Below are 109,175 nucleotides of genomic sequence, written 5' to 3'. Positions count from 1 at the left end.
ATCTGGCCCGGCGTGTCCGAGACGCTGACTGGAATAAGATGGGCCGCGCAGAGCGCCTGAATCGCCGTTATCCCGGGAACGAGCCGCAGGTGGAGCGGCGTGCGCAAGGAAAGGGCCTGCGCGGCGGTCAGGGCATCTTCCTGCAGGGTGGGATCGCCCCAGACAAGAACGCAGGGACGCGTGGCGGCCGTGGCGCGCAGGATCGTTTCGAGCTGGGCCGCGATTGCGTCAGCTGCGCCGATTGCCGGGAATGGCGCGATCCGGGGCGGGCTGACCAGCACGCGATGACACAGCCCCTCGCGAATTGTTCCGGTATCCTCGCCCGGCGTGACGGGGATCAGGATGAGATCGGAATTCTCCATAGCGGCGATGGCCTCGCGAGTCAGGTGACCGGGGCTTCCCGTCCCGATGCCGATTAGGGTCAGATCAATCATCTTGCTCTCCGCTCGGGCATGAAACGATGACGGGTCGCGAAAATATCCGCAGGCCGAAGCCTCTAGCAGAAGCGCGAAGCGCTTGCCAATGGGCGAGCGGGCTCTATCGCGGCTACCAGTCGATTTCGACCCAGACCAAGCGATGAGCCGACGCTTCCTGCGCAACATCGGCAAGCTCGCCGCCTTCCGGCCAGAGCACGCCCGAGCCGATGACCCGCAGGCCTTTTTTCGGAAGAACGTAATCCACCCGCAGATTGCCCGGAGCCCTCGCGCCCGGCCAGTCAGCCGTGTCCAGTGCCGGGTCCCCCTTCTGCCCGGCATTCTTGGATGCGGCCCCTGCGACTTTTCCGCCGCGACTGCGCGGCTCGGTGTCCTGCACGAAATCCATGATCCGAGAAAGCGCTTCGGGCCGGCCATCGCCATCAACCGCGTCGATATTCAGCTTGCCGGCCAGCACGAAATCCGTGTCGGGGAGGTGGTCCAGCCAGAAGGCCAGTTCGTCGTGATTGCGCCGGCCATTGCGGTCCTCCGGCCCGTCGAAAACGGGGGGTGTCGCTGACATGGCGAGAAGGTGCAGGGGCCTGCCATCGACCATGATGCTGGCGTCCCAATGTGCGACCGACGACAGGCGCTGGATGGCCGCGACCTCGGCCGGGGTGTCGGGCATCAGGTTACCCGCAAGCTCCTGCCAGAGCAATTCACTGTAATTCGTGACCGCTCCGACAGGATGGCGCGAAAGGATCGCCATGCCCCCTTGTCCGCTGAACCTGCCGAAGCCCTGGCGGTCAGCCGGTCCGCCCAGACGACCGTCGCCGTTCAGGTCCAGCCCGGTCGGAATTCCGGCATTCGGTCGCGCCGCGAAGCTGTAAGGGTAATCGAGATCCGATCCGCCGAGACGCTTTTGAAAGGCAGCGAGCGCGAGTCCGTCGTGGTCCCAATCGAAACCGGTCAGAAGCAGGATATCGGGCCGCGCCTCCCCAATCACCCGGATCACTGCGGCGATCTGGGGATCGTCTCGTCCAAGGTCACGAAATAAAAGCCCCGGCCCGTCTCGCGACAGGTCGGGGCTGAAAGTGGCGATCCGCAGGGGATCGGCCTTTGCAGTCAGGCCGAAGGCGGCGACAATCGCCACCGCGGCAAGGGTTCTCAGACCCAAGGACGGCTCTGGGCCATCTGTGTCTCGAAAGCATCTATGGAAGAAGACTTCTCGAGCGTGAGGCCGATATCGTCGAGACCGTTCAGCAGGCAATGCTTGCGGAACGGGTCCATCTCGAACGCAAAGCTCTGACCATCCGAAGTCGTGACATTCTGGTTTTCAAGGTCCACCGTCATTCGCGCATTCGCACCCTTGCGCGCGTCGTCCATCAGCGCGTCGACGGCTTCTTTCGGCAGGACGATCGGCAGGATGCCGTTCTTGAAGCAGTTATTGTAGAAGATGTCGGCGAAGCTCGTCGAGATGACGCAGCGGATGCCGAAATCCAAAAGCGCCCAGGGCGCGTGTTCGCGCGACGAGCCACAGCCGAAGTTGTCGCCCGCGACGATGATCTGCGCGTCCCGATAGGCGGGCTGGTTCAATACGAAATCGGGGACTTCCTTGCCCTCGGCGTCATAGCGCATTTCGTCGAAAAGGTTCTTGCCCAGCCCCGAGCGGTGGATCGTCTTGAGGAACTGCTTGGGGATGATCATGTCGGTGTCGATGTTGACCAGGGGCATCGGCGCGGCGATTCCCGTCAACGTGGTGAATTTGTCCATTTGCTTCCTCGCAGAATTGACTGGCCGCGTAGGTGGCCGTTAGCTTTTGCGTGACGGATCAGTTGCGCCGCCACAAGGATGTTCAGATGTTCGGGTTCCCGAGTTTTGCCGCCCTCCGGTCCTGCGTGACCCAATCCTGGTCGCCCGAGATCGGAGATCCCGAGATCACCGGCTGGCTGACGGTGATCTTCTACCTTCTTTGTTTCTTCCTGGCGGTTCGGGTGCTGATGCTCCGTCCAAGGGGCGCGGCGATCGCGCTTTGGGCGGTGATTGCCCCCATCACGGGCTTTCTCGCGATCAACAAGCAGCTCGATCTGCAAAGCGCGCTGACCGCTACGGGCCGATGCGTTGCGCAGGCGCAGGGATGGTACGAATCCCGCGCGCTGGTTCAGGTCGCCTTCATCGCGATACTGATGCTGGCAGCGATCTGCTTCCTGATGATAGGATTGCGCATCCTGCGCGGTCACCTGCGAACGAATGGCGTGGCCCTCTTGGGGCTGGCCATCCTTTGCGGCTATGTGCTGGTGCGTGCGGTGGGTTTCCATCACATCGACTCTCTCATCAGCATGAATGTCGCCAAGATCAGGTTCAACTTCCTGTTCGAGAACCTCGGGCTTCTGCTGATCGACCTGAACGCCATCTTCCTGTTGAGGCGGGGCAGGGTCCTGCCCCGCCGCGCAGGTGTCAGACCGTCTCGGCCATGAATTCGCGAACGTCGGTCAGGTGTCCCTTGATGCCTGCCGCGGCAGCCATCACGGGCGACATCAGATGCGTGCGGCCACCGCGACCCATCCGGCCCTCGAAGTTGCGGTTCGAGGTTGCCGCGCAGCGCTCACCCGGCGCGAGCTGGTCCGGGTTCATGCCAAGGCACATCGAGCAGCCCGCAAGGCGCCATTCGAAACCCGCATCGGTGAAGATCTTGTCGAGCCCCTCTTCCTCGGCCTGAAGACGCACGAGCCCCGAGCCCGGAACGACCATGCCGCGAACGCCCTCGGCCAGCTTCTGGCCCTTGAGGATGCCTGCAGCGGCCCGCAGATCTTCGATCCGGCCATTGGTGCAAGAGCCGATGAAGACCGCGTCGATCTTGATTTCATCAAGCGGCGTGCCCGGTTTCAGGCCCATATAATCCAGCGAGCGGCGCGCGGCTTCGACCTTGCCGCCTTCGAAATCTTCCGGGGCAGGGACCTTGTCGGTGATCGCCAGAACATCTTCGGGCGATGTGCCCCAGGTCACGACCGGGGCGATGTCCTCGCCGCGAATGGTGATGACCTTGTCCCAATGCGCACCCTCATCGGTGAAAAGCGTCTTCCACCAGGTGACGGCGGCCTCCCAGGCGGCGCCTTTCGGCGCATGCGGCCGACCCTTGCAATATTCGAAGGTCTTTTCGTCCGGAGCGATCAGGCCGGCACGCGCGCCACCTTCGATCGCCATGTTGCAGACGGTCATGCGGCCTTCCATCGACAGGTCGCGGATTGCCTCGCCGCAATATTCGATGACATAGCCGGTGCCGCCGGCGGTGCCGGTCTTGCCGATGACCGCCAGCGTGATGTCCTTGGCCGTGACCCCCGGCAGAAGCTTGCCGGTGATCTCGACCTTCATGTTCCTGGATTTCTTCTGGATCAGCGTCTGCGTGGCCAGAACATGTTCGACCTCGGAGGTGCCGATGCCATGCGCAAGCGCGCCGAAAGCGCCGTGGGTCGCGGTGTGGCTGTCGCCGCAGACCACGGTCATGCCGGGCAGCGTCCAGCCCTGTTCCGGTCCGACGATATGGACGATGCCCTGCCGGACATCGGACATTGGGTAGTAGTTCAGCCCGAATTCCCGCGCGTTCTTGTCCAGTTCCGCGACCTGGATGCGGCCCTCGGGGTTCTCGATGCCCTGCACGCGATCGGCGGTGGTGGGCACGTTGTGATCCGGCACGGCGATGGTCTGGTCGGGGCGACGGACCTTGCGGCCGGTCATGCGCAGGCCCTCGAAGGCCTGGGGCGAGGTGACCTCGTGGACCAGGTGGCGGTCGATATAAAGGACGCAGGTGCCGTCCTCGGAACGGTCGACCACATGCGCGTCGAAGATCTTGTCATAAAGCGTGCGGGGTGCGCCCGCATTGGTATTGCCGGTCATGGCTGTCTCTTTCCGAAAGAGTAGCTGGGAAGTAGCGGGAATGGGTGCCGCGATCCGCGGCGAGGCGCAGGAAAAGCGCCGGCCACCGTCAAAGTCGCGCAGTGACGGAAAGGCTTTCGCCGTAGAACCGCCCCGGCAGGCGGGCGCGGTCATGGATATCGAAATAGACGAATCCTCGCATGGCAAGCCTTTTACGACGGTTTGCCGCTTCAGGCAATATCGGCGCACGAGGCTGTTAATTTCCTTTCCGCACGCAGCGTCTACGGTGGTCGAAAAAGCCTTGGAGGTTGAGGAATGATGATTCGCGTTGCCATGCGTGCCATGCCATTGCTGTTGGTCGCTTTTTTCGCCCTGAGCGTGCTTGTCCTGGACGGCGCGGATGATCGGTCGCGGGAAATGGCGCGCGTGAATGCGCATCGACTTGCCTGGGCCGAGCATCAGGTCAAGTGCCCGGAGGCTTGGGAAAATCTGCCCATTTCGGCCTGTACGCTGGGGAATGCTCCAATAAATCCGTCCCCGGCTCATTGAGCAGAACGCATTTCATGCTACATTATAAGTGCCCTGCGCCGGGGGTTGTCGGCGCGATGACCGGAGGATGAACCCCTGTCCAATACCGCTTCGCCGGCCTCTGTGCCGGCTGCGCCCACCGCGGGCTCTGAGTTGACCAGCGATCAGCTCCTTGACCGCATTCTGACTTCGCTTGACGATGACAAAGCCGAAGAGGTCGTGACCATCGACCTGCGCGGCCGTTCGGCCATGGCCGATCACATGGTGATCGCCTCGGGTCGTTCTTCCCGTCAGGTTGCCGCGATCGCCGAAAAGCTTGTCCAGCGTCTGAAGGAACAGACCGGTCGAAATGCCCGCATCGAGGGCAAGGATACCGGCGATTGGGTGCTGATCGACACGGATGACGTGATCGTGCATGTGTTCCGCCCCGAAGTGCGCGAGTTTTACCAGCTCGAAAAGATGTGGATGCCGGCGGATGCGTTGCGTTCGGCCACGCTTGAGCGCATGCGCGCGGATCACGCGGCCGAAGAGGCCCGCCGGAACCCGAACTGATCCGGGCCTGAAACATGCGTATGGTCATTGCCGCGGTCGGGCGGCTGCGGCAGGGACCCGAGGCGAAGCTGATCGCCGATTACCTTGACCGTCACGCCAAGGCTGGTCGTCCCTTGGGGTTGCCCCCCGTCACGATCACCGAAGTAGAGGACAAGCGTGGCGGCGGTATGGCTACCGAAGCGCCGCTGCTTGAGCGCGCGATCCCGGATGGGGCGGCGGTCGTCATCATGGATGAGCGTGGCCAGATGCTGTCATCGCCCGAGTTCTCCCAGAAAATTGCCGGATTTCGCGATCAGGCCCGGGACATCGCCTTCGTGATCGGAGGCGCGGACGGGATCGACCCCGCCTTGCGTGCCCGCGCCGATCTCGCGATCAGCTTCGGGCGCATGGTCTGGCCGCATATGCTGGTCCGCGTCATGTTGGCCGAACAGATCTACCGCGCAACCACCATCCTGGCCGGAAGCCCTTACCACCGGGTCTGAAGCCCTCAGGGGCAGGGTTCTTCCCAATTGTCGATGATCGCCACGGCTTCCTCGGCCGTCTCGACGAAGCTGACCAGGTCCAGATCCTCGGCGCTGATCGTGCCGGCATCCGCCAGGGCTTCCCAGTTGATGATCTTCTGCCAGAATTCGGTGCCGAACAGGATGAAGGGCACGCGCCGCATCCGCCCGGTCTGGATCAGGGTCAGGGCCTCGAACATCTCGTCGAGCGTGCCGAAGCCGCCGGGGAAGATCGTCACGGCTTTCGCGCGCATCAGGAAGTGCATCTTCCGAACCGCGAAATAGTGGAAATTGAAGCACAGGTCAGGCGTGACATATTCGTTCGGCGCCTGTTCGTGCGGCAGCACGATCGACAGGCCGATCGAGGTGCCGCCCGCTTCATGGGCCCCCAGGTTTCCGGCCTCCATCACGCCGGGGCCGCCCCCGGTGCAGATGACGTTTTCCGCGCCATAGCTTTCCAGGCTGCGCTCGGTCATCAGGCGAGCGAACTTCCGCGCTTCCTCGTAATAGCGCGACAACTCGGCCAGAACCGGCGTGCGGGCCGTTTCCCGCAGTTCGGGGGCGGGAATCCGCGCTCCGCCGAAAAGCACGATGGTCGAACGAATGCCGCGTGCATCCATGATCATCTGGGGCTTCAACAGTTCGAGCTGCAGGCGGACCGGGCGCAGTTCATCGCGCAGCAGGAATTCCTGATCGGTGAAGGCCAGACGGTAGGCGGGCGCGCGCGTCTGCGGCGTGTCGGGAAGGCGGCGGGCTGCCACGGCGTCTTGCTGGCTGTCGCGGATGGGGTGGTTGCGCTCGTCTTCTTCGATCATCGAAACCTCTGGGGCGGGGTTTGCGCGGATTGCGCCGCCGCACCCCCCCGGTCTATAGCCCTTGCAAACCAGTTACCACCCGAGTTCCAGCAAAAGAGAGACGCCATGTCGAACGCCCAGCTTGAAGCCGCCATCGAATCCGCCTGGGAAATCCGTGATCAGATCACCCCCGCGACGACCGGCGAATCCCGCGAAGCCGTCGAGGCCACGCTGGAGGCGCTGGACAAGGGCAACCTGCGCGTCGCCGAGAAGCGCGGCGCCGACTGGCATGTGAACCAATGGGCGAAAAAAGCCGTGCTGCTGGGCTTCCGCCTGAAGGACATGGAGATCCATGCCGGCGGCCCGCAGAACGGCGGCTGGTGGGACAAGGTCGACAGCAAGTTCGCCGGCTGGGGCGAGAACCGCTGGCGCGAGGCGGGCTTCCGCGCCGTGCCGAACGCCGTGGTGCGCAAATCGGCCTATATCGCCAAGGGCGTGGTCCTGATGCCGTCCTTCGTGAACCTCGGCGCCTATGTCGATGAGGGCACCATGGTCGATACCTGGGCCACCGTCGGCTCCTGCGCGCAGATCGGCAAGAACGTCCACCTCTCGGGCGGGGTCGGCATCGGCGGCGTGCTGGAGCCGATGCAGGCCGGCCCGACCATCATCGAGGACAATTGCTTCATCGGCGCGCGTTCCGAGGTCGTCGAGGGCTGCATCGTGCGCGAGGGCTCGGTTCTGGGCATGGGCGTCTTCATCGGCAAGTCGACCAAGATCGTCGATCGCGAGACCGGCGAGATCATGTATGGCGAGGTTCCGGCCGGTTCGGTCGTGGTCGCGGGGTCGCTGCCCTCGAAGAATGGCGTGAACCTTTACTGCGCGGTGATCGTCAAGCGCGTGGACGCCCAGACCCGCTCGAAAACTTCGATCAACGAGCTGCTGCGCGACTGATCCGAGCGTATGAACCTTGATGGGGGTGTCTGCGTTGAAGCCGCAGGCACCCTTTTCAAGGAGAGACGCATGGAAGGCTTGGGCTGGATCGCCGCCATCATCGTGGGCGGTTTCGCAGGCTGGATCGCCAGCAATATCATGAAGGCGGATACCGGGATTTTCCTGAACGTGATCCTGGGGATCGTAGGCGCGGTCGTGGGCAATGCGATCCTGGGTATCGTCGGGATGAATGCCGAGGCCGGTAGCTGGATCGCCCAGGGGCTTGTCGGTTTGCTCGGCGCGGTCATCCTGATCTGGCTATATCGCGCGGTTGCAGGCTAGGCATACGGGGGGCGGTTTCGCCCCCTTTTTTCATGCCGTGAAGTCGGCCGTCCTAGCCCCCGTGATCCGGATCAACTCGCCCGGAGCGATCGAGAACAGGTGTCTCGGCGTTCCGGCAGCGGCCCAGACCTTGTCGAATTGCGAGAGGCGAGGGTCGATATAGGCCTCGATCCCTTGCAGATGTCCGACCGGGGCAACGCCGCCGATCGCAAACCCGGTTTCGGCACGGATCAACGCCGCATCCGCCTTGCCCAGGGGCTGTCCAGCAACAGCGGCGGCTTTCCCCGCATCCACCCGGTTTCCGCCAGCCGTCAGGAACAGCACGGCATGGCCAGTCAATTCGCCACGAAAGATGATCGACTTGGCGATCTGGTCTACCTCGCATCCCACCACCTCGGCGGCACCCATGGCGGTGCGGGCACGGTCGTCGGTTTCGCGGATCTCGGTCGAGGCTCCGGCGGCTTCCAAAGCCGCCCGAACCCGTGCAAGGCTTTTGCTCATTGTCTCTCTCCGGTGTTTCGGGGATATGACCGCAAACCGGATCAAGGGGAAAGCCATGGCGCAGCAGGTCTATACACTTCTGGTCGAGGTTGGCCGGGCCCAGGATGACGGCCTGCCCGGCGATGCCACGGGCGCAGCGCTTGTCTGCTATGCATCCGGCAAGGATGAGGACGAGGCGGTGCGCGAAACCGTCGCCATTCTCAAGCAGGCCGGGCTAGCGCCGATCGAGGTGACGGGGCACGGCACGATCGAGGAACGCCTTGCCGAAGGCCACGAGATTGCGGGCGAAGAACGCGCGCTGATGGATCGCGCCCTTGCCGAGAACGCGGTGATCGTCGCCCAGATGGAACCGCTTTACGGTGACGAGGACGAAGCCGAAGACGGGGCCTGATCCAGCCCTATCCAGCCGTGCTTCGCTGGGCTAGACTTGTTGCAACCAGAACAAGAGCACGGAACGGACAGGCAGATGACAGGACGGTATTTCCGAATTGCGACCGCAACCATTCTGGTTTGCGCACTTGCAAGCTGCGGCGCAACGAGCCGTTCGCCCGGCGCATCAGGCGGCAATTTCAGCGGCTTGCCAACGTCGGGCGGGCAGGGCTCCGAAGCGGGCTTTCAGAACTGGGTCGCAAGTTTCCGGCCGCGCGCGATTTCGGCGGGTGTGTCGCCCCAGGTTTTCGACAGCGCGATGGCGGGGGCCCATTTCCAGCCCAGCATCGTCGCGTTGGATCGCCGCCAAAGCGAATTCAGCAAGCCGATCTGGGAATATCTCGACGGCGCCGTCGGGGGCAGCCGCATATCGACCGGTCGGCAAATGGCATCGCGCTATTCCGGCACGCTGTCCTCGATCGAGGCGCGCTATGGCGTCCCGCGCGAGATCGTCCTGGCGGTCTGGGGGATGGAATCGAATTACGGCGCGAACCGCGGCAGCACGCAGATCGTCCCCGCTTTGGCGACACTCGCCTATGATGGGCGAAGGGGCGAGTTCTTCGCGGGCGAGCTTGTAAGCGCGCTGCGCATCCTGCAGGCAGGCGATGTCGACAATTCCCACATGGTCGGAAGCTGGGCAGGCGCCATGGGACATACCCAGTTCATGCCGTCATCCTTCCTGAGCCATGCGGTCGATTTCAACCGCGACGGACGGCGCGATATCTGGTCGAACGACCCGACCGATGCGCTGGCCTCGACCGCCTCATATCTGCGCGAAAACGGCTGGCGTCCCGGACTTCCATGGGGGACCGAGGTTGTCTTGCCTCAGGGTTTCGATTTCAATCAGGTCGGAAAGTCTGTGGTCAAATCGGGCAGCCAATGGATGGCAATGGGCGTTCGCGCGATGAACGGCGGGAATGTTCCTTCGGGCGCGATCCTTGCCCCCGCAGGGGCGCGTGGGCCAGCCTTCCTGATCACGGAAAACTTCCGCGCGATCCTGAAATACAACGCCTCTGACAGCTACGCGCTGGCGGTTGCCTATCTGGGCGATGCGATCGCCGGCCGTTCCGGCATCCGGGGAAGTTGGCCGCGCGGCGACCGGACCCTTTCGAACAGTGAAAAGGCTGAAATTCAACGCCTTCTGATGGCGCGCGGCTTCGATACGGGCGGCGTTGACGGCAAGCTGGGCAGCAAGTCGGTCGAGGCGGTGAAAGCCTATCAGCGTTCGCGCGGGCTCGTACCCGACGGTTATGCTGACAGCAACCTCTTGAACATGCTGCGAAGCTGAATCAGACGCGCACGCCAGCGAGCGGGCGGTGATCATCGCCCGCCAATTTTCTAATTGCTCCACCATCGGGCGGCTCGCCCGAAAAAATGGCACATCCACAGGCAGGATGAAACGCGTCGTTTCGCAACTGCCCTTGATCTTGGCAAAACTACCGACTCGCTGACCTCATCGTTTCAGCCGCCATGCGGCATAACAACGAGAGGGGAAAACAGGGATGAAGTTCTACAGTAGCGCCATGGCCGCCATCCTGATGTCGGCAAGCCTTGCGGGTGGCGCCTGGGCTCAGGAAGACACGATCAAGATCGGCGTGCTGCATTCGTTGTCGGGCACCATGGCGATCTCGGAAACCACGCTCAAGGACACGGTCCTGATGATGGTCGAGCAGCAGAACGCCAAGGGTGGCGTCTTGGGCAAGAAGATCGAGGCCGTCGTCGTCGACCCCGCCTCCGACTGGCCGCTTTTCGCCGAAAAGGCGCGCGAGCTGATCTCGGTCAACGATGTCGATGCGATCTTCGGTTGCTGGACCTCGGTCAGCCGCAAGTCGGTCCTGCCGGTCATCGAGGAATTGAACGGCCTGCTTTTCTATCCGGTCCAGTATGAGGGCGAGGAAAGCTCGAAAAACGTGATCTATACCGGCGCTGCGCCGAACCAGCAGGCGATCCCGGCTGTCGACTACATGATGGACGAACTGGGCGTCGAGAAATGGGCGCTTCTGGGCACCGATTACGTCTATCCCCGCACGACGAACAACATACTTGATGCTTATCTCAAGGGCAAGGGCGTGGCAGAAGGCGATATCTTCGTGAACTACACGCCCTTCGGCCATTCGGATTGGTCGAAGATCGTGGCCGATGTCGTGGCGCTGGGCGCCGACGGCAAGAAGGTCGGCGTCGTCTCGACCATCAACGGCGACGCGAATATAGGCTTCTACAAGGAGCTTGCCGCTGCCGGCGTTTCGGCTGACGACATTCCGGTCATGGCGTTTTCTGTCGGGGAAGAGGAACTGGCCGGGCTTGATACGACCAACCTCGTCGGCCACCTGGCGGCCTGGAACTATTTCGAATCCGCAGACTCGGCCGAGAACAAGGCCTTCATCGAAGAATGGCACAAGTTCACCGAGAACGAAAAGCGCGTGACCAACGACCCGATGGAAGCCACCATGATCGGCTTCAATGCATGGGTCGCGGCGGTCGAAAAGGCCGGCAGCACCGACACGGATGCCGTTCTTGATGCGATCGTCGGCGTCAAGGTTCCGAACCTGACCGGCGGCACGGCCGAGGTTCTGCCGAACCACCACCTCACCAAGCCCGTGCTGATCGGCGAAATCCGCGCCGATGGCCAGTTCGATATCGTGAGCCAGACCGAAGAGGTTGCGGGTGATGCCTGGACCGATTTCCTGCCGGAAAGCGCCAAGCTGGATTCGGATTGGCCCGGCAAGGAATGCGGCATGTGGAATACCGAAACGAACGCCTGCGTCCAGATCAAGTCGAACTACTGAACTGAAGCTGACCGGGGCGGCATTCCCGCCGCCCCCTTCGGCCCTGAGGATTTCATGCGTCATCTTCTGCTTGCCCTGGCCTTCGTTGCCCTGATCCTGCCCTTGGCCGCCCAGGCTCAGTCACAGGATCTTGCTGCGGTCATCACCGAATATCGCGACCAGATAGAAAAGCCGTCGCGCCAGACGGTCGGCCCGGTGGTCGAGGCGATTGCCGCGACCGGTCCGCAAGGCGCCGCGCTGTTGCAGGCCTGGAGTGACCGGATGCTGGGCCTGCGCAAAAGCGATGGCCTGCTTGTCATTGCTGCGTCCAATGGCGATGGGTTGACGCTGACGGATGCCGTGACCGGTGCGGAGCTGGGAGCAGTGCCCGAGGATGAGGTTTCTCTCCTGCGTCCGAACTCGGGTGTGCGCGGCGTCATCTCGGCCGCGCTGGCCGGGAACGCGCTGAGCGATTCCGACCCTAGGCGCAGGGCCGAGGCGCTGGACAGCCTGTCGCGCCGCGCCGATGCTGGCCAGCTCGAGTTGCTGCGCGAGGCGCTGGACGATCCCGATCCGGTGCTCGCGGCGCGCAAGCTACGGCTCGAGCGGCTTCTGACCATTCAATATGATCCGGACCCGGCCGCACGAATCGCTGCGATAGCGGGTTTCGAAGGCGATACCGGGCTGGATTTCCGGGCCAGTCTGAACCCGATCCTGACGACCCGACGCGTCGCGCTGGAAACAGTGCCCGAAAATGCCAATATCGCCCGCGAACTCAGCCCCGGCGGTGCCATCAGCCGCGACGAGGCCTATGCCATGCTGGTTGCCGAGGGGCTTGCCCCGGCACGGCTGACGCCCGATGCGATGCGCGCAACCCTTGCCCAGCACATCGTCAACGGCTCGGTCGGCGGCATCCCCGTGGCGCAGCTCGGCGATCAGGCTTCGCGTGACCGGGCCTATACCGCGCTTGAACAGCAAGGTCTGGTGCAGCCCGCCGCCACCGAAGATGAAGTCGGCGCCATCCTCGACCGTTACCGGTTCCTGGACGTCTATGCCGAGCCGAATGCCGAAGTGACGGATGCCGCCCGCGCCGGTCTGCGCGGCACGCAGACGCGGATCGGAATGATGCAAGCCGCGGACCTGTCGCTGGACGCGCTGTCGCTGGCCTCGATCTATTTCCTGGCCGCGATCGGCCTTGCCGTCACCTTCGGGGTGATGGGGGTCATCAACATGGCCCATGGCGAGTTCATCATGATGGGCGCCTATACCGGCTATGTCGTGCAGCAGTTCATCACCAACAAGACCATGTCGCTGATCGTCGCGCTGCCCCTTGCCTTCATCGTGACCTTTGCGGCGGGCGTCGCGCTCGAGCGGCTGGTGATCCGTCATCTTTACAAGCGGCCTCTGGAAACGCTGCTCGCGACATTTGGCGTGTCGATCGCGCTGCAGCAGCTTGCCAAGAACATCTTCGGCACGCAGGCCCGCCCGCTGACCTCGCCGGGCTGGCTGGACGGGGCGCTGACCATCAACGATGTCGTGTCGATCAGCTATATCCGCATCGCGATCTTCGTGCTGGCGCTGGTGTTCCTGGGGCTTTACCTGTTCATCATGAACCGCACCCGGCTGGGGCTTGAGGTCCGCGCCGTGACGCAAAACCCGTCCATGGCGGCCAGCATGGGGATCAGCCCCGACCGCATCAACATGCTGACCTTCGGCCTTGGCTCGGGTATCGCGGGCATCGCCGGCGTGGCGATCGGCCTGTTTGCCAAGGTCACGTCCGAACTGGGTAGCGATTACATCGTGCAAAGCTTCATGACGGTCGTCGTCGGTGGCGTCGGCAATATCTGGGGCACGCTCGCGGGGGCCACGCTGATCGGCTTCCTCCAGAAAGGGATCGAGTGGTTCAACCCGGCCAATACGCTGGCCGCGCAGACCTACATGATCCTGTTCATCATCATCTTCATCCAGTTCCGGCCGCGCGGCATCATCGCTGCCAAGGGCCGGGCTGCGGGGGCCTGACATGCGCAAACCACTTGTCCTGCGTCACCCTTCGATCCTGGTCTTCCTCGCCGTGCTGGCGATCTTCACGGTGGTCGTCACCGCCTTGTCCGCCGGCTATGGATCGGGCGCGATCTCGACCAGCATGGTCAAGACATTGGGCAAGACCCTGTGCCTTGCGCTGGCGGCGGTCGCGATGGACCTGGTCTGGGGCTATGCGGGGATTCTGAGCCTTGGGCAGATGGCCTTTTTCGCCCTTGGCGGCTACATGATCGGCATGTGGCTGATGGTGGCCCGGACCGAGGGAATCGTCGCGGGATCGCTCGCGAACCTGCCCATCCCGCCCACCGAGGCCGAGATTTCGGCGGCCGTCGCCACGCAGATCTTCGGCGTGGTGGGTTCGGATCAGTTCCCGGCGATCTGGGCGGTGTCCGGCTCGCTCTGGGCGCAGCTCGCGCTTGTGGTGCTGGTGCCGGGGATGCTGGCGCTGGTCTTTGGCTGGCTTGCCTTCCGATCGCGCGTGAACGGCGTCTACCTGTCGATCCTCACTCAGGCGATGACGCTGGCCCTCGCGCTCTACCTCTTCCAGAACGATTCCGGGTTGCGCGGGAATAACGGGCTTTCGGGGCTGCAGAACATACCCGGCCTGTCGGACGTCTCGCAGGCCAAGCTGTCGATCTGGTTCCTATGGGCCTCGGCCCTGGCATTGGGACTGGGCTATCTGCTGATCGCCTGGGTCGCCTCGGGCAAGTTTGGCAGCGTCACCCGCGCCATCCGCGATGATGAGGCTCGGGTCCGCTTCCTTGGCTATTCGGTCGAAGGCTACAAGCTGGTGGTCTTTGTCCTCGCGGCGGTCGTGACGGCGATCGCGGGCGCGCTTTACTATCCACAGGCGGGCATCATCAACCCGGCCGAGCTTGCGCCCATCGCCTCGATCTATCTTGCGGTCTGGGTCGCCATCGGAGGGCGCGGGCGACTTTACGGCGCCGCAATCGGTGCTGTCTTTGTTTCCCTGCTGTCCAGCTGGTTCACCGGGGGGCGCGCGCCGGACGTGAACCTGGGCTTCTACACGATCAAGTGGGTCGACTGGTGGCAGGTGCTGCTGGGCCTCAGCTTCGTTCTTGTAACGCTGTTCGCGCCCAAGGGCATTGCCGGGCTGGTCGATCTGTTCGAGGGGCTGCGCACGCCCAAGCGCCGCGGCGCACCGCTGGGGCCTGACATGGGATCACTGCGCGAGAAGGAGGCCGTTGAATGACCGCGCTGCTGGAGGTCAGGGGAATTTCCGTCAGCTTCGACGGGTTTCGCGCGATCAACAACCTGTCCTTTGAAATCGGCGAACGCGAATTGCGCGCGATCATCGGGCCCAATGGCGCGGGCAAGACCACCTTCATGGATATCGTGACCGGAAAGACGCGGCCCGATGACGGGCAGGTCTTGTGGGGTGAACAATCCCGCAGCCTGCTGCGGATGAACGAATCGCAGATCGCCCGCGCGGGCATCGGTCGCAAGTTCCAGCGCCCGACGGTGTTCGAAGACCAAACCGTGGCCGAAAACCTCACCATGGCGCTGAGCGCGCCGCGCGGCCCGTTCAGCGTGCTGCGCTGGCGCCCGTCGTCGGAAAGTGACAGGCGGGTCGTGGAGCTGGCGGCCGAGGTCGGGCTTGCCGATCAACTGTCACGCAAGTCGGGTGAGCTGAGCCATGGCCAGAAGCAATGGCTGGAGATCGGCATGCTGCTGGCGCAGGACCCGCGTCTTTTGCTGGTCGACGAGCCCGCTGCCGGCATGACGCTGGCCGAACGCGAACAGACGACGACCCTGCTGCGTCGCCTGGCCGAAAAGCATGCCGTCGTGGTCGTCGAACATGACATGGAGTTCGTCCGTCGGCTTGAGTGTCGCGTGACGGTGCTGCACGAGGGGGCGGTTCTGGCGGAAGGCAGCCTCGACCATGTCACGGCCAATCCCGAAGTGATCGAAGTCTATCTGGGGCGTGGATAAATGCTGGAAGCGCGCGACATCACACTGCATTACGGCGGCAGCCAGATCCTTTATGGCATCGACCTGATTGCCGAGCCCGGGCAGGTCACCTGTGTCATGGGCAATAACGGCGTAGGCAAGACCAGCCTCTTGAAGGTGCTGTCGGGCAGCCATCCGCGTTCGGGCGGCAGCTTGCGCCTCAACGGCGAGGAACTGGGCCGAGTGAATGCCCAGACCATGGCGCAAAAGGGCGTGGGCTACGTCCCGCAAGGGCGAATGATCTTTCCCTTGCTGACCGTGCGCGAGAATCTCGAGACAGGGTTTTCTGTACTGCCGCGCTCGGATCACATGGTTCCCGAGGAGATCTTCGAGCACTTCCCGGTCCTTGCCGAGATGAGCCACAGGCGCGGGGGTGATCTTTCGGGTGGGCAGCAACAACAGCTGGCCATCGCGCGGGCGCTGATCATGCGGCCAAGGGTGCTGCTGCTGGACGAGCCGACCGAAGGCATCCAGCCCAATATCATCCAGCAGATCGGCAGGGTCATCAAAGGGCTGCGCGACAGGGGCGACATGGCGATCGTGCTGGTCGAACAGTTCTTCGATTTCGCCCATGATCTTGGCGACCGTTTCCTGATGCTGGAACGCGGGCGCCCCGTCATTTCAGGAACGCGTGCCGAGGTCCCGCGCGAGGAGTTGAAGGCGCGACTGGCCGGGTTGGGCGCGGCCGCCTGACCCTCTTTTCGTCGACGGGATTCCCACCCGGCGCGGCCTTCGTCAGTTGCCACCGCCGAGTTTCATCGCGACGATTCCGCTGATGATGAGAAGCGCGGCGATCAGGCGCAGCGGGGTGACTGCCTCGCCAAGAAAGGTGATCCCCAGCAGGAATGCACCGACTGCGCCGATCCCTGTCCAGATCGTGTAGGCCGTGCCCAGAGGAAGGCTGCGCATCGCAAGCGCGAGCAAAGCGAAACTGCCGAGCATCGTGACGAGGGTCACGATGCTGGGGACAAGAAGCGTGAAGCCGGCGGACTTCTTCATGGAATAGGCCCAGACGACCTCAAGAAGTCCTGCGATGATGAGAAAGAACCAAGCCATGCCTGATCTCCGTCGATAAGATCGGGCCGTCCCGCCTGGTCGCCGTGTGGGTGAGGTCGTCCTCGATCAAAGATATAGGGCGATGCGTGACGGGGGGCAAGTTATGCAAGCCCTGCTTAATGCCTGATGTCGAACGCATCTTGCCGCCTGACTGGCATTCGGCATCGCTTCGGGTGCCACAGAGCCGCGCGTTCGCAGAATGGTTTGACGCTTGGGCGAGAGTCGCGGCCTTTTGGTGGCAATCAGGGACATGATGGCGCTTGATAGCCTGGGCGCCCTGTTTTGGTAATGTGATGCCGGTCCCCATGGGCGTGAAACGAACGCCCGGTCTTTGCAGGTGGGAAAAGGAAACCTTGCCCGGCGCAAGGCATCAGCGTTGGTAAGGTTTGCTTTGGGCCTGCCTGGCCGCATACATCGCGGCGAGACGTCGCTTGTCCTGCTGCTTCTGGGTGGATTTCCGGCGGATGGTTCGTCTGCTGGGCACGTTTTGTCCTTGTAAATCTGAAGTGGATGAACCCCTCGGGCAACAAAATCACCCTCCGTGCGGGCAAACCGGCACGAATTGCGCGAAAACTGCCGCGCGTGGAGTATTTTGCGGGGGGGGGGCGTTGAAGGTGCGATCCGGCCATGCATAGGCCGGACCGCCAGGTCTGTACGTCAGGCGATAGCGAGATCGCGAGCGGACTCACGGCCGTCACGGCCGGATTCGATTTCGAAGGTCACGGCTTGGCCATCATTCAGGTGATTGATGCCAGCGCGCTCAAGCGCGGAGATGTGGACGAAGATGTCCTTGCCGCCGCTTTCCGGGGCGATGAAGCCGTAGCCTTTAGTTGCGTTGAACCATTTCACGGTGCCTTTGGCCATCGTGATGTCTCCTTGTGATAGATGTCGCCCACAATATGCGGCGACCTGGCTCAGTCAGATCGAAACGCAGACTGAAGCCGAACGGAGACAGGATGCTGAAAGAAATAACGTAGCCTCGGCAACATGGGCGCCGAGACCGGGGAAATCAAGGAGAGTCTGCCCGATCGAGCAAACGATCATGTCATCGCTGCAATGCAGCGACCCGGAAAGATCGGATTTCGTCGCACGCGGCGATCGCGAAAACGTCGCCTCCATCTGATCGGAATTCCTGCCCTGTCTCCTCTGCGCGGCCTGAGGATCCAAGGCGCCAGAACCTCGGCGACTAGGCCAGCAACTCTCTGAAATCAGTGAAGACCTGTTCATAGACCGAGCGTTTGAACGGGACGATGGACTGGAGCAGTTCGGCCGCCGGCATCCATTGCCAGCGGTCGAATTCGGGATGCTCCGTTTCGATCTTCACGTCGCTGTCCGAACCCAGAAAGCGCAGCGCGAGCCATTTTTGCTGCTGACCCCCGAAGCGCCCTTTCCAGACCTTTCCCAGCAGTTCGGCAGGCAGATCGTAGGTGACCCAGTCGGGGGATTCGGCCAGAACTTCGACCAGATTCGGCGGCACGCCGGTTTCCTCGACCAGTTCGCGCAGGGCGGCTTCGCGCGGGGATTCGCCCGCGTCTATCCCACCCTGCGGCATTTGCCAGGCATGTCCGGGATTGTCGATGCGCTGGCCGGCAAAGACGAGACCGTCGCCATTGATCAGCACGACCCCCGCACAAGGCCGGTAGGGCAGGCCGGACGGCCCCAGCAGCAGGTCGTTCATTGATTGACCGCGCCTTCGTCCGCTGCGTTTTCGCCCGTGACAGCGGGCTTCGCGCTTGCCGGCACGGCATCGGCGTGGAAGCTGACCGCTGACAGGCCCTTGAGGATGTCGACCGCATAGGCGAGCTGATAATCCTCGTCGCGCAGCTTGGCGGTGGCTTCGACCTGCTTGGCCTCTTCCTCGATCTGCTTGCGCTCTTCCTCGGTGATCGAATCGTTGTTCAACGCGCCGCGCAGATCAGCCTCCGAGTTCAGGAATTTGGATTCCGTCTTGGGCTCGTCGGTTTCGTCGGCGGGCTTCGGCGTGGGCTGCTGGACGATGATGTCGGGCTGGATGCCGAGCGACTGGATCGAGCGTCCGGACGGCGTGTAGTAACGCGCCGTGGTCAGGCGGATGGCGCTGTCTGCGGTGACCGGCATCACGGTCTGAACCGAGCCCTTGCCGAAGGATTTGGTGCCGACGACAATGGCACGGCGATGATCCTGAAGCGCGCCGGTGACGATTTCCGAAGCCGAGGCCGAGCCACCGTTGATCAGTACGACCATCGGCTTGCCTTCGGCAAGATCGCCCATCCGGGCATTCCAGCGTTCGCTTTCCTCGGGCTTGCGGCCGCGCGTCGACACGATCTCGCCCTTGTCGAGGAATGCATCCGAAACCTCGATCGCCTGGTTCAGCAAGCCGCCGGGATTGTTGCGCAGATCAAGGACGAATCCGGTGATCTTGTCCATGCCACCTGCATCCTTGATGGCCTTGGTCATCTCGGATTTCAGCGTATCCATGGTTTCGTCGTTGAAGGTCGAAACGCGCAGCACGACGGCATGGCCCTCGACGCGGGTCTTGACCACGGTCAGCTTGATCGTGTCGCGCACGATGGTCAGATCGAAGGGCTCCTGTTCACCCTCGCGCAGGATGGTGATCTTGATTTCGGACCCGACCGGGCCACGCATCTTCTCGACGGCCTCGTCAAGCGACATGCCCATCAGGGATTCGCCATTCACATGGGTGATGAAGTCGCCCGCCTTGACGCCTGCCTCGGCAGCCGGCGTATCGTCTATGGGCGAGATCACCTTGACGAGCCCGTCTTCCTGCCCGACCTCGATGCCCAGGCCGCCGAAGCTGCCGCGGGTCTGGGTCTGCATGTCCTCGTAATCCTTGGCCGACAGGAACGAACTGTGCGGATCGAGCGAGGTGAGCATGCCGTTGATGGCAGCTTCGATCAGTTCCTTGTCGTCGACCTGCTCGACGTAATCGGAACGGACGCGTTCGAAGACATTGCCGAACAGATCGAGCTGTTCGTAGATCGAAGCGTTCTTGCCGGTCTCCTGCGCGATGAGGGGACCTGCGAATTGCGTGACGACCGCTGCGCCCGCCAGAGTGCCGATCGCGCCGGCCAGAAGGTAGTTTTTCATTCGGTCGTTCCGTCCTGCCCGGTTGTGTTCTGGCCTATTGTGGTCTGGCTGGCCTCGCCCATGATGGGATTCATCACGAACCACTCCGCCGGGTCCAGAGTTTCCTTGCCCTTGCGGAGTTCAACATACAGTGTCTCGGTCTGTCCAGCGCCGCCTCCTATGGCTGCATTGGCAACGAATTCCGCGCCGAACTCTTCGGCCGAGGGTTCGCTTCCCCCCATCAGGCCAATCGGTTCGCCCGGGGCAACGACATCCCCGGTCTCTCCGAAGACCTGCCCCAACCCGGCAAATATCATCAGATAACCGCGCGCGGGTTCAACGATCATCACATTGCCGTAATCCAGCAAGGGCCCGCGATAGCGAATCGTCGCGGCCCAGGGTGAGGTGACAAGCGCGGCGGGCCCCGTGGCGATCACCAGGCCGGGACGCTCGACCCCAGCGGCGTCGGGCTCGTTATAGTGGCGCAGGACCTGACCCAGCACGGGTAGCCGCAGACTGCCCTGCGCGCCCTCGAAATCGGCCATCGGCGCGCCGACATCCTGCTCCATGCCGACAATGCCCGAGGCAAAGGCATCAAGCGTGTCTGCCGATTGCACCAGCGCTGTCAGCTCGGCCGGGTCCTCCCCGAAGCGGATCGGCATCTGCGAGCGGTCGGTGACGGCGGAGGCCAGCAGGCGGCGCGCTTCCTGAACCTGGGCAAGTCCCTGAGCCAGCGTATTGGCGGCGTTCAGTTGCAGCGTGCGGACGGTGCGGATTTCCTCGAGCTGCTTTTGCATCTCGGCGGCTTCGGCCTGCAGGCCGGGCGCGACAGACGACAACACCATGCCGGCGCGGGCCGAAGCTTCGGGGCCGGCAGGATGCAGCAGAAGCATCGTCTCGGGCGAATGCTGCATCGCGGTCATCACGCCGATGACGCGGCCAAGCGTGTCGCGCCGGGCGTCGAACTCGGCATGGATTTCCTGTTCGCGGATGCCGGCGCGGCGCAACCCGTCGCGCAGCGCGGAAAGGCCCTGCTCATAGGCGCGAATCATCTGGGTGAGCGAGGCGACCTGGTCTTCCTTGCTCAGCGCGTCGTCCAATTGCCCGGTCGCGTCGCGCAGCATGTCGGCTGCTTCGGCTGCTTCCTGCGCGGCCTGGCTTAGCTGCGCATTCTGCTGGGCCGAACTTGCCGGCTGGGCCGGCGCAACCGTCGCAAGGCCGGCTGCCAGAACGGCGGGCAGGACGAAACGCAGTTTCATGAGCGCTCGATCAGCGATGTGCCGGTCATCTCGGCCGGCTGGTCAAGGCCCATCAGGTCCAGAACGGTCGGCGCGACATCGGCAAGCCGACCGTCGCGCAGCACCGCATCCGAGGGCCCGCCATAGACGATGACTGGGACCGGGTTGACGGTATGGGCGGTATGCGCCCCGCCGGTCACGGGATCGACCATGGTTTCGCAATTGCCATGATCGGCGATCACGACCGCTGCGCCCCCGGCCTTTTCCAGTGCGTCGAACATCATGCCCAGGCCCTTGTCGACGGCCTCGACGGCGCGCACCGCGGCGGGCAGGCTGCCGGTATGGCCGACCATGTCGGGGTTCGCGAAGTTCACCACGATCAGGTCATAACCTGCCTCGATCGCCTCGACGAGCCTGGCGCTGACCTCGGGCGCGGCCATTTCCGGCGCCAGATCATAGGTCGCGACCTTCGGACTTGCCGGCATGAAGCGGTCTTCGCCCGGCTCGGGCGTTTCCTTGCCGCCGTTCAGGAAGAAGGTGACATGTGGGTATTTCTCGGTTTCGGCCAGACGGAACTGCGTCAGGCCCTTGGCCGCGACCCATGCCCCCAGCGTGTTCGTCACCTGCCGCTTGGGATAGGCGGCCCGCATGTATTCGTCGTGCTTCGCCGAATAGTCGACCATGCCCAGAAGCGCGGCCCATTTCGGCCGCTCGCCCGCGTCAAAGGCTTCGAAACCGGGCTGGCCGATCGCGGCAAGGATCTCGCGCGCGCGGTCGGCGCGGAAATTCAGGCAGAAGAAGCCGTCGCCGTCGCGCGCGCCTGTGTAACCGGAGATCACCGTGGGCTGGATGAATTCGTCGCTTTCGTCGCGCTGGTAGGATGCCTCTACCGCTGCCGCGGCATCGGCGGCCGCCAACCCCTCGCCCCGGACCATCGCGGCATAGGCGCGGCTGACGCGTTCCCAGCGGTTGTCACGGTCCATCGCGTAATAGCGGCCGATAACGGTTGCGACCGAGGCGCCTTCGGGCAGGCCCGCCAGCAGGTCGGCGATGAAGCCATCAGCCGATTTCGGGGGCACGTCGCGCCCATCGGTGATCGCATGGATCACCACCGGCACATGCTTTTCGGTGATCGCGCGGGCTGCTGCAAGGACATGCTGGATATGGCCATGCACGCCGCCGTCGGACACGACGCCCATGAGATGGGCCGTGCCGCCGCTGGATTTGAGCCGGGCCGCGAAATCCTCGATCTCGGGATTGGAGAAGAAGCTGCCATCCTCGATCGCCAGGTCGATCTGGCCCAGATCCATCGCGACGACCCGGCCAGCACCGATATTGGTGTGCCCAACCTCGGAATTGCCCATCTGACCGCGCGGCAGGCCGACATCCGGGCCAAAGGTGATCAGCGTGCCATGCGGGCAGTCTTGCATCAGACGGTCGAAATTCGGTGTATTGGCCTGATCCGGCGCGCTCTGCTCGGGGCGGGTGGAAATGCCCCAACCATCAAGGATGCAAAGGACGACAGGCTTCGGATGCGTCATGTGGGCCTCATTCACGGTCCCGACGCTTCTACGACCCTGCGTCGCGCGGGGCAAGTTCGGGGTGGGAATTGGCGGTTTCCTGCGGCGACCCGCTGCTTGCGCAGCGGGCAGCCGAGATCACGGCTTTCTCTTTCCCCTGATCTGCGGCAGAAAAATCCCAGACCGAACGGGGGGATGATGAGCGGCGAGCAGAAGCTGGAACGACTGCTGCGAAGCCTTTCGGCGCGGCTGATGGAGGGCGTCTACGTCTTTGCCACCTTGCCCGATAATGCAATTCCGCCGGATCTGACGCCCCGCATGGTCTTTCGCGAGTCCGAGGGCACGACCCTGATCCTCTTGCGATCAGAGGCCGAAGCGCATGGCATCGCCCATGAGTACCCCTGCCGGATGATCACGCTTGATGTACATTCGTCGCTGGAGGCCGTGGGGTTCATGGCCCATGTGACAGCCGCACTGGCGCGGCACGGCATGGGCGTAAACCCGGTGGCCGGCTATTACCACGACCACCTGTTCGTGCCCGATGGGCGAGAAAAAGAGGCGATGCGCGTCTTGGAACTGGTTGCGGCAGGCGGGGCCTGACCGGATCAGGCCCCGGTTTCAGCCGCGATCTCGGCGCGGGACTTGCGACCGCGCTCGGTTGCAGATTTCAGCTGGCCACAGGCGGCCATGATGTCCTCGCCGCGCGGGGTGCGGATCGGCGAGGCGTAACCGGCCTTGTGGACGATATCCGCGAATGCCTCGATGCGTTCCCAGCTGGAGCGCTTGTAGGCGACACCGGGCCATTCGTTAAAGGGGATCAGGTTGATCTTGGCCGGGATGCCGCGGATCAGCTTGACAAGACGGCGGGCATCCGCATCGCTGTCGTTCACGCCGTCGAGCATGACATATTCGAAGGTGATCCGCTCGCTGTTCGACAGGCGCGGATATTCGCGCAGCGCGTTCAGAAGCGTCTCGATGTTCCATTTCTTGTTCACCGGCACCAGCTTGTCGCGCACCTCGTCGGTGGTGGCGTGGAAGCTGACGGCCAGAAGGCAGCCGATTTCCTCGGCGGTCTTGGCGATTTCGGGGACGATGCCCGAGGTCGACAGCGTGATGCGGCGGCGCGACAGGCTGATGCCTTCGCCATCCATGACCACCTTCATCGCGTTGCGCACGTTCTCGAAATTGTACAGCGGCTCGCCCATGCCCATCAGCACGACGTTCGAGACAAGGCGCGTCTCGTCCTTGGGTTCGCCCTGCTTCGGCCATTCGCCCAGATCGTCGCGGGCGACCATCACCTGCCCGACGATTTCCCCCGCGGTCAGGTTGCGCACCAGTTTCTGGGTCCCGGTGTGGCAGAAGGAACAGGTCAGCGTGCAGCCGACCTGACTGCTGATGCAAAGCGTGCCGCGGCTTTCCTCGGGAATGTAGACGGTTTCGACCTCATGCCCCCCGGCGATGCGCAGCAGGTATTTGCGCGTGCCATCCGCCGAAACCTGGCGGGTGACGATTTCCGGCAGCGAGATCTCGAAACGCTCGGCCAGAAAGGCGCGGTAGTCCTTGGCCAGGTTGGTCATCTGCGCGAAATCGCGCACGCCCCAGTGATAGACCCATTGCCAGATCTGACCCACGCGCATCTTGGCCTGCTTTTCGGGCGTGCCAGCTTCGATCAGCGCATCGCGCAGCTCATCGCGGGTCAGGCCGACGATGTTCTTCAGCGCCGCTTCGGGCAGCTTGCGCGGTATGGTCAACAAGTCCTGAGTGATCGGGGCGGTCATGGCTAGGGGATCCGGGCGACTGGGGGAAGGCAGCTATATAGGGTAAATGCGCCAAAAAGAAAACAGGGGCGCAGGCCCCTGTTTCACCGAATCTGACAGAATTGCCGCTCTGTCAGCTTATTTGCAGCTTTCCTGCGCCTTGTTCGTCATCGCGGTGATGCCCGAAAGGCTGAACGTGTCCTTGGTGACGGTGCCGCGGGCCGAACGGCCGGTGACGATGGCCGAAGAGCCCGCGCGCAGCGCCGAGACGATTTTCGTGTCTTCCGAAGGCGATGCTGCCCATGCGCTTTCGCCTTCGGTGAACAGCTTGAAGTTCTGGCCACCGATGTTCAGCTCGACCGCGGAATCCGGGGCAAAGGGATAGCCGCCGGTAAAGGACACTTCGCCCGACTGGCCCGGCCGATAGGCGACGTAAAGGCGGATGTCGCCGCGCGTCACTTCCTTGGCATTGCCGTTCGAGTCGGTATTGCGCGTCTCTTTCGGGGCGGAAACTGCCCAGCATTCCTTGGGGTTGTTTGCCGAAAATGCCGTCCAGTCACCTGCAGTCCCGATCGGGGAGTCCGTGCCCTGAGCGAGCGCGGCGCTGGATAGGGTAATTGCGAAAAGGGTGGCTGCCGCCGCCACGCGCGGCGCGGATTTCAACATGCTCTGGCCTCCTGCCATTGTCCGGTTTATCCGGGCTTGTTGCCGATGTCGGTGGTGCTTTCAACCCAACTGGCGACAGGATAATGCGAAAACCAGTTGCTAAAAAAGCCCCGTTTCAGGAAAATCGCGCGAATGTCAGGGAAAAAACATTCATGACCGCCGCCCATCTGATCGAGATCTGGCGCGGCGGGCTGCTGGAAAGCAAACATCGCGGCCATCTGGTCATTGCGGACGCAGATGGCATCGTCGAGGCATGGGGTGATCCCGCCAGCGTGATCTTTCCGCGCTCGTCCTGCAAGATGATCCAGTCCCTGCCTCTTGTCGAAAGCGGTGCGGCCGATGCGGCAGGGCTTGGCTCTGAACAACTTGCCTTGGCCTGCGCGAGCCACAATGGCGGGCAAATCCACACGAATCGCGTCGAGGCATGGCTCTCGGCGCTGGGGCTTTCCGAAGCCGACCTGCGCTGCGGCAGCCACATGCCGAGGGATCGCGACGAGAACAAGCGCCTGACCTGCTCCGAAACGTCGCCCTGCCAGTTGCACAACAACTGCTCGGGCAAGCATGCTGGCTTTCTCACGCTCAACCAGCATCTGGGCGGCAGCGCGGAATATGTCGAAATCGACCATCCGGTCCAGCAGGCCGTCCGCGCCGCTTTCGAAGAGGTGACGGGGGAAAGATCGGCCGGATGGGGCGTTGACGGATGCTCGGCCCCGAACTTCGCCTGTTCGGTCGAGGGGCTTGCGCGGGCGATGGCAGGTTTTGCCAATCCGGGTGCCGGCATCCGGGGCGAGGCGCAGAGGCGTCTGGTCGAGGCGATGATCGCCCATCCCGAACTGGTTGCGGGCGAGGGCCGTGCCTGCACCGAACTGATGCGCGCCACGGGTGGGCGGGCCGCGCTGAAGACCGGGGCAGAAGCCGTCTTCGTCGGCATCCTGCCCGATCTGGGCCTGGGCGTCGCGCTGAAGATCGAGGATGGCAGCACCCGCGGGGCCGAGGCCGCGATCGCGGCTGTGCTGATCCATCTGGGGCTTCTCGACGAATCCTCGCTTGCCGCGCGTCGCTTCCTGACCGGCCAGCAAAGCAATTGGCGCGGAAAGATCACCGGTGAGTTGCGGCGCGCAGAGGGTTTCCCGCGATAGGTGAGACCTCGACGAATCGTGTGCCGCCCATGCTGGGGCAAGCGCGGCCGGATTGCACGACTGCTGCGCAGCCATGCGGCGGCGTTTGGCGACATTGCGCGCAAAAGTAGATCAGTCCGGGTGAAATATCCGCCGAGCGGCGCGCAGGGCGCTTTCGCTGCGTCGCAGCAGCGTCATGTCTGTGGCATAAGTATGTTTACACCACGCTCGGTCTGAAATCCTGCAAGGAGTTCTGCAATGGCGACCCTGTCCTATCAGAAATACGCCGTGATCTACGCCAACATGCTCGCCGATATCGCCGATACGCTCGACGATCAGCTTGATCGGCTTGATTCCCTGGACGCCGAAGAAGGCACGATGGGCAATGACAGCCTTTACGGCACGAACAAGGACGATGCCCTGTTCGGCCTTGCCGGCAATGACGACATCTATGCCAAGAAAGGTTCGGATTTTGTCCTGGGGGGCACCGGGGACGACCAGGTCTGGGGCGGAGAGGGGGATGATTTCCTGTTCGGCGATGCGGGCAATGACAAGATCTGGGGCCAGGCCGGCAATGACTTCATCTATGGCGCCTCGGCCAATGACACGATCTTCGGTGGGACCGGCAATGACAGCCTGTTTGGCGGCGAGGGCAACGACCGCCTGCGCGGCGAGGATGGGCGCGATTCGATCCATGGCGATTACGGCAACGACTACCTCACCGGCGACGCTGGCAAGGATACGCTGCACGGCGATTATGGCGACGATACACTCAGCGGCGGGGCCGGGGATGACCGGCTCTTCGGGGGGTGGGGCCATGACGCCTTCGTCTTCGACGGCGGCAAGGACGCCATCCGCGATTTTGAAACCGGCCTGCGCGCCGATGGCAGCGAAACCGGGGCGCCTGCCGAATCCGTGACCATCAATATCGACGGCATCGACAATTACGCCGAGTTGATGGCCGTGGCGACACAGGACGGCAAGGACGTGATCTTCGATTTCGGTGATGGCGACCGGCTGGCGCTCAGGGGTGTGCCGATCGACCAGCTCGACTCCTCGATGTTCGATTTCGTCTAGGCCGGTCTCAGATCAGTTGCCAGATCAGCCGCAGCGCCAGCGCCGATGAGGTGATGACCAGCAGCGGCTTGATCACGCGTGACCCGACGCGGATGGCAAGCCGCGCGCCCAGTCGGGCGCCGGCGATCTGGGCGATCGCCATCGCTCCGCCAAGCAACCATAGCGGCTTTCCGACCATGGCGAAGGCAACGAGCCCGCCCAGGTTCGAGGCGAAGTTCAAAAGCTTGGTATGTGCCGTGGCCTTCAGCACGCCGTATCCCGCCAGCATCACGAAACCCAGCATGAAGAAGGCGCCCGTGCCGGGGCCGAGCAGCCCGTCGTAAAAACCGATGGCCGGAACGAATGTGGCCGTGAAGACCAACGGGGACATGCGCCGTTCGCGGTCGGTGTCGTTCAGGCCGGGCTTCAGCGCGAAGAAGATGGCGATGGCGATCAGCAGGACCGGCAGGCCATATTTCAGCACATCCGTCGGCAGGTAGCTGACCAACATTGCCCCGGTCAGCCCGGCTGCAAAAGCCACCAGGGCCGCGCCGGTCTGGGCGCGCAGATCGACAAGCCCGCTGCGGGCATAGGAAAGCGCGGCCGTTCCTGCGCCAAAGACACCCTGCACCTTGTTCGTCGCCAAGGCCTGCGCCGGCGGCAGGCCGGCAAGCAGCAGGGCCGGGATGGTGATCAGCCCGCCCCCGCCCGCGATCGAATCGATGAAGCCAGCCGCAAAGGCCGCCCCGACAAGGAAAATCACGAGATCAAGGGATAGGTCGAACATCCGGCCCTATTGCGACCGGGCAGGGGGAAAGTAAAGGCGTCAGCCGCGGGGATGCGCGGCGCGGTAGACGGCCAGCAGATGGGCGTCATCCACACCCGTATACACCTGAGTCGTCGAAAGGCTGGCATGGCCCAGCAATTCCTGGATGGTACGCAGGTCACCCCCGGCGGCAAGCAGGTGGGTGGCGAAGGAATGACGCAACGCGTGTGGCGTCGCGGTGGCGGGCAGGCCCAGCGATTGGCGCATCTGTCGCATCGCCCCGCCCAGCACCGTGGGGTTCAGCCTGCCGCCTCGGGCGCCGCGAAAAAGCGGCGCGTCGCTTTCAAGGGGAAAGGGACAGAGCCGCAAATATTCCGCGATGGCATCACGGGCGACCGGCAGAACGGGCACCTGCCGTTCCTTCTGGCCCTTGCCGCGGATGGTCAGCGCCTCGCGCAATGGCCAGTCCGCGCCATCAAGTTGCAGCGCCTCGGAAATCCGCAACCCGCAGCCGTAAAGCAGCGTCAGCACCGCCGCATCCCGTGCCGCGATCCATGGTTCTGGATGGGCATCCGCCGCGAGCTCCAGCAGCGCCTGCGCCTGGTCGGGCGCAAGCGGACGTGGCAGCGAGCGGGTGAATTTCGGCCCGCGCGAGGCAAGCGCCTTCGAGGCGTCGAAGCCGTGCCGGTCGGACATCCAGCGGATGAAGCTGCGCACCGCCGAAAGCCTGCGCGCCAGCGATCGGGCCGACAGGCCCCGCGCGCGTTCGGCGGCGGCAAAGGAACGCATTTCGGATTGGGTCAGGTTGCCCAATGTGGCGGGCAAGGCGGGGGCGCCGAAATGGCCGCCAAGGAAAGAAAGGAAGGCCAGCAGGTCGGCCTGATAGGCCCGGATCGTGTGGTCTGATCGGTCGCGCGCGGCGCGTTCGCTGTCGAGCCAGCGCGCAAGCTGGTCGGCCATCAGGGGGGCCAGTGCCAAGGGCTCGGCCCCGCCGCTCATTCGCGCAGCCAGGAAATCAGGACAAGCCGGAAGGTCTGGCCAAAGAAGCGCAGCAGGTCCGTGCCATGCGCGGGGCTGAACCGGGCGATATCTGCCGACCCCATCAGCAGCAGCGCCGGGAACCGACCCGGGCCCAGGTCGATGGGCAGCAGCGCCTCCGAGCGGATCGGTGCGCGCGCCTCGCCATGATGGGGCAGGGTCTGTTCGGCCACGCGGCGCAGGATGATGTCATCGCCACGCGGGGCGCGACGCCCGCCCGAGATCAGCTCGGCAACGGTGCCGCCGGGAACGATGCTGAGCGACCCGGCAACCTCGCGGGGTGGCTCGGTTGAACCGGATTCCATGATCAGGCGCAGGGTTTCGACCCGCAGGATGGGCGCGACGGAAGATTCGAGATTTTCAAGGAAAGCCTCGAAATCCATCGGCTCCAGCAGCGACAGAACCGCGCGGTGGATGGTGTTCATCCCCGACTGATTCTCGAAGGCGGTCGAGATCACCGTTTCGTGGGTGGCTTCCAGGCGGTCAAGGCGCGTTTCCAGCGCCTCCATCGCCCGGCCGCGGATGTCGACGACATTGTCGCCGAAATCCGCCTCGCGCGCGCCGATCAGCGCGCGCATCAGGTCGCGGTCCGAAAGGATCAGCTCGGGCCGGGCCAGCAGCCGGGCGCGCAGATCCTCGGGAAGGTCGACGGCCTGATCCTCGGACATCAGCCGATCTTCTGGCCGGTCTTGGCCCAGTCGGCGTCGAATTGCGCCAGGCCCTTGTCGGTCAGGACGTGATTCGCCATCGCCTTGATGACGGCGGGCGGCGCGGTGATGACATCGGCGCCGACGCGGGCGGCGTCGGTGATATGGTTCACCGAGCGGATCGAGGCCGCAAGGATCTCGGTCTTGAAGTCGAAATTGTCATAGATCTGGCGGATGTCCTCGATCAGCTGCATGCCGTCGAGGTTGATGTCGTCCAGACGGCCGATGAAGGGGCTGATGAAGGTCGCGCCGGCCTTGGCGGCGAGGATCGCCTGCGCTGCGCTGAAGCACAGCGTCACGTTGACCATGTGGCCTTCGGACGACAGCGCCTTGCAGGCCTTGAGCCCGTCCCAGGTCAGCGGAACCTTGACGGTGATGTTCGAGGCGATCTCGGCGAGGTGCTTGCCTTCGCGGATCATGTCCTCGGCGCCTTTCGCGACGACCTCGGCGCTGACCGGACCTTCGACGATGTCGCAGATCTCCTTGGTCACTTCGATGATGTCGCGGCCCGACTTCAGGATCAGCGAGGGGTTGGTGGTGACACCATCGACCATGCCCAGGTCGTTGAGTTCACGGATGGCGGCGGTGTCGGCGGTATCGACGAAGAATTTCATGGCAAATGCCCTTGTTCACGGGGTTTGGTTCGGGTTTAGCCGATAAACCCCGCCGGGTGAAGTCCGGGCGGGGCGGCTTGCGACCGACGGACGCCGCGTGCCACTATCCGGCCACGCTGCGCCGGAGAATGCCGTGACGACCCTGCCCATCAAGCCCGCCTCCGCCTGAGCGCATGGACCGGCCGCTTTTCTATCCCCATGGCGCGCGGATCGCGGTGCTGACGCAGGAAGTCGTCGGCATCCTCGACTATCTCGCGCCCGAAGGCGGCGTGCGGCTGGGCCAGCTTGTTGTCGTGCCCTTGGGGCCGCGTCGCGTCATGGGCGCGGTCTGGGGGCCGGGCATTGGCGATTTCGACATGGCAAAGCTGCGGCCCGTCGCGCGGCTGATCGATGCCCCGCCCCTGCAGCCCGAGATGATCGAGTTCCTGACCCGGATGGGCGAATATACCCTGACGCCCTTGCCCTCGATGCTGCGTATGGCGACGCGCGCACCGGATCTGGATCAGCCGCCCTCGGCCCGGCGCGTGATCCACCGCGCGGGTCCCGAGCCCGAGCGGATGACCGATGCCCGCGCCGCCGTGCTGCGCGTGATCGACGATCACGGCGGGGCCGGTTTCGCGCCCGGCGAACTGGCGCAGCTTGCGGGCGTCAGCTCCGGCGTGGTGCAGGGCCTCGTCAAGGCCGGCACGCTGGCCGAAACGCTTGCGCCGCGCGACACGCCCTATGCCAGGCTCGATCCCGATCTGCCCGGGAAGCCCCTTGCGCCGGATCAGGCCGATGCCGCGCAGCAATTGCGCGACGCGCTGGGCGGGCGGCGCTACGGCACGACCCTGCTGCGCGGCGTCACCGGCTCGGGCAAGACCGAGGTCTACCTGGAGGCCGTCGCGGAATGCCTGCGGCAGGGCCGGCAGGCGCTGGTCCTGCTGCCGGAAATCGCGCTGTCCTCGGAATTCCTGTCGCGGGTCGAGGCGCGGTTCGGTGCGCGCCCCGGCGAATGGCACAGCGGCATCACCCGGACGGAGCGCCGCCGGTTGTGGACCATGGCGGCGACGCACCATGTCGGCATGGTCGTGGGCGCGCGCTCGGCCTTGTTCCTGCCCTTTGCCGATCTGGGCCTTATCGTCGTCGATGAAGAACATGACAGCTCCTACAAGCAGGAGGATGTCGTCTTCTACAGCGCCCGCGACATGGCGGTGCTGCGCGCCTCGGTCGCGGGGGCGCAGGTGGTGCTGGCCTCGGCCACGCCCTCGCTGGAAAGCTGGGTGAATGCGGGGGCGGGGAAATATGCCCGCATCGACCTGCGCGCGCGCTATGGCACGGCGGAGCTGCCCGAGATGGGCGCGATCGACCTGCGCAAGCAGGAGATGGAGAAGGGCCGCTGGATCAGCCCGCGCCTCGCCGCCGAGATCCGCGCGCGCAAGGAGCGGGGCGAACAGTCGCTTCTGTTCCTGAACCGGCGCGGCTATGCGCCGATCACCGCATGCCGGGCCTGCGGCCAACAGGTCGGCTGCGATCAATGCGATGCACGCATGGTCGAGCACCGCTTCCAGAACCGGCTTGTCTGTCACCAATGCGGCGAGACGAAGCCGGTGCCTGTCGCCTGCCCAAGCTGCGGCGTCGAGGGCAGGATGACCGCCATCGGCCCCGGCGTCGAGCGTCTGGCCGAGGAGGTCGCCGAGCGCTTCCCCGAGGCGCGGTCGACGGTGCTCAGCTCCGACTTGTTCCATTCGGCCCGTGCCCTGAAGGCCGCCATTGCGGAAATCAGCGAGGGCGAGACGGATATCATCATCGGCACGCAGATCGTCGCCAAGGGCCACAATTTCCCGCGCCTGACGCTTGTGGGCGTGATCGACGCCGATCTCGGGCTGCAGGGCGCAGACATGCGCGCGGCCGAACGCAGCTTCCAGCTGATGCGCCAGGTCGCCGGGCGTGCGGGGCGCGAAGGCGGAGATGCGCGGGGGCTCGCGCTCTTGCAGACCCACCAGCCCGAGCATCCGGTGATCCGCGCGATTCTCTCGGGCGAGGATGAGGAGTTCTGGGATGCCGAGGCGATGCAGCGCCAGGGGGCGGGGATGCCGCCCTATGGCCGGCTAGCAGGGATCATCCTGTCCCATCCCGACCAGCCCGTGGTCGAAGACTACGCCCGCGAACTGGCCCGCCGCGCCGAGCCGCTGCGCGCCATCGGGGCCGAGCTTTGGGGGCCTGCTCCGGCTCCGATCGCGCGTGTCCGGGCCCGCTACAGGGTGCGCATGCTTATCCGCGCGTCACGTCAGGCCCCGGTGCAGCAGGCCATCTCGCAATGGCTGGCCCATGCGCCGAAAGCGCCTGCGAACCTGCGCCTTTCCGTCGATATCGACCCGCAAAGCTTCTTCTGACTTTGGGTCATGTCAAAAACAATCGCCCATGATCGCTGCCGATCATGGGCGGAAACTCGTTGAAAAATCGTTTCGGCCTTGCGGTCTTCGGACCCTGTCGCCCGGCCCACCACGGCTCAACATTCAACATCGCACAAGATAACATCGCGAGCGACAGGATCGCACACGATATAAAACGCGCGGGAAAGAATGTCAATGCTTGCGATAATATCGCGAACGATATAAATTCATCCCATGACACAGGACATGCCTTGCCCCCCGTCGCCCGAAGCCGAGATCCCGGGTCTGGATGACCAGCTTTGCTTCGCGACCTATTCGGCGGGGCTGGCCTTCAACCGGGTCTATCGCCACCAGCTCGACCGGCTCGGGCTGACCTTTCCGCAATATCTCGTCATGCTGGCGCTTTGGGACCGGGATGGGGTGACCATCGGCCAGCTTGGGGAAAAGCTGTTTCTGGAAACCAATACCCTGACGCCGATGCTCAAGCGGCTTGAATCGATGGGTCTCCTCAGTCGGCAGCGTGACAGCGCGGATGAACGAAGGGTGTTGATCAGCCTCACCGACAAAGGGCGCGACATGCATTCCGGCGTGGGCGAGATCATGCGCTGCGTGGCCGAGGCGGCGGGTTTTCCCCGCGACAAGTTGACCAGCCTGACGCGCGACATGCAGTTGCTGCGCCAGCACCTGAACGATTACGCGGCCAAGGCCTCGCGCTAAAGACCGTTGCGGTCCAGGATTCCGCCCAGCACCCCGGCCAGCCGGTCGGCCCACAGGATCTGTCCCGCCTCGTCCTCGATCAGATCGTTGCAGATCTCGATCAGCACGTTCGGGCGGCCATGCGCCAGGGCGTGACGGTCGATCGAATCGCCCTCCAGGTGGCCGGAATAGGGTTCGTTGTCGCCGGTGATCCAGCCTTCGTCGCGGCATTCGCGGATAAGCGCGGGGCCAAGTCTTTCATCGCGATGCGAATACAAGACGCCCACGGCCCAGGGCCTGCGCGGGCGCCCGCGCAATTGCCGGGTAAAGCTGTGAATGGCGCAGATCGCCCGGCGCGGATGGCGTGCCGCCAGCCCGGCATAGGCCTCGTGATAGGGCCGGTAAAGCAGGTTCAGCCGCCGATCGCGTTCGGCTTCATCCATGCGGCGATTGGCCGGAATGACGGTGCCGTCATAGATCCGCATCAGCAAGGTCGGATCGTCCTCGCCGCGATTGGGGTCGATCACCAGGCGCGAGAAATTCGACAGGATCGCCGGGGCATCCAGCCGCTCGGCCAACATCCGCGCCAGCCCCGCCGCCCCGATGTCAAAAGCGATGTGGCGGCCCATATCCTCGGGCGCGATTCCCAGATCGCTGCCATTGATCCAGTCGGGGACGCGATTCGTCGCATGGTCGCAGGTGATCAGCCAGCGCGAGGGCCGATCGCTTCCGAAAATCGTGTAAGCCGTTGCCGTCATGGTTCCTTCGCCTTGCATGGGGCAATCTTTAGTGCAAGCCCCGAGCCTTGCGCCAGTTGCCGCGAGGCCACGCTTGGGTCTATACAGCGTTCGCTAGCGCAAACACGACGGGAGAGACGGATGAGACGGCATCGCAAGGTCAAGATCGTGGCAACACTCGGCCCAGCCTCCAGCGACTTCGCCACCATCCGGGCGCTGTTCGAGGCCGGGGCGGACGTGTTCCGGCTGAACATGAGCCATGGCTCGCACGAAGAACAGCGCGCCCGCTACGACATCATTCGCCGGGTCGAGGCCGAATCGGGCCGCCCGATCGCGGTGCTCGCGGACCTTCAGGGGCCGAAGCTGCGGGTCGGCACCTTTGCCGAAGGGCCGCTTGACCTGCAGGACGGACAGAGCTTCCGCTTTGATCTGGACGAGAGGCCGGGCGATATCCACCGTGTCCAGCTGCCCCATCCCGAGATCTTCGCAGCGCTGGAAGCCGGTGCCGAGCTTCTGGTCAATGACGGCAAGATCCGCCTGACGGTCGAAAGCTGCGGCGCGGACTTCGCCGATTGCGTGGTGACGGCGGGCGGGCCGATCTCGAACCGCAAGGGCGTGAACGTGCCCGACGTGGTGCTGCCGCTGGCCGCGCTGTCCGAAAAGGACCGCGACGATCTGGAATTCGCCTGCGAGATGGGCGTGGACTGGCTTGCGCTCAGCTTCGTGCAGCGCCCGGAAGACGTGATCGAGGCGCGCAAGCTCGCAAAGGGCCGCGCCGCAATCATCTCGAAGATCGAGAAACCCGCCGCCGTGCGGGCCTTCTCGGAAATCCTCAAGGTCTCGGACGGGATCATGGTGGCGCGCGGCGATCTTGGCGTCGAACTGCCGGTCCATTCCGTGCCGCCGATCCAGAAGCGCCTGACCCGTGCCTGCCGCGCCGCGGCAAAGCCCGTGATCGTCGCGACCCAGATGCTGGAATCGATGATCGAAAGCCCGATGCCGACCCGCGCCGAGGTCTCGGACGTGGCCACCGCGATCTACGAGGGCGCCGACGCGATCATGCTTTCGGCCGAAAGCGCGGCCGGCGCCTATCCGGTCGAGGCCGTGGCGACCATGGACAATGTCGCCCGCTCGGTCGAATCCGATCCGACCTATCGCGAGGTCATCGAAAGCTCGCGTGCCGCCAAGCGCCAGACCGTGGCCGATGCGATCGTGGCCGCCGCGCGAGAGATCGCCGAGACGACGGACATTTCCGCGATCTGCGCCTTTACCGAATCGGGCACGACCGCGAGCCTCGTCGCGCGTGAAAAACCGCGCGTGCCGATCATCGCCATGTCTTCGGAGACGGCCACGCTGCGCCGGCTCTGCCTGACCTGGGGCACGCATTGCGTGCTGACCCCCTCGCTCGAACGCTTCAAGCAGGCCGTGGTCAATGCCGCCAAGGCGGCGCGGGATTTCGGTTTTGCCGACGAAACGAACCAGATCGTCGTCATGGCGGGCGTGCCGTTCAACCAATCGGGCACGACGAATATCTTGCGCATCGCGCCCTGTGACGAACGCTTGATCTATCGCACCGATCCGGAATAAGCCTTTGATCGCAATGAATCCGGGCGAGGGGGCCATTCGATGATCGACATCCTGCTGCTTGGCGGCGTGGCGCTTTGCGCGCTTTCGGTCCTGTTGGCGATCATCGCGGTCGCTCAGACTCGCGCGCCGCGTGGGGCAGCGGTCGCGCTGGTGCTGGGCCTTGTGGCGCTTTTTGCCGGAAGCCTGCTCGACAGCCGACCCCTTGGTCTCGACACGCTGGCGCAGTCCTGGCATCGGCTGCAAAGCGGCGAAAGCTTCTACGCGCCGATCCCCCCCGAAGCGCCGGCAGAAGCACCGGCAGAAGCTCCGTCAGAAGTTCCGGCAGAAGCACCGGCAGAAGCTCCGGCAGAAAGCTCTGCCGAGCCCCCCGCCGAAGCACCGGTCGAAGCCCCGGCCGAAACCCCGGCACCGGCCGAGGGCCAGACGGGTCAATAGGGCTTGCCTTTTCGTGCGCGTCCCCGTATAGGGCGCGCTTCCACCCGCGCGGCCGGCCGACATGGCATTGCCGAGTCGTGCGTTCACTCTGACCGCAAGGAGAGTAAAATGCCGAAGATGAAGACAAAAGCGGCCGCCAAAAAGCGGTTCTCGTTCACGGCCTCGGGCAAAGTGAAAGCTGGCCCGGCCGGCAAGCGCCACGGCATGATCAAGCGCTCGACGAAATTCATCCGCGACGTGACCGGGACGATGATCCTGTCCGATGCGGACGCGAAGATCGTCAAGAAATACATGCCGTACAACCGCTAAGGAGAACCAGACATGGCACGAGTCAAATCGGGTAAAGTCACCCACGCCCGCCACAAGAAGGTTCTTGACGCGGCGAAAGGCTATTACGGCAACCGTTCGCGCAACTTCCGCACCGCGACCCAGGCTGTCGACAAGGCCAACCAATACGCGACCCGCGACCGCAAGAACCGCAAGCGCAACTTCCGCGCCCTGTGGATCCAGCGCATCAACGCCGCCGTCCGCGCGGTCGATGCCGAAATGACCTATTCGCGTTTCATCGCTGCCCTGGCGAAAGCCGGCATCGAGGTGGATCGCAAGGTTCTGGCCGACCTGGCCGTGCACGAGCCGGAGGCTTTTGCCGCCGTCGTCGCACAAGCCAAGGCCGCTGCCTGATCCGGACCCGTTCCGGACCGCCGAAAAAAGGCGAAACGTGATGAAACCCGCACCCGAGGTGCGGGTTTTTTCGTGCATGGACGATCTCGCCGCACCCCACCAGACAAGCCGCAGATCACGTTATCCTGCCCGCGTGACGCTGGGCCGCAGGCCCCTGGGCGTGATCGGCTCGGCGCTCACGGCGCGGCGCAACGTCCTGGAGCTGATCCCGGAAATCGCGACGCGCCAGCCGATGGTGTCGGGGCGCACCGGCAAGCGCTGGCACATGGTGATGGACCCCGAAGCCCTGCGCATCGTGCTCAAGGACCGGGTCGAGGACTATCCCAAGTCGATCGTGACCAAGCTGCTGCTCGAGCCGGCGATCGGCCAGTCGCTTTTCGTGGCCGAGGGGGCGCATTGGCGCTGGCAGCGCCGCGCCGCGGCCCCCGCCTTCGCGCAGCGCCATGTCGAGGCGCTGGCACCGGTGATGACGGCCAGCGCCGAGGCCAGCGCGCGCCGCCTGGCCGCCGCCAGCGGCCCGGTCGACGTCTTTGCCGAAACCGTCGCGGCGACCTTCGAGGTGATCTCGGATGTCACCTTCTCGGGCAGCGAGGGTTTCGACCGCGATGCCGTCCACCAGGCGATCGACGCCTATATCGCCAGCTCGGCGCGGCTTTCGGTGCTGGACATCCTGGGCCTTCCGGGCTGGGTGCCAAGGCCGGGGCGGCTGTTTTCCGGCCGTGACCTGCGACGGATGAAGCGGGTGGCCGATGACGCGATCCGCGCGCGCGCGCGCTCGGGTCCGCGCGAGGTGCCCGATCTTCTGGACCTGCTCCGCGCCGGGCAGGACCCCGAAACCGGCCGCGCCATGGCCGAGGGCGAGCTGCGCGACAACCTGTTGACCTTCATCGTGGCCGGGCACGAGACGACGGCCCTGACGCTGGCCTGGGCGCTCTATCTCGTGGCCTTCGATCCCGGGGTGCAGGACCGCGCGGCCATCGAGGCCCGCGCGGTCCTGGGCGCACGCGCCGCCACCGCGGCCGATGTTGCGCGCCTGCCCTATACCCGCCAGATCGTCGACGAGACGCTGCGCCTTTATCCACCCGCGGCCTTCCTGTCGCGCACCTCGCGCATCCACGACCGGCTGGGCGGGCGCGAGGTCAGGCCGGGCGACACGATCATGCTGCCGATCTATGCGCTGCATCGCCATCACATGCTGTGGGATGATCCCGACCGCTTCGATCCCGATCGTTTCGCCGCCGATTGCGACCGCGATCGCTATGCCTTCCTGCCCTTCGGGGCCGGGCCGCGGATCTGCATCGGCGCAAGCTTCGCCATACAGGAGGCGGTGATCATCCTTTCGACGCTGCTTGCGCGGCTGCGTTTCGATCTGGCAGGAGCTGCCCCCGAACCGCGCATGATCCTGACACTTCGGCCACATGGCGGGGTAAGGCTGCGGGTCGAGGCGCGCTAATTCTTGCGGGCTTGCCTGCGTGACCGCACAATCACGGGCATGTAACAGGAGCAAGCCCATGACTGCGATCATCGACTTCCTGAACACCATCTTCTGGGGATATGTGCTGATCTACGGCCTGCTGGCGGTCGGGATCTTCTTCACCATCCGCCTCGGGTTCATCCAGATCCGGCATTTCGGCGAGATGTTCCGATGCGTGCTCGGCTCGCGCGCGGGGGACAAGGACGGGATCTCGCCGTTCCAGGCGCTGACCATCAGCCTCGCCTCGCGCGTCGGCACCGGAAATATCGCGGGTGTCGCGGTCGCGATCACGCTGGGGGGGCCGGGCGCGATCTTCTGGATGTGGATGGTCGCGCTGGTCGGCATGGCCACCGCCTATTCCGAATCGACCCTGGCCCAGCTTTACAAGGATCACGGGCCGGGCGGCATGTATCGCGGGGGGCCGGCCTATTACATCCAGAAAGGGCTGGGGCAGGGCTGGCTTGCGGCGATCTTCGCGGTCGCGCTGATCCTTGCCTTCGGGCTCATCTTCAACGCCGTGCAGTCGAATTCGATCGCCGAGGCGGTGTCGGGGGCCTTCGGGGTGAACAAGGCGATCGTCGGCATCGTCATCGCGGCGCTGACCGGGATCATCATCTTCGGCGGCATCCCGCAGATCGCGCGGGTCGCGGAATTCGTCGTGCCCTTCATGGCGGGGATCTACCTGCTCGCGGCGGCCTGGGTGCTCATCACCCATATCACGCAGGTGCCGGGCATCATCGGCCATATCATCGCCTCGGCCCTTGGCTGGCAGGAGGCGGCGGGCGGCGCCGCGGGCGGTTTCGCGGCGGCAATGCTGAACGGGGTGAAGCGCGGGCTCTTCTCGAACGAGGCCGGCATGGGCTCGGCCCCGAACATCGCGGCCGTGGCGGTGCCCGCGCCGCACCACCCGTCCAGCCAGGGCTTCGTCCAAGCGCTTGGCGTCTTCATCGACACGCTGCTGGTCTGCACGGCCACGGCGGTCATGATCCTGCTTTCGGGGGCGATCCCTTCGGCGGAACTGACCGGCGTCGCACTGACCCAGGCCGCGCTTGGCGAGCATTTCGGCAATTTCGGCCATTACTTCGTGGCGGTCGCGATCTTCTTCTTCGCCTTCACCTCGATCATCGGGAACTATGCCTATGCCGAGAACGCGATCATCTACCTTGGCCATGGCCATATGAGCGTGGTGACGGGCCTGCGCGTCGCGGTCATGGCGATGGTGATCTGGGGTGCGATCCAGACGGTGCAGACCGTCTTCGACTTCGCAGATGCCTCGATGGGGCTGATGGCGACGATCAACCTGATCGCGATCGTTGCGCTGTCGGGCACCATCGCCTATGTCACGCGCGATTACCTTCGCCAGCGCGCGGCGGGGCAGGAGCCGACCTTCCATGTCGCCGACCATCCCGAGATCGCGCCGGGCGTGAACCGCGAGATCTGGAAGTAAGACGTGATCACCATCTACCACAAGCCGACCTGCAGCACCTCGCGCAAGGTGCTGCAGATGATCCGCGATGCCGGGCACGAGCCCCGCATCGTCGACTATATCAAGCAGGGCTGGAACCGGGATGAGCTTGCTTCCCTGCTTGCCGCCGCGAACCTGACGCCCGCTGAGGCGCTGCGCGCCAAGGGCACGGATGCCGCCGAGCGTGGCCTCATCGGCGCGGATGATGACGTCATCCTCGACCACATGGTGGCGCATCCGATCCTGGTCGAGCGTCCGATCGTTGCCGGGCCACGCGCGACGCGCCTCTGCCGCCCGGTCGATCTGGTCGCCGAGACCTTCTAGGACCCCCCGCACTTTCGCATTCCGCCCGCGCGTGATAAGGCGCGCGGGAACCGCAAGGAAAGCCCGCCATGTCCGATCTGACCACCCTTCGCCAATCCTATCTCGACCGCATTTCCGGCGCTGCCGATACGGATGCGCTGGAACAGGTTCGCCTGGGCGCCCTTGGCAAGAAGGGCGAGATCAGCGGCATGATGAAGGAACTGGGGCGGATGACGCCCGAGGATCGCCAGACCCGCGGCGCAGACCTGAACCGCCTCAAGGACGAAATCGACGCAGCGCTCCGCGCCCGCAAGCAGGGGCTCGAGGACGCCGCGCTTGACGCCCGCCTGAAGGAAGAATGGCTTGACGTCACCCTGCCGGGCCGCCCGCGCGGGCAGGGCACGATCCACCCCGTCAGCCAGGTGACCGAAGAGGTCACCGCGATCTTCGCCGATATGGGCTTCCGCGTCGCCGAAGGCCCGCAGATCGAATCTGACTGGTTCAACTTCGACGCGCTGAACATCCCGCCCGAGCACCCCGCCCGGCAGGAACACGACACCTTCTTCATGGCGCGCGCGTCGGATGACCCGCGCCCGCCGCATGTCCTGCGCACCCATACATCGCCGGTGCAGATCCGCGCCATGCAGGCCTCGGGCGCGCCCATTCGCGTGATCGCGCCGGGCCGCGTCTATCGCATGGACATGGACCAGACCCATTCGCCGATGTTCCACCAGGTCGAGGGCCTCGCCATCGGCAAGGACATCTCGATGGCGAACCTGAAATGGACGCTCGAGGAATTCTGCCGCGCCTTCTTCGAGGTCGACAATGTCGAGCTGCGCTTCCGCGCCTCGCATTTCCCCTTCACCGAACCCTCGGCCGAAGTCGATATCCGCTGTTCATGGGAAGGCGGCAAGCTGACCATCGGGCAGGGCGAATCCTGGATGGAGATCCTCGGTTCCGGCATGGTCCACCCCAAGGTTCTGGCTGCCGCCGGGATCGACGCGAATGAATGGCAGGGCTTTGCCTTCGGCATGGGCATCGACCGCATCGCGATGCTGAAATACGGCATCCCCGACCTGCGCGCCTTCTTCGAGTCCGACCTGCGCTGGCTGCGCCATTACGGCTTTGCCGCAGGCGATGTGCCCAGCGTGGCGGGCGGGTTGAGCCGCTGACGCGGCTCAGGCTTCGAGTTCACGCTGGGTTGAGATTGCTCAAGCGACCGCCGCAGTCAGTGAGCGGCGCAGTTCCTCGCGACGTTCGTTGACCATCCCCGGAACCCGGAAGAGGTCGATAAATGACCAGATCATCAGAGGGATGATCAGGACAAGCCCGGCGAAGAAAAGCGGCATCGTCACGATGCCCAGGATGAACATGCCCAGCATGATTTTGGCCGACTTGGTCTTGCCCAGATAAAAGCGGTGAATCCCGGCCGAACCAAAGGCGAGCAGAAGAAAGTAAGCGAGCAGCATATTCTTGCCGTCATTGGCGAGGCGCTGCTCGATGAGAATCTGTTGTTGCGTGTCCAACGTCATTGGTCTGTTTCCAAAAGAAAATGTCACGACGGCAGGCTAGGGCACGAAAAGTTAACATCCGGTTAATGGACGTCGATTGTCCACAGCGTTCGCCTCAGCTCCCGCCGCCCGACCGAAATGTTTCAAGCAGCGCCTTCAGCGGCTCTGGCTGGATTGCCGCAGGCGGGTTGTAGGGGTTGGCAAAGGCAAAGATCATGAACATCACGATCCCCGTATAGGTGGCAAAGATCGTCATCAGCACGATGTTCTGCCGCTCGGGGGGGAAGATGTAATACCCGGCCGAAATCAGCACGACGCCCGAAATGGCGGCGAACCAGAACAGCGCGAAGGTCGGCAATGACCAGGACCGGTCGCGCTGGTTGCGGGAACGGGAAATGTCATGGATGCGGTTCAGCATGTTGTCGTGCAGCGCCTGTTGCCGGGGCGTCGTGGGAACAAGGTCAAGCAGCCGGCGATAGGCCCCGTCCCAGGCGACCCAGCCTTCCGCCGAAAGCTGGCCGCCCGGCCCGTTCTCGGGCCATTCCCGTGTCACGACCGCATCGACATAATGCAGCATCGCGGCCTTGACCGGCTCGGCCTCGGCGCTGTCATAGCGGATGGCATCGTTGTAGATATCGGCCACGGCATTGGCCTCGGCCGAAAGCACGCCTTCGAGCCGCTGATAGGATGCCATTTCCTGCGCGAAGACCAGTGCAAGGATCAGGCCCTGCAACGCGCCCAGACGGACGACGATCGAACTGGCCAGTTCCCTGTGGCGCTCGACCTCGCTGCCGGCCAGCAGCCGGCGGGCAAGGAAATAGGTCACAAGCGAAACAAGGATGGTGCCGCCCACGAAGGCGGTCCCAAGGGTCACATTCTGCCAGATCTCGAACATGCCCGCGATAGTCGGGCAAGACAGGCTGAAAAGTAAAGAGTCTGTCGAGACTTAGTCGATTGACGTCAGGTCCAGTACGAGCCCAGCCTGCGGCGCATCTCGTCCTTGTCCTCCTGGATCATGCCGGGGATCAGGAACAGGTCGATCACCGCCCAAAGCGCGACCAGCCCGACCAGCGGCCAGCCGATCAGGATCGGTGTCATCAGCCAGCCAAGGCCCCACAGGACCAGCATGACGATGCCGCTCATCCAGCGGCCCAGATACATGCGGTGCGCGCCGAAGCCCCAAAGCAGGATCGCCAGCAGATAGGCCACCAGCGGTGATTTCGCGTCATTCGCGACCCTCTGTTCGATCAGCATTTCCCTTTGGCTGTCCATCGGTCCTCTGTCCTTGATGTTTACAGGATTAACATAGGATCTCCTGGCCGCGGTGCAAGGGGCCAGGCAAGGGCCCGGGCAAGGGCGGTGTACAGGCTGTGTACGCGCGGTGTACGGGCTGTGTACGCCCGGAACAGGCCGAAACCCAGCAAATGCAGGGAAATCGTCGCCTTGGCCCGGACCCGCAGTGTACCACCCTACCAATCCGCCCCGCCATGCGGTAAGGGACGCCAAACCCGACGGAGCCACGCCATGAAATTCACCCTCTCCTGGCTCAAGGAGCATCTCGACACCACCGCCTCGCTCGATGAGATCACCGAGGCGCTGACCGATCTCGGCCTCGAGGTCGAGGGCGTGACCGACCCGGCCTCGAAACTCAGGGGCTTCACCCTCGCGAAGGTCGTCGAGGCCGTCCAGCACCCCGATGCCGACCGCCTGCGGGTCTGCAAGGTGATGACGGATGAAGGCGAAAAGCAGATCGTCTGCGGCGCCCCGAATGCCCGCGAAGGCATCACCGTCGTGCTGGCGAAACCCGGCGATTACGTGCCCGGAATCGACGTCACGCTCAGCGTGGGCAAGATCCGCGGCGTCGAAAGCCACGGCATGATGGCCTCCGAGCGCGAGCTTGAGCTTTCCGACGAACATAATGGAATCATTGAGCTTCCTTCGGGTGAAGTCGGTGACAGCTTCGTCGACTGGCTGGCCGCGAACCGGCCCGAGACGGTCGATCCGATCATTGAAATCAAGATCACGCCGAACCGTCCCGACGCGCTTGGCGTCCATGGCGTCGCGCGCGATCTCGCGGCGCGTGGCCTCGGCACGCTGAAGCCGGTCAAGGACGCCACCGTCACCGGCAGTTTCGCTTCGCCGGTCAAGGTCGTCATCGCGCCCGAGGTGGCGGACAAGGCCCCGTTCTTCTCGGGCCGGGTGATCCGCGGCGTCAAGAACGGCCCCTCGCCGGACTGGCTGCAAAAGCGCCTGACCGCGATCGGGTTGCGCCCGATCAACACGCTGGTCGATATCACCAATCTCTTCACCTTCGATCTGAACCGTCCGCTGCATGTCTTCGACGCGGACAAGGTCAAGGGCGACCTGACCGTGCGCGGATCGCGCGAGGGCGAAGAATTGCTGGCGCTGGACGGCAAGACCTACGCCTTCGCCCCTGGCACCATGATCATCGCCGACGAGAACGGCCCCGAAAGCATCGCCGGCATCATGGGCGGCGAGGTCTCGGGCTGCTCGGAAGACACCGTCAACGTCTTCCTTGAAAGCGCCTTCTGGGACCCGATCGCGATCGCGACCGCGGGCCGCGCGCTCAAGATCAACTCGGACGCGCGCTACCGTTTCGAGCGCGGCGTGGACCCGGCCTTTACCCAACCCGGGCTGGAATTGGCGACGCGGCTGATCCTGGATCTCTGCGGCGGTGAGGCGTCGGAAGTGGTCACCGCCGGCGCCGTCCCCGACACCACCCGCAGCTACAAGCTTGAGCCGGCCCGCGTCGTCAGCCTTGTCGGCATGGAGATCCCCGAGGCCGAACAGCGTGCCACGCTCGCGGCTCTTGGTTTCCGGCTGGAAGGCGATCAGGCCTTCGTGCCATCTTGGCGCCCGGACGTTCTGGGCAGCGCCGATCTGGTCGAGGAAGTCGCCCGTATCGCCTCGCTGACCAGGCTGCAAGGCCAGCCGCTGCCGCGTCCGCAGGCGGGTGTTCCCTTGCCGGTCCTGACGCCGCTTCAGAATCGCGAAAAGGCCGCGCGTCGTCTGGCCGCGAGCCTCGGCTACAATGAATGCGTGACCTACAGCTTCATCGACGGCGCGGCGGCTGAACTGTTCGGCGGTGGCAGCGACGCGGTGCGCATCGAGAACCCGATCAGCAGCGAGATGACGCATATGCGCCCCGACCTGCTGCCGGGCCTGCTGGCCGCCGCGGCGCGCAACCAGGCGCGCGGCTTCATGGATCTCGCGCTCTTCGAATGCGGCCCGGTCTTCTCGGGCGGCGAGCCGGGGGATCAGGATCTGCATCTGTCGGGCATCCTTGTCGGTGCGACGGCAGCGCGCGATCCCTTTGCCTCGCGTCGCAAGGTCGACATCTACGACGCCAAGGCCGATGCCGAGGCGATCCTGCAAGTGATCGGCGCGCCGGCCAAGGCACAGATCAACCGCAAGCTGACGGCCTGGTGGCATCCCGGCCGTTCGGGCAATGTCGCGCTGGGTCCGAACACGCTCGCGACCTTCGGGGAAATCCACCCGAAAATCTTGCGCCATTTCGGGATCAAGGGCACGGTCGTGGCCTTCACCGTACGCATCGCTGCCGTGCCCCTTCCCAAGGTGAAGACGCCGTCGCGTCCGGCTCTGGTTCTTTCGGACCTGCAGGCGGTCGAACGCGATTTCGCCTTTGTCGTGGAAGCCCGGGTCGAGGCGCTGACGCTGGTCAATGCGGCAGCCGGTGCGGACAAGGCGCTGATCGAGAAGGTCTCTGTCTTCGACCAGTTCACCGGGCTAGAAGGCGGCAAGAAATCCATCGCGATCACCGCCCGCTTGCAGCCGAAGGACAAGACCCTGACCGATGCCGAGATCGAGGCGGTCAGCGCCAGGATCGTCGAGAAGGTGGTCAAGGCGACCGGCGGCGTGCTGCGCGGCTGAGACATCTGTCCGGGTCGGTTTCCGGCCCGGACATTCACCGAGGCGGCGCAGGGGGATCGTCGTCGATCGACAGGGGGAAGCGGCCATGGCGTCTGACGGATTGAAACCAGCAGGCCCCTTTTCCGACGCCGAGCGCGAAGCGATTTACCGCGCGATCCACGAGCGGCGCGACGTGCGCGGCCAATTCCTGCCCGACACGATCGACGAAGACGTGCTGCAGCGCCTGCTTCAGGCGGCCCATGCGGCGCCGTCAGTCGGGCTGTCGCAGCCCTGGAATTTCATCCTCGTTCGAAGCCCTGGCCTAAGACAGGACATCCGCGCGGCGTTCGAGGTTGCGAATGACGAAGCAAGAGCCATGTTTTCGGGCGAGAAGCGCGAGCTTTATTCGCAGCTGAAGCTTGCCGGGATAACCGAAGCACCCGTGAACCTGTGCGTCACATGTGACAGGACACGGGGGGGCAGGGTGGTTCTGGGGCGCACCCACAACCGGGATACGGATCTTTATTCGACGGTCTGCGCGGTGCAGAATCTTTGGCTGGCTGCGCGGGCCGAGGGCATCGGCGTGGGCTGGGTCAGCATCTTCCGCGATGCCGATCTGCGGCGCATCCTGGGCATTCCCGACCATGTCGTCCCCGTCGCCTATCTTTGCCTCGGGCATGTGCGTGAGCTTTACGATATCCCCGAGCTTGAAGCGCGCGGCTGGGGTGACAGGAACGAACTGGCGAACCTGATCTTCGAGGAAAGATGGGGCGTCAGATAAGCCGTCCCGACGGCCGCGGGTGATCCAGCGACCGCCTTCCGATCGCAGGGCTCAGGCCCCGACGGTGATGCCCTTCTGCACTGCCGGGCGTTCGAGGAAACGGTCGAGATAGGCCACGACATTTGCATAGCCGGTCATTCCTGTTTCCTCCTCTGCCTCGTAGTTCACCCGCACCGTTCGCAGCCAGGGCCCGACGGCCATGTCGGCGATCGAATATTCGCCCATGATCCAGTCCTTGCCATCAAGGTGCTTGTCCAGCACGCCCATCAAGCGCTTCGCTTCGTTGTAATAGCGAGTGCGGGGGCGGGGATCCTCGATCTCCTTTCCCTTGTAGCGATGGAAAAAGCCGACCTGGCCGAACATCGGACCGACGCCCCCCATCTGCCACATCAGCCACTGGATGGTGTGATAGCGCGCGGCTCCGTCGCGGGGCAGGAACTTGCCGGTCTTGTCGCCCAGATAGATCAGCATCGCGCCGGTTTCGAACAGGCCTATCGGTTCTCCATCCGGCCCGTTCGGGTCGATCATGGCGGGGATCTTGTTGTTCGGGTTCAGCGAAAGGAATTCGGGCGTGTGCTGCTCTTCTGGGTCGCTGATGCTGACGCGGTGTGCGTCGTAATCCAGTCCGCATTCTTCGAGCATCACCGAAGTCTTGATGCCATTCGGGGTGTTCAGCGTGTAAAGCTGGATGACATCCGGGCGCAGGGGCGGCCAGCGACGGGTGATCGGAAAATCGGAAAGTGCAGACATTTTGGATAGATCCTGAACAATCTTTCGGGAATGCTTGCCCCGTGGCGGGAATGGGCCCCCACGACGGCACGACAGGTCTGGGAGACGTTAAGCACATGCTCAAGGAATTCAAGGAATTCATCGCCCGCGGGAACGTCATCGATCTGGCGGTAGGCATCATCATCGGTGCCGCTTTCACTGCGATCGTGAATTCTCTCGTTACGGATCTCATCAACCCGATCATCGGTCTTCTGACCGGTGGCACGGATTTCAGCGGCCATTATTTCGTGCTCAAGGGCGATGTCCCGGACGGCGCAAGCCTGCAGACCGCGCGCGACAGCGGGGCATCGGTCTTTGCCTACGGAGCCTTTCTTTCGGCGATCATCAATTTCCTGATCATCGCTTGGGCCGTGTTTCTGCTGGTCAAGGCGGTGAATCGCATCCAGCGCAGCGTGTCGCAGAAGCGCGAGGCCGAGCAACAGGCCGCGCCCGCAGGTCCATCCCAGGAAGAGTTGCTGGTCCAGATCCGGGACGAGTTGAGAGCAAGCAGGGCCTGACGAAAAGGCTCGATGCGATCGGCGTGCCAGTGGCGCGCCGTTTTCTTTTGCGCGACGCCCCGCTAGGCTGACGAAAAATTCGCCGGAACGGCAAATACTGCGCAGGGAAGTCATCAATGATCGAAATCGACGCAACGGACCGCCGGATTCTGAGCGTGCTGCAGCGGAATGGGCGCATTACCAATGCCGAACTCGCGGCCGAGGTCAGCCTGTCCGCCAGCGCCTGCCATCGTCGGGTCCAACGGCTGGAAGAAACCGGGCTGATCCGGGGATATGTCGCGCTGCTGGATGCCCGAAAGCTGGAGCGTCCGACCACGGTCTTTGTCGAGATCACCCTGTCGGGGCAGGCGGATGAGTTGCTTGACGCCTTCGAGAAGGCCGTCCGCACGATCCCCGACGTGCTGGAATGCCACCTGATGGCGGGATCGGCCGACTACCTGCTCAAGGTCGTGGCCCAGGACACGGATGATTTTGCCCGCATCCATCGCCAGCGGCTGGCAAAGCTGCCCGGCGTCGCGCAGATGCATTCATCCTTTTCGCTGAAGACGGTGGCCTTCACGACGGCGCTGCCAGTCTGAGAAAAAATGAAACCCCCGAGGCAGAGCCACGGGGGTAACAATAAACGCGTGTCGCTTGTCTTACAGCGCGCCTTCGCGTTGCGCTTTTTTGCGCGCCAGCTTGCGGGCGCGGCGGACGGCCTCAGCCTTTTCACGGGCCTTTTTGACCGAGGGCTTCTCGAAATGCTGCTTGAGCTTCATTTCACGGAACACCCCTTCGCGCTGAAGTTTTTTCTTCAGAGCACGAAGCGCCTGTTCGACGTTATTGTCGCGAACACTTACCTGCATGTGGTTGTCACCACCTTCCTAAGTTAGAGTTGAGCGAATTGCAGGAAGCGGCCTCATAACAGGGCGAATCGCTTTTGTCCAGAATTTACCGGTTGATCCGCAGGAGGAGACCATGACCAACGAGCGGGACAGGCTAATCGACGCCGCACTTGAGCACGTCATATTTGACGGGATGTCCGACAAGGCCATTGCTGCGGGCGCGCGCGACATCGGCATGTCAGCAGGGCTGGTGCGCGTGCATCTTCCTCGTGGGGGGGCGGATCTTGCGGCCGCCTATCATCGCCGCGGGGATGCCGCATTGCGCGAATGGCTGGCCACGACGCCCTTGCAGGGCCGCTTTCCCGATCGGATCACCGATGCGGTCATGCACCGGCTGATGCTGAGCAACCGTGAAATGGCGCGCTCGGGGGCCGTGGTGATGGCGCTGCCGCAGAATGCCGCCTTGGGTGCGCGCCTGATCTGGGAAACCGCGGATGCGATCTGGGACGGGCTTGGTGACACCTCCGATGATGTGAACTGGTATTCCAAGCGGGCCACGCTTTCGACAGTGTTCGGCGCGACGGTTCTTTACTGGCTGGGCGACGACTCCCCGGAACTGGAAGAAACGCGATCCTTTCTCGATCGTCGAATCGACGGGGTCATGCGCTTCGAAAAGATCAAGGGAAGGCTGGCCAATCTGCCGGGGCTTGGTGCCTTGGCCAGTGCTGCGACAAGCTGGATTCATCGCCCCAAAGCTCATCCGGCGCCGGGCCGCATGCGTGACGGGCTGCGCCCGGCGTCCGAACAGGGTGATGCATGATCCCGGACATGATGCGAGCGGTCGAGATTTCCGAGCCGGGCGGGCCTGATGTCCTGAAACCGGTTTCCCGCCCGGTGCCGGTCGCGGGGCATGGCCAGATCCTGATCCGCGTCCAATGGGCAGGGGTCAATCGTCCGGACGCATTGCAACGGGCCGGGCTCTATGCGCCTCCGTCCGGAGCATCGGACCTGCCGGGGCTTGAATGCGCGGGCACCGTTGTGGGCGTCGGCACAGGCGTCACGCGCTGGAAAACCGGAGATCGCGTCTGCGCCCTGCTTCCCGGTGGGGGTTATGCCGAATATGTGACCTGCCCCGCTGAACATGCCCTCGTTGTTCCTGTCGGGCTTTCGCTGCGCGAGGCGGCGGCGCTTCCCGAAACCGCCTATACGGTCTGGTCAAATGTCGTGGACCGAGGCGCTTTGCGGGCAGGAGAGCGCTTTCTGGTCCATGGCGGCTCCTCCGGCATAGGAACAATGGCTATCCAGATCGCCAATGCTCTGGGAGCAAGGGTCTGGGCGACGGCGGGATCCGCCGAGAAGTGCGCGGCCTGCACCAAGCTTGGCGCTGTTGCGATCAACTATCGCGATGAAGATTTCGTCAAGGTTCTTGGCAAGTCGGGCGGGGCCGATCTCATTCTCGACATGGTTGGGGGCAGTTACATCGCGCGAAATCTGAAGTCGCTTGCCGATGATGGGCGCCTCGTGATGATCGCCTTTCTTGGCGGGGCCAAGGCCGATCTCAATTTCGCGCAGATCATGATGCGCCGCCTGCATGTCACCGGCTCCACCTTGCGCCCGCAGTCCGAAGCCGCCAAGGCGCGCATTGCGAATGACTTGCGCTGCGAGCTGTGGCCGCTTGTCGAGGCGGGCGCGGTCCGCCCGGTGATCGACAGCACATTCCCCCTGGCCGACGCGGCCGAGGCGCATCGCCGGATGGAAAGCAGCGAGCATATCGGAAAGATCCTGCTGCAGGTCGCCGACGAAGGGTGATGGCTGGGTCGGAAGGGCAGCGCACACCCGCCCGACGGAGCACGGGCCGGGTGTGGCTTTCGAGTTGGCGCCCTGCCTTTGCGCCTGTCCCGCAATCCCAGCCTCGGCCCAAATCATTGCGATTCGGTTAACAGCCGTCCGGGCCGATGCTGCGTCCGCCTAGCGCGGCGCGGGCATCAGAAAACTACCCTGGCAGTCGCGACGGCTGTCGGGGGCGCAATCGCGCGGCTCAAGATCCTTGGTCAGGCAGATCCGCACTTCCTGCAAAGAGCGGCTCCGGCAGGTGACCGTGATCCCGTCGCGGCGCATTTCCGGATTGGATTCCAGAAAGGCATCTTCGATCACGCGAGATGGCAGGTTGACGTCCTTGCTCAGGCGTTCAAGAACTTTCGGCAAGTTCACGCTGTCCGAGGCGCGACGGATCAGCGTGAAATAGTCTCGAGACGAAAGCCCCGAGCAGCGGCCGTGCTTTTTCCATTGATACCAAGCCAGTCCGGCCGACCCCATCACATCGGCCATCTCGCGGGTTTCGAGACGTGAAGGATCCCGGGCGTTCGTCCGACAGTCTGATGGCCACCCTTTTTCGTATTGTGGCCATAGCCCATGGACCGTGAAGCCCAGCCTGCGACCGGCATCGCATTGATCCGATCCTTCCTCGCGGCCTTCGATGGCGCACCAGCTTGGGGACCAACTCAGCGAAAGGACATAATAGTCGAACTGACCCGCCCGGTCCCGGGCGTCGGCAATGCTTGCGGAAAGGACAAGCGCGGCAAGGGCGAGTATCGTCTTCATTTCCGGAACCTAGCTGCAGCCATGCCCGCGCGCCACGAAATTCAGGCTTTATTCCGGTTCCATGAAAGCATATATAAACGGCAATCCCCCCTCCCCGAAAATGGAATGGCGCCCGCCAGAAGCCGTTTTCCCGGCCGAAGAAGATATTGTTAAGGAGAAGGTCATGAACAAGCCGCTGATGGCCAAGGCCACCGCCGTCTGGCTGGTCGACAATACGACGCTCAGCTTCAAGCAGATCGGCGACTTCTGTGGCATGCATGAGCTCGAAGTTCAGGGCATTGCCGACGGCGACGTGGCGGTTGGTGTCAAAGGCTTCGATCCCGTTGCCTCGAACCAGCTCGAACCGATCGAGATCGAAAAAGGTCAGAAGGACCCGCGCTACAAGCTGCGCCTGAAGCACAACCCCGCCGCCGAGGGCGAGGAAAAGCGTCGTGGTCCGCGCTACACCCCGCTTTCGAAGCGTCAGGACCGCCCGGCGGCGATCCTCTGGCTGGTCAAGTTCCACCCGGAACTGGCAGATGCACAGATTGCGAAGCTTGTCGGCACCACCAAGCCGACGATCGCCTCGATCCGCGAACGGACACATTGGAACATCCAGAACATCCAGCCGATCGACCCGGTCGCGCTGGGTCTTTGCCGCCAGTCGGAGCTTGACTCGGCCGTGCAGAAGGCCGCGAAACGCCGCACCGCCGAAGGTGCCATGATGACCGACGACGAGCGTCGCAAGCTGCTTTCCACGGAAACCTCGCTGGCCATGCCGGAAGAACCCCGCATGCCGAGCTCGATCGCCGGGCTCGAGAACTTCAGCCTTGGCAGTGCCGACGAGAAGCCTGCCAAGGAAGAGCCGCTGGACGCAGACAGCTTCTTCAACCTCCCGGCGTCCGACGAGGAAGACGAAGACGAGGATCGCTGATCCCAGTCCCGATTTTTCAAGGCCCCGGAGCGGCGCTCCGGGGCCTTTTCCTTACTGCCGTCAGATCGAAAGGCAGATGTATTTCATTTCGAGGTAGTCCTCGATCCCGTGCCGCGAGCCTTCGCGGCCCAGCCCGGACTGCTTGACCCCGCCGAAAGGCGCGACCTCGGTCGAGATGATCCCGGTATTCACACCGACGATGCCGTATTCAAGCGCCTCCTGCACGCGGGTCACGCGGCCGATATCGCGGGCATAGAAATAGGCGGCAAGACCAAAGATCGTGTCATTGGCATGGGCCACGGCCTCCTCCTCGGTCTCGAAGCGAAAGAGCGGCGCAAGTGGCCCGAAAGTTTCTTCGGTCGCGACCTTCATCGATTGGGTGATCCCGGTAACGACCGTAGGTTCGAAGAACAGCCCCTCCATCGCCTTGCCCCCGGTCAGAACCTGCGCGCCACCGTCCAGCGCGTCCCGGATGTGGTCCTGAACCTTCTCGACCGCCTTTTCGCTGATCAGCGGCCCGGTCGTGACCCCTTCGGCAAGACCGTCGCCGACCTTCAGCTTTTCGACCGCAGCCGCAAGCTTTTCGGCAAAGGCATCATAGACCCCTGACTGGACATAGATCCGGTTCGCGCAGACGCAGGTCTGGCCATTGTTGCGGAATTTCGAAGCCATGGCGCCTTCGACTGCGGTATCGAGATCGGCGTCATCGAAGACGATGAAGGGCGCATTGCCCCCAAGTTCCATCGAGCATTTCAATACCTGATCGGCCGCCTGCCGCAGCAGGATGCGACCTGTCTGGGTCGAGCCGGTGAAGGTGAGCTTGCGGATCAGTGGGTTCTCGCAGAACTCCTTGCCGATATCGGATGCCTTGCCCGAGGGGACGATGCTGAAAATACCCTTGGGCAATCCCGCGCGCTCGGCCAGCACGGCCATGGCCAGCGCCGAAAGCGGCGTCTCCGAAGCGGGCCGGCCCACGAAACCACACCCTGCCGCAAGGGCAGGCGCGCATTTCCGCGTGATCATCGCATTTGGAAAATTCCACGGCGTGATCGATGCGACCACTCCGATGGGCTGCCGGATGACGGTCAGGCGCTTGTCAGGGAGGTGTCCGGGAATGGTCTCACCGTAGATGCGCTTGGCCTCTTCGCCGAACCATTCGATGAAGCTTGCGCCATAGGCGATTTCTCCCTTGGCCTCTGCCAGAGGTTTTCCCATTTCGGCGGTCAGAATCTTGGCCAGGTCTTCCTGGTTCTCCATCATCAGGTCGAACCATTTCCGCATGATCTGCGCGCGTTCCTTCGCCGTGCGGGCGGACCAGCCCTTCATCGCCTCGGCTGCGGCGGCGATTGCGCGGGCCACTTCCGCGCGGCCCAGATCAGTCACCTGGGCAATCACGTCGCCACGGGCGGGATTCACGACATCGAATGTGGCCTTGTCATCCGCCTCGACCCACTCGCCTGCGACATAGGCACGGGTTTCGAGCAGGGACGGGTCCTTGAGGAGCATCTTGAGATCGGTCGCGTGCTTGTTCATGTCGAGGACTCCTTGGCGCGGGGTGTGCGCAAAAGGCTTGCGCTTTTGACGTTTCGACGCAAGGCCGAAGGCAAAAAACGTGGAAGAGGCAAAAAGTTTTGAACTCAAAGGCTTTTCGGACGTTCAGCGGCTAGCGTCGGGTTTCCCTCTTGGCGTGTTCAGACTGGGGACGGCGGCTCTCTCTCCCGTCGTCCCCTTTTTACTGGCGATTCCAGCAGGGCTGCAGGTCGCCGGGACGGGGGGTGGCCGCGTGCACCCCGCGCGCGATCGCCCGGGCCAGAACACAGGCCGCCGCGTGACCCAGATGGAACGGCGTCAGAACCGGATCTGGCAATTGGCGATCTCCGGTCGAGACCGCAAAGACCAGATCACCGTCATAAGGCGTATGGCTGGGCACGATGGCACGGGCCATTCCGTCCTGGGCGGCTGTCGCAAGACGGGTCAGAGCAGCCTTGTCCAGCGCAGCGTCGGTCGCGACGATCGCAATCGTCGTGGCCTCTCCCATACGTTTGGTCATGATAGGCTCATCGGCCGCGACGAAGGTACCCGGTAGCCCCAGGTTGCCGAACTCGCCGCCCAGTTCCCAGGGGGCAGCCCAGAACTGTCGTGTTTCCCCCACGGTGACGGAGCCCAGGGCATTGACGGCGACCAGGGCGCCCAGGGTGATGCCGTTGTCCAATACCGCAGATGCAGATCCCAGCCCGCCCTTCCAGCGATGCGTCATTGCCCCGGTGCCGGCGCCCTCGCTCCCCAAGCCGAAAACTCGGCCGGCCGCGTCGAGCGCAGCGCGGCCGAGTTTGGGATAGGGGTTTCCGGTCCAGTCCTTGTCGCCACCGTTCAGCAGATCGAAGATGATCGCCCCGGGAACGATCGGAACGCGCACCGGGCCGATCTCGAAGCCCCGACCCATGGCGCGCAGGCCCTCCGAAACGCCGTCGCAGGCAGCCAATCCGAAAGCCGAGCCGCCGGAAAGCACCAGCGCGTCGACCCCTTGGACGGTCTTGTCGGGGGCGAGAAGTTCGGTCTCACGCGTACCGGGCGCTCCGCCCATCACGCTGAAGCCGCAACAAAGCGGCTTGTCAGCCACAAGAACGCTTACGCCCGATCGCAGATTGTCATCCCTCGCATTGCCGACCCGCAGGCCCGAGACGTCGGTGACCAGGTTCATGGGGCCGGTGCGCATGGCGTCCTTTCCGCAGTTCGGGGCCGCCGGTCGAACCCGGCGCGGCATTGCAGCGTTGCACGAAGGTATGGCCGCGCTTAAATCGACGGCAAGAGTTTTGAAAGGATGCGCCAATGACCGCTCCCCTCCATCGCATTTTCGGTCGTCCTCTGGATGCACCGGCTCCCAAGGGTTTTGACCAGGCCATCTTCGGCATGGGCTGCTATTGGGGTGTCGAACGGCTGTTCTGGAAACAGGACGGCGTCTGGCTGACCGAGGTCGGCTTTGCCGGTGGCACAGTCGAGAACCCGACCTACAAGCAGGTCTGCAACGGCGATACCGGACATGCCGAAGTCGTGCGGGTTGTTTTCGACAGTTCGCGTATCAGCTATGAGCGCCTGTTGCAGATCTTCTGGGAAAACCACAATCCAACGCAGGGCAACCGTCAGGGCAATGACGTGGGCACGCAATATCGTTCGCTGATCATGTATTACACCGGCAGCCAGAAAGCCGCCGCCGAGCTGAGCAAGGCCGATTTCAATAATCGGCTTGCTGTCGAGGGGTTCCCGAAGATCACGACCGAGATCCTGCCCGCCGCGCCGTTCTTCCCGGCGCACGAGGATCACCAGCAATATCTGGACCGCTACCCGGACGGCTATTGCGGCTTGCGCGGCACGGGCGTATGCGCCCCTTTGACCGATATCCCCGAGGAAACCTGATGCCAACCTGGACCGCGCTGACCCAGACCGCAGGACGCGAGGCCGCCGAGGCGCTTGCCGAAATGGGCGAAGAACTGACCCCAGAACCCGTCGGAAGCGGCGTCTTCGAGATCGAGGATGGCAGCAATCGATGGGAGGTGGGGCTCTATTTCACCGAGGCGCCTGACGAAGTCGCGCTCGCGCTTTTGGCTGCCGCCTTCAACGCGGATCCATTTGTCATCTCGGAGCTTCCCGAGGTGGATTGGGTCGCCCATGTCAAGCGCGAGCTGGCGCCTGTCGAGGCTGGTCGATTTTTTGTCCATGGCAGCCACGATGCCGACAGGATACCCGAGGGCGCCGAATCCCTGCTGATCGAAGCCGCGATGGCTTTCGGTACGGGGCATCACGCGACGACCAAGGGTTGTCTTCTTGCTTTGGATCGGCTGATCGAGGCGGGCGCCAGGCCCGAGCGGATCGTAGACGTGGGGTGCGGAACCGCCGTTCTTGCCATGGCCGCGGCGCGCGCTTTTCCGGTGGTGGTGCTGGCAGGCGATATCGACCCGGTCGCGGTGGATGTCGCGCGCGCCAACGTGATCGCGAACGGTCTGATCGGCCGCGTCGAATGTGTCGAGGCCGTCGGGTTCGATCATCCACTGATCGAGACCGCGGCCCCGTTCGATCTGGTTTTCGCGAATATCCTGAAGCAGCCACTGATCGACCTCGTCCCCGACATGGCGCGACATATCGCGCCGGGCGGCAAGGCTATCCTGTCAGGGATACTCACGACCCAGGCGGATGAAGTCATAGCGGCCTATGAGGCGGGCGGCCTGCCGCTTGAGCGCCGTGACGATTACGGAGAATGGTCCACGTTGGTCGTGTCGCGGAAGTAAACGAAAACTCGTCTCGTGGCGGGTTTGTTCACGATGCTCGTGCCGAGCATGAAAAAGGCCCCGCGGGATCGCTCCCTGGGGCCTATTTGCAATGCCGATCCGGTAAGGATCAGCGGGCGCGCGCGACCCGTTCGATATCGCCGCGGCACAGACCGATATCGTCCAGCTCGCGGTCCGAAAGGCGGCTAAGCTCATTGCGCGTCACGCGCGCGTCGTTCCAGGCAGCCATTGCCGCCAGAAATTTCGAGCCAAAACCGAAAGAGCGCATCCCGCCATGGACGCGGTTCGTGTCAATCGCAGACATGATGTCACCTGTGTTTGGAAGTGCCCTGAATTCGGGCGTTCAATCTGATGCCAAGCATATAAGGCGAGCAGATTGGGAAAACTACGCTCAGGGCGGCATTCCAGCTATGCGCCGCACGCATAAGGCGCCGTTTTTATTAAGTTTTTGTGTAAACCCCTTCGGAGAAGGTGTTTTGTGCAATAAATCTTCGAAAAAGTTGTTAACGTCGCTAGAAAGTTGCTCGAAATAGAAGCCGGGGGCTACTGCCAGTCGCCAAGGGCCGATTGCCACAATGCGAGTGACGCGACGGCAGCTGTATCGGCCCGCAAAATCCGGGGGCCCAATGATATGCGGGTGACACAATCCGTTGCTATCAGCCTTGCCCGCTCAGCCTCAGACCAGCCCCCCTCGGGACCGATCAGAATCGCCCAAGGTCCCCGTTCAAGGCCGCCGGCCAGCGTTTCGGCCGGTCCGGCAAGGGCTTCATCTGCCCACAAGATGCGCCTCGTGCCGTTCCAGCCATCCAGCAGCCGTCCAAGCGAAACAAGGTCGTGGACCTGCGGCACGAAAGTGCCGCCGCATTGTTCGGCTGCTTCCACGGCATGGGCTTGAAGTCGGTCCTGGCGGATCCGCTCGGAATTCGTGTGGTCCGTGTGCACGGGAAGAATTTTTGCCGCGCCCATCTCGGCCGCTTTTTCGACAATGAAATCGGTGCGAGCCTTCTTGATCGGGGCAAAGATCAGCCAAAGGTCAGGCGGGTTCATTTGTGGCGCGGTCTGTCGAACCGGGACCACGTCGCCATTGCGCTTTGCCAGCCTTTCGATCCGCAGCAGCCATTCACCGTCGCGCCCATTGAAGGCAAGGATTTCGTCGCCGGGGCCCTGGCGCATGACCGAGGAAAGGTAATGCGCCTGGTCGGCATTCAGTGCGATGCCTTGTCCCTGGGCCAACGGGTGATCTATGAACAGCCTGATTTTCGCCATGATGGGGCGCAGACTAATGCATACCGACCGCCAGACGCCAGAGGCCCAACGCAGCGTTGCGGATGCTCCGCCCGACAACTGGGTGGATCGTCACGCGCCCGAAAGCTGGAGACCCTGGCTTCGGCTCTCTCGTGCTGACCGGCCGATCGGCACCTGGTTGCTGCTGCTGCCATGCTGGTGGGGCATCGGGCTTGCGATGATTGCCGACCGGCCGACCTGGCGCGACCTGTGGATCGCGGTTGCCTGTGCATTGGGGGCCATCCTGATGCGCGGCGCGGGATGCACCTGGAACGATATCTCCGACCGAGACTTCGACGCCCAAGTCAGCCGGACGCGCTCGCGCCCGATCCCTTCGGGACAAGTGTCTGTTCTGGGGGCCTATCTTTGGCTTGTCGCGCAATGCCTGCTGGGCTTCGTCATCCTGCTGACGCTGGGAAGTGCCGCAATCTGGCTGGGTGTGGCCTCGCTGGCCCTGGTTGCGATCTATCCCTTTGCCAAGCGCTTCACCTGGTGGCCGCAGGTCTTTCTGGGCCTCGCCTTCAACTGGGGCGTCCTGCTTGCCTGGGCGGCGCATTTGGGGGGCATCGCACTGGCACCCGTTCTTGCTTACCTGGCGGGGATCGCCTGGACGATTTTCTACGACACGATCTATGCCCATCAGGACGCCGAGGACGACGCGCTCATCGGGGTCAAGTCGACCGCGCGCTTGTTCGGAGCCGATTCGAAGCGCTGGCTCGCCCGTTTCGGGGGGGCTGCCGTAGTTCTCCTGGCGCTTTCGCTGCTGGCTGCGGGTGCACAGGGGATTGCACTCTGGCTGGGGCTCGCCGGTATCGCAGGTTTTGCCTTGCACTTGCTGTGGCAACTCAGCCGCTTCGACATGAATGACAGCGCGGGATGCCTGCGGCTGTTCCGTGCGAATCGCAATTCAGGGCTGATCGTTGCGCTGTTTCTTGCCTTGGCCGGGCTCGTCTGATTGCGAATTCCGGCCTGCGGCATTAAATGCGGCGGGTCGGAAACAGCCCGAAGGTCCACCGGATGGCCAAGACCAGATCACGCAGCGGTCCCGCATTCGTCGCCACGCTCATCGCCATGACCGCCGCTGGCGGTCTGTCTTTTTATGGCGCCGAGGTCGCGGCAGACTACATAGAGACCCGCTCGGCTGCGGATGTGGCCGAGGCGTTGCGCCTTGGCGGATATGATTGGGCACATGTGCGCGCGGATGGCCTTCAGATCCATCTGAGCGGCACCGCCCCTGACGAGGTTCAGCGCTTTCGCGCGCGATCGCGGGCCGAAACCGTCGTAGAACAGGCGCGGGTGGTCGACGGGATGCAGGTCGCCGCGCGAGCGAGCCTCGCGACCCCCGAATTCGAGGTCGAGCTTCTCAGGAACGATCAAGGCATCTCGATCGTCGGCTTGGTGCCTGCCTCGCTTGATCGAGCCGCCCTGATCGCGGCCCTGCGCAAGGATACCGGTGCCGCCCGGATTTCTGACCTTGTCGAGACCGCTGATTACCCCGAGCCGGATGGCTGGGACGCGGCATACGTATACGGCCTAAGGGCGGCGCAGCTGGCCAAGCGCGCGAAGATCTCGATTTCGGCCGGCTCGGTCGAGGTCAGGGCAATCACCGACAGCCTTCGCGAAAAGGCCGAGCTTGAAACCGCTCTTGAACGTGCGCGACCGGCGGGCGTCACGCTGACGGCAGATGTCACCGCTCCACGTCCGATCATTTCGCCTTTCTCGATGCGCTTCGTGAAAGAGCAGAGCGGCGCCAGGTTCGATGCTTGTGCCGCTGATAGTGAAGCGGCGCAGGACAGAATCATCGCGGCCGGTCAGAAGGCCGGGATACCCGGAAAGCCACAATGCACGCTCGCGCTCGGCGCGCCGACAGGTCAATGGGCCGACGCGGCAGTTCTAGCCATCGACGCAGTCAGTGCCATGGGCGTGGGCTCGGTGACCATTTCGGGGACGGATGTTGCACTTTTCGCGCCCGCATCGGTCGACTCTGCAACCTTCGATGCGGCGGTCGGCCGGCTGGAAGGCGCGTTGCCTGCATTGTTCACCCTGACCTCCGAACAGGAAAAGAAGGTCGAGGCGGCTACCGGCCCGGTCGAGTTCTCGGCTGCCAGGGTCGACGATGGTGTCCAGCTGCGCGGTAGGATCGCGGACGAGCGCATGCGGGATGCAGTCGACAGTCTTGCGCGCGCACGGTTCGGACAAGTCGACGACGCCTTGCGGGTCGATGGAATGGTGCCACAGGGATGGACGCTGCGCACCATTGCGGCGCTGGAGGCGCTGTCCGGCCTGGAAGACGGCAATGTCACCGTGACCCCGGATCTGATCCGCCTGTCGGGAGTTTCGGGAAGCCGAACTGCCTCGGATATCGCTGTCGCCCGTCTTTCAGAACGGCTGGGGGCTGGGGCGCGATACGAGCTGTCGATCCGCTACGACAGCCAGTTTGATCCGACCGTTTCGGTCCCGTCAGGGATAGATTGTGTCGACCGGTTGAACGCGGCAATGAACGAGTCCGAAATCGGTTTCGAGCCGGGCAAATCCGTCATTGCCGGCGACCCAGAGGCGACGCTGCAGCGCATCGCCGAAATTCTCGAACCTTGCGCGGATTTTCGTATCGAGGTCGGGGGGCATACCGACTCGCAAGGTTCAGAGGAAATGAACCGCGAGCTGTCGCAAAGCCGAGCCGAAGCGGTGCTGAACGCCATTCGCGACCATGGCGTCGAGGCGAGCCACATGACCGCGAAGGGATATGGTGAAAGCCAGCCCATCGCCGACAACGACACGGAAGCGGGCCGCGAGGCCAATCGGCGCACCGAATTTACCCTGCTTTCCGAACGACCGGTGACGCAGGCCGAGATCGAACCACCGAAAAAGACCTCTGGGGTGACCGACCCGGCTGAAGTGACCGCAGCGAAAACCGCGGAAGCCGCGCGGCAGGCCGCAACCGAACCTCTGAGCCAGTTGCTGACCAAGGACAGCGCCGCGGACGAGGTCCAGGCGGGCTCTTCGGAAGGCAACGATGGGGTCGACCTATCTGGCGCGGCACTAAGCGAGGAGTCGCTGACCAAGGTGATTGAGGCGCTGACGGTTCCCGCGCTTGAGGCGGCATTCCCTGACAATCGCGAAAACGTGGTCGAGGAAAGCGAGGCCGATTCTGCCGGGGCCGACCTGGCCCAGGAAAACCTGCCCGAAATCGAACCGATGTCGCCGCCCGATTTTGAACAGGCTGTTTCTCCCGAGAATGTGGAATAATCCGGCGACGCGGGTGCGCCACATGACTACTTTTACTGCTGAAGGCCGTTCATGAACCGAAACGAATTCATCATTGCGACTGCGGTCATTCTCTTTGCGGCATTCCTTCTCGGCTGGTTTGCCAGGTCGCTGATCCATCGTCTCGGTCGGGTGACCCGTGCCGAAATAGGCGAGCTTGAATCAATGGCTCAGGAACTGCATCGGGCGGAAGAGGAACGCGACAAGGCGGTCGAACTCCTGGAAACGCGCGAAGTCGAATGGACCTCCCGGCTGGGTGCCGCCGATACCGAGATACGCCAGTCGAAGGCGCAGTTGCTGGAATGCAGGACCGAGATCGAGGAGTTGCGCGACTTCATCGACAGCAAGCTGGGCCGCAAGAACTGAACGGCAAAGCCCTGACCTTTGGAGCCAAAAAGAGCATCCAACTGATCCGTATCAAGCAGCGCCAAGTCCCTGCTGCGGCCCTCGGGTAGGTTGGACCTGACGCCGGCCTGGCTCAGGGTGACGATCCAGACAGCAGCATATCTTGGCACCATTTCGCGTCTTGACGAGAGACCATCCCTAGAGGCTTCGGCTTGATGGCGGTCCGTGACGCATCATCTCGATATGCGAAATCAAATGCCTGCCGCGATGAACGCGACAGGCTTTTTGCTTCGAGCTGCTGCCACATTGATGGCGTCATCTGGTGCGAGGGCCTTTCCATCGGCCCTGCCTTGCTGCGGGGGTCAGACGCCAGCTTCGATGATCGCGCGGGCGAGGATCGGAACCGTGGTGTCGTTCAGCCCGGCGATGTTCAGGCGCGAATCGCCCACCATGTAGATGGCGAATTCTTCCTTCATCTTGGCGACCTGCTCGGGCGAGGCGCCGATGCGCGAGAACATGCCGCGATGCTCGGCGACGAAGTCGAAGCGGTCCGAGCCCGACAGATCGCGCAGCTCGTTGGCGAGCTGGGTGCGCAGGCGCAGCATGCCGCCGCGGACTTCCTCGAGTTCCGCCATCCAGTCGGCGCGCAGGCCTGCGTCGTTCAGGATCGTCGAGACGATCTTCGCGCCGTGGAAGGGCGGGAAGGAATAGGTCTGGCGGTTCAGGAAGGCCATCGCGCCCTGCGCCAGGTCCTTGGTCGCCTTGTCGGTGCACAGCGCCAAGAGGCAGCCGGTGCGCTCGCGATAGATGCCGAAGTTTTTGCTGCACGAGGCGGCGATCAGCACTTCGGGGATGCGCGAGGCGATCAGGCGGGTGCCGGCGGCGTCCTCTTCCAGGCCGTCACCGAAGCCTTGGTAGGCGAGATCGATCAGCGGCGTCGCGCCGGTGGTCTCGAGGATCGCGGCGACCTCGGCCCACTGCTCGATGGACAGGTTGGCGCCGGTCGGGTTGTGGCAGCAGCCATGCAGCAGGACCACGTCGCCTTTCTTGGCGGCCGAGATGTCCTCTTTCATCGCCTCGAAATTGACCGAGCGGGTCGCATTGTCGAAATAGCGGTAGCTGACGACCGGCAGGCCCATGAAATTCATGATCGAGATGTGGTTTGGCCAGGTTGGGTCCGAGACGAACACGCGCAGGTCGGGATTGGCCATGCGGGCCAGTTCCAGCGCCTGGCGGATCGCGCCGGTGCCGCCGACGGTCGCCAGCGCCGCGGTCGTCTCGGGCTTGTAGCCATCGGCCAGGATCAGCTCGGCCATCGCCTTCTGGAAGTCCGGCTCGCCGGACAGACCGGCATAGGTCTTGGTGGTCTCGGTTTCCAGCATGCGCTTCTCGGCTTCCAGCACGGCGCGCATGATCGGGGTATGGCCGGTCGCGTCCTTGTAGACACCCACGCCGAGGTCGATCTTGCCCTGGCGGGGATCGGCCTTGAACTCGCCCATCAGGGCCAGAATTTTATCGGGGGCCTGCGGTTTCAGATTGCCCAGCATCACGCGTCTCCGGTTGCAATTTTAAGGTCCGGGAAGCTGCCCCATTCGGCCCAGCTTCCGTCGTAAAGGGAATGGTCTTGATGCCCGATGCGTTCGAGCGCAAGGAACAAGACAGCTGCAGTCACTCCCGATCCGCAGGTTGTGATCGCAGGTCTTGCAAGGTCTATGCCCGCGGCTTCGAATTCCGCCCGCAGCACGGCGGGGGCCTTCATCGTGCCGTCCTTTTCGAAAAGTCGACCGAAAGGAAGGTTCTTGGAGCCGGGAATGCGTCCCGAGCGCAGCCCGGCGCGCGGCTCGGGGGCCTCGCCGCGGAAACGCTCGGCAGAGCGGGCGTCTATGATTTCGTGCGTGCCAAGCTTGCTGGCTGCTGCAACCTTCGTCACGTCGCGGACGAGATCGGGGCAGGGCTGAACGTTCAGATGCCTGTCGCGGAAGACCTGCTCGCCGCTTTCGACGGGCCGTCCCTCGGCCAGCCACTTGCCCAGGCCGCCGTCAAGCACCGCGACATCCTGCTTGCCCATCAGGCGGAAGGTCCACCAGGCCCGAGCGGCCGAACGCACCGGAGAATTGTCATAGACGACAATCTGCTGGCCGTCCGCAATGCCGATAGCGCGCATCCTGCTGATGAACATTTCGGGTGGCGGGGCCATATGGGGTAGGTCGCTGCGTGGGTCCGAAACCTCGTCGAGATCGAAGAAACGCGCGCGCGGTATATGCGCCGCCCGGTATTCCGCCTGTGCGTCGCGCCCCGGTTCCAGAAACCAGCTTGCATCGATCACGCGCAACTCGGGATCGTTCAGACGCGCCGCCAGCCACTCGGTCGACACGAGCGTTTTCGGATCGTCCAGATCGGTCGGCATCATCCTTCCTCCGGGCAGACGCAAAAGCGTCCCCCGTCTAACCGCACCGGGCAGGCCGTGCAATGGCTGGTGGCGCTAGCCCTGCTTCAGCAAACGTTGTTTCTGGCGGTTCCAGTCGCGCTTGGCGGCGGTCTCGCGCTTGTCCGCGACCTTCTTGCCCTTGGCGACACCGATCTTCAGCTTCACCTTGCCGCGATCGTTGAAATACATGACCAGCGGCACCAGCGTCATGCCCTCGCGGCCGATCGCCTGCCAAAGTCGCGCCAGTTCCTTGCGGGAGACGAGAAGCTTGCGCTTGCGCCGTTCCTCATGGCCAAAGACGCCGGCCTGCTTGTAGGCGGCGATATAGCCATTGATCAGCCACAACTCGCCATCTTCGACCGAAGCATAGCTCTCGGCGATATTCGACTGGCCTGTGCGCAGGCTTTTCACTTCGGAACCGGTCAGGACGATGCCGACCTCAAGATCGCTCTCGATGAAATAGTCGAAACGCGCCCGGCGGTTCTCGGCGATGACTTTGTAATTGGGATCTGACTTGGCTACCATGATCGGGCAGAGATAGGGTTCCCATCCGTCAAAGTAAAGATTTGGCTCAAGTTTGGGCCCGCAGCAGATGCAAGACACCTTGCGCTCCGGCCGTCACATCGCGCCAGGTCGCGGCAAAGCCCGCCGCACCGCCGAAATAGGGGTCGGCGACGGATTCGCCTGCCCGGCCCGGAACGTGATCCAGAAGCAGCGACAGGTGTGCCCGCCCATCGAACGGTGCGATCTGCCGCAAGCTGGCAAGGTTCTCACTGTCCATGGCGATGATATGATCAAACTCGCGAAAGTCCGCGGGGCCGACCTGGCGGGCACGCATGTGGGATATGTCTATGCCATGCTGCTGGGCCACGGCTAGGGCCCGGCGATCGGGAGGGTGGCCGACATGCCAGTCTCCGGTCCCGGCGGAATCGACGCGGATGGCAAAACCCGTTTCCGACGCCGTGGCCCGCGTCGCTGCTTCGGCCAGCGGAGAGCGGCAGATATTGCCAAGGCAGACGAAAAGAACTGATGGTGTCCGCATGAGATGTCTCGCGCCTCGGGTCTTGCTTCGCGATCCGCAGACGCAGGCTATCGCGTTGTAAGGATAAGACAAGGGAACAGTCGATGCGGCATGGCGGGCAGATTTTGGTAGACGGGCTGAAGGCAAATGGCGTGTCTCGGGTTTTCTCGGTGCCGGGCGAAAGCTTCCTTGCAGTCCTGGACGGGCTTTATGCCTCGGACATTCGCAACATCGTCTGTCGGCATGAAGGCGGTGCGGCGATGATGGCCGAGGCACATGGAAAGCTGACAGGACGGCCGGGAATTGCCTTCGTCACTCGCGGACCGGGAGCCACGAACGCCAGTGCCGGAGTGCATGTGGCGCGGCAGGATTCGACGCCCATGATCCTCTTCGTGGGCCAGATTGCCCGCGCCGATCGAGACCGCGAGGCCTTTCAGGAAGTCGACTACCGCGCGATGTTCGGACCCTTGGCCAAATGGGTCGCACAGATTGACCAATCCGAGCGCATCCCCGAATATCTGGCCCGCGCCTTCCATGTCGCCATGTCCGGCCGGCCGGGGCCGGTGGTGCTGGCGCTGCCCGAGGATGTGCTTTCGGCCCGCGCCGAAGTGCCCGATCTAGCCCCTTATGTGCCGCCGCTTTCGGCGGTCGCCCCGTCTTCGGTCGCGGCAATCGCCGAGGCGGTTGCCCAGGCCGAGCGGCCCTTGGTCGTGGCCGGCGGCACGATCTGGTCGCAAGAGGCATCCGACGACCTTGCGCGTTTCGCCGGGAATTGGGGGCTTCCCGTGGCCGTCGCCTTTCGGCGGCAGGGGCATATCGACAATGTCCATCCCGCCTATGTCGGTGATCTGGGGGTCGGCATGAACCCGGCGCTCGGGCATGCTTTGGAGCAGGCCGATTGCATCCTCTCACTGGGCTCGCGTTTGGGCGATACCCTGACCCGCGGCTTCGAGCTGATGGACCCGGTTCGCCCCCATGCCAGGGTGATCCATGTCCATCCCTCGCCGGAAGAGCTTGGCCATCTCTGGCGGGCGGACCCGGGGCTTGTTGCCGATCCGCGCGAGGTTCTGGCGGGATTGGCTCTGCTGCCCGCACGGCGACGTTGGGATGAATGGAGCGAACAACTCAGAAAGGTCTACGAGCGGTGGAGCATTCCGAAAGCCACGCCCGGGGACGTGCGCATGGAAGCGGTCATCCGCTGGATGTCCGACAATCTGGCGCCAGATGCCGTCATCACGAATGGCGCCGGAAATTACGCGACCTTCATTCACCGCTATTTCCGGTTTCGGAAATGGAACAGCCAGATTGCGCCGACTTCGGGGTCGATGGGTTACGGGCTTCCCGCCGCGATCGCCGCAAAGCTGGAACATCCCGAGCGTACGGTTGTCTGCGTCGCTGGCGATGGGTGTATCCAGATGACCATGAACGAGCTTTCGACCGCCGCCCAGTATGGCGCGGCAGTCATCGTGCTTGTCGCGAATAACGGCCGTTACGGCACGATCCGCATGCACCAGGAACGAAGCTATCCCGGACGGGTCTCCGGCACCGATCTTGCAAGCCCGGATTTTGCCGCGCTGGCCCGCGCATATGGGGGGCATGGCGAAATCGTGACCCACCAGGATCAGTTCGCGCCCGCGTTCCGCCGCGCCGAGATGGCAGGCAGCCTTGCCGTCATCGACCTTAAGCTCGACCCCGAAGCGCTGACGGCGGGGGCGACACTTGCCGAAACCCGGGCGGCGGGCGAGGCAATGCAGCGCCGCGCTTAAAGCCCCAGCAACTTGGCCAGGGCAGCCGCCAGCGCGGCGTTCACCGGAACGGTGACGATCCAGGCCCCAAGAATCGTGCGCACATGCGACCGGCGCACGAGGTGGCGTCGGCGTTGTTCCTCGACGGGCATGGGTGCGCGTTCCTTGGCCTTTTGCTGATCGCGCCATTCGCGATAGAAGCCCACGCCAAAGACGCCTCCGACCGAGATATGGGTCGTCGATACCGGCATGCCAGCGACGGAAAAACCCAGGACCGTCAGCGCCGTCGCCAGCGAGATGCACAGCGCACGCGAAGGGTTCAGGCGGGTGATGCGGCTGCCCACCATGGTCACCAGTCGCCCGCCGAACAGCAGGATGCCGACCGCGACCCCCATCCCGGAAAGCAGCAAGACGACCGTCAGGTCGATCTCTTGCTCGTTCGGGCCGGCGATGTGCTCAAGGATGATCGTGAGGGGGGCCGCGATGTTCGAGGTGCTGTTCGATCCATGGGCAAACCCCATGACCAAAGCCGCGGCGGTCAGCGGCATGCCCAGCAGCCTTTTCAGTCCGATCTTTTCCCCCACCGCCCCTTCGATCTGCCGGGCCAGCATCAGATGTGCATAGAGAGCGCCCAGGCCTGCCCCGCCGATGGCCAGAAGCGCCACGATCCATCCACCCAGATCGCGAAAGGCAATGGCCGCCATCGCGACCAGCAGACCTGTCGTGATCGAGACCAGCCCGGTCAGCCAGATCCGGCCCGCGGGAATGGGGTCTTCCTTGTCCAGAACATGGCGATGCATACTCGACAGGATCAGGGCCGCCAACAGGCCCGAGACAATGGGTGAGATCACCCAGCCGATTGCAATCATTGCGAGCCCAGCCCAGTTCACCGATGCAAGGCCGAACGTCGCGATACCAGCCCCAGCGATCGCACCGACGACCGTATGCGTGGTACTGACCGGAGCGTTCATGCGGGTCGCGAGGGTGATCCAGCTTGCTGCACCCAGCAAGGCGGCAAGCATCATTCGTGCTGTCGGCTGGCCATGCCCCATTGCTTCGCCGATCAGCCCTTCGGTCAGCGTGTTCGTCACTGCGCCCCCGGCCAGGACCGCGCCCAGAATCTCCATCACCGCGACCAGCACTAGCCCGGTCGTCAGCGCGATTGCCCCGGCGCCGACGGCGGGGCCCAATGCGTTCGACACGTCGTTCGCACCGATCGAAAGGGCAAGATAGACGGCGACCGCGATCGAAGCTGCCATGATGCCCCATGCCGGATGCCCGGCGAGCATGATCGCCGCGAATTCCGCGGCCACGGCAATGAAGACCAATGCGATTCCGATTCGAAGCAAAGGCCGCGACGAGGCCGCGGCCGCATGCTCGGCCTTGGTAATCCGCCCGAGATCCTTGTCCAGAACCCGGTATTCGCGCCAGCTTCGCGCCATGTCAGGCCTTCTGTTCCCGCTTTGAGGGAAGGGCGCGCAGCATTTCCTTCAGCCCGCTTTCGGCCACGAGTTCCGCGGCGCGCTCGGGTTTGTACCAGCGGCGCTTGCGCTCCTTCACCTCAAGGAAATCATCGGCGAGCGATTTCACATCGACCTGATAGACATGAACCTCGATCGGGATGGAAAATCCGCGATCCTGTTCCTTGTCGTATTTGTATCTGCCGATGGAATTCTGATTAACCTTGCCACGAACGCCTGCTTCTTCCCAGGCTTCCTGCAGGGCGGCATCGGCAAGGCTGATCCCGGGCATCGGCCAACCTTTGGGCACGATCCATCGACCGGTTCCCCGGCTGGTCACCAACAGGACCTTGCCATTGCTGCTATCCAGACAAAGCGCGGCCACCTGTATTTCCGGCGGCTTGCGACCCATGAGCCGACCAAGTCTTTCGCGAAAGTTGCCCTTCATTCGCCTCCCTCGGATTCGCGGATCCTGCCGCGCAGGGACTTGACCGTCCCTCTTTGTGTCTTTGCCGCGAGCCTGCGCTTCTGGCTGCCCAATGTCGGTCGGGTGGCGATCCGCTTGCGCGGCGCGATGAGCGCCTGCCGGATCATCTCGACCAGCCGTTCGCGCGCGATTTCGCGGTTTCTGGCCTGACTTCGCGTCTCCTCCGCTCGGATCAGGATAGCACCATCCTGTGTCCAGCGTCTTCCCGCAATTCGGCGCAGCCGGGTCTTGACGGCCGGGCTGAGACCGGGCGAGCGTTCAGCCTCGAAGCGCAGTTCGACAGCGGTCTCAACCTTGTTCACGTTCTGACCGCCCGGTCCCTGGGACCGGCTGAACTGTTCTGACAGTTCCCATTCGTGAATCGTGATTTGGTCGTCAACATGCAGCATGGGGCGAATATGTCGCAAAAGCGGCCAATGAAAAGCCTTAGAGGATCAACGCAACGTTAATTCGTGTTGTTCCGCCTTCACCGTTGCCGTGGCCGAGTTCCCATCCGCATCGATGACCGTGAAATGGGCAAAGCCCGGCCCGGGTCCGGAAATCAGGCTCTCCGGTCGGTGCGAAGCGATGGTGGCTGGCCGACCGTTTACAAGGAATGTCCAGGGCCCGCGGCCGCCCCTGGCCTTGACGATGATCGGTCCCCGACCGTCGATAATCGCGCCATCCGGAGGAAAGGCGAGCGTCAGCCGATCAGGCGCAGAAGGTCCGGCGGCAACCCGACTGACCTGTCCCGAAGCGGCAAAACGGCGAAGCGGCAATGGCAAGGCGCTGTTGGGCAGCGTCAGAGTCTCGCCGGGCGGCGGAGGTAGCGGGACCGGGGATATCATGTCGAACAGGTCAAAGAGGACGGGCGCAGCGAGATCGCCCCCGAATGCCCCGGGAACCGCCGTTCCGTCCGGTCGCCCTAGCCAGACCGCGCCGACATGGGCGCCATCGAAGCCGACCGACAGCGCGTCACGATGACCGTAAGATGTGCCCGTTTTGTAAGCAAACTGCCTTTGCCTCGCCCCATGCGGTGCCGGATTTCCGGCGAGGATGTCGCTTACCTGCCAGGCTGCGACTGCGCTGAAAACCGCATCGGTCAGGGGGTGGGCTCTGCCAGGCAGTGCAGAAAGAGCAACTCCTCGCCCACCCCTTGCGATCGTCGCATAGCCGGTCGCGAGCCCTTCCAGCGTCACGCCCGCGCCGCCCAGCACCAATGCCAGCCCGGCGGTCTCTGCGGGCAGTCGCAGCGCGATCCCGGCGCGATCCAGCCCTTGGGCCAGGCGGTTCGGGCCGATCGCCTCGGCCAGTTTCACGACGGGAATGTTCAGCGACCAGATCAGCGCCTGCCGCAAGCTGACCGTGCCGCGAAACTGGTGATCGAAATTCTGCGGTTGCCACCGGCCGAAGGTGCTCGGACGGTCCTCGATCAGGGTCTCGGGATGGGCAAGCCCGGCATCGAAGGCCAAGGCATAGGCAAAGGGCTTCAGCGTCGAACCGGGCGAACGCCATGCCCGGGTCATGTCCACGAAACCGGCCGAGCCTTGATCCGTCCAGTCGGCCGCGCCTACTTCGGCGAGTATCTCGCCCGAACGATGGTCGGCGAGCAGGATCGCGGCCGAGAGCCTTCGGCCAGCCCCTTGCACCGCGCGCGAGGCAAGCGCTTCGGCTCTGCGTTGAAGCCGGGCGTCAATCGTCGTTTCGATCCGTCCCGCGCCAGGGTTCTCGCGGATAAGCCTGGCCGCCAGCAGCGGGGCCAGTGCCGGGAAGCTGCGCCGGGCCGTCGGGACGGGTTCGGTCATTGCCGCCATGGCCTCGGCGCCGGAGATCAGCCCCTGTTTCGCCGCGCGCGCAAGCACACGGTCGCGTGCGCGCCGGGCAGCACCTGGAAAGCGATCGGGCCGCCTTGTCTCGGGCGATTGCGGCAGGGCCACAAGCAACGCGGCCTGCGCCGGCGTCAGCCGACGCGGTTCCTTGCCGAACCATTGCAGGCTCGCTGCGCGGATGCCTTCGACATTCGCGCCGTAAGGGGCGAGCCGCAGATAGAGATCGAGTATCGCGGCTTTCGGCAGCTTGCGTTCAAGGGCCAGCGCCAGTCGCACCTGCCGCAACTTTCCGTCCCATCTGCCGGTTGGCCCGTCTTCGAGCAACCGGGCGACCTGCATCGTCAGCGTCGAGCCGCCCGACACGATGCGGCCATGCCGCATCGCCTGCCAGCCCGCGCGGAGGATCGCTGCCGGGTCGATGCCGCGATGCGAAGCGAAGCGCCGATCCTCCCAAAGGGTCAGCATGTCCAGAAACGAGGGGTCGACCGATCCGGGTTCCAGTCGCCAACGACCGTCGCCCACCTGAAAGGCACGCAGCAGAGATCCATCGCGCGCCAGAACCTCGACCCCAACCGGCACATCGAGCCGGGGAAGATCGGTCGCCGCCACCCAGTCGTCAAACCGGTCCCGCATTCCGGCGCCGATACCAAGCACCAGGACAATGGCAAGCAGGAGTGATGCGAAGCGGCGCGAGCTCATGCCCAATCATAGATGAACAAAGAGCCTTTTCGACGGAAAAAGACCCAGCCACACGGCGCGCAGTCACTTGGGTTCGTCATCTCCGAAAAGGCCTTTCAGGCCGCGCGCGATCAGGTTTCCAACTTTCGGCACGGGCTGCTGGACAAAGGGAAGCGGCCGGCAGACCTCCATGGCGGCGATGCCGACGCGGGCGGTGAGCGCCCCGTTGACCACGCCCTCGCCAAAGCGTTTGGACACGCGCGCGAGAATGCCGCCACCAGCGACAGTGTGGATCAGGTCGTCCCCAGCCGCGACGGCCCCCGTCGCAACGAGATGTGTCATGACCGTCCGGGCCAGGCGCCAGCCCCCGACCGCACCGGCGCGGCCGCCATAGATTTCAGCCATGCGGCGGATCATCCGCAGGTTCGCGGCCAATGCCGCCACCACATCAGCGAGGGCAAGCGGAATGAGCGCCGTCGCGGCGGCAACCGTGCGTGCCGCCGCCTCGATCTCGCGCCGCGCCTGTTGGTCCAGGGGGGCAAGCAGTTCGGTTTCGGCCATCGCGATCAGGGTGGTCGCGTCATAGGCTTCAGCCCTGTGCTCGGCCAGGCGCTTGCGGCCCCAGTCAAGCTCGTCGCGCCCGCGGTAGAGATGCTCGAGCTTGCTGACCACCGTCTGCGCCGCCTTCACGTCACCCGCGGCCATGGCCGCGCCCGCCGCCCGGTTGATCCCGTCAATCGCGGCAAAGCGCGACCAGGCGCGGTATTCCCTCCAGGCCATGCCAAGTGCGGCGATGCAGAACATGACCATCAGCAGGATGCCGATCCAGCCCAGCAACGGGTAGCTGTTCAAGAGCTCGCCGAGATAGCGCAGCGCGGCCACGGACAGCAGAAAGCTGAATAGTGCGACGCCGGTATTGATGAAGAAGCGGGTCAGCTTCGACGGCCCGCCGCCGACTAGCCGGGTGACAAGCTGCATGGTGCGCGGCTGGGGCAGGGCCGATGGCCTGCCATCATCAATCATCGGGGCGTCTGCGGGTGAGGGAAGGGTTTCGCCATCGCGCGGTTCGGCACGCGGGGCGCGCCGATCGCGCCGATCATCACCCGTGCCTGTATCATTCTCCAAGCGGGTCACCGGCTCTGGGCCGCTGGGCGCTGCCGTGGCCTTGCCGCGGATCGAACCATCAGGCTCGCCCATTTCGATCAGGACTGGTCCGCGGCGCTTTGGAGGTTCAGCCATGGTCCTTCCTTTTCAGATCTGGTCGCCAATCAGGAATTCGGCAGCCCGGTCCAGGCGGATATGGGGCGGGCCGTCGCCGGGTCGCATCGTGTTGGGTGCGGGCGCGAAATCCATGATCGCATAATCCCCGTCAAGCCAGTTATCTGCGCCCTGACGGGCGTGAACCAGCAGTTCCGCCGGGTTGGCCGGCAGTTCGCCCGGATAGAACGCGGCTTGGCGGCCGTCCATCAACGTGCCTCGCACGGCGGGCAGTTCCTCGCCATCCTGCTTGATCGTTTCCTCGGTCGTGCTGCGCAGGCTGGCGATGGACATGGCCTCGGTGCGCGCACCTGAGAAATCGGCGCGGTCGCGGGCCTCGCGCAGCATGGCCCCGGTGATCGCGGTCAGTCGCGGATGCTGGATATGGTGCAGATGGTCGGCCTTGGTCGCGGCGAACAGGATGCGTCCCACCCGCCTTGTGCCCAGAAGCTGCGCAAGCCACCCCGCGCGACCGGGGCGAAAAGCCGTCAGGATATCGGCCATGGCGCGCCGCATGTCCTCGACCGCCTGGGGGCCTGCATGGATCGCGCCCAGCACGTCCATCAACACGACCTGGCGGTCGATCCGGGCAAAGTGATCGCGAAAGAACGGCTTCACCACGCGGGATTTGTATGAGCCGAACCGGCGCGCGAATTCACGCCAGACCGGGGTGTCTCGAAACTCGGCGGGCAGGGGCGTGAAGGTCAGGGCGGGTGAACCTTCCAGCTCGCCGGGCATCAGGAACCGGCCGGGGGTGCAATCCGACCAGCCCGCATCGCGCGATTGGTGCAGGTGCAGGGTATAGGCGGCCGCGAGCTTTTGCGCAGCGGTTTCGTCGAACTGTTCGCGACTGCTGGCGGCAAGCGCATCATGGAACGCCTGGGCTCCGGGGCGGCCCTTGGCGCGTTCGAGCACCTCGCTCGACCAGGCGTCGAAATCCTTGTCCATCAACCTCAGGTCCAGCAGCCATTCGCCTGGATAGTCCACAATGTCGAGATGGACGACCTGCTGACCGCGCCAGCCGGAAAGTAAGCCTCGGCGCTGCAACCGCAGCGACAGGCGCAACTGGCTGACATGACGCGTCCCCTCGGGCCAATGGGGGTCGGGGCCGGTCATCGCGGCAAGATGGCGTTCAAAGTCGAAGCGCGGCACCGTATCGTCGGGTTGCGGTTGCAACCATGCCGATTTCAGCGATCCGTCCGCAGCCGCCCGAAGGGCGGTCATCCGGCCCCGGTCCAGCAGGTTCGCAACCAGCGAAGTGATAAAGACGGTCTTGCCCGCCCGTGAAAGCCCGGTCACGCCCAGCCGGATCACCGGGTCCGAGATCCCCAGCCCCTGCATCAGATCGTCCGCGATGCCCATCCTGTCCCCGGTCTTATTTCGTATCGCTCAAGATATGCAGAAGGCGGGCTGATTTGTAGAGGGCGGCGCCGTCAGAAGTTGGGCGAGGGGCATTGGCCCGTTCGGCATCGGGCGCGGCGGTGTGCATCCCTCGCGCGGAAGCCCGCAAGAATTGGATCCGGTGGAGCAAGGCTTTTCGCCATGTGCTGCCTTTGGCATAAGCCCTGAATGACCCTGCCCATCGAATCCGTCCTTCCCGAACTGACTGCCGCGCTGGTCGCGCAGGGCCGTGCCGTTCTGATGGCGCCGCCCGGCGCGGGCAAGACGACGCGCGTTCCGCTGGCCCTTCTGCCGGTGATCAAGGGGCGGATCGTCATGCTTGAACCGCGCCGCCTTGCCGCCCGCGCGAGTGCCGAGCGCATGGCCGAAACTCTGGGCGAAGCTGTCGGCGAGACCGTGGGCTATCGCATTCGTGGCGAAGCTGTTCCAGGCCGACGGATCGAGGTCGTGACCGAGGGCATCCTGACCCGCATGCTGCAGTCCGATCCCGAGCTTCCCGGCATCGGTTGCGTGATCTTCGACGAATTCCACGAACGCAGCCTGAACGCGGACCTGGGGCTGGCGCTGACATGGGAATCACGGGCGGCGCTGCGGCCGGATCTTGTGGTGCTGGTGATGTCCGCGACGCTTGATGCCGAGCCGGTCGCGGCATTGCTCGATGCGGCCCCGGTGATCCGATCCGAGGGGCGGGCGTTTCCTGTAGAAACCCGCTGGCTGGATCGGCCGCTGCCTGCCGGAGCGCGACTGATCCCCGAGGCCGCGCGGCTGGTTCGCGAGGCCGAGGCCGCGACGCGCGAGACGGGGGGAACCATCCTGACATTCCTGCCGGGAGAGGGCGAGATCCGACGCGTTGCCGCCATGATCGACGTGGATGCCGAGATCGTGCCGCTGTTCGGGGCGATGGATTTCAAGGCGCAGCGCGCGGCCATGCAGCCTGCTCGGGGGCGGCGGCGGATCGTGCTTGCGACCTCGATTGCCGAAACCTCTCTGACGATCCCCGATGTGAAGGTGGTCGTGGATGCTGGCAGGGCGCGGCGTGCGCGCTTTGATCCCGGCTCTGGCATGTCCCGCCTGGTGACGGAACGCGTGAGCCGGGCCGAGGCCGAACAGCGGCGCGGTCGCGCCGGACGGGTTGCGCCGGGTATCTGCTACCGGATGTGGGCCAAGGCCGAAGAAGGTGCATTGCCCGCTTTCGCCCCGCCCGAAATCGCCGTGGCAGATCTGGCCGGGCTGGCGCTGGAACTGGCGAACTGGGGCTCGGACGGCAGCGAGCTTGCCTTTCTGACCCCGCCGCCCGAATCCGCCCTGTGCGAGGCGCGGAGTTTGCTGCGGGATCTGGGCGCGCTTGACCGCGATGAACGTATCACGCCTCATGGCCGGGCTTTGGCCGGCCTGCCCTTGCATCCGCGTCTGGCGCATATGCTCGTCGTCGCGGGCCGGGATGCGGCCGAGCTTGCGGCGCTGATGGGCGAGCGCGATCCCCTGACTGGCGCTCCGGCGGATATCACTCCGCGACTGCGTGCCATCCGCGACCTCAAAGGATATGAGGCGCGCCATCCATGGCCGGTGAATGCAGGTGCGTTGCACCGCATCCGGGACGAGGCGAAGCGCCTTCGTCGCATGGCGCCCGAGGGAAAGGGGCTGTCGGTGGGGGCAGCCGCTGCGCTTGCCTATCCCGACCGGATCGGCGCGCGTCGAAGGGGCGATCAGCCGCGCTATGTCCTGTCAGGAGGCAAGGGAGCCATACTGCGCGACGGCGATCCGCTTGCGAATGCCCGCTTCATCGTTGCGACGGATCTTGACGGCGATGCCCGCGAAGCCTGCATCCGCATGGCGTCGGCAATCGATGAGACCGAGATCCGCAGCCTGTTCGGTGACATGATCGAAACGGTTGAAGTGGTCGAATGGTCACGCCGCGACAACCGCGTCATCGCACGCTGTCAGGAACGGCTGGGTTCGGTGCTGCTGTCGGACCGGGCGCTTGACGATCCCGACCCCGAGGCGATGGCGCGCGCCGCTTTCGACGGGCTCAGGGCGCTGGGTCTCTACTGGACGGCGGGGGCTGCACGGCTGCGGGCGCGGATCGCCCTGATCGCCGAGCTTGGCCCGGTCGACGACGAAAGCCTGCTTGCCGATCCAGAATGGCTGCTGCCCTATCTGCTCGGGGTGCGAACGGCGGCCGACCTGAGGGGGCTCGATCTGTCCGAGGCGCTCAAGGCGAAGATCGGCTGGTCTGGGCAGCAGCGTCTTGATCAGGCTGCGCCCGCCCATTTCGTCACGCCGCTCGGCCGAAAGGTGCCAATCGACTATGACCACGAAACGCCGTCGATCGAACTCAAGCTGCAGGAGTTGTTCGGTCTTGCCCGCCACCCGGTTGTCGGGGGACGGGCCTTGCGGATCTCGATGCTGTCGCCCGGGGGAAAGCCGATTGCCGTGACGACCGATCTGCCGGGGTTCTGGACCGGGGGCTATGCGGAAGTGCGAAAGGACATGCGCGGCCGCTACCCGCGTCACCCCTGGCCCGAGAACCCCCTTGAGGCTGATCCGACGACCCGGGCCAAGCCGCGCGGCACCTAGGCGTCCTTGATCTTTCGCAGGCGGAACGCAAGGACGATGAGCGTCACCCCGATGAGGATGGCGAATGTCCCGATGAGCCAGGCAAGGCTCAGGAGCCCCGCCGCCGGCAGCATCGCCATCAGCACGCCCCACAAGACCAAAAGCAGCCCGCTGAGCCCCAGCGCCCATTCGCCCTCGATTTCATTGCGCAGCCGGATCGCGGCGACGATGCGGAAGACACCGGCAATGACACCCCAGATTGCCATCCAGATGATGAAGGCAAGGGCCGTCGCCTCGGTCCAGAACAGCGCCATCACGCCAATTGCGATCGACAGGCCGCCATCAAGCGCCCAGGCCCACCAGCGTTCATCCGTCTTGCGCCGCTGAAACGCCGTGAACAGCGCCAGAATGCCGTCGAATATCGCGAATGCGCCAAAGAAGATCAGCAGCACATAGACCGTGAGTCCCGGCCAGATCAGCGCGAGGAGCCCGAACAGGATCGCCGCGATCCCGCGCAACAGCAGCACCCACCAATTCGCCGCCATGACCCGTATCATTTCGTCCATCGCATTGCCTCCACTGCGACTTCAGCCAGGCAGGATGCTATCATGCAAAGGCCCGGTCCACGCGATCGAGTTGAAACGCGGCCGGGCAATGTGATGAAAATGCTGCAATGACGGCGGCTTAGTCGAGCCTTTCCGGAAGAGTCAGGCCGCGCAGGATCTCGGTCGCCTGCATGGAGCGCTTGCCCTGCCGCTGTGCTTCGAGAACCTCGATCGCGCCATCGCCGCAGGCAATGGTGAAACCTTCCAGCACCTGGCCCGCCTGGCCTGCGCCGGTTGCCATCCGCGAACGCAGAAGCTTGATCCTTTCATCGCCGACCATGCACCAGGCCCCGGGAAAGGGGGAAAGGGCGCGGATCTGCCGGTCGATTTCTGCGGCGGGGCGGGACCAGTCGATCCGGGCCTCGGCCTTGTCGATCTTGTTTGCATAGGTCACGCCTGCGGCCGGCTGCGGAATGGCGGCTAGCGGAAGTCGATCGAGCGTCTCGACGATCAATTCTGCCCCCATCTCGGCCAGTCGATCATGCAGGTCAGACGTCGTGTCCAGCGCATCGATCGGGGTGCGGGTTTCGGCCAGCACCGGGCCTGTGTCCAGGCCGGCTTCCATCTGCATGATCGCCACCCCGGTCTCGGCGTCCCCTGACATGATGGCGCGATGAATCGGTGCCGCGCCCCGCCAGCGCGGCAAAAGCGAGGCGTGGATATTCAGGCAGCCCAATCGGGGCGCATCCAGGACGGATTGTGGCAGGATCAGCCCATAAGCCACCACCACCGCGACATCTGCGCCAAGCGAGGCAAAATCCGCCTGGTCCTCGGGCGATTTCAGGCGTTCTGGCGTGCGGACCGAAAGTCCGAGCTCCTCGGCAGCCTGATGGACGGGCGAAGGGCGGGGCTTCTGCCCCCGGCCCGCGGCCCGGGGCGGCTGGGAATAGACGGCCACGACCTCGTGTCGCGCCGCGATGGCCCGCAACGCCGGCACCGAAAAATCCGGGGTTCCCATGAAGATGACGCGCATGTGCCTGACCCTTGTTCCTGTCGGGGTCCTCATAGCGCGGATCAATGGGCAGATGCAAAATCCTGCAGGAAATCCTCCACCAGACCCGTCGCCTTGCTGCGGGCAGCCGGGTCGAACTCAAGCGAGGACAGCGCCGATCGCTCGCTTTGATCGAAGCCGTGATTGGTGCCGGGCAGGGTGACCATGTGCAGATCGGCGGCCTTTCCGACCAGCTTGTCGGCCATGCTGCGGCACGCAGTGGGATCGGTGATGCTGTCATTCTGGGCAAGGATCATCAGCCCGCTCACATGCTGTGGCCAGCGCGCTTCGTCGCCATGGCTGAGCATCCCGCAATAGGGATAAAGCAGGACCAGCGGGCCGATCTGGGCGGCGAGTTCCGCGGGTGGCCGGGGCCATGCCGAAAGTCCGGGTGGCGGCATAGGTTCGTTCAGTTCGGACATCAGTTCCATCGCGGTCCAGCCGCCATGCGACGCGCCAAGCACAAGCGTCTCGGATGGGTCCACCCCGGGCATGCGGTGCAGGGCGTCGAGGGCAACGGCAAGGTCGCCCGCGCGTTCCGAGCCAGGCAGCACCTGTCCCGCGCAGACCGCCCGCCACGCCTGAACGCGATCGAGACGCCGCGGAATGTGGCTGTCCAGGACCATGACCATCCGGTTCCGGTCGAGCATGATCCCGGCCCAGTAATCCATGTTGTCATGAACTCCGTCGCATCCCGAAAGCAGGATCGCCGCTTTGTGGGGGCCAGGGGTGTTCGGATGCATGATGCGCCATGAACCCGCAAGCATTGCCTCACGCTGGGCGGGGGTATGGGTGATTGGTTGCCATCCGGCGGCGTTCCGGGCCGTGTTCAACCCCAGCACGGTCAGAATGATCGCGATACCTGCTGCCCCCATGATGATCACCCGTTTCTGCATCCGATCAGACCGTCCTTGCCGCATCTGGCCTTGAGCCGCGCGGTATCATTGTCCGTCCATCCGCTGGGCACCGAGATGGCCGCCCAGCCGTCGATATATTCCTCGGCATCGTAGATATGGCCGAAGCCCGGCGGCGTCGAGGTCGAGACGAGCATATCGACCGCAAGCTGTAACTGCGTCACGATCGGCGTGAAGCTGAGGCGTGGAGACACGTCGGGGGCGGCGGGTTCGCGCATCCATTCCGGCGCACGCCAGAGCGAGGCGGGACTGTAGAACACGATCGGATCGCTCGCATGCTGCAGAAACAGGATACGCAGCCTTCCCCAGGGTCGGCTCAGCCGATCAGCAGGTGCGAACTGGCTGGCGTAGCGGATGACCTCGCCCTCATCGACTTCCGGCAGGATGAACAGGCTGTCGGGTTGGCGGGCGCTGTTGGCCTGGCGCCACAGTTCGGAGGGGAAGGGCGGTCCGGCCCAGAACGCGCCTGAGACCGGCTCGTTCATCATCTGGAAGGGATTGAAGGAATACATGGACGACCACGCCCCAAGCGAAATCCCGTGAAGGTATAACCTTGGACGCGCGGTGGCAGGAAGCTGGCGCCAATGGTCATAGACGGCGCGCATGGTGGCAGTTGCCTGGTCCAGACCGGAATCTGTCTCGAAGATCAGGGCAAGCGGACTCTGCAAATAGGAATATTGCACGGCCACCGTCGCCACGTCGCCGTCATGCATGTATTCCAGCGCATCATAACTGGCCGGGTCCATCCAACCCGTCCCGGTGGGGCTCGCCACCACAAGGACCTTGCGGTCGAAGGCGCCGACCCGGATCATTTCCTCAAGTGCGATCTGGGCCCTGCGTTCGGGCAGCGTATCCTGCGCAAGGCCGACATAGATGCGCAGCGGCTCTTTCGCCTGTCGGCCCGAGAAATCCGCGATTGCCGCGGCGCGGGGTCCTCCGCTTACGAAGTCCCGGCCCGGCTTGCCCATAAGATCCCAGTCGATGACCGAGCCGGGACCGCCCGATCGCCATGCCTCTTCGGGGGCGGCGGCGCTGGGATCGGTCAGATGCTGGGCTGCCGCGTAGGAACGGTCGGCGACGCGAAGCGCCCAGTTCACGACGCCGTCGCGCGTGATCGTCACCACAATCAGCGCCGCCAGAAGCAGCCCCACCACATTCGCGCTGGCGGCAGGGATGTAACGGGCAAGGCGCCTGCGCAACAGGTTGAACAGCGCCAGCATGCCATGTCCCAGCACGAAGAACGCAACGAAGACCGCGGCGGCCAGGAGGATCATCTTGGTGGTGCTGGCGGCTTCCAGCACGGGCATGTTCATGCGCAGGCGGATACTGTTTTGCCAATCGTCGCTGAGAGCGACGCAGCGCACCAGGATTGCGAGGACAGGAATGGCCAGGATGGCATGAGCGAGGTTGGCCCAGCGGCGCGGCAGCACCGGGATCTGAAGCGCGCGCCATAGTGCGAGCACGAAAAGCGTGACGAGATAACCCGCTGCCATGGAAATGCCGGCAAGCGCACCCTGCATGAGCCAGTCCCTCGGGATCAGCGATGGGGTAAGCGAAGCGGCTGCCAAGAGCAGACCGGAAAGCAAAGGAAGAACCGAGAACATGCGGCCGACGGTCCCTTCTGCAGGATCGAGCCCGCGAAATGAGCGGGCCGCGGCCGAGGTTAGTCGCGGCCGACGGGAAAGGGAAGCGGCTGGCTCAGCGGCGGGCCTGCTTGGCCGATTTCGCGACCAGCATCTTGCGGCGCAGGGGCGTCAGGTGATCGACATAGACCTTGCCGTTGAGATGGTCGATCTGGTGCTGGACCGAGGTTGCCCAGAGACCGACAAAATCGCGCTCTTCGATCTCGCCCTGGTCGTTCAGGAAGCGCACGGTGACGGCACGCGGACGCTCGATCCGGGCGTAGACGCCGGGCAGGTTTGGACTTGCCTCGTCATGCGCGCGCATCTGGACCGAGGCGTGCAGCACCTCGGGGTTGGCCATGCGGACGGCCTGGCCTCGTTTGTCCGATGCGTCGACCACGGCAAGGCGCTGCATGATGCCGATCTGCGGGGCGGCCAGACCCACGCCGGGCATGGCATCCATCGTGTCGACCATGTCATCCCAGATCATCCGCACGGTTTCGGTGACCTCGGCAACCGGCTCGGCAGGAATATGCAGGCGGCGATCGTTATAGGGAATGAACGGGCGAACGGTCATGGGCGGCGCCTCTTGCGGGAAGCTTCAATCGGGGGCGGAGTCAGGCGCGGGCGCGGTCGCGTTTCATCTTGACCATCTTGCGCGTGATCATCTGGCGTTTCATCGGGCTGAGATAGTCGATGAACAGCTTGCCATCCAGATGGTCCAGCTCGTGCTGGGCGCAGGTCGCCCAAAGCCCGTCGAATTCCCGCTCGTGCAGCTTTCCGTCAAGGCCCAGCCATTGCATCCGCACCTCGGCCGGGCGGGTGACTTCGGCATATTGATCGGGGATCGAAAGGCAGCCTTCCTCGTAGGTGTTCAGCCCTTCCGAGCTCCAGGTGATCTCGGGGTTGACCATGACGATCGGGTTCTGCGGCGCCTCGGGGTCCTTTTCGCAATCCATCACGAAAAGGCGCGACAGCACGCCAACCTGCGGGGCGGCAAGGCCGACGCCCGGTGCGTCATACATCGTGGCCAGCATGTCTGCGGCCAGCGTCTCGATCTCGGGCGTGATGCGGGCCACGGGGTCGCACGGCTTTTTCAGCCGCGGATCGGGGTGAATAAGAATGCTGCGCAATGTCATGCCTGTGATCTAGGGCAACCCTTGGCCTTGCGCAACAAGCCGCTATGTTTGGGCCGGAATGAATCCGAGGGACAGCATGACCAAACCCGATTTCGACGAGATCATCGACCGTATCGGCACCCATTGCAGCAAATGGGACGATATGGACTCGGCCTATGGCATTTCGCCACAGGACGGGATTGCCATGTGGGTCGCCGACATGGACTTTCGTCCACCGGCATCTGTCCAGCGCGCGGTCGAGGCGATGGCTGCCCATGGTGTCTACGGCTATCCCGGCGCAAATCGCCCATATCTCGACGCGATCTGCTGGTGGATGGAAAACCGCCACGGCTGGCAGATCGAACCCGAATGGATTCTGACCGCGCATGGTCTGGTCAATGCGACCGCCATCTGCGTCGATGCCCTGACCGAGCCGGGAGACGCGGTGGTGCTTATGACCCCGGTCTATCACGGATTTGCCCGCGTCATCCGTGCCGCGGGGCGCTCGATCACCGAGTTTCCGCTGACGCTCCGGGATGGCCTTTACAGCATGGACTGGGACGATTGGGCCACCCGGCTGACCGGGCGCGAAAAGGTGATGGTCCTGTGTTCGCCGCATAATCCGGGCGGCCGGGTCTGGACCCGTGCCGAATTGGCCGAGGTTGCCGCGTTCTGCGAAAAGCACGATCTGGTCCTAATTTCCGACGAGGTCCATCACGATCTGGTCATGCCCGGCGCAGCCGCCCATGTGCAAACGGCCCTTGCTACGCCCGAACTGGCGTCGCGCCTGATCACCCTGACCGCGGCGACCAAGACGTTCAATATCGCCGGCGCACATATCGGCAACATCATCATCTCGGACGAGGCTCTGCGCGATCGGATCAAGCAACGCATGATGGCGCTGGGTATTTCGCCCGGCCTCTTCGGCCTGGGAATGGTTGCGGCAGCCTATTCGCCCGAGGGTGCGGAATGGGTCGACCAGCTCGTCCCCTATCTCGCAGGCAACCGACAGATCTTCGATGAGGGTGTGAACGCCATTCCGGGCCTGCGCTCGATGCCGCTTCAGGCCACCTACCTGGCCTGGGTCGATTTCTCGGGAACGGGCATGACCGCGGATGAATTCACCGCGCGGGTGAAGCAGAGCGCCCGGATCGCCGCGAACGAGGGCGCGACCTTCGGCACAGGTGGCGAAAGCTTCCTGCGCTTCAACCTTGCCACGCCTCGCGCACGCGTCATCGAGGCTGTCGATCGGTTGCAGCGGGCCTTCGGCGACCTGCAATGAAACGGCTGGGGGCGCTGTTCTCGGCCCTTTGCGTGGCGGCCCTGCTCTGGAGCCTCTGGCTAATCTGGGCGCCGCATCGCCAAAGCGTTCCCACCGTTCCCCACCGACCATCCCAAGGCTGGCACATTCCCGGCCTTCCGAAATTCCAGCTGCCCCATTTCAACCTGCCGGACCTTCGGCTGCCAGACCTGAAGCTTCCCCGGCCGCCAGCACGACCCGAAGCGCCCATCGCCTCGCCAGTCGAACGCATCCTGATCGAGAAGTCCTCTCGGCGGATGACCGTCTGGCAACGCGATGGCGCGCCGAGAACCTTTCGTATCGCACTTGGCTTTGCCCCCGATGGGGACAAGTCGCGAGAGGGGGACGGCCGGACACCCGAGGGCATCTTCAAGGTAGACCGTCTGAACCGACAGAGCGCCTACCATCTCTCGCTCGGTCTCGATTACCCGCAACGGCAGCACCGCGAAGCGGCACGAAAAGGCGGTTACGATCCCGGCGGCGACATCATGATCCACGGCCAGCCGAATGAGGTGCCCGACGGCTACAAGGTCAAGGGAGACTGGACGGCCGGCTGCATCGCTGTCACGAATGCCGAGATCGAGGAAATCTTCGCCCATGCGGATATCGGAACCGAAGTCGAAATTCGGCCTTGAGCCTTTCATTTGACCATCTTGCCTCGGCAATTGCCTGAGGATAAGGCAAAGCCATGACCCTCGACCGTTACGCCCCGCATCTGCGCGCGACACTCGCGCTCGGCCTGCCGCTTGTCGGCAGCCATCTTGCGCGCATGGCGATCGGTGTCGCCGACACGGTCATGGTGGGCTGGTACGGTGTCGAGGAACTGGCGGCACTGGTCATCGCGACCTCATTCTTTCACATCCTGTTCTTCCTGGGCATGGGATTTGGCATCGGTGTGATGGGCCTGATCGCGACCGCGATCGCCCGTCAGGACGAAACCGAGGTGAGACGCGCAGCCCGCATGGCGCTTTGGCTGTCGATCATGCATGCCGTTGTGGTGATGCCGATCATGTGGAACTCCGAGCCGATCCTGTTGGCCATCGGGCAGGAGCCGATCGTGGCATCTCTGGCGCAGGACTATCTGCGCATTGCCGGGTTCGGGATGCTGCCGGTGCTGTGCGGATTGACGCTGAACAGCTACCTTGCCGCGATGGAGCGCACACAAGTCGTGCTCTGGATCACCGTAGCAGGGCTTCCGGTGAACATCCTGCTGAACTGGGTCCTGATCTTTGGTCATTTCGGCGCGCCGGAGCTGGGCGTGCGGGGTGCGGCGATCGCTTCGGTTTCGGTCCAGACCCTGCAGTTGTTCCTGCTCGTCGGCTATGCGGCATGGTTGCCGGCAGCGCGCAAGTTCCAACTGTTCCGGCGCTTCTGGCGGCCGGACTGGGCCGATATGCGCAAGGTCTTCGCCCTTGGATGGCCGATCGGCCTCACCATGGTTGCGGAAGGTGGCCTTTTCGTCGGCTCGAACGTGATGATGGGGTGGATCGGAACCCGCGAACTGGCTGCGCATGGCATTGCGCTGCAGCTGGGCGCGATCACCTTCATGCTGCATCTGGGCATGTCAAATGCGGCAACAGTCCGCGTGGGGCAGGCCAAGGGTCGCAACGACACGCAGGGGATGCATGACGCAGCTGTGACCGTCACGGCCATTTCGGTCATCGTCGCGATGCTTGCCGTCGCGTTGTTCGTCACGCTTCCCCGGACGCTGGTCGGGCTCTATCTCGACGCCAGCAATCCCGAAACCCCGGCGCTTCTGGAAATCGGCGCGAACCTCATGTTCTACGCCGCGCTCTTCCAGTTGACCGACGCCTTGCAGGTGATCGGGTTGGGGCTGCTGCGCGGCGTTCAGGATACGCGTGTGCCGATGATCATCGCCGCGATCAGCTACTGGTTGGTCGGGATGCCCGTCGCCTACGGCCTTGCCTTCATCCTCGGTGTCGGGCCGGCCGGATTGTGGCTGGGGCTGGTCGCCGGCCTGACGGTCGCGGCGGTGCTTTTGATGCGCCGCTTCTGGCGCGGACATGCGCGCGGGGACTGGACCGCGGAACCGGCTGCGGTCTAGGTTGACCGCGATCAGGTCAGGAGGATCGCCATGCGCCCGGTATTCGTTCAGTTCCGTTGCACGCCCGGCAAGACCTACGAGGTTGCCGATGCGATCTATGACCGCGAAATCGTCAGCGAGCTTTATTCGACTTCGGGTGATTACGACCTCATGGCCAAGATCTACATCCCCGAGGATCAGGATGTCGGCCGCTACCTCTCCGAAAACCTGTTCGACATTCCGGATATTTGCCGGACGCTGACCACAATGACCTTCAAGGCGTTCTGAACAGGGGCAGGGTGGTCGCAGCCCCCTTGCGCGTGGGTGGAATTTGGGTTTCTGGTTCGGCCATGACACGCCTTCGCTTCGCACCGATCCCCGCCGGCCTGCCCGCCACGGTTCCCTTTACCGGTCCCGAAACCCTTGAACGTCGTCGCGGCGCCGCCTTTCGTGCGCGGCTTGGCGCGAACGAGAACGGCTTCGGTCCGTCTCCTCGGGCAATAGAGGCAATGGCACGAGCCAGCGCCGAGGTCTGGAAATACGGCGATCCCGACAGCCACGATCTGCGCGAGGCCCTGGCATCGCATCACGGCGTCGCGCCGGGTCAGATCACGCTGGGCGAAGGCATCGACGGCCTGCTTGGGCTGCTGGTGCGGCTGACGCTCACGCCGGGCGATACGGTCGTGACCTCTGAAGGCGCCTATCCGACCTTCAACTACCATGTCGCAGGCTTTGGTGGGCAGCTTCACAAGGTCGCTTACCGCGATGATGCGGAAGACCCCGAGGCGCTTATCGGCGCGGCGCGCAAGACCGATGCGCGGCTTGTCTACCTTGCCAATCCCGACAATCCGATGGGCAGTTGGCACCCCGGCAAGCGGATCGAACGGGCACTCGATGACCTGCCCGAGGCCACGTTGCTGCTGCTGGACGAAGCCTATGCGGAATTCGCGCCCGATGATGCGATCCCGCGGATCGATCCCGAGGATGACCGTGTCATCCGCTTCCGCACCTTCTCGAAAGCCTATGGCATGGCCGGCGCGCGCATCGGCTATGCCATCGGGCCGGCCGAGCTGATCGCGGGCTTTGATCGCATCCGCAACCATTTCGGTATCAACCGGACGGCGCAGATCGGGGCTTTGGCTGCACTTGAAGACAAGGCATGGCTGGATGAAACGCGCCGCAATGTCTCGGACGCACGCGACAGGATCGCCGCGATCGCCAGCGAGAATGGCCTTTCGGCTTTGTCCTCGGCCACGAATTTCGTGGCGGTTGATTGCGGGGCGGATGGTGACTTCGCCCGCAAGGTTCTATCCGCGCTGACCGAACAGGGCGTCTTTGTCCGCATGCCTGGCGTCGCGCCGATGGATCGGTGCATCCGCATCTCTTGCGGCCCGGCGGCTGAACTGGACATTCTGGCGGAAGCTCTTCCGATCGCGCTTTCGCAGGCGCGCGCATCCTGATCCACAAATGATAAAGCTCGGCGCTAGTCGAGCGGCAGCGCCGTGGTCGCCTTCAGCTCCTCCATCGAGAGAAGCGCAGTGACATTGTGGATCTTCACCTCTGAGATCAGCGCCTGGTAGAAACGGTCATAGGCGCGGGCATTCCGCACCCGGACCTTGAGAATGTAGTCGATATCGCCCGCCAGCCGGTGCGCCTCGATCACTTCGGGACGGGCGCGTACGGCCGACAGGAATTTGAGCGCCCATTCGGGATCGTGTTCGCTGGTGCGGATCAGGACGAAGAAACAGGCGTCCAGCCCAAGGGAATCGGGATCGAGCAAGGCGACCTGTCCGCGGATCACCCCGGCCTCGCGCAGCTTGCGAATCCGGTTCCAGACCGGCGTCTTTGAAGCCCCTACGCGCGCCGCGATGTCATCAAGCGACAGCGTGGCGTCCTCCTGCAGCAGGGACAGTATTTTGCGATCCGTGTCATCCAGCCGGGCCGGCGTTTGTCTGTCTTCGCTCATCGGAAAATCTTGTCCTAATAGCCTGCCTTATCGGCGGGACTTGTTTCTTATTTTTCTGCCCCACTCGTCAATATGCGGAAGAATTTTCTATATATGACAGACCCAACCCGAAAGGCAAAAGGCCATGTCCAAGACCTTCACCCCCTCGATCGCAACCCCCGCCGTCATTACCGCCAATGACCTGCGCATGGGCCATTGCGTCTGGATGCGTGACGGTGGCTGGACCGCCGACCCGCGCGAGGCGCAGCTTTTCGAGGATGAGGCGATCGCCGAGATCGCGATGCTTGATGCGATCGGCCAGGCAAACCTGGTTGTCGGCCCCTATCTGGCCGAGGCCAGGCGCGGCCCCGACGGCCGCCCCGAGCCCACGCATTTCCGCGAGGCTTTCCGCCGCCGCGGCCCGTCCAACTATTTCCATGGCATCCAAGCCGAACTCGAGGCCAGCAATGTTTGACGCCCGCCCCCAGCATAACGAATACCTGCGCCACCGCGCGCAGCAGTTCCGCAGCCAGGTCGCCCGCCGCCTCGACGGCAGTCTGACCGAGGACGAGTTCAAGCCGCTGCGCCTGATGAACGGCGTCTACCTGCAGCTGCATGCCTATATGCTGCGGGTCGCCATTCCCTATGGTACGATCAGCCCCGACCAGATGCGCACCCTCGCGCTGTTGGCCGAGAAATGGGACAAGGGCTACGGCCATTGGACCACGCGCCAGAACATCCAGTACAACTGGCCCAAGCTGGTGGACATTCCGGACATGCTGGACGCGCTGGCCGATGTCGGCCTGCACGCGATCCAGACCTCGGGCAACACGATCCGCAACGTGACGACCGACGCCTATGCCGGCGCCGCCGCCGACGAGGTCGTGGATCCGCGCCCCTATGCCGAGCTGCTGCGCGCCTGGTCGACCGACCATGCCGAGTTCCAGTTCCTGCCGCGCAAGTTCAAGATCGCCATTTCCGGCGGCGAGAAGGACCGCGCCGTCATCGCCGCCCATGACATCGGGTTGCGCCTGCGCCGCAACGAGGCGGGCGAGCTGGGCTTCCAGGTCTGGATCGGCGGCGGTCTTGGCCGCACCCCGATCCTCGGCCAGGTCGTCCGCGAATTCCTGCCCGAGGCCGATCTGCTGCCTTACGTCGAGGCGATCATCTCGGCCTATAACCTCGCCGGCCGCCGCGACAACAAGTACAAGGCCCGGATCAAGATCACCGTCGCCGAGCGCGGCCTCGACGTCATGCGCGACGAGATCGAGGCCGAGTTCCTGAACCGCCGCGCGGTCTTCACCGGCGTCGATCAGGACATGGTCGCCGAATTCCGGGCGGTCTACGCTGCCCCCGCCTTCCGCAACGAGACGGATGGCGATTACGAGGAACGCCGCGCCGCCAGCGTCGGCTTCCGCAGCTGGACCGACACCAATCTCTCGACCCACAAGGCGCCGGGCTATGCCAGCGTCATGGTGACCTTCAAGGCGCCGGGCCAGACCCCGGGCGACGCCTCGGCCGATCAGATGCGCCTTCTGGCGGATCTCGCCGAGCGTTATGGCCACGCCGACCTGCGGATCAGCCACGACCAGAACGTGGTGCTGCCCCATGTCCACAAATCGGATCTGTTCGCGCTTTACTCTGAACTGAAGGCGGCGGGCCTCGCGACCGCCAATGCCGGGCTGGTCAGCGACATCGTCGCCTGCCCGGGCATGGATTACTGCGCTTTGGCCACCGCCCGCTCGATCCCGATCGCGCAGGAGATCGCCGATCACTTCCGCGCCCGCGACATCGAGGACGAGATCGGCAAGATCGACATCCGCATCTCGGGTTGCATCAACGCCTGCGGCCATCACCATCTGGGCCATATCGGCATCCTCGGCCTCGACCGGGCGGGCGTCGAGAACTACCAGATCACGCTTGGCGGCGACGGCTATGACATCCCGGCCATCGGCCAGCGCCCCGGCGCGGGCTTCCCGGCCGAAGAGGTCGTGCCCGCCATCGACCGCATCATCAACACCTATCTGGACCTGCGCGACTCGGCCGAGGAACGCTTCATCGACGCATATCGTCGCGTAGGGGCGGCTCCGTTCAAGGCGGCGCTGTATCCGGTCAATGCTTGATGGGAGCCTTGACGATCGCGCCGCGCTTCTGAATGAGCGCTACAAGCATCACGCCGCGACCGAGGTGTTGCGGCGCGCCCTGAACGATCCCGACCTCGGCCGGGTTACCCTGGTGTCCAGCTTCGGCTCGGAATCGGTCGTGCTCTTGCACATGGTCTCGGTCGTGGCGCCCGGCACGCCGGTCCTGTTCATCGACACGCAGATGCTGTTCCCCGAAACACTGGCCTACCAGCTTGAGGTTACGGAAAAGCTGAAGTTGACCGATGTGCGCGTGATCCGCGCGGCCGAGCGCGAGGTCGCATTGAATGATCCGGACGGCACGCTGCACCAGTTCAGCACCGACGCCTGCTGCGATCTGCGCAAGACCATCCCTCTGGAGCGAGAGCTGTCGCAATTCGACGCCTGGATCACCGGCCGCAAGCGGTTCCAGGGCGGCGAGCGCAAGCAGCTTGAGTTCTTCGAGGCCGAGCCGCCAGCCCGGCTGCGCATCAACCCGCTGGCGCACTGGCGCACCGAGGATGTTCAGGACTACATGGCCGAGAACAACCTGCCGCGCCACCCGCTGGTCGCCAAGGGCTTTGCCTCGATCGGCTGCGCGCCATGCACCTCGCCCGTGAAGCCGGGCGAAGACCCCCGCGCCGGTCGCTGGCGGGGCAGCCAGAAAACCGAATGCGGCATCCATTTCATCGGCGGCAAGATGGTCCGCGCAGGAGCAAATTCATGAGCGATTTCTATCTGGTCCGGGATGACGGTTTCCATCCCCATGACGGGGCCGAGTCGATTGTTCTGGCTCCGGATGTTGATCCGGCCAGCCTGGTTGACTATCTGGACCATGACCTCATCGCCATCGACTTTCCTTCCTTCAGCGACGGGCGCGGCTTCACGCTGGCGCGGCTTCTTCGCGAAAAGGGGTTCAAGGGGCGCCTGCGTGCCGTCGGTGGGCTGATCTCGGATCAATATGCCATGGCGCGTCGCGTCGGCTTCGACGAGGTCAGGATTTCCGCTGCGCTCGCCGCCCGCCAGCCGCAGGAACAATGGCTCGACCGAGCCGACTGGCAACAGTGGGACCATCGGTCGCGCCTCGCCGGATGATGCCGGGGTTTTCCCCTGCGCCCTTGTGAACTAGATAGACCGGGACCCTGACATGACACTGGATCTCTCCGTGGCCGATGCTGCCGTGAAACCCGCCAAGACCCTGCCCGACGCGCAGACCGTGACCGCGGTCACGCATTGGAGCGATACGCTGTTTTCCTTCCGCGTGACGCGCCCTGCGTCGCTGCGCTTCCGTTCGGGCGAATTCGTGATGATCGGGCTGCCCGGCGAGAACGGCAAGCCGATCCTGCGCGCCTATTCCATCGCCTCCCCCAATTGGGACGACGAGCTGGAATTCTACTCGATCAAGGTGCCGGACGGGCCGCTGACCTCGAAGCTGCAATTGATCCAGCCGGGCGACGAGATCATCCTGCGCCCGAAGCCCGTCGGCACGCTGGTCCTGGACGCGCTGCTTCCGGGTAAGCGGATGTGGTTCCTGGCCACCGGAACGGGCCTTGCGCCCTTCGCCTCGCTGATGCGCGACCCGGAAACCTACGAGCGCTACGAGCAGGTCATCATGATGCATACCTGCCGCACCGCCGAGGAACTGAACTACGGGCGCGAGCTGGTCGAGAACCTGCGGCACGATCCGCTGCTGGGCGAGATCTATGGCGAGGATTTCGCCAAGCGGCTGCTGTATTACCCGACCACAACCCGCGAAGAGAGCCCGTTCATGGGCCGGATTACCGACAACCTGACCTCGGGCAAGGTGTTCGAGGATCTCGGCCTTCCGCCCATGAATACCGAAAATGACCGCGCCATGGTTTGCGGCAGCCTTGCCTTCAACGTGGATGTGAAGGCGGTTCTGGAAGGCTTCGGACTTCGCGAGGGCGCCAACAGCGATCCCAAGGAATTCGTGGTGGAAAAGGCCTTTGTGGGCGAAGGCGTGTGATTTCAGCGGGGGCGTTTCGCCCCCGTTTTTCGCTTTTTTCGGCCCGTGCGTAGCTCGCGCGGGCCGATTCATCTTATAGCTGAATTTGGGATCATCAGCAGGCCGGCGTTGACAGTTCGTCACCTGACGCCCATTTTCCCGGCCCGAATCATCTCGAGGGATTTTGCATGCCTGTCGTCGTCGTCGAATCTCCGGCCAAGGCCAAGACGATCAACAAATACCTTGGTGACGACTATACGGTTCTGGCCTCGTTCGGGCATGTCCGGGACCTGCCGCCCAAGGATGGCAGCGTCGATCCTGACGCCGATTTTGCCATGAAATGGGAAGTTGCCTCGGATTCGAAGAAGCACGTCAAGGCGATCAAGGATGCCCTGGCGTCCGATCCGAACCTGATCCTCGCCACCGACCCGGATCGCGAGGGCGAGGCGATTTCGTGGCATCTGCTCGAAGCCCTTTCGCCTGCGCTCAAGAAGGGCGCGCAGGTCAGCCGCGTGACCTTCAACGCCATCACCAAGAATGCCGTGACCGAAGCGATGGCGGCCCCGCGCCAGATCGATCAGCCCTTGGTCGACGCCTATCTGGCGCGTCGCGCGCTGGACTATCTGGTTGGCTTCAACCTGTCGCCGGTGCTGTGGCGCAAGCTGCCGGGCGCGAAATCGGCGGGCCGGGTGCAATCGGTCGCGCTGCGCGTCATCGTCGATCGCGAGATGGAGATCGAGGCCTTCAAGGCCCGCGAATATTGGTCGGTGCACGCCAAGCTCGCGACCCCGCGCGGCGACCAGTTCGACGCGAACCTGACCGTTTATGGCGGCAAGAAACTGGATCGCTTTGACCTCGCGACCGAAAAGGACGCGATGCTGGCCGTCTCGGCGATCGCTTCGCGCGACCTGAAGGTCATGAGCGTCGCCGCGAAACCCGCGAGCCGGAACCCATGGCCGCCTTTCATGACCTCGACCCTGCAGCAGGAGGCCAGCCGCAAGCTGGGCCTCGGCGCGCGGGCCTGCATGTCGGCGGCGCAGCGGCTCTATGAGGCGGGTTACATCACATACATGCGGACCGACGGCATCGACATGGCCCCCGAGGCGGTGATGTCGGCCCGCGACGCGATCAAGAAGCGCTTCGGCGAGGAATACCTCCCCTCCAGCCCGCGCATGTACAAGAACAAGGCCAAGAACGCGCAGGAGGCCCATGAATGCATCCGGCCGACCGACATGTTCGTGTCGCCCGAGAAGCTGCCCGTTTCGGACAAGGACCAGAAGGCGCTTTACGACCTGATCTGGAAGCGCACGATTTCCAGCCAGATGGAATCGGCCCGGATGGAGCGCACGACGGTCGAGATCGGCTCGGACGACGCCCAGATCGGACTGCGCGCGACCGGGCAGGTGATGATGTTCGACGGCTTCCTGAAGGTCTACGACCAGGGCCGCGACGACGAGGAAGACGAGGACAGCCGCCGCCTGCCGCCGATCAAGGAAGGCGAAAAGGCTGAGAAGCGCGGGATCAATCCCGAGCAGCACTTTACCCAGGCGCCGCCGCGCTACACCGAGGCGACACTGGTCAAGCGCATGGAAGAGCTCGGCATCGGCCGGCCTTCGACCTATGCCTCGATCGTCACGACGATCCAGGACCGCGACTATGTCCGCAAGGAACAGAACCGCCTGATCCCCGAGGACAAGGGCCGGCTGGTTACCATCTTCCTGCTGAAGTATTTCCCCCGCTATGTCAGCTACGATTTCACCTCGAGCCTCGAAGGTGAGCTGGATGACATCTCCTCGGGCGAGCGCGCCTATCGCGAGGTGCTGCGCCGCTTCTGGAAGGATTTCACCGCGGCACTGGAAGGCACGAGCGAGCTTCGCATCAGCGAGGTTCTGGAGGCGATCGACGAGGCACTGGCCCCGCATCTCTATCCGCCGCGCGCCGACGGAACCGATCCACGCGAATGCCCGCTGTGTCACAAGGGTCGGCTGAATCTGAAGACCGCGCGTTCGGGAGGCGCCTTCATCGGCTGCACCAACTACCCCGAGTGCCGTTTCACGCGGCCGATCAGCAGCCCGGAAGGCGAGGTTGTGGGCGACACTGTGCTCGGCACCGACAATGGCGACGAAATCAGCCTGAAGAACGGCCGCTTCGGCCCCTATGTCCAGCGCGGCGAGGCGACGGAAGAAGTGCCGAAGCCACCGCGCGCCTCGGTGCCGAAAAGCTGGGATCTCGCTTCCGTTGATCTGGGACGTGCGCTGGCCCTGCTCGCGCTTCCGCGCGAGATCGGGCCGCATCCCGAGGATGGCGTCCCGGTCGAGGCTGGGATCGGGCGCTATGGTCCCTATGTGAAACACGCCTCGAAATATGTGAACCTGCCGGATGTCGATGAGGTCTTCACCATCGGAATGAATCGCGCGGTCGAGGTTCTGGCCTCGAAAACCACGCGCGGCAGGGCTGCGCCGGCGGCACCGCTTGCCGAACTGGGCGAGCATCCCGAGGGTGGTCCAGTGCAGGTGCTGAACGGTCGCTATGGCCCCTATGTCAAATGGGGCAAGGTCAATGCGACGCTTCCGCGCGATCTTGAACCGGGTTCGGTCACGTTGGAACGTGCGCTGGAACTGATCGCGGAAAAGGCCGCGAAATCGGGCAAGAAGCCCGCCAAGAAGGCTGCTGCCAAGACTGCCGAAAAGAAGCCCGCCGCGAAAAAGGCAACGGCCAAGAAGTCCGCCGCCAAGAAGCCTGCCGCTAAAACCAAGACGGCCGAGGAATAGGCCCCTCATCTTTCAGAGATCCTGTAGCGATCCTGTAGTGCCCGGCGTGATCAGACGCCGGGCAGTCTTGTTTACGCGGCGGTGCAGCGCGTTGACTCTGCCCGGCAAGCCCGCCACAAATTTCTGACCTGAGGCGGAGGAATTGATGAAGAAGCTTTATGGCAGCGCGAGCGAGGCGCTGGAGGGTGTCCTGCGGGACGGAATGCTGATCGCGGCCGGTGGCTTCGGGCTGTGCGGTATTCCGGAATTGCTGATCGACGCGATCCACAAGGCCGGGGCCAAGGATCTGACGATCGCCAGCAACAATTGCGGGGTGGACGGCTTTGGTCTGGGCATCCTGCTGGATTCGCGCCAGATCAGGAAGATGATCTCGTCCTATGTCGGTGAGAACGCCGAGTTCATGCGGCAGTATCTCTCGGGCGAGCTTGAGCTGGAATTCAACCCGCAAGGCACGCTGGCCGAGCGCATGCGCGCAGGCGGCGCGGGTATCCCCGGCTTCTACACCAAGACCGGCGTCGGCACGGTGATCGCCGAGGGCAAGGAGCACAAGGATTTCGACGGCGAGACCTATATCCTCGAGCGCGGGATCGTCGCCGACCTCGCCATCGTCAAGGGCTGGAAGGCCGATGAATCGGGCAACGTCGTCTTCCGCAAGACGGCGCGGAACTTCAACGTGCCGGCGGCGAAATGCGGCCGCGTCTGTATCGTCGAGGTCGAAGAGATCGTGCCGACGGGCAGCCTTGATCCCGATGCGATCCACCTGCCGGGCATCTATGTCCACCGCCTGATCCAGGGCGCGCATGAAAAGCGCATCGAGCAGCGCACGACGCGTTCGCGCGTCTCCGACACGACCCACAAGAAGGAGGCCGTCTGATGCCTTGGGATCGGAACCAGATGGCCGCTCGGGCGGCGCAGGAACTGCAGGACGGCTGGTATGTGAACCTCGGGATCGGCATTCCGACCCTGGTCGCGAACTACATCCCCGAAGGCGTCCACGTCACGCTGCAATCGGAAAACGGCATGCTTGGCATCGGTCCCTTCCCCATTGAAGGCGAAGAGGATGCAGACCTGATCAACGCAGGCAAGCAGACGGTCACCGCCCTGCCGCAGACCGCGTTCTTCGACAGTGCCGAAAGCTTTGCGATGATCCGCGGCGGCAAGATCGCGATGGCGATCCTGGGCGCGATGGAGGTCGCCGAGAACGGCGATCTGGCGAACTGGATGATCCCCGGAAAGCTCGTGAAGGGCATGGGCGGCGCGATGGACCTCGTCGCGGGCGTAAAGCGCGTGGTCGTGGTCATGGACCATACGAACAAGGCCGGCGAATCGAAGGTGCTGAAGACGTGCACCCTGCCGCTGACCGGGCAAGCGGTCGTGAACCGGATCATCACCAATTTTGGCGTGCTCGACGTGGTCGAGGGCGGGTTGAAGATCGTCGAGTTGGCGGAGGGCGTTTCTGAAGAGGCGCTTCGTGCCGCGACCGAGGCCACCATCGTCGACTGAACTGCTGGTCAAAATGCGCCGAGGCGGCTATCTGCCCCTCGGCGGCTCGTACCGCGAGACAGTCCCGAGGATGTGGGTGCATGACGAAAACCGCCGCGGACGGCTTTGGCCCTGACCAGATCGCAGCCCTGTTCACCCGGGATGGGCGCTATCTTTGCGCGCGCTGGGGCAGACCGGTCGCACCGGTGATCTTCGGGCTTTCGGACGAGACGCTTGAAATCTTCCGCGACGTCACGCGGGCCGCCCTGGCCCATACCGGCCACCCCATCGCCGAAACCGATCCCGAAATGGGCGCGAACCTGATGTGCTTCTTCGTGCGCGATTGGGACGAGCTTGCAGAGCTTCCGGATCTGGCGGCACTGACCGGGCAGGAGGACCTGCCGCAGCGGCTGACAGGTTCGGCCGCGGACCAGTACCGCATCTTCCGTTTCGATGTGGATGGCGGCATCCGCGCCTGCATGACCTTCGTCAAGATGGGTGGGCGACTTGCCGACATTCATCCCGCCGAACTGGCCGAAGCGATGGTCATGCGCGCGCTGCTGACATTTGCGCAGGATGTCACGCCGTCGCGCGAATTGGCCGAACTGATCCGCGCCGCCTATGACCCCGTGCTGCCCGTTGCGGCCTCGGACCCCTCGCATGCGCTGCGTCTGGCGGCGCGTCTGCCGCGTCTATGACCCGCCCAGAAGGAGCCGCCATGCACCAGTTTCCAGTGCGCGTCTATTACGAGGATACCGACCTTGCCGGCATCGTCTATTACGCGAATTACCTCAAGTTCATCGAACGCGCCCGCAGCGAATGGCTGCGCGACCTGGGAATCGATCAGGTCGCCATGAAGGCTGCCGGGCTTGTTTTCGTGGTCCGCCGGATCGAGGCCGACTACCTGTCTCCGGCGCGCTTTGACGATGCCCTGATCGTCGAATCCCGTCTGCATGAGATGGGCTCGGCCCGGATCATCATGTGCCAGAAGGTCCATCGCGAAGGAAAACCCCTTTTCTCGGCCGTGGTGACGCTTGTCTGCGTGAACGATGCAGGACGGCCGGTCAGACTGCCCGAGACGCTGGCACAAAGCTTTCCCCGGCCGATCGCGGTCTGCTCCTGACGCAGAATTGACGCATGCGGGCTTTGTATGGCCCGACCATTCTGGTAATTCGCCCTGCAGAAGCCGCTGCAGCGGCCAAAACGCACAGGCCTGATTCATGGAACAACTCGCCGGAGCCGGCCAGACGGTCGACTTTTCCTTGCTCGCCCTTTTTGCACGGGCGTCACTGACCGTTCAGATCGTGATGGTGATGCTGGTCTTTGCCTCGTTCTGGGCCTGGGCAATCATCATCCAGAAGTTCATCTCCTTCGGAGCAGCCAAGCGCGAGGCGGATCGTTTCGACAGGGCCTTCTGGTCGGGCCAGCCGCTTGATGATCTGTTCGACAGGGTCGGCGAAAGCCCTTCGGGTGCCGCCGAACGCATCTTCTCGGCGGGCATGACCGAATGGCGGCGCAGTCACCGCGACGATGGCGGCCTGATCGCCGGAGCCACGGCGCGGATCGACCGTGCCATGAACGTGGCCATCAACCGCGAGAATGACCGCCTGACCCGCGGATTGCCCTTCCTTGCCACCGTCGGTTCGACCGCACCGTTCATCGGGCTGTTCGGTACCGTCTGGGGCATCAAGACCGCATTCGAAGAAATCGCGATCTCGCAGAACACGTCACTTGCCGTCGTGGCCCCCGGCATTGCCGAGGCCCTTGTGGCGACCGCACTGGGCCTGCTCGCGGCCATTCCGGCGGTGATCTTCTACAACAAGCTCAGCGCGGATTCGGACCGGATCGTGGGCGGCTACGAATCCTTCTCGGATGAGTTCTCGACCATCCTGTCGCGCCAGTTGGAAGACGACTGATGGGGGCGGGGGTCGTCAAGAACAACCGCCGGGGCAGGGGGCGCGCCAAGTCCCAGCCGATGGCGGAAATCAACGTCACGCCCTTTGTGGACGTGATGCTGGTGCTGCTGATCATCTTCATGGTGGCGGCCCCGCTGCTGACCGTTGGTGTCCCGCTTGAATTGCCCAAGACGGCCGCGCAATCGGTGCCGGCGGAACCCGAAGAGCCGCTTTCCGTCTCGGTCACGCCCGAGGGACCGATCCTGGTCATGACGACCGAGGTGCCCGAGGATGAGCTGATCGCCCGCCTGCGTGCTGTTGCCGCCGAACGGCAGAGCGACAAGATCTACCTGCGCGCCGACGGATCGATCCCCTATGCCCGGATCATGGAGGTCATGGGGGCTTTGAACGCGGCAGGCTTCAACAATATCGTGTTGGTCACGGATTCGGGCGGCCCCCGGATGGATGGCCAGGCCTCTGAAGGCTAGGGCGATGGATCGTTCCGACCGCATTGGTTACTGGGTCTCGGGTGTCGCGCACGCCGGGCTGCTCGGCTTTGCGGTCGTGGGTGGGGCGCTGTTCCGACCGCAGCCGCTGGAGGCGATCCGCATGGCCGAAGTTTCGACCATGTCCGAGGCCGAATTCCAGGCCCTTGCATCCGCTGCCGCGGGTCGCGGCCCGGTCGATAGTACCGCCGAGACGATCCCCGCACAGCCGCGTCCGCCCGCTGACGAGGTCGTGCTCGGGGCGCCCGAGTCGCAGAGCCCGCCCGGTCCTGCCGCGAATGCCGCCGAGCTCAGCCGACCTTCCGCCCAGCCCGAGGAACGGCCGGATCTTTCCGATTTCGAGGATCAGCCTGCCCCGGTGGTAGTTGCGACGATCGCGCCGCAGCCGAACCAGCCCGACCCGGCCGAAGAGCAGGCGTCGCTGCCTGCGAATGCCTCGCGTCCCAATCCCGCGCGCGAGGCAGTCCAGCCGCAAGCCCCCGCGCCGGTTCCGCAGCGCTCGGAACTTGCGCCGATCGAATCCGCGCGTCCTCAAGGCCGTCCGGAAGGTCTGGCCGAGGCAGTTCAGGCCCGTCGCGAGGCTGCCGAGGCGGCGAAGCTGCGCGAAATAGCTCTGGCCCGCGCCGCGGAAGAAGCGGCTGCAGAAGAGGCCGCGACTAGGCGTCGTGAGGAGCAGTCGGCCAAGCGCGCCGCCGAGGAGCGCGCGCGCGAAGAGCGTCGCGAGGCTCAACGTCAGGAAGAGGCCGAAGCCGCTGCCCGCGAGGCTGCCGAAGCAAAGGAACGCGCCCGCCGCCTGGCCGCGGCAGAAGCCGCGGAATCTGCCGAGCGCGAGGCCGCGAGGGCCGCCGAAGAAAAACGCGCCGCCGAGAAGAAGGCAGCTGCCGAGAAAGCCGCGGCGGAGAAGGCAGCCGCAGAAAAGGCGGCAGCGGAAAAAGCTGCAGCCGAGAAGCGTGCCGCCGAAGCCAAGGCCAAGAAGGAGGCCGAGGAAAAGGCCGCCGCCGAGAAGAGAGCCGCCGAAGAAAAACGCGCCGCCGAGAAGAAGGCGGCAGAAAAAGCTGCCGCCGAAGCCAAGGCCAAGGAAAAGGCCGAGGCCGAGCGCAAGGCTGCGAACGAGGCGGCAAAGAAGGCTGCCCTGGCCGAAGCGATGAAGCAGGAAGAAGGCTCCGGCGGTTCGGGCGGCGGTGGCGCCGCAGCCAGCGGTCCGCCGCTGAGCCAAGGTGAAAAGGACGGCTTCCGCGTGGCGGTCGAGGCCTGCTGGAACCGGGGTTCGCTATCGACCGAGGCGAGCCGGACCAAGGTTTCCGTCCGCTTCTCGATGTCGCCGGACGGCATGCCCGAATCGGGTTCGCTGCGGATGATCGACCATAACGGACCTTCTGACGCTGTGGCGAAGCAGGCATATGAGGCCGCGCGGCGTGCGATCCTGATGTGTGCGGCGCGCAGCGGTGGCTACAAGCTTCCAGCGGAAAAATACAATCGCTGGAAGGATATCGTCATCGACTTCAACCCCAGCGGAAACGCGACGATCAAGTAGCGGCATGGCATACCTGATCGCGACAGCCTATCCTGCAACCAGACCTCACGAGGGCGATTCATGTTGCGTAAACTTTTTCTGACTTCTGCCCTGGCCCTTGCCGGTCTTGGCCTCGCTGCTCCGGTTTTGGCGCAGGACGGACCCCTTCGCATCGAGATCACCGATGGCGTGATCGAGCCGATGCCCTTTGCCATCTCCACCTTCCATGACGAGGGTGGGGCGGGTGAGCTTCTGTCACAGGTCCAGAGCCTGATCGCGGCGGACCTGACCGGGACGGGCCTTTTTCGCGAGATTCCGGCCAGCGCGCATATCGCGCGACCGGCCAGCTTTGAAACGCCGGTTACTTATGAGGACTGGAAGGCGATCAACGCCCAGGCGCTGATCACCGGTTCGGTCCGGGTCGAAGGCGGCAAGGTGATCGTCAAGTTCCGCCTGTTCGACGTCTTCGCCGGTCAACCACTGGGCGACGGAATGCAGTTCGATGCCGGGACCGGAAACTGGCGTCGCGCCGCCCATAAGGCGGCCGACCAGGTTTATGCCCGCCTGACGGGCGAAGGCCCCTATTTCGACAGCCGCGTCGCATTCGTGCAAGAGAGCGGCCCGAAGGACGCGCGCCGCAAGCGGATCGGCGTGATGGATTACGACGGCGCGAACGTGAAGTTCCTGACCGACGATTCCGCGCTGGTGCTGGCGCCGCGCTTTTCGCCGGATGGATCGCGTATCCTTTACACCTCATTCGCTTCGGGCTTCCCGACCGTCATGATGCTTGACGTGAATTCGCTGGCGACGCGTCCCTTGGGCGGCGAGCAGGGCACGATGAGCTTTTCGCCGCGCTTTTCCCCCGATGGTCGCTGGATCGTCTATTCGCTGGAGAAGAACGGCAATACCGACATCTTCCAGATGGATGCGGCCTCGGGAGCGCAACGCCCGCTGACCAATGCCCCATCGATCGAGACTTCGCCCAGCTTCAGCCCGGATGGCCGGCAGATCGTGTTCGAAAGCGACCGCTCGGGCCAGCCGCAGCTTTACATCATGTCCGCGAGCGGGGGTGAGCCCAAGCGGATCAGCTTTGGCGAAGGGCGCTATGGCACGCCGGTCTGGTCGCCTCGCGGGGACATGATCGCATTCACGCGGCAGGTCGGGGGCAAATTCCACATCGGCGTCATGCGCACCGATGGTTCGGAAGAAAAAATGCTGACCGAATCGTTCCTTGACGAAGGCCCGACTTGGGCCCCCAATGGGCGGGTCGTGATGTTCACCCGTGTGACGCCGGGCGGTGACGGCGAACCGCGCCTGCATTCGGTGGACATCACTGGACGCAACATGCGTCCGGTCAAGTTGAATGGCGCGGCCTCGGACCCTGATTGGGGTCCCTTGCTGCCGTAACCGCGGGGACTGGACAGGATAATGAAGACTTTCGTGAAATTCGCGGCGATCGGGGCGCTGCTGACCATTGCGGCTTGTTCGCGCCCGGCCCAGCAGGGGCCGCTGGTCAACGACCCCTACGCCAATATGGGTGCGGGCAGTGTCGGCGCCAGCGCGCTTCCGGGAACGGCCGAGCATTTCAAGGCGACTGCAGGTGATACGGTTCTGTTTCCCGTGGATCAGTCGACGCTGACCCCGGAGGCCCGGACAACGCTGGCCAATCAGGCGGGCTGGCTGAACCAGAACCAGGCGTTCTCGGCACGGATCGAGGGGCATGCGGACGAACAGGGCACGCGGGAATACAACCTTGCCCTGGGTGCACGCCGCGCAAGCTCGGTGCAGGAATACCTGATCTCGCAAGGTGTCGCGGCCGGACGGCTGCGCACGGTAAGCTATGGCAAGGAACGCCCGCTTGAAATCTGCTCGACCGAGGAGTGCTATACCAAGAACCGCCGCGCGGTGACCGTGGTCAGCCCCGGGGCAGGCATGTGATGCGCGCGCTCAAAAGCATGATCCTTGCGGCCGGGCTTGCGTTCTGCGCGCTGCCCGCTGCGGCTCAGGACCAGCAGACGCTGGCCGATATCCGGTCCGAACTGGCCCAGTTGTCGGCCGATCTGCAAAATCTGCGCGCCGAACTGGTCGCGACGGGCCCGGCCGGATATGCGGCGGCGGGTGGCGACAGTGCGATCGACCGGATGAACGCGATGGAGGCTCGGCTGCAGCAGCTGACCGGCCAGAGCGAGCGCTTGCAGAACCGCATCGACCGAATCGTGAAGGATGGAACAACCCGGATCGGGGATATCGAATTCCGCCTGTGCGAGATGGAAGAGGGATGCGACCTTGGCAGCCTGACCACGCCGACACTGGGCGACCAGGGCGGCGGCGCCTCGGCACTGCCCTTGTCGGACCAGCAAGGTTCGGTGACCAGCCCTCAGACCACCCCTTCGGCCGGGGTCGCCACTGCGGCGGAACAGGCCGATTTCGACCGGGCCCGGGAGGTGCTCGGTCAAGGTGACTTTCGTCGTGCTGCGGACCTCTTTGCGGCCGTCGCCCAGACCCATGCTGGCGGCCCGCTGACCGCAGAGGCGCTTTACCTGCGTGGGGCGGCGCTGGACGCGGCTGGCGATCTGACCGGCGCGGGCATCGCCTGGCTGGAAAGCTTCGCCGCCAATCCCAACGGCCCGCAGGCGGCGGATTCGCTGCTTGGCCTTTCGCGTGCGATGAGCGTCGCCGGTGGGCCCGAAGATGGCTGCTACTACCTGCAAGAGATCCTTGCACGTTTTCCCGATGCGCCCCAGGCCGTCGAGGCCGAGAAACGGATGGGCGATGCCGCTTGTGCGAGCGCCTTCGAGGCTGATGGCGAGGGCGATCCCGCTATGATGGACCCGGAGGCCGCGGCGGATCTGGCCGATGACCAGTGATCCAGATGCCTGGTGACCCGGATGGTTGCCCCAAGGCCGATCCGGTGGTCGATCAGGTGGGCGCGAATCTGACGCGGCTTGCAGGCGACCTGTCGCGAATCGGGATTGCGCTGTCCGGCGGAGGCGATTCCACCGCGCTCATGCATCTTGCGCATCGCTGGGCGGGGGGACGGCAGCTTTTTGCGGCTACGGTCGATCACGGCTTGCGGCCGGAAGCCGCGCAGGAAGCGCATGAGGCGCATCAGGCTGCATCCCGACTGGGCATTCCCCATGCAACATTGCTTTGGCGGCGCGACACCAAGGCGGGAAACCTGATGGCGGCGGCAAGGGATGCCCGTCTGCGATTGCTGTCGGGCTGGGCGCGCAGGAATGATCTTGAAGCGGTTCTTCTGGGCCATACGATCGACGATCAGGCCGAAACGATCCTGATGCGGCTGGCTCGGGGCTCCGGCGTGGACGGGATGGCCGGCATGGCCGAAATCCGTGGCGCGTTCGGAATGCGCTGGGTAAGGCCGATGCTCGGGGTGTCACGATCAGAGCTTCGCGATTGGCTCATGGGGCAGGGAATCGGCTGGATCGAGGACCCCTCGAACGAGAATGACGATTACGACCGCGTTCGCATCCGCAAGGCCATCGGGCTTCTGGACCTGCCCGCACGGCAACTGGCGCAATCGGCCGCGAATATGGCCATGGCCCGTGATGCGCTCCAGGATTTCGCGGCCCAGATCGCCAAGGGCGCAAACGCAGCCTTGGGCTCGCTCCAGCTTTCGCTGACGTCATTTCGGCGCGCCCCGCTCGAGATCAGGCGGCGACTTCTTGTCGCAGGGCTGCGATTTGTGAGCGGGGCCGATTACCCGCCCCGCCGCGAGGCGATCCTGCACGCGCTGGTGGCGTTGAACACCGCTCCGCGCATCACGTTGGACGGGGTGATCGTCGAGCCGCGTGGAGACCTGCTTCGCTTCATCCGTGAACCGGCGGCGGCCGCCCGTGCGGACGAGGCGCTGCCGGACGAGGCCGGAGCGGCTATATGGGACGAGCGCTGGCGGGTATCCGGCCTGCTGCCGGGCCAGGTCGTGCGCGCCCTTGGCCATGGTCCCCTGCCCGAACTGAACTGGCGTGCTTCGGGCCTTGGCCGGGACGAGGCCGCCGCCACCCCCGGCATCTGGCGGGGCGACAGCCTTGTCGCCGCACCGCTGCTGAAGGCGCATCGCCAGATCGGCGTCACCCCGCTTCGAGAACTGCCAGAGTTCACTGCTTTGCTCTATACTCATTGAACCTGCCGCCGGAATCCCTATTTTCAGGCCAAAGCCTGTCTACCCTTGGAGGATCTGCCTTTGGGCAACGCGCGCAATATCGCCTTCTGGGTGGTTCTGTTCTTGATGATTCTGGCGCTGTTCAATTTGTTCAGCGACGGCTCGTCGCAAATGAACAGCCGCCAGATCAGCTATTCGGACTTCATCCAGCGGGTCGATCAGGATCAGATCTCGTCGGTCAATATCGACGGTGAGATCATCGGCATCACTGGCAAGGACGGAAAGCAATATTCCACGGTCCGCCCGCAGGGTGAGGAAATCGCCGACCGGCTGATCGGCCAAGGCGTGGAAGTCCGTGTCGAACGTCAACAGCAATCTGGCTTCATGTCCCTGCTGGGCGTCTGGCTGCCCTTCCTGCTGCTGATCGGCGTCTGGATCTTCTTCATGAACCGTATGCAGGGCGGCGGTAAGGGCGGCGCGATGGGCTTCGGCAAGTCGCGCGCGAAACTGCTCACGGAAAAGCATGGCCGCGTGACCTTCGATGACGTCGCGGGCATCGACGAGGCCAAGGAAGAACTGGAAGAAATCGTCGAGTTCCTGCGCAACCCGCAGAAATTCAGCCGCCTCGGCGGCAAGATCCCGAAAGGCGCATTGCTGGTCGGTCCGCCCGGCACCGGTAAAACGCTTCTCGCCCGCGCCATTGCGGGCGAGGCGGGCGTGCCCTTCTTCACCATCTCGGGGTCCGACTTCGTCGAAATGTTTGTCGGCGTCGGTGCATCCCGCGTCCGCGACATGTTCGAGCAGGCCAAGAAATCCGCACCCTGCATCGTCTTCATCGACGAAATCGACGCCGTGGGCCGCGCCCGTGGCGTGGGCATCGGCGGCGGCAACGACGAGCGCGAGCAGACGCTGAACCAGCTGCTGGTCGAGATGGACGGCTTCGACGCCAACGAAGGCGTCATCATCATCGCCGCGACGAACCGCAAGGACGTGCTGGACCCGGCTCTGCTGCGTCCGGGTCGCTTTGACCGCCAGATCTATGTCCCCAATCCCGATATCAAGGGCCGCGAGAAGATCCTTGGCGTGCACAGCCGCAAGGTTCCCGTCGGACCGGATGTCGACCTTCGGATCATTGCGCGCGGCACACCGGGTTTCTCTGGCGCCGACCTCATGAACCTCGTGAACGAGGCCGCGCTGATGGCAGCGCGCCTGGGGCGGCGGTTCGTCTCGATGGAAGATTTCGAGAATGCCAAGGACAAGGTCATGCTGGGGGTCGAACGCCGCAGCATGGTCCTCACCCCCGAGCAGAAGGAAAAGACCGCCTATCACGAGGCCGGGCACGCCATCGTCGGCCTGAGTCTTCCGAAATGCGACCCGGTCTACAAGGCGACGATCATCCCGCGCGGTGGCGCGCTTGGCATGGTGGTTTCCTTGCCCGAAATGGACCGTCTCAACTTCCATAAGGACGAGGCCAAGCAGAAGCTTGCGATGACCATGGCCGGCAAGGCGGCCGAGATCATCAAATACGGTGAAGAAGGCGTCTCGAACGGGCCGGCCGGCGACATTCAGCAGGCAAGCCAGCTTGCGCGCGCCATGGTGATGCGCTGGGGGATGTCCGACAAGGTCGGCAACATCGACTATGCCGAAGCGCATGAGGGATATTCCGGCAATACCGGCGGTTTCTCTGTCTCGGCAGCGACGAAGGAGCTGATCGAGCAAGAGGTCCACGATCTCATCGAGCAAGGTTACCAGGATGCCTACCGTATCCTGACCGAGAAGAACGAAGAGTTCGAGCGGATGGCCAAGGGCCTGCTGGAATATGAGACGCTGACCGGAGAGGATATCGGCAAGATCATCCGCGGTGAGACGCTGGGTGGCGATGATGACACGCCAGGTTCGTCGATCCCGTCGGTGACCTCGATCCCGCGCGCAGGATCGAGCGGCGCCGCGGTCGAACCGGCGCCTCAACCTCAGGGGTGATCCAGAAATGAGCAACCCCCGGCCGCGCGGCCGGGGGTTGTCTATCTGGGTTGGGGTCCGGTCGATCAGAGCAACAGCAGCGCCACCGCTCCCATTGCGAGACCAAAGCCGAAACCGATGCTTATGACTGCGCTTGCTGCCTTCATATCTTCACCTTTCGCCAGATTGGAGCGGGCAGGCGCCCTGGCTCCCGTTGTCAGCAAAACCTCCAGACAGGGCGTTGGGTTCCCTTTTGGGCGAAACTTCGCCTATGCCGAGTGGCGTATCGGCAACATGCCGCCCAGAAGGGCGTTTCCGCCCAATCTTCCATCGCTGAAATGGACCACATGACCAGTTTCGAGCCCGTTCTTCCTGCGAATTCCGACATGCCGGCGCTGCGCGCCAAGATCGATGCGCTGGACGCGCGACTGGTGGTACTGCTCGCTGAGCGCTCTGCGTTGATCGACGAGGCCGCACGCATCAAGGCGCGCGAGCACCTGCCAGCACGGATCGACAGCCGGGTCGAGGAGGTCGCCGCGAATGCGCGACGGCTGGCCGCCGATCATGGGCTCGATCCAGCCCTGGCGGATCAGCTTTGGCGACTGATGATGGAGCATTTCATCGCTCAGGAGGATCGCGCGCTGTCAGGTCGCGCGACCTAGACCGGGATCATGGTGCCCTGGAGGATGGCGACGTGCTTGCGCTTGTCGGCGGTCACGGACCAGACATCTGCCGCAACGACCATGATGCGCCGGCCCGGACGGATCACGCGGCCCTCGGCAATCAGGTGATCCCCGACGGCGGGAGCCATCAGGTTGATCTTCATCTCGACGGTCATGACCTCGGCACCCTCGGGCATGAGGCTGAGCGCCGAGTAGCCCGCGGCAGAATCGCCGATGCTGAAGGCCAGGCCCGCGTGGCCCGCGCCATGTTGCTGCAATGACCCTGCAAGGATGGGGGCAAGGATCGTCACGCGGCCGGCATCAATCTTCGCAAGCTCGGCTCCTAGCGTCTGCATCATCGTCTGACGGCCGAAGCTTTCGCGAATACGCGCCTCGAATTCATTCATCGAACAGGCTTTCCTGCATGCGGGGGGCATCGAGCCCAAGATGCCGCCAGCCCAGCCGCGCCAGCATCCGACCGCGCGGCGTTCGGCTGACCAATCCCTGCTGCATCAGATAGGGCTCGATCACTTCCTCGATCGCGTCGCGACTTTCCGAAAGCGCCGCCGACAAGGTTTCGACGCCGACCGGGCCGCCCCCGTAATGCTCGGCCATCAGGGTCAGGTAGCGCCGGTCCGCCGTGTCGAGGCCGATATGGTCCACCCCGAGCCGAGTAAGCGCGATATCCGCGATCTCTCGGGTCAGGCGGCCGTCGCCCTCGACCAATGCGAAATCGATCACCCGCCGCAAGAGCCGCCCGGCGATACGGGGTGTGCCACGGGCGCGTTTCGCGATCTCTCTTGTGCCGGCGGGTTCGGAGGTGATGCCCATCAGTCGCGCGCCGCGTGTCACGATCAGGTCCAGTTCGTCGATCGTGTAGAACTGCAGCCGGGTCGGGATGCCGAAGCGGTCGCGCAACGGTGTCGTGAGCAAGCCCAGGCGCGTTGTCGCGCCAACCAGCGTGAACGGCTGTAACTCGATCCGGACGGTGCGGGCGGCGGGGCCTTCGCCGATGACCAGATCCAGCTCGAAATCCTCCATCGCGGGGTAAAGCACCTCTTCGACGGCCGGGTTCATGCGGTGGATCTCGTCGATGAAAAGGACGTCGCGGGCCTCGAGGTTGGTCAGGATCGCGGCAAGATCGCCCGCGCGGGCCAGCACGGGGCCCGAAGTCATCTTGAAGTTCACCCCCAGTTCACGGGCCATGATCTGCGCGAGCGTCGTCTTGCCCAGTCCGGGCGGGCCGTGAAACAGGGTGTGATCCATGGCCTTGCCGCGCATCCGGGCACTTTCGATGAAGACGCGCAAATTGGCGCGGGCTTCGGCCTGGCCCACGAAATCCTCAAGCATCTGCGGACGAAGGGCGCGATCCTCGCTGTCCGATTCGATCGGTTCGGGGCGCAGCATGGGGTCGGGCTGGCTCATCGGTTGTTCCACGGTCCGGCCTCGGATCGGCCCGTGGTCGGAATGCGCGAAGCTCCGAAGCCAGTGCCGCCACTTCCGGACATTGCCTGCAAACGGGCGATCCGATCTTCGGTCGCGGGATGGGTCGCGAACAGCCGGTCCATGCGCAAGGCGTGAAGCGGGTTGATGATGAACATCGAGGCGGATGCCGGGTTTCGCTCGGCCGGAATGTTCACGGTCTGCCCGGCCGCGCGCGAGATCTTCGCCAGGGCGGATGCAAGTGACATGGGCTTGCCGCAGATCTCGGCACCGATCCTGTCGGCCTCGTATTCCCGCGTGCGCGAGATCGCCATCTGCACGAGGCCGGCGGCCATCGGAGCGAAGATCATCGCGAGGATCGCGCCCAGCCCACCGCCGCGATTGTCGTCGCGCCCGCCGAACATGCTTGAGAACATCATCATGTTGCCCAGCATGGCAATCGCGCCCGCCATGGTTGCGGTCACGGTCATGATCAGCGTGTCACGGTGCTGAATATGCGCGAGCTCATGCGCGATCACGCCCGCGAGTTCGTCGCGGTCAAGGACGCCCATGATCCCCTGCGTCACCGCCACGGCGGCGTTTTCCGGGTTTCGACCCGTCGCGAAGGCGTTGGGCTGCTCGGTCGCGAGGATATACACCTTGGGCATGGGCAAGTTCGCGCGCTGCGCGAGATCGGCCACCATGTCCACGAGTTCGGGGGCCTGCTGGCGGGTCACGAGCATCGCGCCCTGCTGGCGCAAGACGGCCTTGTCGCTGTTCCACCAGGCCCATAGATTTCCTGCGCCCGCGAAGATCAGCGCCAGGACGGCGCCACCCTGTCCGCCGATCAGATATCCCATCGCCATGACCAGCGCGGTCATGGCCGCCATCAAGACGAAGGTGCGCAGGTTTCCGGTCATTCTCGCCTCACTCTTTCGGAGCCAGCAGCCTGAGCGCTGCGCGGATCAACGCGGTGGTCGACGCGCCCGGTTCCTGGCCAGATGCCTCGGCCACGGCACTCGCGGCTTCCGAGGGAGCATAGCCCAGATTGGAAAGCGCCGACAGCGCGTCCGCAGTTGCCTGCGCATTGGTGTCGATGCGGGGCGTGGGGGCAGATTTCTTGGGCACGGAGGTTTCGACGACCGATTCTGCGTCGGGCAGGGGGCCGGTGTCGACGGTCAGGCTGCCGCCAAGCGCCATGATCGCGGGCGCCTTGTCCTTGAGTTCCATCGTGATGCGCTGCGCGAGCTTTGGTCCCACGCCCGGAGCCTTGCGAAGGGCTGACCAGTCGCCAAGTGCCAGCGCACGCGACAGCCCGTCGGCCGAAAGCGTGCCCAGAATGGCAAGCGAAACCTTGGCGCCAACCCCTTGGACCGAGGTGAGAAGCCGATGCCATTCCTTTTCCAGCAGGGTGGGAAAGCCGAAAAGCTGCAACAGGTCCTCGCGCACCAGAAATTCCGTATAAAGCGCGGTGGCCTGACCCGCCGGCGGCAGGCCCGCGGCGGTTCGCTCGCTCACATGGACGATATAGCCCACACCTCGCACGTCGATCAGCACATGATCTTGCGCCCGGTGAAGGATTGTCCCCGCGATACGTCCGATCATTCGCTGTTCCTCATGCCTTGATCTTGATGCGCAGGGAGCGGCCCTGCAGGTGATGTGCGTGGCAGATGGCCACGGCAAGGGCATCTGCCGCGTCGGGGCCCTCGAAGGCCACGCCGGGCAGCATGAAACGCACCATGTGCTGGATCTGCTCCTTGGCGGCATGGCCGACGCCGACCACGCTTTTCTTGACCGCGTTCGGGGCATATTCGCCGATCTCAATTCCGACGCTGGCCGGGGCAAGCAGGGCAATGCCCCGCGCCTGACCCAGCTTGAGCGTGCCGACGGCGTCCTTGTTCACGAAAGTCTGTTCGACGGCTGCAGCCACGGGGGCGTGTTCGGCGATCACGTCGCACAATCCCCGATAAAGTGTGGCAAGTCGCGGGCCCAATTCGCTTCCCTCGGAATGAACGATGCCATTCGCGACGTGGCGCAAGCGGGGTCCGTCGACCGCGATCACGCCCCAGCCCATGTTCCTCAAGCCCGGGTCTATCCCGATGATCTTCATGCCTGCCCCGTTTTTTTCCAGTTCGTTAGCACGAAAGGAGAACATCTCCTAGCGTCAAGTTTCCCGGTGCCCGGATCGGGTTGACATTCAGGGGCCGTCTTTGGAGATAGAAGCGCCATCGGAAGGAGGATCCATGTCGCCCGCACTCATTGCCGCCCTTCCATTCATCGGCGCTTTGCTGCCGGGGCTATTGATCCGATCCGGGCGGGATGTGGCGGCCATGTCCTGCGGGGCAGCGACATTCGTGGCATTGCTGGGCCTGTGCCTGCATATCCCGGCCGTCATGGCGGGCG

General features: G+C 64.1%; 117 protein-coding genes (2 of these 117 only partly in view). 66 read left to right on the top strand and 51 right to left on the bottom strand.

Translation table 11 applies throughout. The features are described from left to right. The 3 genes from RGQ15_RS03240 to leuD all read right to left on the bottom strand — a co-directional run. A protein-coding gene (locus RGQ15_RS03240) for an SAM-dependent methyltransferase (protein WP_311158782.1) crosses the window boundary here: on the bottom strand, nt 1–434 show its 5' portion. 265 nt of this gene lie to the left of the window's left edge; the window shows 434 of its 699 coding nt (coding positions 1–434); it begins with the start codon at nt 432–434; the stop codon falls past the left edge of the window. Between the two features lie 112 nt (nt 435–546). Continuing rightward, nucleotides 547–1,590, bottom strand: a complete 1,044-nt coding sequence (locus RGQ15_RS03235; protein ID WP_311158781.1) for an endonuclease/exonuclease/phosphatase family protein — start codon at nt 1,588–1,590, stop codon at nt 547–549. Continuing rightward, nucleotides 1,581–2,186, bottom strand: a complete 606-nt coding sequence (gene leuD / locus RGQ15_RS03230; protein ID WP_311158780.1) for a 3-isopropylmalate dehydratase small subunit — start codon at nt 2,184–2,186, stop codon at nt 1,581–1,583. Before leuD ends, RGQ15_RS03235 begins: the two co-directional genes overlap by 10 nt. An 86-nt stretch (nt 2,187–2,272) precedes the next feature. Between leuD and RGQ15_RS03225 the strand changes: the two genes are divergently transcribed. Next, complete coding sequence (locus tag RGQ15_RS03225; RefSeq protein ID WP_311158779.1) at nt 2,273–2,890, top strand: hypothetical protein; 618 nt, start codon at nt 2,273–2,275, stop codon at nt 2,888–2,890. Here RGQ15_RS03225 and leuC read toward each other — a convergent pair. Next, a complete protein-coding gene (gene leuC / locus RGQ15_RS03220) occupies nt 2,871–4,307 on the bottom strand; it encodes a 3-isopropylmalate dehydratase large subunit (protein ID WP_311158778.1) in 1,437 nt (478 codons plus the stop codon). The genes RGQ15_RS03225 and leuC overlap by 20 nt on opposite strands. A 40-nt stretch (nt 4,308–4,347) precedes the next feature. Between leuC and RGQ15_RS03215 the strand changes: the two genes are divergently transcribed. The 4 genes from RGQ15_RS03215 (at nt 4,348) to rlmH (ending at nt 5,848) form a co-directional block, all read left to right on the top strand. Further along, entirely contained in the window at nt 4,348–4,605 is a 258-nt protein-coding gene (locus RGQ15_RS03215; protein WP_311158777.1) for a hypothetical protein, read from the top strand. Next, nucleotides 4,602–4,835, top strand: a complete 234-nt coding sequence (locus RGQ15_RS03210; RefSeq protein ID WP_311158776.1) for a hypothetical protein — start codon at nt 4,602–4,604, stop codon at nt 4,833–4,835. Before RGQ15_RS03215 ends, RGQ15_RS03210 begins: the two co-directional genes overlap by 4 nt. A 132-nt stretch (nt 4,836–4,967) precedes the next feature. Beyond that, complete coding sequence (gene rsfS / locus RGQ15_RS03205; protein ID WP_409201297.1) at nt 4,968–5,366, top strand: ribosome silencing factor; 399 nt, start codon at nt 4,968–4,970, stop codon at nt 5,364–5,366. 14 nt (nt 5,367–5,380) lie between these two features. Then, nucleotides 5,381–5,848 (top strand): 23S rRNA (pseudouridine(1915)-N(3))-methyltransferase RlmH, encoded by a 468-nt coding sequence (gene rlmH, locus RGQ15_RS03200; protein ID WP_311158773.1) that lies wholly within the window; start codon nt 5,381–5,383, stop codon nt 5,846–5,848. Between the two features lie 5 nt (nt 5,849–5,853). On the opposite strand, the gene RGQ15_RS03195 is transcribed toward rlmH, so the two are convergent. After that, the gene (locus RGQ15_RS03195) at nt 5,854–6,681 is read right to left on the bottom strand and encodes an LOG family protein (protein WP_311158772.1); all 828 of its coding nucleotides are present in this window, start codon (nt 6,679–6,681) and stop codon (nt 5,854–5,856) included. Between the two features lie 105 nt (nt 6,682–6,786). Between RGQ15_RS03195 and dapD the strand changes: the two genes are divergently transcribed. Next, nucleotides 6,787–7,611, top strand: a complete 825-nt coding sequence (gene dapD / locus RGQ15_RS03190; RefSeq protein WP_311158771.1) for a 2,3,4,5-tetrahydropyridine-2,6-dicarboxylate N-succinyltransferase — start codon at nt 6,787–6,789, stop codon at nt 7,609–7,611. A 69-nt stretch (nt 7,612–7,680) separates the two neighbouring features. Further along, nucleotides 7,681–7,932 (top strand): GlsB/YeaQ/YmgE family stress response membrane protein, encoded by a 252-nt coding sequence (locus RGQ15_RS03185; protein WP_311158770.1) that lies wholly within the window; start codon nt 7,681–7,683, stop codon nt 7,930–7,932. 30 nt (nt 7,933–7,962) lie between these two features. On the opposite strand, the gene RGQ15_RS03180 is transcribed toward RGQ15_RS03185, so the two are convergent. Further along, nucleotides 7,963–8,433: a YbaK/EbsC family protein gene (locus RGQ15_RS03180; protein WP_311158769.1), complete on the bottom strand. Its 471-nt coding sequence runs from the start codon at nt 8,431–8,433 to the stop codon at nt 7,963–7,965. 55 nt (nt 8,434–8,488) lie between these two features. Here RGQ15_RS03180 and RGQ15_RS03175 point away from each other — a divergent pair, with 55 nt between their 5' ends. The 7 genes from RGQ15_RS03175 (at nt 8,489) to urtE (ending at nt 16,331) form a co-directional block, all read left to right on the top strand. Beyond that, nucleotides 8,489–8,824 (top strand): hypothetical protein, encoded by a 336-nt coding sequence (locus RGQ15_RS03175; RefSeq protein WP_311158768.1) that lies wholly within the window; start codon nt 8,489–8,491, stop codon nt 8,822–8,824. A 75-nt stretch (nt 8,825–8,899) separates the two neighbouring features. Next, entirely contained in the window at nt 8,900–10,150 is a 1,251-nt protein-coding gene (locus RGQ15_RS03170) for a lytic murein transglycosylase (RefSeq protein WP_311158767.1), read from the top strand. Between the two features lie 214 nt (nt 10,151–10,364). Continuing rightward, on the top strand, nt 10,365–11,648 hold the full coding sequence (gene urtA / locus RGQ15_RS03165) for an urea ABC transporter substrate-binding protein (RefSeq protein WP_311158766.1): 1,284 nt from the start codon (nt 10,365–10,367) through the stop codon (nt 11,646–11,648). A 54-nt stretch (nt 11,649–11,702) separates the two neighbouring features. Then, nucleotides 11,703–13,646 (top strand): urea ABC transporter permease subunit UrtB, encoded by a 1,944-nt coding sequence (gene urtB / locus RGQ15_RS03160; protein ID WP_311158765.1) that lies wholly within the window; start codon nt 11,703–11,705, stop codon nt 13,644–13,646. Between the two features lies 1 nt (nt 13,647). After that, nucleotides 13,648–14,880, top strand: coding sequence for an urea ABC transporter permease subunit UrtC (gene urtC, locus RGQ15_RS03155; RefSeq protein WP_311158764.1), 1,233 nt, complete (start codon nt 13,648–13,650; stop codon nt 14,878–14,880). After that, complete coding sequence (gene urtD / locus RGQ15_RS03150; protein WP_311158763.1) at nt 14,877–15,620, top strand: urea ABC transporter ATP-binding protein UrtD; 744 nt, start codon at nt 14,877–14,879, stop codon at nt 15,618–15,620. The genes urtC and urtD overlap by 4 nt, the downstream gene beginning before the upstream one ends. Beyond that, a complete protein-coding gene (gene urtE, locus RGQ15_RS03145; RefSeq protein ID WP_311158762.1) occupies nt 15,621–16,331 on the top strand; it encodes an urea ABC transporter ATP-binding subunit UrtE in 711 nt (236 codons plus the stop codon). A 42-nt stretch (nt 16,332–16,373) separates the two neighbouring features. Here urtE and RGQ15_RS03140 read toward each other — a convergent pair whose 3' ends face one another. From RGQ15_RS03140 to gpmI, 6 genes are all read right to left on the bottom strand, one after another. Next, nucleotides 16,374–16,694, bottom strand: coding sequence for a DMT family transporter (locus RGQ15_RS03140; RefSeq protein ID WP_311158761.1), 321 nt, complete (start codon nt 16,692–16,694; stop codon nt 16,374–16,376). Nucleotides 16,695–17,351: 657 nt separating this feature from the next. Next, entirely contained in the window at nt 17,352–17,558 is a 207-nt protein-coding gene (locus RGQ15_RS03135) for a cold-shock protein (RefSeq protein ID WP_311158760.1), read from the bottom strand. A 322-nt stretch (nt 17,559–17,880) separates the two neighbouring features. Beyond that, nucleotides 17,881–18,372: an RNA pyrophosphohydrolase gene (locus RGQ15_RS03130; RefSeq protein WP_311158759.1), complete on the bottom strand. Its 492-nt coding sequence runs from the start codon at nt 18,370–18,372 to the stop codon at nt 17,881–17,883. Further along, nucleotides 18,369–19,781, bottom strand: a complete 1,413-nt coding sequence (locus tag RGQ15_RS03125) for a S41 family peptidase (protein ID WP_311158758.1) — start codon at nt 19,779–19,781, stop codon at nt 18,369–18,371. The genes RGQ15_RS03130 and RGQ15_RS03125 overlap by 4 nt, the downstream gene beginning before the upstream one ends. After that, nucleotides 19,778–21,019: a murein hydrolase activator EnvC family protein gene (locus tag RGQ15_RS03120; protein WP_311158757.1), complete on the bottom strand. Its 1,242-nt coding sequence runs from the start codon at nt 21,017–21,019 to the stop codon at nt 19,778–19,780. The genes RGQ15_RS03125 and RGQ15_RS03120 overlap by 4 nt, the downstream gene beginning before the upstream one ends. After that, on the bottom strand, nt 21,016–22,539 hold the full coding sequence (gene gpmI, locus RGQ15_RS03115; RefSeq protein ID WP_311158756.1) for a 2,3-bisphosphoglycerate-independent phosphoglycerate mutase: 1,524 nt from the start codon (nt 22,537–22,539) through the stop codon (nt 21,016–21,018). Before gpmI ends, RGQ15_RS03120 begins: the two co-directional genes overlap by 4 nt. A gap of 177 nt (nt 22,540–22,716) precedes the next feature. Between gpmI and RGQ15_RS03110 the strand changes: the two genes are divergently transcribed. Further along, a complete protein-coding gene (locus RGQ15_RS03110; RefSeq protein ID WP_311158755.1) occupies nt 22,717–23,118 on the top strand; it encodes an ACT domain-containing protein in 402 nt (133 codons plus the stop codon). Nucleotides 23,119–23,123: 5 nt separating this feature from the next. On the opposite strand, the gene rlmN is transcribed toward RGQ15_RS03110, so the two are convergent. Beyond that, complete coding sequence (rlmN, locus tag RGQ15_RS03105; RefSeq protein WP_311158754.1) at nt 23,124–24,296, bottom strand: 23S rRNA (adenine(2503)-C(2))-methyltransferase RlmN; 1,173 nt, start codon at nt 24,294–24,296, stop codon at nt 23,124–23,126. Nucleotides 24,297–24,413: 117 nt separating this feature from the next. Further along, nucleotides 24,414–24,941: an invasion associated locus B family protein gene (locus RGQ15_RS03100; RefSeq protein ID WP_311158753.1), complete on the bottom strand. Its 528-nt coding sequence runs from the start codon at nt 24,939–24,941 to the stop codon at nt 24,414–24,416. A 152-nt stretch (nt 24,942–25,093) separates the two neighbouring features. Between RGQ15_RS03100 and RGQ15_RS03095 the strand changes: the two genes are divergently transcribed. Further along, entirely contained in the window at nt 25,094–26,080 is a 987-nt protein-coding gene (locus RGQ15_RS03095) for an asparaginase (RefSeq protein ID WP_311158752.1), read from the top strand. 237 nt (nt 26,081–26,317) lie between these two features. Next, nucleotides 26,318–27,136 (top strand): calcium-binding protein, encoded by an 819-nt coding sequence (locus tag RGQ15_RS03090; protein WP_311158751.1) that lies wholly within the window; start codon nt 26,318–26,320, stop codon nt 27,134–27,136. Between the two features lie 7 nt (nt 27,137–27,143). Here RGQ15_RS03090 and RGQ15_RS03085 read toward each other — a convergent pair whose 3' ends face one another. Genes RGQ15_RS03085 through fsa form a run of 4 tightly spaced genes read right to left on the bottom strand, consistent with a single transcriptional unit; the run spans nt 27,144 to nt 30,240 of the window. Further along, on the bottom strand, nt 27,144–27,902 hold the full coding sequence (locus RGQ15_RS03085; protein ID WP_311158750.1) for a TSUP family transporter: 759 nt from the start codon (nt 27,900–27,902) through the stop codon (nt 27,144–27,146). Nucleotides 27,903–27,941: 39 nt separating this feature from the next. Then, a complete protein-coding gene (locus RGQ15_RS03080; protein ID WP_311158749.1) occupies nt 27,942–28,880 on the bottom strand; it encodes a tyrosine recombinase XerC in 939 nt (312 codons plus the stop codon). Further along, a complete protein-coding gene (locus tag RGQ15_RS03075) occupies nt 28,877–29,587 on the bottom strand; it encodes a DUF484 family protein (RefSeq protein WP_311158748.1) in 711 nt (236 codons plus the stop codon). The genes RGQ15_RS03080 and RGQ15_RS03075 overlap by 4 nt, the downstream gene beginning before the upstream one ends. Further along, nucleotides 29,587–30,240 (bottom strand): fructose-6-phosphate aldolase, encoded by a 654-nt coding sequence (fsa, locus tag RGQ15_RS03070; RefSeq protein WP_311158747.1) that lies wholly within the window; start codon nt 30,238–30,240, stop codon nt 29,587–29,589. The genes RGQ15_RS03075 and fsa overlap by 1 nt, the downstream gene beginning before the upstream one ends. A gap of 173 nt (nt 30,241–30,413) precedes the next feature. Here fsa and RGQ15_RS03065 point away from each other — a divergent pair, with 173 nt between their 5' ends. Together RGQ15_RS03065 and RGQ15_RS03060 are read left to right on the top strand one after the other, a co-directional pair. Then, entirely contained in the window at nt 30,414–32,615 is a 2,202-nt protein-coding gene (locus tag RGQ15_RS03065; protein ID WP_311158746.1) for a primosomal protein N', read from the top strand. Between the two features lie 246 nt (nt 32,616–32,861). Continuing rightward, nucleotides 32,862–33,332: a MarR family winged helix-turn-helix transcriptional regulator gene (locus RGQ15_RS03060; protein WP_311158745.1), complete on the top strand. Its 471-nt coding sequence runs from the start codon at nt 32,862–32,864 to the stop codon at nt 33,330–33,332. Here RGQ15_RS03060 and RGQ15_RS03055 read toward each other — a convergent pair. Further along, nucleotides 33,329–34,069 carry an N-formylglutamate amidohydrolase gene (locus tag RGQ15_RS03055; RefSeq protein WP_311158744.1) on the bottom strand — a complete coding sequence of 247 codons (741 nt, stop codon included), beginning with the start codon at nt 34,067–34,069 and terminating at the stop codon, nt 33,329–33,331. The two genes, RGQ15_RS03060 and RGQ15_RS03055, sit on opposite strands and share 4 nt — an antisense overlap. Nucleotides 34,070–34,189: 120 nt before the next feature. Between RGQ15_RS03055 and pyk the strand changes: the two genes are divergently transcribed. From pyk to pheS, 8 genes are all read left to right on the top strand, one after another. Beyond that, a complete protein-coding gene (gene pyk / locus RGQ15_RS03050; protein ID WP_311158743.1) occupies nt 34,190–35,635 on the top strand; it encodes a pyruvate kinase in 1,446 nt (481 codons plus the stop codon). 39 nt (nt 35,636–35,674) lie between these two features. Next, nucleotides 35,675–36,070: a hypothetical protein gene (locus RGQ15_RS03045; RefSeq protein WP_311158742.1), complete on the top strand. Its 396-nt coding sequence runs from the start codon at nt 35,675–35,677 to the stop codon at nt 36,068–36,070. Between the two features lie 108 nt (nt 36,071–36,178). Beyond that, nucleotides 36,179–36,379 (top strand): 50S ribosomal protein L35, encoded by a 201-nt coding sequence (gene rpmI / locus RGQ15_RS03040; RefSeq protein WP_020949155.1) that lies wholly within the window; start codon nt 36,179–36,181, stop codon nt 36,377–36,379. Nucleotides 36,380–36,391: 12 nt separating this feature from the next. Continuing rightward, nucleotides 36,392–36,751 carry a 50S ribosomal protein L20 gene (gene rplT / locus RGQ15_RS03035; protein WP_142663468.1) on the top strand — a complete coding sequence of 120 codons (360 nt, stop codon included), beginning with the start codon at nt 36,392–36,394 and terminating at the stop codon, nt 36,749–36,751. 76 nt (nt 36,752–36,827) lie between these two features. After that, nucleotides 36,828–38,204, top strand: coding sequence for a cytochrome P450 (locus RGQ15_RS03030; RefSeq protein ID WP_311161024.1), 1,377 nt, complete (start codon nt 36,828–36,830; stop codon nt 38,202–38,204). 58 nt (nt 38,205–38,262) lie between these two features. Next, nucleotides 38,263–39,672 (top strand): alanine/glycine:cation symporter family protein, encoded by a 1,410-nt coding sequence (locus RGQ15_RS03025; RefSeq protein WP_311158740.1) that lies wholly within the window; start codon nt 38,263–38,265, stop codon nt 39,670–39,672. 3 nt (nt 39,673–39,675) lie between these two features. Continuing rightward, nucleotides 39,676–40,014 (top strand): arsenate reductase family protein, encoded by a 339-nt coding sequence (locus tag RGQ15_RS03020; RefSeq protein WP_311158739.1) that lies wholly within the window; start codon nt 39,676–39,678, stop codon nt 40,012–40,014. A 68-nt stretch (nt 40,015–40,082) separates the two neighbouring features. Then, nucleotides 40,083–41,165 carry a phenylalanine--tRNA ligase subunit alpha gene (gene pheS, locus RGQ15_RS03015; RefSeq protein ID WP_311158738.1) on the top strand — a complete coding sequence of 361 codons (1,083 nt, stop codon included), beginning with the start codon at nt 40,083–40,085 and terminating at the stop codon, nt 41,163–41,165. Nucleotides 41,166–41,204: 39 nt separating this feature from the next. Here the strand turns inward: pheS and RGQ15_RS03010 are convergent, their stop codons facing one another. The 3 genes from RGQ15_RS03010 to RGQ15_RS03000 all read right to left on the bottom strand — a co-directional run bounded on the left by RGQ15_RS03010 (nt 41,205) and on the right by RGQ15_RS03000 (nt 42,776). Beyond that, the gene (locus RGQ15_RS03010) at nt 41,205–41,525 is read right to left on the bottom strand and encodes an NINE protein (RefSeq protein ID WP_311158737.1); all 321 of its coding nucleotides are present in this window, start codon (nt 41,523–41,525) and stop codon (nt 41,205–41,207) included. A 94-nt stretch (nt 41,526–41,619) separates the two neighbouring features. After that, complete coding sequence (locus RGQ15_RS03005; protein WP_311158736.1) at nt 41,620–42,399, bottom strand: bestrophin-like domain; 780 nt, start codon at nt 42,397–42,399, stop codon at nt 41,620–41,622. Between the two features lie 65 nt (nt 42,400–42,464). After that, nucleotides 42,465–42,776, bottom strand: a complete 312-nt coding sequence (locus RGQ15_RS03000; protein ID WP_311158735.1) for a TM2 domain-containing protein — start codon at nt 42,774–42,776, stop codon at nt 42,465–42,467. 252 nt (nt 42,777–43,028) lie between these two features. On the opposite strand from RGQ15_RS03000, the gene pheT reads away from it, so the two are divergent. Together pheT and bluB are read left to right on the top strand one after the other, a co-directional pair. After that, the gene (gene pheT / locus RGQ15_RS02995; RefSeq protein ID WP_311158734.1) at nt 43,029–45,416 is read left to right on the top strand and encodes a phenylalanine--tRNA ligase subunit beta; all 2,388 of its coding nucleotides are present in this window, start codon (nt 43,029–43,031) and stop codon (nt 45,414–45,416) included. An 85-nt stretch (nt 45,417–45,501) separates the two neighbouring features. Then, nucleotides 45,502–46,176 (top strand): 5,6-dimethylbenzimidazole synthase, encoded by a 675-nt coding sequence (bluB, locus tag RGQ15_RS02990; protein WP_311158733.1) that lies wholly within the window; start codon nt 45,502–45,504, stop codon nt 46,174–46,176. Between the two features lie 51 nt (nt 46,177–46,227). On the opposite strand, the gene RGQ15_RS02985 is transcribed toward bluB, so the two are convergent. Continuing rightward, complete coding sequence (locus RGQ15_RS02985; RefSeq protein ID WP_311158732.1) at nt 46,228–46,926, bottom strand: glutathione S-transferase C-terminal domain-containing protein; 699 nt, start codon at nt 46,924–46,926, stop codon at nt 46,228–46,230. A gap of 95 nt (nt 46,927–47,021) precedes the next feature. On the opposite strand from RGQ15_RS02985, the gene mscL reads away from it, so the two are divergent. Next, nucleotides 47,022–47,462, top strand: coding sequence for a large conductance mechanosensitive channel protein MscL (gene mscL, locus RGQ15_RS02980; protein WP_311158731.1), 441 nt, complete (start codon nt 47,022–47,024; stop codon nt 47,460–47,462). 119 nt (nt 47,463–47,581) lie between these two features. Beyond that, the gene (locus RGQ15_RS02975) at nt 47,582–48,040 is read left to right on the top strand and encodes an Lrp/AsnC family transcriptional regulator (RefSeq protein ID WP_311161023.1); all 459 of its coding nucleotides are present in this window, start codon (nt 47,582–47,584) and stop codon (nt 48,038–48,040) included. Between the two features lie 60 nt (nt 48,041–48,100). On the opposite strand, the gene rpsU is transcribed toward RGQ15_RS02975, so the two are convergent. Then, nucleotides 48,101–48,307, bottom strand: a complete 207-nt coding sequence (gene rpsU / locus RGQ15_RS02970; RefSeq protein WP_011748553.1) for a 30S ribosomal protein S21 — start codon at nt 48,305–48,307, stop codon at nt 48,101–48,103. A gap of 112 nt (nt 48,308–48,419) precedes the next feature. Between rpsU and RGQ15_RS02965 the strand changes: the two genes are divergently transcribed. Both RGQ15_RS02965 and RGQ15_RS02960 read left to right on the top strand, forming a co-directional pair. Beyond that, a complete protein-coding gene (locus tag RGQ15_RS02965; protein ID WP_311158730.1) occupies nt 48,420–49,106 on the top strand; it encodes a COQ9 family protein in 687 nt (228 codons plus the stop codon). After that, nucleotides 49,103–50,095: an NAD(P)H-quinone oxidoreductase gene (locus RGQ15_RS02960; protein WP_311158729.1), complete on the top strand. Its 993-nt coding sequence runs from the start codon at nt 49,103–49,105 to the stop codon at nt 50,093–50,095. The genes RGQ15_RS02965 and RGQ15_RS02960 overlap by 4 nt, the downstream gene beginning before the upstream one ends. A 159-nt stretch (nt 50,096–50,254) precedes the next feature. Here RGQ15_RS02960 and RGQ15_RS02955 read toward each other — a convergent pair whose 3' ends face one another. After that, entirely contained in the window at nt 50,255–50,887 is a 633-nt protein-coding gene (locus RGQ15_RS02955) for a ribonuclease T2 (protein WP_311158728.1), read from the bottom strand. Nucleotides 50,888–51,050: 163 nt separating this feature from the next. On the opposite strand from RGQ15_RS02955, the gene RGQ15_RS02950 reads away from it, so the two are divergent. Next, the gene (locus RGQ15_RS02950) at nt 51,051–51,800 is read left to right on the top strand and encodes a DUF1013 domain-containing protein (RefSeq protein WP_311158727.1); all 750 of its coding nucleotides are present in this window, start codon (nt 51,051–51,053) and stop codon (nt 51,798–51,800) included. A gap of 60 nt (nt 51,801–51,860) precedes the next feature. Here the strand turns inward: RGQ15_RS02950 and RGQ15_RS02945 are convergent, their stop codons facing one another. Both RGQ15_RS02945 and RGQ15_RS02940 read right to left on the bottom strand, forming a co-directional pair. Next, nucleotides 51,861–53,333 (bottom strand): NAD-dependent succinate-semialdehyde dehydrogenase, encoded by a 1,473-nt coding sequence (locus RGQ15_RS02945; RefSeq protein ID WP_311158726.1) that lies wholly within the window; start codon nt 53,331–53,333, stop codon nt 51,861–51,863. Between the two features lie 199 nt (nt 53,334–53,532). Beyond that, nucleotides 53,533–54,516, bottom strand: a complete 984-nt coding sequence (locus RGQ15_RS02940; RefSeq protein WP_311158725.1) for a P1 family peptidase — start codon at nt 54,514–54,516, stop codon at nt 53,533–53,535. 113 nt (nt 54,517–54,629) lie between these two features. Here RGQ15_RS02940 and msrA point away from each other — a divergent pair, with 113 nt between their 5' ends. Next, nucleotides 54,630–55,214 carry a peptide-methionine (S)-S-oxide reductase MsrA gene (msrA, locus tag RGQ15_RS02935; RefSeq protein ID WP_311158724.1) on the top strand — a complete coding sequence of 195 codons (585 nt, stop codon included), beginning with the start codon at nt 54,630–54,632 and terminating at the stop codon, nt 55,212–55,214. Beyond that, on the top strand, nt 55,214–56,083 hold the full coding sequence (locus RGQ15_RS02930) for a 50S ribosomal protein L11 methyltransferase (protein WP_311158723.1): 870 nt from the start codon (nt 55,214–55,216) through the stop codon (nt 56,081–56,083). The genes msrA and RGQ15_RS02930 overlap by 1 nt, the downstream gene beginning before the upstream one ends. A gap of 109 nt (nt 56,084–56,192) precedes the next feature. Here RGQ15_RS02930 and RGQ15_RS02925 read toward each other — a convergent pair whose 3' ends face one another. Beyond that, nucleotides 56,193–56,387 carry a DUF1127 domain-containing protein gene (locus RGQ15_RS02925; protein ID WP_311158722.1) on the bottom strand — a complete coding sequence of 65 codons (195 nt, stop codon included), beginning with the start codon at nt 56,385–56,387 and terminating at the stop codon, nt 56,193–56,195. 239 nt (nt 56,388–56,626) lie between these two features. After that, nucleotides 56,627–57,349: a 16S rRNA (uracil(1498)-N(3))-methyltransferase gene (locus RGQ15_RS02920; protein ID WP_311158720.1), complete on the bottom strand. Its 723-nt coding sequence runs from the start codon at nt 57,347–57,349 to the stop codon at nt 56,627–56,629. Between the two features lie 16 nt (nt 57,350–57,365). On the opposite strand from RGQ15_RS02920, the gene ubiA reads away from it, so the two are divergent. From ubiA to RGQ15_RS02905, 3 genes are all read left to right on the top strand, one after another. Beyond that, nucleotides 57,366–58,322, top strand: a complete 957-nt coding sequence (gene ubiA, locus RGQ15_RS02915) for a 4-hydroxybenzoate octaprenyltransferase (RefSeq protein ID WP_311161021.1) — start codon at nt 57,366–57,368, stop codon at nt 58,320–58,322. A gap of 62 nt (nt 58,323–58,384) precedes the next feature. Next, nucleotides 58,385–60,613, top strand: coding sequence for an OmpA family protein (locus RGQ15_RS02910; RefSeq protein WP_311158719.1), 2,229 nt, complete (start codon nt 58,385–58,387; stop codon nt 60,611–60,613). A 51-nt stretch (nt 60,614–60,664) separates the two neighbouring features. Further along, nucleotides 60,665–60,997 (top strand): hypothetical protein, encoded by a 333-nt coding sequence (locus tag RGQ15_RS02905; protein WP_311158718.1) that lies wholly within the window; start codon nt 60,665–60,667, stop codon nt 60,995–60,997. A gap of 341 nt (nt 60,998–61,338) precedes the next feature. Here RGQ15_RS02905 and RGQ15_RS02900 read toward each other — a convergent pair whose 3' ends face one another. From RGQ15_RS02900 to RGQ15_RS02885, 4 genes are all read right to left on the bottom strand, one after another. After that, entirely contained in the window at nt 61,339–62,523 is a 1,185-nt protein-coding gene (locus RGQ15_RS02900) for an amino acid aminotransferase (RefSeq protein ID WP_311158717.1), read from the bottom strand. Further along, complete coding sequence (sseA, locus tag RGQ15_RS02895) at nt 62,523–63,383, bottom strand: 3-mercaptopyruvate sulfurtransferase (protein WP_311158716.1); 861 nt, start codon at nt 63,381–63,383, stop codon at nt 62,523–62,525. The genes RGQ15_RS02900 and sseA overlap by 1 nt, the downstream gene beginning before the upstream one ends. 75 nt (nt 63,384–63,458) lie before the next feature. Beyond that, nucleotides 63,459–63,929: an SsrA-binding protein SmpB gene (gene smpB / locus RGQ15_RS02890; protein WP_311158715.1), complete on the bottom strand. Its 471-nt coding sequence runs from the start codon at nt 63,927–63,929 to the stop codon at nt 63,459–63,461. A gap of 46 nt (nt 63,930–63,975) precedes the next feature. Beyond that, nucleotides 63,976–64,446 carry a low molecular weight protein-tyrosine-phosphatase gene (locus RGQ15_RS02885; RefSeq protein WP_311158714.1) on the bottom strand — a complete coding sequence of 157 codons (471 nt, stop codon included), beginning with the start codon at nt 64,444–64,446 and terminating at the stop codon, nt 63,976–63,978. 83 nt (nt 64,447–64,529) lie between these two features. Here RGQ15_RS02885 and RGQ15_RS02880 point away from each other — a divergent pair, with 83 nt between their 5' ends. Further along, nucleotides 64,530–66,191 (top strand): thiamine pyrophosphate-binding protein, encoded by a 1,662-nt coding sequence (locus tag RGQ15_RS02880; RefSeq protein ID WP_311158713.1) that lies wholly within the window; start codon nt 64,530–64,532, stop codon nt 66,189–66,191. Here RGQ15_RS02880 and RGQ15_RS02875 read toward each other — a convergent pair. The 6 genes from RGQ15_RS02875 to RGQ15_RS02850 all read right to left on the bottom strand — a co-directional run bounded on the left by RGQ15_RS02875 (nt 66,188) and on the right by RGQ15_RS02850 (nt 73,222). Further along, nucleotides 66,188–67,612, bottom strand: coding sequence for an inorganic phosphate transporter (locus tag RGQ15_RS02875; protein ID WP_311158712.1), 1,425 nt, complete (start codon nt 67,610–67,612; stop codon nt 66,188–66,190). The genes RGQ15_RS02880 and RGQ15_RS02875 overlap by 4 nt on opposite strands. Nucleotide 67,613: 1 nt before the next feature. Then, nucleotides 67,614–68,078 (bottom strand): NUDIX hydrolase, encoded by a 465-nt coding sequence (locus RGQ15_RS02870; RefSeq protein WP_311158711.1) that lies wholly within the window; start codon nt 68,076–68,078, stop codon nt 67,614–67,616. Further along, on the bottom strand, nt 68,075–68,506 hold the full coding sequence (gene arfB / locus RGQ15_RS02865) for an alternative ribosome rescue aminoacyl-tRNA hydrolase ArfB (protein ID WP_311158710.1): 432 nt from the start codon (nt 68,504–68,506) through the stop codon (nt 68,075–68,077). Before arfB ends, RGQ15_RS02870 begins: the two co-directional genes overlap by 4 nt. A gap of 45 nt (nt 68,507–68,551) precedes the next feature. Continuing rightward, nucleotides 68,552–70,624, bottom strand: coding sequence for a penicillin-binding protein 1C (gene pbpC / locus RGQ15_RS02860; RefSeq protein WP_311158709.1), 2,073 nt, complete (start codon nt 70,622–70,624; stop codon nt 68,552–68,554). 63 nt (nt 70,625–70,687) lie between these two features. Then, nucleotides 70,688–71,842, bottom strand: coding sequence for a YcjF family protein (locus RGQ15_RS02855; protein ID WP_311158708.1), 1,155 nt, complete (start codon nt 71,840–71,842; stop codon nt 70,688–70,690). 12 nt (nt 71,843–71,854) lie between these two features. Beyond that, the gene (locus RGQ15_RS02850) at nt 71,855–73,222 is read right to left on the bottom strand and encodes a YcjX family GTP-binding protein (protein WP_311158707.1); all 1,368 of its coding nucleotides are present in this window, start codon (nt 73,220–73,222) and stop codon (nt 71,855–71,857) included. Between the two features lie 207 nt (nt 73,223–73,429). Between RGQ15_RS02850 and hrpB the strand changes: the two genes are divergently transcribed. Further along, nucleotides 73,430–75,838, top strand: a complete 2,409-nt coding sequence (hrpB, locus tag RGQ15_RS02845; protein ID WP_311158706.1) for an ATP-dependent helicase HrpB — start codon at nt 73,430–73,432, stop codon at nt 75,836–75,838. On the opposite strand, the gene RGQ15_RS02840 is transcribed toward hrpB, so the two are convergent. From RGQ15_RS02840 to def (RGQ15_RS02815), 6 genes are all read right to left on the bottom strand, one after another. Next, entirely contained in the window at nt 75,835–76,383 is a 549-nt protein-coding gene (locus RGQ15_RS02840) for an HdeD family acid-resistance protein (RefSeq protein WP_311158705.1), read from the bottom strand. The genes hrpB and RGQ15_RS02840 overlap by 4 nt on opposite strands. Before the next feature lie 118 nt (nt 76,384–76,501). Next, a complete protein-coding gene (gene fmt, locus RGQ15_RS02835; protein ID WP_311158704.1) occupies nt 76,502–77,395 on the bottom strand; it encodes a methionyl-tRNA formyltransferase in 894 nt (297 codons plus the stop codon). Nucleotides 77,396–77,436: 41 nt separating this feature from the next. Beyond that, nucleotides 77,437–78,309, bottom strand: a complete 873-nt coding sequence (locus RGQ15_RS02830; RefSeq protein ID WP_311158702.1) for a dienelactone hydrolase family protein — start codon at nt 78,307–78,309, stop codon at nt 77,437–77,439. Beyond that, complete coding sequence (locus RGQ15_RS02825; RefSeq protein WP_311158701.1) at nt 78,294–79,931, bottom strand: alpha/beta hydrolase; 1,638 nt, start codon at nt 79,929–79,931, stop codon at nt 78,294–78,296. Before RGQ15_RS02825 ends, RGQ15_RS02830 begins: the two co-directional genes overlap by 16 nt. A gap of 94 nt (nt 79,932–80,025) precedes the next feature. Continuing rightward, nucleotides 80,026–80,526 (bottom strand): peptide deformylase, encoded by a 501-nt coding sequence (gene def / locus RGQ15_RS02820; protein WP_311158700.1) that lies wholly within the window; start codon nt 80,524–80,526, stop codon nt 80,026–80,028. A 40-nt stretch (nt 80,527–80,566) separates the two neighbouring features. After that, entirely contained in the window at nt 80,567–81,088 is a 522-nt protein-coding gene (def, locus tag RGQ15_RS02815) for a peptide deformylase (RefSeq protein ID WP_311158699.1), read from the bottom strand. Nucleotides 81,089–81,164: 76 nt separating this feature from the next. Between def (RGQ15_RS02815) and RGQ15_RS02810 the strand changes: the two genes are divergently transcribed. From RGQ15_RS02810 to RGQ15_RS02790, 5 genes are all read left to right on the top strand, one after another. Then, nucleotides 81,165–82,349: a MalY/PatB family protein gene (locus tag RGQ15_RS02810; RefSeq protein WP_311158698.1), complete on the top strand. Its 1,185-nt coding sequence runs from the start codon at nt 81,165–81,167 to the stop codon at nt 82,347–82,349. After that, entirely contained in the window at nt 82,346–83,002 is a 657-nt protein-coding gene (locus RGQ15_RS02805; RefSeq protein WP_311158697.1) for a L,D-transpeptidase family protein, read from the top strand. The genes RGQ15_RS02810 and RGQ15_RS02805 overlap by 4 nt, the downstream gene beginning before the upstream one ends. 53 nt (nt 83,003–83,055) lie before the next feature. After that, nucleotides 83,056–84,432 carry an MATE family efflux transporter gene (locus tag RGQ15_RS02800; protein WP_311158696.1) on the top strand — a complete coding sequence of 459 codons (1,377 nt, stop codon included), beginning with the start codon at nt 83,056–83,058 and terminating at the stop codon, nt 84,430–84,432. Between the two features lie 30 nt (nt 84,433–84,462). Continuing rightward, entirely contained in the window at nt 84,463–84,699 is a 237-nt protein-coding gene (locus RGQ15_RS02795; RefSeq protein ID WP_311158695.1) for an Lrp/AsnC ligand binding domain-containing protein, read from the top strand. A 62-nt stretch (nt 84,700–84,761) separates the two neighbouring features. Then, nucleotides 84,762–85,871 (top strand): pyridoxal phosphate-dependent aminotransferase, encoded by a 1,110-nt coding sequence (locus RGQ15_RS02790; RefSeq protein WP_311158694.1) that lies wholly within the window; start codon nt 84,762–84,764, stop codon nt 85,869–85,871. 23 nt (nt 85,872–85,894) lie between these two features. On the opposite strand, the gene RGQ15_RS02785 is transcribed toward RGQ15_RS02790, so the two are convergent. Then, nucleotides 85,895–86,377, bottom strand: a complete 483-nt coding sequence (locus RGQ15_RS02785; protein WP_311158693.1) for an Lrp/AsnC family transcriptional regulator — start codon at nt 86,375–86,377, stop codon at nt 85,895–85,897. 124 nt (nt 86,378–86,501) lie between these two features. Here RGQ15_RS02785 and RGQ15_RS02780 point away from each other — a divergent pair, with 124 nt between their 5' ends. The 19 genes from RGQ15_RS02780 to RGQ15_RS02690 all read left to right on the top strand — a co-directional run bounded on the left by RGQ15_RS02780 (nt 86,502) and on the right by RGQ15_RS02690 (nt 105,350). Continuing rightward, nucleotides 86,502–86,831: a DUF2849 domain-containing protein gene (locus RGQ15_RS02780; protein ID WP_311158692.1), complete on the top strand. Its 330-nt coding sequence runs from the start codon at nt 86,502–86,504 to the stop codon at nt 86,829–86,831. After that, complete coding sequence (locus RGQ15_RS02775; protein ID WP_311158691.1) at nt 86,824–88,479, top strand: nitrite/sulfite reductase; 1,656 nt, start codon at nt 86,824–86,826, stop codon at nt 88,477–88,479. The genes RGQ15_RS02780 and RGQ15_RS02775 overlap by 8 nt, the downstream gene beginning before the upstream one ends. Continuing rightward, on the top strand, nt 88,472–89,203 hold the full coding sequence (locus RGQ15_RS02770; protein ID WP_311158690.1) for a phosphoadenylyl-sulfate reductase: 732 nt from the start codon (nt 88,472–88,474) through the stop codon (nt 89,201–89,203). The genes RGQ15_RS02775 and RGQ15_RS02770 overlap by 8 nt, the downstream gene beginning before the upstream one ends. Continuing rightward, nucleotides 89,200–89,571: a DUF934 domain-containing protein gene (locus tag RGQ15_RS02765; RefSeq protein ID WP_311158689.1), complete on the top strand. Its 372-nt coding sequence runs from the start codon at nt 89,200–89,202 to the stop codon at nt 89,569–89,571. Before RGQ15_RS02770 ends, RGQ15_RS02765 begins: the two co-directional genes overlap by 4 nt. 52 nt (nt 89,572–89,623) lie before the next feature. Further along, nucleotides 89,624–90,463: a ferredoxin--NADP reductase gene (locus RGQ15_RS02760; protein ID WP_311158688.1), complete on the top strand. Its 840-nt coding sequence runs from the start codon at nt 89,624–89,626 to the stop codon at nt 90,461–90,463. A 167-nt stretch (nt 90,464–90,630) separates the two neighbouring features. Beyond that, nucleotides 90,631–93,213 carry a type I DNA topoisomerase gene (topA, locus tag RGQ15_RS02755; RefSeq protein WP_311158687.1) on the top strand — a complete coding sequence of 861 codons (2,583 nt, stop codon included), beginning with the start codon at nt 90,631–90,633 and terminating at the stop codon, nt 93,211–93,213. Nucleotides 93,214–93,358: 145 nt separating this feature from the next. Continuing rightward, nucleotides 93,359–94,087, top strand: coding sequence for a CoA transferase subunit A (locus RGQ15_RS02750; RefSeq protein ID WP_311158686.1), 729 nt, complete (start codon nt 93,359–93,361; stop codon nt 94,085–94,087). Then, the gene (locus RGQ15_RS02745) at nt 94,087–94,716 is read left to right on the top strand and encodes a 3-oxoacid CoA-transferase subunit B (protein ID WP_311158685.1); all 630 of its coding nucleotides are present in this window, start codon (nt 94,087–94,089) and stop codon (nt 94,714–94,716) included. The genes RGQ15_RS02750 and RGQ15_RS02745 overlap by 1 nt, the downstream gene beginning before the upstream one ends. Nucleotides 94,717–94,796: 80 nt before the next feature. Beyond that, entirely contained in the window at nt 94,797–95,393 is a 597-nt protein-coding gene (locus RGQ15_RS02740; protein ID WP_311158684.1) for a hypothetical protein, read from the top strand. A gap of 20 nt (nt 95,394–95,413) precedes the next feature. Next, nucleotides 95,414–95,818 (top strand): tol-pal system-associated acyl-CoA thioesterase, encoded by a 405-nt coding sequence (gene ybgC, locus RGQ15_RS02735; RefSeq protein WP_311158683.1) that lies wholly within the window; start codon nt 95,414–95,416, stop codon nt 95,816–95,818. A gap of 97 nt (nt 95,819–95,915) precedes the next feature. Next, nucleotides 95,916–96,611 (top strand): protein TolQ, encoded by a 696-nt coding sequence (gene tolQ, locus RGQ15_RS02730; protein WP_311158682.1) that lies wholly within the window; start codon nt 95,916–95,918, stop codon nt 96,609–96,611. Continuing rightward, nucleotides 96,611–97,078 (top strand): ExbD/TolR family protein, encoded by a 468-nt coding sequence (locus tag RGQ15_RS02725; protein WP_311158681.1) that lies wholly within the window; start codon nt 96,611–96,613, stop codon nt 97,076–97,078. The genes tolQ and RGQ15_RS02725 overlap by 1 nt, the downstream gene beginning before the upstream one ends. 4 nt (nt 97,079–97,082) lie before the next feature. Continuing rightward, the gene (tolA, locus tag RGQ15_RS02720) at nt 97,083–98,630 is read left to right on the top strand and encodes a cell envelope integrity protein TolA (RefSeq protein ID WP_311158680.1); all 1,548 of its coding nucleotides are present in this window, start codon (nt 97,083–97,085) and stop codon (nt 98,628–98,630) included. A gap of 60 nt (nt 98,631–98,690) precedes the next feature. Then, nucleotides 98,691–100,016, top strand: a complete 1,326-nt coding sequence (tolB, locus tag RGQ15_RS02715; protein ID WP_311158679.1) for a Tol-Pal system beta propeller repeat protein TolB — start codon at nt 98,691–98,693, stop codon at nt 100,014–100,016. 21 nt (nt 100,017–100,037) lie between these two features. Next, the gene (gene pal, locus RGQ15_RS02710) at nt 100,038–100,547 is read left to right on the top strand and encodes a peptidoglycan-associated lipoprotein Pal (RefSeq protein ID WP_311158678.1); all 510 of its coding nucleotides are present in this window, start codon (nt 100,038–100,040) and stop codon (nt 100,545–100,547) included. Beyond that, nucleotides 100,547–101,476: a tetratricopeptide repeat protein gene (locus RGQ15_RS02705; RefSeq protein WP_311158677.1), complete on the top strand. Its 930-nt coding sequence runs from the start codon at nt 100,547–100,549 to the stop codon at nt 101,474–101,476. Before pal ends, RGQ15_RS02705 begins: the two co-directional genes overlap by 1 nt. Nucleotides 101,477–101,481: 5 nt before the next feature. Beyond that, the gene (gene tilS, locus RGQ15_RS02700; protein WP_311161019.1) at nt 101,482–102,750 is read left to right on the top strand and encodes a tRNA lysidine(34) synthetase TilS; all 1,269 of its coding nucleotides are present in this window, start codon (nt 101,482–101,484) and stop codon (nt 102,748–102,750) included. A 60-nt stretch (nt 102,751–102,810) separates the two neighbouring features. Continuing rightward, entirely contained in the window at nt 102,811–104,709 is a 1,899-nt protein-coding gene (gene ftsH / locus RGQ15_RS02695) for an ATP-dependent zinc metalloprotease FtsH (RefSeq protein WP_311158676.1), read from the top strand. A gap of 326 nt (nt 104,710–105,035) precedes the next feature. Continuing rightward, complete coding sequence (locus RGQ15_RS02690; RefSeq protein ID WP_311158675.1) at nt 105,036–105,350, top strand: chorismate mutase; 315 nt, start codon at nt 105,036–105,038, stop codon at nt 105,348–105,350. Here RGQ15_RS02690 and RGQ15_RS02685 read toward each other — a convergent pair. From RGQ15_RS02685 to ruvC, 5 genes are read right to left on the bottom strand one after another with little or no spacing between them, the layout of a single operon-like run. After that, the gene (locus RGQ15_RS02685; protein WP_311158674.1) at nt 105,347–105,757 is read right to left on the bottom strand and encodes a PaaI family thioesterase; all 411 of its coding nucleotides are present in this window, start codon (nt 105,755–105,757) and stop codon (nt 105,347–105,349) included. The genes RGQ15_RS02690 and RGQ15_RS02685 overlap by 4 nt on opposite strands. Then, on the bottom strand, nt 105,750–106,775 hold the full coding sequence (ruvB, locus tag RGQ15_RS02680) for a Holliday junction branch migration DNA helicase RuvB (RefSeq protein ID WP_311158673.1): 1,026 nt from the start codon (nt 106,773–106,775) through the stop codon (nt 105,750–105,752). The genes RGQ15_RS02685 and ruvB overlap by 8 nt, the downstream gene beginning before the upstream one ends. Then, nucleotides 106,772–107,692: a zinc metalloprotease HtpX gene (gene htpX / locus RGQ15_RS02675; protein ID WP_311158672.1), complete on the bottom strand. Its 921-nt coding sequence runs from the start codon at nt 107,690–107,692 to the stop codon at nt 106,772–106,774. The genes ruvB and htpX overlap by 4 nt, the downstream gene beginning before the upstream one ends. A gap of 7 nt (nt 107,693–107,699) precedes the next feature. Then, a complete protein-coding gene (ruvA, locus tag RGQ15_RS02670) occupies nt 107,700–108,377 on the bottom strand; it encodes a Holliday junction branch migration protein RuvA (protein WP_311158671.1) in 678 nt (225 codons plus the stop codon). A gap of 10 nt (nt 108,378–108,387) precedes the next feature. After that, the gene (ruvC, locus tag RGQ15_RS02665; RefSeq protein ID WP_311158670.1) at nt 108,388–108,882 is read right to left on the bottom strand and encodes a crossover junction endodeoxyribonuclease RuvC; all 495 of its coding nucleotides are present in this window, start codon (nt 108,880–108,882) and stop codon (nt 108,388–108,390) included. A gap of 133 nt (nt 108,883–109,015) precedes the next feature. Between ruvC and RGQ15_RS02660 the strand changes: the two genes are divergently transcribed. After that, on the top strand, nt 109,016–109,175 hold the start of the coding sequence (locus RGQ15_RS02660) for a monovalent cation/H+ antiporter subunit A (protein WP_311158669.1). The gene runs 2,684 nt beyond the window's last position; only the first 160 of its 2,844 coding nucleotides appear in the window; it begins with the start codon at nt 109,016–109,018; the stop codon falls past the right edge of the window.

Origin of the sequence: Paracoccus sp. MBLB3053 (assembly GCF_031822435.1) — a bacterium.
GTDB lineage: Bacteria > Pseudomonadota > Alphaproteobacteria > Rhodobacterales > Rhodobacteraceae > Paracoccus > Paracoccus aurantius.
This window is presented reverse-complemented; position numbering and strand designations above follow the sequence as displayed.

Bases quoted from the DNA above. Each gene is read 5' to 3' on its own strand.
- RGQ15_RS03180 (WP_311158769.1), bottom strand. From the start codon at position 8,433: ATGAGCAAAAGCCTTGCACGGGTTCGGGCGGCTTTGGAAGCCGCCGGA.
- RGQ15_RS02805 (WP_311158697.1), top strand. From the start codon at position 82,346: ATGAAACGGCTGGGGGCGCTGTTCTCGGCCCTTTGCGTGGCGGCCCTG.
- pheT (WP_311158734.1), top strand. From the start codon at position 43,029: ATGAAATTCACCCTCTCCTGGCTCAAGGAGCATCTCGACACCACCGCC.
- RGQ15_RS03100 (WP_311158753.1), bottom strand. From the start codon at position 24,941: ATGTTGAAATCCGCGCCGCGCGTGGCGGCGGCAGCCACCCTTTTCGCA.
- RGQ15_RS02925 (WP_311158722.1), bottom strand. From the start codon at position 56,387: ATGTCTGCGATTGACACGAACCGCGTCCATGGCGGGATGCGCTCTTTC.
- RGQ15_RS02850 (WP_311158707.1), bottom strand. From the start codon at position 73,222: ATGGGCATCGCGGACGATCTGATGCAGGGGCTGGGGATCTCGGACCCG.
- leuD (WP_311158780.1), bottom strand. From the start codon at position 2,186: ATGGACAAATTCACCACGTTGACGGGAATCGCCGCGCCGATGCCCCTG.
- ubiA (WP_311161021.1), top strand. From the start codon at position 57,366: ATGCATACCGACCGCCAGACGCCAGAGGCCCAACGCAGCGTTGCGGAT.
- RGQ15_RS03210 (WP_311158776.1), top strand. From the start codon at position 4,602: ATGATGATTCGCGTTGCCATGCGTGCCATGCCATTGCTGTTGGTCGCT.
- rplT (WP_142663468.1), top strand. From the start codon at position 36,392: ATGGCACGAGTCAAATCGGGTAAAGTCACCCACGCCCGCCACAAGAAG.
- RGQ15_RS02855 (WP_311158708.1), bottom strand. From the start codon at position 71,842: ATGGCTGAACCTCCAAAGCGCCGCGGACCAGTCCTGATCGAAATGGGC.
- msrA (WP_311158724.1), top strand. From the start codon at position 54,630: ATGACCGCTCCCCTCCATCGCATTTTCGGTCGTCCTCTGGATGCACCG.
- RGQ15_RS03140 (WP_311158761.1), bottom strand. From the start codon at position 16,694: ATGGCTTGGTTCTTTCTCATCATCGCAGGACTTCTTGAGGTCGTCTGG.
- RGQ15_RS02830 (WP_311158702.1), bottom strand. From the start codon at position 78,309: ATGCAGAAACGGGTGATCATCATGGGGGCAGCAGGTATCGCGATCATT.
- RGQ15_RS03195 (WP_311158772.1), bottom strand. From the start codon at position 6,681: ATGATCGAAGAAGACGAGCGCAACCACCCCATCCGCGACAGCCAGCAA.
- RGQ15_RS02800 (WP_311158696.1), top strand. From the start codon at position 83,056: ATGACCCTCGACCGTTACGCCCCGCATCTGCGCGCGACACTCGCGCTC.
- tolQ (WP_311158682.1), top strand. From the start codon at position 95,916: ATGGAACAACTCGCCGGAGCCGGCCAGACGGTCGACTTTTCCTTGCTC.
- RGQ15_RS02785 (WP_311158693.1), bottom strand. From the start codon at position 86,377: ATGAGCGAAGACAGACAAACGCCGGCCCGGCTGGATGACACGGATCGC.
- RGQ15_RS03025 (WP_311158740.1), top strand. From the start codon at position 38,263: ATGACTGCGATCATCGACTTCCTGAACACCATCTTCTGGGGATATGTG.
- urtA (WP_311158766.1), top strand. From the start codon at position 10,365: ATGAAGTTCTACAGTAGCGCCATGGCCGCCATCCTGATGTCGGCAAGC.
- RGQ15_RS02905 (WP_311158718.1), top strand. From the start codon at position 60,665: ATGAACCGAAACGAATTCATCATTGCGACTGCGGTCATTCTCTTTGCG.
- RGQ15_RS02780 (WP_311158692.1), top strand. From the start codon at position 86,502: ATGTCCAAGACCTTCACCCCCTCGATCGCAACCCCCGCCGTCATTACC.
- RGQ15_RS03065 (WP_311158746.1), top strand. From the start codon at position 30,414: ATGGACCGGCCGCTTTTCTATCCCCATGGCGCGCGGATCGCGGTGCTG.
- fmt (WP_311158704.1), bottom strand. From the start codon at position 77,395: ATGCGCGTCATCTTCATGGGAACCCCGGATTTTTCGGTGCCGGCGTTG.
- RGQ15_RS03170 (WP_311158767.1), top strand. From the start codon at position 8,900: ATGACAGGACGGTATTTCCGAATTGCGACCGCAACCATTCTGGTTTGC.
- pyk (WP_311158743.1), top strand. From the start codon at position 34,190: ATGAGACGGCATCGCAAGGTCAAGATCGTGGCAACACTCGGCCCAGCC.
- RGQ15_RS02965 (WP_311158730.1), top strand. From the start codon at position 48,420: ATGACCAACGAGCGGGACAGGCTAATCGACGCCGCACTTGAGCACGTC.
- urtD (WP_311158763.1), top strand. From the start codon at position 14,877: ATGACCGCGCTGCTGGAGGTCAGGGGAATTTCCGTCAGCTTCGACGGG.
- mscL (WP_311158731.1), top strand. From the start codon at position 47,022: ATGCTCAAGGAATTCAAGGAATTCATCGCCCGCGGGAACGTCATCGAT.
- ruvA (WP_311158671.1), bottom strand. From the start codon at position 108,377: ATGATCGGACGTATCGCGGGGACAATCCTTCACCGGGCGCAAGATCAT.
- RGQ15_RS02885 (WP_311158714.1), bottom strand. From the start codon at position 64,446: ATGCGGACACCATCAGTTCTTTTCGTCTGCCTTGGCAATATCTGCCGC.
- RGQ15_RS02795 (WP_311158695.1), top strand. From the start codon at position 84,463: ATGCGCCCGGTATTCGTTCAGTTCCGTTGCACGCCCGGCAAGACCTAC.
- bluB (WP_311158733.1), top strand. From the start codon at position 45,502: ATGGCGTCTGACGGATTGAAACCAGCAGGCCCCTTTTCCGACGCCGAG.
- RGQ15_RS02775 (WP_311158691.1), top strand. From the start codon at position 86,824: ATGTTTGACGCCCGCCCCCAGCATAACGAATACCTGCGCCACCGCGCG.
- RGQ15_RS02725 (WP_311158681.1), top strand. From the start codon at position 96,611: ATGGGGGCGGGGGTCGTCAAGAACAACCGCCGGGGCAGGGGGCGCGCC.
- RGQ15_RS03110 (WP_311158755.1), top strand. From the start codon at position 22,717: ATGAGCGGCGAGCAGAAGCTGGAACGACTGCTGCGAAGCCTTTCGGCG.
- RGQ15_RS03010 (WP_311158737.1), bottom strand. From the start codon at position 41,525: ATGACGTTGGACACGCAACAACAGATTCTCATCGAGCAGCGCCTCGCC.
- RGQ15_RS02880 (WP_311158713.1), top strand. From the start codon at position 64,530: ATGCGGCATGGCGGGCAGATTTTGGTAGACGGGCTGAAGGCAAATGGC.
- RGQ15_RS02985 (WP_311158732.1), bottom strand. From the start codon at position 46,926: ATGTCTGCACTTTCCGATTTTCCGATCACCCGTCGCTGGCCGCCCCTG.
- def (WP_311158699.1), bottom strand. From the start codon at position 81,088: ATGACATTGCGCAGCATTCTTATTCACCCCGATCCGCGGCTGAAAAAG.
- tolA (WP_311158680.1), top strand. From the start codon at position 97,083: ATGGATCGTTCCGACCGCATTGGTTACTGGGTCTCGGGTGTCGCGCAC.
- RGQ15_RS02875 (WP_311158712.1), bottom strand. From the start codon at position 67,612: ATGGCGCGAAGCTGGCGCGAATACCGGGTTCTGGACAAGGATCTCGGG.
- RGQ15_RS02840 (WP_311158705.1), bottom strand. From the start codon at position 76,383: ATGGACGAAATGATACGGGTCATGGCGGCGAATTGGTGGGTGCTGCTG.
- RGQ15_RS03185 (WP_311158770.1), top strand. From the start codon at position 7,681: ATGGAAGGCTTGGGCTGGATCGCCGCCATCATCGTGGGCGGTTTCGCA.
- topA (WP_311158687.1), top strand. From the start codon at position 90,631: ATGCCTGTCGTCGTCGTCGAATCTCCGGCCAAGGCCAAGACGATCAAC.
- RGQ15_RS03130 (WP_311158759.1), bottom strand. From the start codon at position 18,372: ATGAACGACCTGCTGCTGGGGCCGTCCGGCCTGCCCTACCGGCCTTGT.
- RGQ15_RS02910 (WP_311158719.1), top strand. From the start codon at position 58,385: ATGGCCAAGACCAGATCACGCAGCGGTCCCGCATTCGTCGCCACGCTC.
- urtC (WP_311158764.1), top strand. From the start codon at position 13,648: ATGCGCAAACCACTTGTCCTGCGTCACCCTTCGATCCTGGTCTTCCTC.
- fsa (WP_311158747.1), bottom strand. From the start codon at position 30,240: ATGAAATTCTTCGTCGATACCGCCGACACCGCCGCCATCCGTGAACTC.
- RGQ15_RS03125 (WP_311158758.1), bottom strand. From the start codon at position 19,781: ATGAAAAACTACCTTCTGGCCGGCGCGATCGGCACTCTGGCGGGCGCA.
- RGQ15_RS02705 (WP_311158677.1), top strand. From the start codon at position 100,547: ATGCGCGCGCTCAAAAGCATGATCCTTGCGGCCGGGCTTGCGTTCTGC.
- RGQ15_RS02930 (WP_311158723.1), top strand. From the start codon at position 55,214: ATGCCAACCTGGACCGCGCTGACCCAGACCGCAGGACGCGAGGCCGCC.
- RGQ15_RS03135 (WP_311158760.1), bottom strand. From the start codon at position 17,558: ATGGCCAAAGGCACCGTGAAATGGTTCAACGCAACTAAAGGCTACGGC.
- arfB (WP_311158710.1), bottom strand. From the start codon at position 68,506: ATGCTGCATGTTGACGACCAAATCACGATTCACGAATGGGAACTGTCA.
- hrpB (WP_311158706.1), top strand. From the start codon at position 73,430: ATGACCCTGCCCATCGAATCCGTCCTTCCCGAACTGACTGCCGCGCTG.
- RGQ15_RS03175 (WP_311158768.1), top strand. From the start codon at position 8,489: ATGGCGCAGCAGGTCTATACACTTCTGGTCGAGGTTGGCCGGGCCCAG.
- RGQ15_RS02900 (WP_311158717.1), bottom strand. From the start codon at position 62,523: ATGCTGGGCAATCTGAAACCGCAGGCCCCCGATAAAATTCTGGCCCTG.
- ruvC (WP_311158670.1), bottom strand. From the start codon at position 108,882: ATGAAGATCATCGGGATAGACCCGGGCTTGAGGAACATGGGCTGGGGC.
- RGQ15_RS02940 (WP_311158725.1), bottom strand. From the start codon at position 54,516: ATGCGCACCGGCCCCATGAACCTGGTCACCGACGTCTCGGGCCTGCGG.
- leuC (WP_311158778.1), bottom strand. From the start codon at position 4,307: ATGACCGGCAATACCAATGCGGGCGCACCCCGCACGCTTTATGACAAG.
- RGQ15_RS03080 (WP_311158749.1), bottom strand. From the start codon at position 28,880: ATGAGCGGCGGGGCCGAGCCCTTGGCACTGGCCCCCCTGATGGCCGAC.
- RGQ15_RS03000 (WP_311158735.1), bottom strand. From the start codon at position 42,776: ATGGACAGCCAAAGGGAAATGCTGATCGAACAGAGGGTCGCGAATGAC.
- gpmI (WP_311158756.1), bottom strand. From the start codon at position 22,539: ATGACGCATCCGAAGCCTGTCGTCCTTTGCATCCTTGATGGTTGGGGC.
- RGQ15_RS02740 (WP_311158684.1), top strand. From the start codon at position 94,797: ATGACGAAAACCGCCGCGGACGGCTTTGGCCCTGACCAGATCGCAGCC.
- htpX (WP_311158672.1), bottom strand. From the start codon at position 107,692: ATGACCGGAAACCTGCGCACCTTCGTCTTGATGGCGGCCATGACCGCG.
- urtB (WP_311158765.1), top strand. From the start codon at position 11,703: ATGCGTCATCTTCTGCTTGCCCTGGCCTTCGTTGCCCTGATCCTGCCC.
- RGQ15_RS02810 (WP_311158698.1), top strand. From the start codon at position 81,165: ATGACCAAACCCGATTTCGACGAGATCATCGACCGTATCGGCACCCAT.
- RGQ15_RS02955 (WP_311158728.1), bottom strand. From the start codon at position 50,887: ATGAAGACGATACTCGCCCTTGCCGCGCTTGTCCTTTCCGCAAGCATT.
- smpB (WP_311158715.1), bottom strand. From the start codon at position 63,929: ATGGTAGCCAAGTCAGATCCCAATTACAAAGTCATCGCCGAGAACCGC.
- RGQ15_RS03215 (WP_311158777.1), top strand. From the start codon at position 4,348: ATGGGTGCCGCGATCCGCGGCGAGGCGCAGGAAAAGCGCCGGCCACCG.
- RGQ15_RS03090 (WP_311158751.1), top strand. From the start codon at position 26,318: ATGGCGACCCTGTCCTATCAGAAATACGCCGTGATCTACGCCAACATG.
- pbpC (WP_311158709.1), bottom strand. From the start codon at position 70,624: ATGAGCTCGCGCCGCTTCGCATCACTCCTGCTTGCCATTGTCCTGGTG.
- RGQ15_RS03120 (WP_311158757.1), bottom strand. From the start codon at position 21,019: ATGAAACTGCGTTTCGTCCTGCCCGCCGTTCTGGCAGCCGGCCTTGCG.
- RGQ15_RS02760 (WP_311158688.1), top strand. From the start codon at position 89,624: ATGACACTGGATCTCTCCGTGGCCGATGCTGCCGTGAAACCCGCCAAG.
- urtE (WP_311158762.1), top strand. From the start codon at position 15,621: ATGCTGGAAGCGCGCGACATCACACTGCATTACGGCGGCAGCCAGATC.
- RGQ15_RS02920 (WP_311158720.1), bottom strand. From the start codon at position 57,349: ATGGCGAAAATCAGGCTGTTCATAGATCACCCGTTGGCCCAGGGACAA.
- RGQ15_RS03075 (WP_311158748.1), bottom strand. From the start codon at position 29,587: ATGTCCGAGGATCAGGCCGTCGACCTTCCCGAGGATCTGCGCGCCCGG.
- RGQ15_RS03225 (WP_311158779.1), top strand. From the start codon at position 2,273: ATGTTCGGGTTCCCGAGTTTTGCCGCCCTCCGGTCCTGCGTGACCCAA.
- dapD (WP_311158771.1), top strand. From the start codon at position 6,787: ATGTCGAACGCCCAGCTTGAAGCCGCCATCGAATCCGCCTGGGAAATC.
- RGQ15_RS02870 (WP_311158711.1), bottom strand. From the start codon at position 68,078: ATGAAGGGCAACTTTCGCGAAAGACTTGGTCGGCTCATGGGTCGCAAG.
- tolB (WP_311158679.1), top strand. From the start codon at position 98,691: ATGTTGCGTAAACTTTTTCTGACTTCTGCCCTGGCCCTTGCCGGTCTT.
- sseA (WP_311158716.1), bottom strand. From the start codon at position 63,383: ATGCCGACCGATCTGGACGATCCGAAAACGCTCGTGTCGACCGAGTGG.
- RGQ15_RS02685 (WP_311158674.1), bottom strand. From the start codon at position 105,757: ATGAATGAATTCGAGGCGCGTATTCGCGAAAGCTTCGGCCGTCAGACG.
- RGQ15_RS03030 (WP_311161024.1), top strand. From the start codon at position 36,828: ATGGACGATCTCGCCGCACCCCACCAGACAAGCCGCAGATCACGTTAT.
- RGQ15_RS02770 (WP_311158690.1), top strand. From the start codon at position 88,472: ATGCTTGATGGGAGCCTTGACGATCGCGCCGCGCTTCTGAATGAGCGC.
- RGQ15_RS02690 (WP_311158675.1), top strand. From the start codon at position 105,036: ATGACCAGTTTCGAGCCCGTTCTTCCTGCGAATTCCGACATGCCGGCG.
- RGQ15_RS03095 (WP_311158752.1), top strand. From the start codon at position 25,094: ATGACCGCCGCCCATCTGATCGAGATCTGGCGCGGCGGGCTGCTGGAA.
- RGQ15_RS02950 (WP_311158727.1), top strand. From the start codon at position 51,051: ATGAACAAGCCGCTGATGGCCAAGGCCACCGCCGTCTGGCTGGTCGAC.
- rlmN (WP_311158754.1), bottom strand. From the start codon at position 24,296: ATGACCGCCCCGATCACTCAGGACTTGTTGACCATACCGCGCAAGCTG.
- RGQ15_RS02960 (WP_311158729.1), top strand. From the start codon at position 49,103: ATGATCCCGGACATGATGCGAGCGGTCGAGATTTCCGAGCCGGGCGGG.
- rpmI (WP_020949155.1), top strand. From the start codon at position 36,179: ATGCCGAAGATGAAGACAAAAGCGGCCGCCAAAAAGCGGTTCTCGTTC.
- RGQ15_RS03060 (WP_311158745.1), top strand. From the start codon at position 32,862: ATGCCTTGCCCCCCGTCGCCCGAAGCCGAGATCCCGGGTCTGGATGAC.
- ruvB (WP_311158673.1), bottom strand. From the start codon at position 106,775: ATGAGCCAGCCCGACCCCATGCTGCGCCCCGAACCGATCGAATCGGAC.
- def (WP_311158700.1), bottom strand. From the start codon at position 80,526: ATGACCGTTCGCCCGTTCATTCCCTATAACGATCGCCGCCTGCATATT.
- RGQ15_RS03055 (WP_311158744.1), bottom strand. From the start codon at position 34,069: ATGACGGCAACGGCTTACACGATTTTCGGAAGCGATCGGCCCTCGCGC.
- rlmH (WP_311158773.1), top strand. From the start codon at position 5,381: ATGCGTATGGTCATTGCCGCGGTCGGGCGGCTGCGGCAGGGACCCGAG.
- RGQ15_RS02750 (WP_311158686.1), top strand. From the start codon at position 93,359: ATGAAGAAGCTTTATGGCAGCGCGAGCGAGGCGCTGGAGGGTGTCCTG.
- RGQ15_RS03045 (WP_311158742.1), top strand. From the start codon at position 35,675: ATGATCGACATCCTGCTGCTTGGCGGCGTGGCGCTTTGCGCGCTTTCG.
- RGQ15_RS02745 (WP_311158685.1), top strand. From the start codon at position 94,087: ATGCCTTGGGATCGGAACCAGATGGCCGCTCGGGCGGCGCAGGAACTG.
- RGQ15_RS02825 (WP_311158701.1), bottom strand. From the start codon at position 79,931: ATGTTCTCGGTTCTTCCTTTGCTTTCCGGTCTGCTCTTGGCAGCCGCT.
- ybgC (WP_311158683.1), top strand. From the start codon at position 95,414: ATGCACCAGTTTCCAGTGCGCGTCTATTACGAGGATACCGACCTTGCC.
- pheS (WP_311158738.1), top strand. From the start codon at position 40,083: ATGTCCGATCTGACCACCCTTCGCCAATCCTATCTCGACCGCATTTCC.
- rpsU (WP_011748553.1), bottom strand. From the start codon at position 48,307: ATGCAGGTAAGTGTTCGCGACAATAACGTCGAACAGGCGCTTCGTGCT.
- tilS (WP_311161019.1), top strand. From the start codon at position 101,482: ATGCCTGGTGACCCGGATGGTTGCCCCAAGGCCGATCCGGTGGTCGAT.
- RGQ15_RS02765 (WP_311158689.1), top strand. From the start codon at position 89,200: ATGAGCGATTTCTATCTGGTCCGGGATGACGGTTTCCATCCCCATGAC.
- RGQ15_RS02945 (WP_311158726.1), bottom strand. From the start codon at position 53,333: ATGAACAAGCACGCGACCGATCTCAAGATGCTCCTCAAGGACCCGTCC.
- pal (WP_311158678.1), top strand. From the start codon at position 100,038: ATGAAGACTTTCGTGAAATTCGCGGCGATCGGGGCGCTGCTGACCATT.
- RGQ15_RS03085 (WP_311158750.1), bottom strand. From the start codon at position 27,902: ATGTTCGACCTATCCCTTGATCTCGTGATTTTCCTTGTCGGGGCGGCC.
- RGQ15_RS02790 (WP_311158694.1), top strand. From the start codon at position 84,762: ATGACACGCCTTCGCTTCGCACCGATCCCCGCCGGCCTGCCCGCCACG.
- RGQ15_RS03005 (WP_311158736.1), bottom strand. From the start codon at position 42,399: ATGTTCGAGATCTGGCAGAATGTGACCCTTGGGACCGCCTTCGTGGGC.